Genomic DNA, 115,343 nt, shown 5'->3' with positions numbered 1-115,343 from the left:
TGTATCCATTATTTCTACCATCTTACTTTCTATTTGCTTCGTACGCTTCTATCTTCGACTTATTAGCCAGCAGGTAATCGATATCGTCCAGGCCATTTACCAGGCAATCTTTTTTATAGGCATTGATGTCAAAGGATTCGCTTTTGCCGGTTGCGTTGTTGGTGATTGTCTGCGCAGGCAGGTCGATTGTCAACGTTGCTTTCGGATCGGCTTCGACAGAAGCGAATATCTCCGCCAGGAACTCTGGAGAAACAACAACCGGAACAAGGCCGTTGTTCATCGAATTGTTCTTGAAGATATCGGCGAAGAAACTGCTGACTACCGCCCGGAAACCATATCCGGCAATCGCCCAGGCAGCATGTTCGCGGCTGGAACCGCTACCGAAGTTCTTCCCGGCAACAAGAATCTGACCTTTATAAGTATCCTGGTTCAATACAAAGTTGGGATTAGGGTTACCGGCTTTGTCATAACGCCAGTCGCGGAAAAGATTATCGCCGAAGCCCTCGCGTGTGGTTGCTTTCAGGAAGCGGGCCGGGATGATCTGGTCTGTGTCGACATTTTCCAGAGGAAGAGGGACACAGGTCGATGTTACTATCGTGAATTTTTCTTTCATTTCGTTCTCTTAATTTATCGGTTTATTTATTGTAATTATTCGCGCTACCCGCGAAAGCCCTTTCGCGGCACCGGCGACACCACTGTCTCCACATCAACGACACCTCTGTCGCCGCACCGGAGACCGTCCCTGGTTACCGCATCGGAGACTACATCAACTCCCGGGGATCGGTGATCTTACCCGTTACTGCCGCAGCCGCTGCCACCAACGGCCCGGCCAGGATAGTACGTGCACCCGGTCCCTGACGGCCTTCGAAGTTACGGTTTGAAGTAGATACGGCATATTTGCCTGCCGGAACCTTATCTTCATTCATGGCCAGACAAGCCGAGCAACCCGGCTGACGCAGTTCGAAACCGGCTTCCGTCAATACCTTATCGATACCTTCCGCACGGATCTGGCGTTCCACCTGCCAGCTACCCGGAACCAGCCATACGATCACATCGTCGGCTTTCTTCTTTCCTTTCACCAGGGAGGCAAAAGCACGGAAGTCCTCGATACGGCCGTTCGTACAACTTCCCAGGAAGACATAGTCGATCTTTTTGCCCAATACCGGTTCACCGGCAGTGAAGCCCATATAGTCCAGAGATTTCTTGTAAGAGATACGGCCGGCCTCGTCTACGCTCTCCATTGTCGGGATGTTTTCGCGGATACCCATTCCCATTCCCGGATTGGTTCCGTATGTAACCATCGGATCGATGTCTTCTGCATGGAAAACGACTTCCTTGTCGAATTTGGCATCGGGGTCACTGTAAAGTTCGCGCCATTCAGCCAGTTTCTTTTCCCAGGCTTCGGCACGGGGAGAGAATTCACGGTCTTTCAGATAGTCGAAAGTGACCTGGTCGGGAGCGATCATACCACCGCGGGCACCCATTTCGATAGACAGGTTGCAGATGGTCAGACGTTCTTCCATTGTTGTGTTGCGAATCGCTTCGCCGGCATATTCAACGAAATAACCGGTAGCACCGCCTGTCGTCATCTTACTTATAATGTATAGGGCGAAATCTTTTGCCGTTACACCCGGTTTGCGTTTGCCGTCGATGGTGATACGCATCGTCTTCGGCTTACGCTGCATAATACACTGAGTAGCCAATGTCATTTCTACCTCGCTGGTACCGATACCGAAAGCAATCGCGCCCATGGCACCGTGGGTAGAGGTATGAGAGTCACCGCAAACGATCGTCATACCCGGCTGAGTCAGACCTGTTTCCGGTCCTACTACATGGATGATACCGTTTTTAGGGTGTTGCAGACCGTAATAAGTCAGGTTGAAATCCTTCGCATTCTTTTCCAATGTATCCACCTGATTCTTGGAGACAGGGTCTTCGATCGGTTTTTCCTGATTCAATGTCGGGATATTGTGGTCCGGCATACAAGTGATCTGCTCCGGTCGGAACGGCTTCAGACCACGGGCACGTAACCCCGCAAAAGCCTGCGGACTGGTTACTTCGTGGCAATACAGACGGTCGATGTAAAACTGGATCGTTCCGTCGGGCAGGGTATCCACCACATGTTTCTCCCAAATCTTTTCGAATAATGTCTTGCTCATTGCTAATTATGTATTATGTTATTTTACGAACTTGTTGATTGCGTCGATGAAGGCTTCTACGGAAGCAGCGATGATATCGGTATTGGCGGCAAAACCGTAATAATTGTTTCCGTCGTATTCCACCTGCATATGGACTTTACCCATGTCGTCGCTACCTTTATTAATAGCCTGGATGAGAAATTCCTGGATGGTCATCGTGCGGTGGATAATCGACTTCACGGCTTTGATGGCTGCATCCACCGGACCGTTGCCGGAAGCGGCTGCTTCAAACTTTTCACCGGCGATATTCAGGCAGACGCTGGCAACAGACTGTAAGCCGACCCCCGATGTAACCTGCAAATATTCCAGTTTGATACGGTGCATGGCAGTGCGGTCTTTTCCGGCCAGCATCAACACGTCGTCGTCATTGATATCTTTCTTGCGGTCAGCCAGTTTCAGGAATTCCTGATATACCTTATCCAGTTTTTCCTGATCCAGTTCCACACCTAAAACACTCAGGCGGTGTTTCAATGCGGCACGTCCGCTACGGGCGGTCAATACGATTGCGTTATCGTCGATACCGACATCCTTCGGGTCGATAATCTCATAGCTTTCACGGTTTTTCAATACACCGTCCTGGTGGATACCGGAAGAATGGGCGAAAGCATTACGTCCGACAATCGCCTTGTTCGGCTGAACCGGCATGTTCATCAGGCTGGAAACCGTACGGCTGATGCCATAGATTTTGGTTGTGTTTATATTGGTTTCGATACCACGTTCTTTGTGGCTACGGAAGATCATGGCTACTTCTTCCAGCGAAGTATTACCGGCACGTTCGCCGATACCGTTGATGGTCACTTCCACCTGGCGGGCACCGTTCAGGACACCCTGCACGGTATTGGCTGTTGCCATACCCAGGTCATTATGGCAGTGGGTGGAGATGATTGCATGCTGGATACCGTCCACATGTTCCATCAGATATTTGATCTTTTCACCATATTCGTCGGGCAGACAGTAACCGGTCGTATCCGGGATATTCACAACGGTTGCACCCGCTTTGATCACCGCCTCCACGACACGTGCCAGATAGGCATTGTCCGTACGTCCGGCATCTTCGCAGTAGAATTCGATATCTTCCACATATCTTTTGGCATATTTGGTGGCAGCGATGGCACGCTCCAGTATCTCGTCCTGGTTGGAGTTGAACTTATAACGGATATGGTAATCGGAAGTACCGATACCGGTATGGATACGTCCGCGTTTGGCGAACTTCAATGCTTCGGCAGCCACATCTATATCTTTTTCAACCGCACGGGTCAAAGCACAGATAGTCGGCCAGGTAACGGCCTTGGATATTTCAACCACACTGTTGAAATCGCCCGGACTCGATACAGGAAATCCTGCCTCAATCACATCGACGCCCAGTTCTTCGAGTGCTCTGGCAACCTGAATCTTTTCAATACTGTTTAACTGGCAACCCGGCACTTGCTCACCATCCCGTAATGTGGTGTCGAAAATAAATAATCTGTCTGACATAGTTTTTATCATCTTAAATTTGTTAATATTCTTTTGTTCATTCATAAAAAAAGCCTCTCTCACAAGGAAGTGAGAAAGGCTCTTTTATATCTTCATGCATCAGAAAAGCACGTACAGTCTCACTTCCTATCCCGTTCCCAGAGTAGAATAATGTTTAGAGAAATAATGAGACTATTTGCTATGTTCTGTTTCATTGTCATTTTTATTTAACGCTGCAAAGATACAGCCTTTTTCTAAACCACCAAATATAAAACGATATTTTTTACACATATTCTCTTATAAACTGAAAGAGGAAAGGCTTTCGAATTAATAAATCATTACTCAGACTTCCTTCCTATAACAGTCTCCCACCTATCCTACCCTGATAATCGGTATATCCAGCAGGAATGCGATTTTCTCCAGTTTATCTATCTGATGTCCAAGCCCTATCGCACAATGATGGGAAGGTCCCGCCTTGCTCCAGGCATCGATAAAAGCACGGGCACCACAGGCAAAACGATAGCGGCTGTTCGTATTTCCGATCTTCAAAGTCGGTCCTTCCACCGACTCCCCTTCGGCTGCCAGCAGGAAAACACCGTCTTTCCCTTCGCAGACGGACAGTAAAGTAACAGGGCCATGTTTGACCGTCATCTGGATAGACAATCCTTTACCCGGTTTGCCATGATAAACCGGAAGCGGCACCAACCGGACTTTTCCTTCCGCTATGGCAAAATGAGCCGGACCGTCATGCCCCAACATAACGATATCATCCTTGAAGTCGAGGGCATAAAATTCAGAGAAAGAGCCGCCTGAGCCCAACAAAGACATGATCTTCATTGCCTGTACATTCTTCACTTCACATTCGCCGGCAACAGGGATCTCGCGTCCGGTCAACAACGTGTTCCCGGCAATGACGGAAGTCACAATATTCTCATAATCATTTCCGGCATAGCCTTCATAATAATAGGCCATCGAACCCAGGTCGTGCGCCTCGATCAGCCTGTCGAGGGCTATGGATGTCCGGGCGGCACGTTCCAGCTCACCGGCTTCGCATTGCTCGTCGATCTCAAAACAAGCATTGAATTCATCCAGTTTGTCTTTTACATCTTCATCGGTAACATTGTCACGGTAGGCTTTCAGTTCGCACATCTCCACAATTTCCACATGCGTACCGAAAACAGACGACTGCCGGGTCAGGTCGGTATACACATCGAGCATCCCGCAATAATAATGGCCCAGGATTCCCATGCGGTTATTCTTCATCCCATTTATCACACGGGTGGCATCGATCCAGCCGTTTATCTGCTTCCACACATATTCTTCCTGCAAATAGCCGCTTACGATTTCATAAGGAATACCGGCGCGGTTGAACACGCTGGCAAATTCAGGTACGGAACAGGCCTGGCAATGTGCCAGCCACTCACCGGTCATTTTCCCCCTGTCACCCAATCCATTTATATATTCATAGTCGATTGCCGCAACAGGCTGGATATTCAAGAGAATAACCGGAACCTTCACACGCTGGGCCAACGGCAGGACCATCGAAGACAAAGCATAAGTAGAGATAAAGACAAACAGAAGGCTGATCTCTTCTTTCTTCAGATCTTCAGCTGCCTCAACAGCTTTTACCGGGTTATCAGCAATCCCGGCGTTAACGACTTCGGTGTCCGGACGGGACATCTCCGATGCGATCCAGTCCTGGTACCCGCAAAGACGTGTGTATAATCCTTCAAATTGGGGCCAATACGTATCCAGGCCCAGTCCAATCAGGCCGACTTTAGTTTTTCCTGTTTTCATGGTATTACTAATAGATTTTGTGTAAGTATTATTCTACTTATTGTTTTTATGATTGTACAAATATAGAATCTCTGCTTCAACAGGTTATTTTCAAAACTGATTCTATTCTTCCTATTTTTGATAGTTCAGCCGGAAGGGGGATTGGTTTGTATAAGATTATAATTTATATTTGTCCTCTAAAGAGTCAACCTCTAATAATATACTCGATTTTACTCTAATACAATGACCGAAAAGTATAATACTTTCACGATTCTATATGAACAGCAATATGAACGTTTATTTCGTTTTGCCCTTCATTTTGTACCGGATCATGATGATTGTGAAGACATACTGGCCGATGTCTTCGTTGCTATTTGGGAGAACTGGGATACATTGAAAAAAATAGACAACCTCAACTCTTATCTTTTTACATCCGTCAAGAACAGATGCCTGAAGTTTCTAAACAAACAAAATCATTTTGAAGAATATATCGAAGATCTGCATATCCATTTAAGTATCGATTCAACCACTCCGGAGTCTCTCCTGCATTCGAGCGAAATGACAGGGATAATAGAAAACGCACTGAATCAACTCCCCCAACGATGTAAACTGATCTTCCTAATGTTGAAGGAAGAGAATCTAAAATACAAAGAAGTAGCCGATATCCTGGGTATTTCTGAAAAGACAGTGCAAGCTCAACAAATCATTGCTAAAAAGAAACTGACAGAGATTGTCAGACATTACATAAACGAATAGTAAACATACATATTAGTTAACAAATACTAAACGCCAACTTTCCTTTAGGCATAAATGATTGTTTCCGGATTCTATATATAAAAACATAGAATTATGAACAATCAAGAACAATCATGGAAGGGTCTACCCGAAGAACAACTTACCGATAAGCTGGCCGGACAAATACGCAGCCAGGCAGACCCGGAAGCGATTCGGAAAAGAAAAAGGAGTGTTCAGGATAAAATATTTATACAAATACAGCAACGAAAAAAACAAAAAGAACGAAGAATCCTTTTTGTGTCGATTGCAGCTTCCCTGCTCGTGTTATTTACCATCGGATATAATCTTTTGACAGGCAGTCATGGAAGTGAACAAATAGCCTGGATCGAAATATCCACCCCCAAAGGAGTACGTGATTCGGTATTATTGTCCGATGGCAGTAAAATATTTTTGAATGGAGGATCCGACTTGAAATATCCCCGACAGTTCACAGGAGATATACGTGAAGTATCTTTCACCGGAGAAGGTTATTTTGAGATTGCGAAGAATGCAAAGAAACCATTTTTAATTAACACTGAACTTATCGAAGTTAAAGTTTTAGGAACCAAATTCAACCTGAAAGCTTATGCAAACGATATGTCGGTAGAAACAATACTGGAAGAAGGTCGCGTACAAGTGAAACATTCCGCCTCGAATCAGATACTCGATATGAAGCCTAACGACTGTGTAACCTTCAATAAACAAATGAATACATTTTCGACCAAACAGGTAGATCCCTCAATGGCTACCATGTGGAGGAGCGGAAAGTATTCTTTTCACTCTACCCCATTCCCAGAGTTCGCCCAAACATTGGAAAGAGGGTTTGGTGTAACATTTATCATTGAGAATCCGGATGTGGCCTCCCGCCACTTTACCGGTGAGTTCATACGGGGAGAATCAATCGATGAAATTTTGAATATCCTAAAAATAAGTAGTAAGCTGAATTATCAGAAAAAAGATAATATTATCACGATCAGATGAGATAGCAGTAAAGTAATCAGAATATAAACCTAATCTAATATCGCCTATGGTATAACTTCTAAAAAAAAGAATAGGAAATACCTCCATATTCCCTATTCTCTGCGTTTGCCGAAGCAAACACGTAAACTTAATTAGCAATTAAATTTCTTCACAAAAGTATGAAAAAAAAACAAGACAAGCATCTCGTTTCAGGCATTTATTGTCTTAAATTGAAGCGAATTATGAGAATTACAGCCTTTTTTTTAATCTGTTGCGCTTTATATGTTTCAGCGGAAACATATTCGCAAACCAAGGTATTTTCATTTACCATGAAAAATGCAAGCATAGAAGAAGTTCTCTCTGCTATAAAAAAGAGCAGCGAATATTCTTTCTTCTATGAGGATTCCCAAATCGACCTAAGTCCCAAAGTTTCAGTTTCTGTCCGGAAGGAAACTGTTTCAAGTATTCTAGACAAAGTGTTAACTGACAAAAACATCAGCTATAAGATCGAGAACAAACATATTATTCTTTACAAAACAGAACCTAAGAATCAGCAGGCCAGCAATAAAATATCAATAAAAGGCCAGGTATTCGATAAGCAGGAGCCACCTTCTCCCCTGCCGGGTGTTACTATCCAGATAAAAGGTTCTAACCAAGGCGTAGCCACCGACCTGGACGGTCTTTTCCATATCGAAGCTCAACGGGACGACATTCTGATCTTCTCGTATGTCGGTTACAAACCGGTCGAATATGTGGTAAAGCGTCATCAGTCGAACCTGATCATTTCATTGGCCGAAAATATAAGTGCTTTGGAAGAAGTGATCGTAACCGGTTTCACAGAAGAACGTAAACTGAACAGTATTTCCTCTATCTCGCAGGTTAAACTGGATGCAACACTCAATAACAAACCGATCACTTCATTATCACAGGCGCTGCAAGGTGGTGTGACAGGAATTACCGTCACACAATCGACTGGCCTGCCGGGTGGAGATGCGGCAATAATAAAGATCAGAGGCGTTACGATGGGTAACCTGTCTCCACTGGTCCTGGTGGATGGTATCCCCATGAATATGGACAACCTCGATCCCACAACGATTGAAAGTGTCACTGTCTTAAAAGATGCGGCGGCGGCAGCTATTTATGGAGCCCGTGCAGCAAACGGAGTTATCGTGGTAAAAACGAAAAGGGGCCAGCCCGGCAAAATCAAAGTCAGTTACAATGGATACGGTGGCGTGCAAAAAGCGACCTATATGCCTGATTTTGTAAATGCCCCGACTTACATGAGAATGATGAACGAAGCCCACAAGAATAATGGAGGCGACCCGGTTTATTCGGAAGATGCGATACAAAAGACAATCGACCAAAGCGATCCATACAAATACCCCGATACCGACTGGACGGATTTATTATGGAAAAATGCAACGATACAAAGCCATTCGGTATCCGTTTACGGAGGTAGCAGCATCGCTCGTTTTGCCATTACGGGTAATTATATGTCGCAGACTGGTTTTGTCAAAGATTTCACATACGACCGTCTGAACCTCCGTGCAAATACCACCGTCAGTTTACGTGAAAACATCACAGTGGGTGTAGACCTGAACGTGATCCGCGGAACACAGCATAAATGTAGTGTAGACGGAGCTACCGGAGCATTCAACCCTATCGGTCTACTGTACTGGACACCACCTACCATCGTGGGGAAATATCCGCAACGGGAAGGAGATCCCAATGAGTATTACGGGAATTACGGTTCAAGTATGAGAAATCCGCTGGCACAAATTGAAAAAGGAGGTTTTACTGAGAATCTGACAGACAACATCAGTGTCAACCTACAACCCAAATGGGGAATAATACCCGGTTTAAACCTGGCAGGACAATTTAGTTACCAGGTAAACAGCGGTGCGACCAAAGGAGACCGTCGTGCTGTCAACTTTTTCGATTACGATAACGGACAGCTTATTGCCACATGGGGAAACTACCAACCCTCCTCCACATGGCGTTCCAGCTATTACTATATAGGAGGAACTGTAGACTATACTAAAACATTCAATGAGAAACACCGGTTGTTTGTCATTGCCGGAGTAAATGCCGAATTAAACAACAGCGGTGTGTGGGATGAATATGCCATGCAATCATTACTGGCTAAAGCCAATTATACGTACGATGAACGCTACTTGTTTGAAGCGACTATCCGCCGTGACGGATCATCACGTTTTGGTCCCGGTAATAAGTTCGGTTGGTTTCCGTCCGGAGCTATCGGATGGAATGTAAATAAAGAGGCTTTTTTAAAAGAGGTAGAATGGATAAACAATCTAAAGCTAAGAGGTTCATACGGATTATTAGGGAACGAAAATATCGGCGCCTATAAATACCAAAGTACGATCGATCCGAACAATGGCTCCGAACTTATTTTCGGAAATCCGGATATTTCATGGGAAAAGGTATCCATGTTCAACACTGGCGTCGACTTCAGTATTTTCAATAATATGATCGATATTACCTTCGATTATTACGACAAACTAACCTCAGACATTATTTTAAGACCGCCTTTATCATCTGTCGGCGGTATCGGACAATCGGATATCAATGCCGGAGAAATAAGAAACAGAGGTTGGGAATTCAGTATGAATTATATGCAAACCTTCGGAGGTTGGAAAGTATCGGCATTCGGAGGTATATCCCGTAATAAAAATAAGATTGAGAAACTACCCGGAGGCCCTTATGACGGCGGTAGCCATATCGACAAAGAAGGACATTCGTTGAGCAGCCATTACCGGTATGTGTCGAACGGATTATTACAGGAAAGTGATTTCATTCAACAAAGCGACGGTAGTTACATCCCCAAAGAAGGCATTGTAATCATAGACGGACAACAGCCCGGAGACATCCGTTATATGGACATCGACGGTGATAACATGATCACAGCAAACGACCGTAAAGTCATGGGGAACGGAGAACCTGATTTCAACTATTTCGCAAACCTCAGTCTAAACTGGAAAAATATTGATTTTGAGATCATGTTGCAAGGCGTATCGGGAGTTGACGCCTATTATGGAGGAGTCTACTCCGATCCGATAGGTAATGCAGCCAGTCCGCAAACATTTCATCTGGACTACTGGACAAAAGAGAATCCGAATGCTCGTTTTCCGCGTCTGACACCGACCTCCGGTGAAAACGGGAAATCATCTGATTACTGGTTCTTTGATGCCAGCTACTGCCGGGTAAAATATATCCAGGTGGGATATACAGTTCCTTCTTCTTTCAGTAATAAGTACTGGGTATCCAATCTACGTTTCTTTGTAAACCTACAGAATCCATTTACAATTGCCAAAGAAAATAAGATTGATCCGGAAGCCAGAGGAGGAGAAAGTACTTATCCTCTGTCAAAAACATATTCCGCAGGTATAAACATTTCATTTTAAAAGGAATACAGATATGAAAAATACATATTTATTATTGACTCTTACAGTCTTACTATCCAGTTGTAGCGACTTTCTGACACGGGATAATCCTTTCGGAGCTACCGACGATGCTTTCTGGAAAACCAGCGGTGAAGTGGGAGCGGCCTTGAATCTTTGCTACTCCCTGCCCTCCGGTTCCCTGCATTATACAGCACCTTATGCATCAATCATCCATTACGAAGGATTTACAGACAACACCTATCATGGGGCCGATTTCGGAGGTTTTATAACCACCATCGGAAACAGCACTATTACCTCCGATAGCCCCAACTCTTTTGGTGGTATTTCTGATGTGTGGACATCCTATTACAAGAATATCCGGAACTGCTGCCGTTTGCTCGAAAATATGGACAAAGCATACTTTATCGATCCGAGTGAAAAAGAACGAATGCGTGCGGAAGGAATCATTCTACGTGCATATTATCACTGGGAATTATTCAAATATTTCGGATATAAAGAAGGCATCCCCGTCGTTGATCATGCTTTATCTCCCAACGAGAATTATATGGAACGTTCTACACCTGAAGCGGTTGTCGATTTTATTCTGGCTGAATTAGACCGTGCATTGGCTATTGAAGACCTACCCTTCAAATATGAGGATGCAAAAAAAGACAGAATGGATAAAGCTGTAGCCTTATCTCTTAAATCGATTGTTGCCTTAAATGCCAAACGTTACGAAGTATCCAGACAGGCTGCGGCTGAAATTATAAATAGCGGAAGATATGAACTATTCTATACAACAGCGGAAGATGACGATCCTGGCAAAAATTTCAGAGATCTATTTCGGACAGTCAGCATGGACGGCTCCAATAAAGAACGGATACTTATCAAACCTGCCGGATGCAAAGAGGCTTATTTCCGTTTTTCCGGACCTGGATTGGGACAGCAATGTACCTCATGGCCCACACTCGACTTCGTTAACACATTCGAAACCAAGCAAGGAAAAACCTTGCAAGAATTAGGACCTGACTCACTGGATATTTATTCTAAAGATCCTCTGTATAATAATAACCGTGACCCGCGTCTTTATGCGACTATTGTTATGCCTTACGACAATACAACTTTTGAGCAATACACCTACGATCCATGGGGAGAAGGACCTGAAGCCGTCGGCAGGCCAAATGCATCGCGCAGTGGTTTCATGCTGAAAAAGTTCTATGATCCACAAGACAGGACCAGTCAAAGAAACGACTACATGATCATCCGGTATGCCGAAATTCTGCTTAATTACGTAGAGTGTTTAATCGAAACCGGACAATACAATAACCCTGATGTATTAAAGTATATAAATGATATAAGAAAACGTGCCGGTCAGATACAGGTTACTACCACCGAATACAATAGTGAAGACAAAGTACGTGAATTATATCGCCGGGAACGTCGTATTGAGCTGTCATTCGAAGGTGCCCGCTACATGGACATCCGCAGATGGGATATTGGCGAACAGACAATGAATGGCCCTATATATGGAGCAGTAAACCCAGCTACCGGCAAAAAAGTGCAGATAGAAATACGGCAGTTCCGTAAAAACAAAAACGAAGTCTGGCCGATACCGGAAAGCGAAATTCTTGCCAATCCGAATTTAAAGCAAAACCAAGGATATGTAGGCAAAGACTAATGTATATTATAGTATGAAGAAAACTCTCTTAACCAACTGAACAACAAAAATCCCCAACAAGCAGCACCTACACTGTTTGTTGGGGATAATTTATATCAGGAGTTATCTTTTACTTATTTATTGTCAGCTTATCCACCTCTTTCCCCTCCATGTCCAGTATCCTGATGTTTAATTCTTTTACGCCTGCTTCCGCTTTCAATACCGTATTATTGGAGTTTACAATAACCGGAAAACGAACACCGTCTTTCGGTTCATTCCGCATATACCGGTGAAGGTGGCCACAAAGCATGAGATCGACACCGGCATTATTGAGTAAGGGGATAAACTTTTCGGCAACTTCCTGCTCACCATGCCAACCACCGAACGGAGGCATATGGCAAACTACGACTTTAAACGGTGCTTCTTTATACTCCTTGCTTTCAAGTACCTTCTTCAACCATTCCGCCTGTTCCGTACGATACTGGTCATAGACTGTTATGCCGGCATATTCAAGATCCGAATCCGGTTTATCTTCGCCACTGTCCAGGATAACAAAGCAGACAGGTCCCTGGCGGAACATATAATAGATATGCTCCTGTTTCGGAGAGAAATAGTCCTGGAATGCGGTAGCAAAGGAACCGCGGGTTTCATGGTTTCCACGGGTATAGTACATCGGTATCTCGGAGGCGAAAAGCTCGGTTGCCTTATCCATAAAGCCTTCGAATATTTCCTTTTCATTGTTGAAAATAGAGACCATATCGCCATTGAACAGAAACATATCGGTCTTTTTCAGATCGCAATGGGAAACCAGTTTTTCCAGCACATCACTTTTTCCGTGGATATCGTTGACCATGGCAAAGTTCACGGATTGCCTGCCATGATCGCTGGTCAGGAACGTCAGCGGTTGCTTGCCGTAAACAGACGTTGCCGCCACATTCCCGTAAATCACCCGCCAGCCAACATGGCTTAACACTTCCTGCGAATACACCCGGTAGCGATAACGTGTGCCGGGCTTTAACCCTGTCAGATGCACAGAATGGACGGTAGAGGTCAGCTTGATGCCATTCTTCGCATTAAAGAACTTCGGACGTTCCGTCTGATAATAATGAGTTCCGTCATCAGGAGCCAGTTCCACCCAGCCGATCGAAGGCTTGTTTGCAGTCCATACAACAGTGACTTCATTTTCTCCCAGATTTTGCAGATAAGGGGCATGCGTTATCTTTATATCATCCTGGGCATAAGCAGAAAAAGTGATTAATACAGACAAAATAAACAGCAAACTGATTTTATTCATGGTATATCTTTTTAAGTTGTTAACGATCTCCTACAAAGATACATTCTTCATTTATTCCGGCAAACCCTACCGGGATTAAATCCCGTTATCTACAGGAAAGAAACACACCTTCACAGACACGCCTCTCCTTTTATGACTGATTAAACTATACCAAAAGAATTTGGTCCATTTCTTATCAGATATGAACTATCCTGTCCCCGTGCTTGACACGGGGCCGCAGAAGAACAGGCAGTATCAAAAGATACATATAGGATACGGTTTGTGCTTTTGCGATCCCGTGTCGAGCACGGGAACGGGATAGTTCAAATATTTCTATATTGAAACATCCTTTTGCTGCGGTTGCCTTGTTTACTATTGATGATTTACTTTTTGGGATATAAAAGCCAAGTCCTATCCGGAGAACATACTATTGGATACAAAGCGTCAGGAGAGTTCCTGGAAGTTAAAGGATTGTCAAAATGATATTTTATGTATGTGCTGAAGGAATTGTACGGGCAAAGGGAAATGTCGATCTGTTTTTATAGAAATCTCGCCGACTTACCTTTGTTCGCTTTGACCTGATTGTTGCAATATTCATATCACAAAAAATGTATATTATCTATGATTGTTACCCATATACCACATCTATTCATAATTTATTAACATATTGCTATTTTACACACACATCAAAAAGCGGTTGCTCTGGAAATAAAAACTGTCTAAAAACATATGATTTTCTTTTTTAAAAGCACTAATTGAGGTGTTTTTCTTCTCTAAACGAATAAAAACTCCACTACAATAGAAATTTATCTCAGTTTAAACGAAATTGAAACCCGTTTAAACTAAAATTTTCTTGGGTTTAAACGAGATAAAAAATCGATATCAGATATCTGTTATGTTAATAAATGTATGCTTCCCTTTTCTAGAATGAACAAATAAAAAATAAGTCTGTTTCCTCCAAAGGCCATTTACACTCATAATATTCATATATCATTCATTTTTATATCATTTTGATTTTGCCGTCTGTTTGGTTACAGGAAGTGAAGTTTCCATACGACTCTGATTTGCATCGACCGTTTCACTGATATCATGTTCACTATTATCGGTTGAAAGAGAAACTATTTTTCGCAATGACATACGTTTACTGGTAATTCTGGATCAGGTGAAAATACTGGATTCCACGCATCGCCAGCGCCTGACCTTTGATGTGTTTTTTCTGTGGTACAAATATTACCAGGCAACTCTTTCCGATATTTATTATGAGAGATAAACCGGATTTATTTTCTACCAACCCTTTCGACATACGAAAAAAGAAGTAATCTGGAGCCGGAAGTAATCGAAAAGATTGCCAAAGCATTAGATATACCCGAAGAAGCAATTACGGAACTAGGCGAAGCCACTTCCATTAATATCTTTTCCGGCACCTGGCAAGATAATGCTAATTGCCAGAATTATAATCCTACATTTACCCCCTTAGAAAAAGTCGTTGAATTATACGAACGTTTATTGAAAGCGGAGCAGGAGAAGGTGGCCATGTTACAGGAAGTGCTAAAGGACAAAAAGTAAAACAGTGAACATCAAATGTTACAAATAAAAGAGAGGGAGGCATGTAATAAACACCTCCCTCTCTTTTATTTATTTACAACAGATGAAACTTACTGCCCGCTCCACGGATTCTGATCTGATTCGGAGATCGCATCATTATTCAGGATTTCCATTTGCGGGATTTGGCAGAAGAAACGGTAATCGTTCGACTCCAGCGTCCCTATCGGTTGCGGATCGAGCGCATTATATCCGTTCAGATACTGCATGCCCCATACGTAATGTCCGGCAGGATTGGTAGTTGATTCACCGATACGAACCAATCTCTTTTGCAGGCGCACCAGGTCATAAAAACCGGCTTGTCCTTCACAGATCAACTCTTTACGGCGTTCCACATAGATGTCTTCCAGCAAAGCTTCGCCTCCGGCATTGGTTGTCGGGGTAGCATTACGCGCCACCTGCAAACGGTTCAGCAGATTCAAGGCCTCACCGGAGTTACCTTTTTGAGCGGCAGCCTCCGCCATGATCAGTAGCATCTCAGCTCCGCGCATCAGGCAGACTTCCGGACGGGTGGCGCTTTGAATAACGCTTCCGCCGTCTTCACCATAATGCTTGTATTTGTCGAAAGCCCATTTTGTATTGATTTCCGTATTCGCATTGTTCGTACGTTTCCAGAACTGGTAACGGTCTTCTTTTTCTTCAAATAGTTTCACAAACTGCTCATCCACGAAGTAGTCAAGGAACGAGTAGATAGGACCATCGGCATAACCCTCGCCGTAGCTGGCATCCTGGTTATACCAGAAATTGAACTGCGTACTACCGCCCAGGTTATTATCGGCGGTATATTTCATGGCCCATACCACTTCCGCATAATTGCCGGAGATCATATCGTCGAAACCGGAACGGTATTGTTCGCGGGTCATCAACTGGCTGTGCTGGTCGTAGACGATCTTGGCTTCGTTGTAAGCGCCGTCCCAGTTCTGCATCACCAGGTAAACACGGGCCAGGATTCCCGAACATATTTTGGAGTTAATCAGCCACATATCGTCCGGATTATAATCGGCAAGCAATGTTTTAGCCGTCGTCAGGTCGGACACAATCTGGGTATAGACTTCCTCTACGGTAGAAAAACCTTTATGGGATTCGTCATCGGAAGAGGTACGCAGGATCACCCCACGCTTGCTTTTGGCTATCACATAGGTCTGTTGGTAATTCTGGATCAGATGGAAATACTGGATTCCACGCATCGCCAACGCCTGGCCTTTGATATGTTTTTTCTGTGTTTCATCACCGGCGGCGGCATCCACATTGGTCAGGATGATATTGGCACGGTTGATCACATTATAGCACATCGACCAGATTTTTGAGGCATTTCCGTCAGCCTGTGTTTTTGAGTTGGAATACTGGTATGCTGTTACCTGATCGCCTCCCATATTAGTATGGCTGATCACGTCGGCACCACTCGCATCAACATACATCTGGAATCCGGGAAGACCGGCATACACACGGTCTCCTTTATCAGTATTAAAATACAGCTGCTTATAGGCTGAAGTCAATACTTTTTCCAACTGGGAGACATTCCCCAGTACATCTTCATCGTTTACTTTCACGTAGGAGCTGGTTGTCAGGTCGTCGTTACATCCGGTCAGGGCCATACCAGCAAAAACCAGGGACAGGAAGGATATATTTATAAATCGTTTCATAAATATCATTTTTTACGTTTACAATGTGATTTGAATACCGACCATATACAGTCTTCTCGAACCCTGAATACCGTTATCGGTTTCAGCATTACCGTTATAACTATTACCCATTATACCTGTTTCGGGGTCTGTGTAGCGTTTTTTGGCAGGACCGAAAGTCAACAGGTTATTACCGGTTACATAAACACGCAGGTTTTCTACCAGGGCCTTGCGGGTAAGGCTCTTAGGCAGCGTATAGCCTAATGTCAGGTTTCTCAGACGCCAGTAGTGGTTGTCGAATACGAAGTTATCTGCATATTTTACCGTCGCGCCATACTGGTTGTACGACCAACGTGGGATAAGCACATCCGCATCGCCCGGCTGACGCCATCTGTCCTCAACCAACTCCTGTATCACACCGACGCCCGGACGGTTCATGATACGTTCTTTATATGTATAGTCCGATATTTTGGAACCATAAGAATAATAGAACATGAACGACAGGTCGATCCCTTTGAACTGGAAGTTATTGGTGATAGCACCGAACACTTTGGGAATCGCGGAGCCACAGTACACAAAATCGTCTGTCGTTACTTCTTCCTGCTTTTCCGTACGTTTCCAACCGCCGTTACCATCGCGGATCAACCAGCCGGGTACTCCGGTTTCCGGATTAACACCGTCGTACTGGGGAGCGATAAATTCATACAGAGACTTGCCTTCCTCCATCTTGTAGGTACAGGCGGTACCAGAATAAGTGTAAGGACCTGTAGGCAAATAAGTCACCTCATTTTTCAGCGTACTCATGTTGGCATCGATATCCCATCTGAAATCTTTCGTTGTAAGGATATTCGCATTCAATGTGATTTCAATCCCGCTATTACGCAGGTCACCGATATTCATATTATACCCGGATGCACTACCAACCTGGGCAGAGAGAGGCAGTTCCTTATAATACAACAAGTCATGGGAAGTACGGGAATAATATTCCACTGTACCGCTAAGTCGGTTGAATACGGAAAAATCTAAACCGATATTCCATTGCTGATTACTTTCCCACTTCAAGTCCGGTGTCGGATAGGTAGATGGTTTTAAACCGGATTTCAGATACAGGTCATCACTTTCATAAGTACCCTGGTATCCGTAAAGGACTTCATCCCCTGCCTTACCATTCGATTCACGCACGATCAGCTTATCATTACCGGTCGTACCGTAACTACCACGCAACGAAAGGTTATCAATCCATTTCAGGTCTTCCATAAAACCTTCTTTCGATATTCGCCATGAACCGCCTGTCGACCAGAATGTGCCCCAGCGATGATCGGAGCTGAAACGGGAAGAACCATCCTCACGAAGCGAAGCGGACAAGTAATACTTATTCAAGAAGTTATAATCGACTTTACCGAAGAACGAAAGCAGAGAGTATTTATCACGTCCGCCGGAAACACCGAAGTTCTTGGTAGTATTCGATAATTCATATTTACCCAGTTCCATGATACCTTCACCCCAACCTTGTTCGTAGTGGGAGTCCCAGGTATACCACTCATGTCCGACCAGACCTGAAATCGTATGGTCACCAATCATCCATTCACCAGACAATACATTATTCCAGGTGGTGGAACGTTTATTGAAATTATAACGGCTGGCATAACCACCGTCTGCCAGTATAGAAATACCATAAGGTGCAGTCTGTCCGCTGCCATGTACGGCGGAAGTATATTGCATGGTACGATACCAGTAATCGTCAATATTCAAAGCCGAACGGAATTTCAGGTTGAAAGGAAGAGTAAACTCTGTATTTACCTGGGCAGACAGGATATGCCCCATATTGTTATCGAAACTGTCATCGTTCGGATTATCCCAATAATCACCCGAGTTATTCAGGATATGGGCACCAAAGAAGTTATTGGTATATTTACCGTAACTGTACATCCGTTCCCCTGTTTTTTCAGAAACGACCCAACCGGTATTATCTTCATTACGTAACCAGGGTGAAGACAAAGTCGTCGTAAAGTTAGCCGCACGGCTGGCACCACCGGAAAGGTTCTGGCGATGACGCGAATAAGAAAGGCTACCGGCCACTTTCCACCAATCGAACAACTCTGTACTCAGGTTGGTACGGAAAGAATAACGTTTATAATACTGCCGGTTACCATATCCCTGGTCGTCCAGATAACCGCCGGAGAAGAAATAGGCTGTTTTTCCACCATTGGCCTGACCACTTATATCCACACTATAATCCTGGCGCAGTTTACGGGAGAAGATAGCTTTGTAGACATCCCAATCATCTTCATCCCAGACATATTCCAGATTAGGATTCATGTAAGGATTCCCATTGCCGTCATGCAATACGTAATTTTCATTGATATGTCTGAACGGAGTGACATAAATCAGATTACCATTCGAATCTTTTGTAGCCTTTACCTGTTTGGTCAATGCCTGTGACGAAGCATAATCGCCCGCCTGTTGCATATTCATGCCGTCATAAAGAAGGGCATCATAATACAAGGCATACCAGGTATTTTCCAGCTGCTGGTACGGATCGGCTTTTTTCGGATTCTTGACAGCATTATCCGAAGTACCCCAACCTCCGCGGAAGTTAATACGCGGTTTTTCTGATTTACCCCGCTTGGTTGTAATCATTACGACGCCGTTTGCTGCACGCGAACCGTAAAGCGAAGTGGCCGCCGCATCCTTCAGCACCGTCATCGATTCTATGTCCGTAGGATTGATCTGATTCAGTTTTCCATCGTAAGGCATCCCGTCCACAATATATAACGGATCGGCCTTTCCGGACATGGAAGCAATACCACGGATCTCCACACGGGCATCAGCTCCGGGGTTACCCTGTACATTCACAACATTCACACCGGCACTCATCCCCTGCAATGCTTCCGCAAAGCCGGAGCCCATGATCTTTTCGAGTTTTTCAGCTTTTACAACGGAGGCCGATCCGGTGAAGGTTGATTTCTTAGCCGTTCCATAGGCTACGACAACGACTTCATCCAGGTCCTGTGTCGCATCACTTAATTTTACATTTAAAATAGATTGCCCGTTCCAAGTGATCTCCTGAGTGGCCAGGCCGACAAAGGAAATAACAATAACCGCTCCCCGCCGAACATTATCCAGCGTAAACTTTCCATCGATATCGGTTATCGTACCGATAGTGGTTCCTTTCACTACAACAGAAGCTCCGGCGACAGGTCCCATCTGGTCCTCTACCAGGCCGGTTACCTTATTACCCTGTTGTACTACCATCGTTTCCGGACCTGTAGGATTGGCTGCAATCGCACCTGCCGCACCTAATAATACAGAAATCATTAGTGATCTAATTAGTTTTGAGTTGGTCCACATAGCTAAATTCAAGTCTTTAATTAAATAAAATTAATCACAATAGCGTTCATTTCATTAGAGGTTACACTTTTCTAAGATAAAAGTGACTGGCATACATTTCAATAAAATAAAGTTAACTAAAACAAAGATATACTGATCATTACACACAACATCCTTCTATATTTCCACTCTACAAACTACAGTATCTCCATCAGCAAATATAACTTATCATTATTTAATACAAGCATAATTATGTATATTTATTGCTCTAATAAATATATTTTAACCACCATTTAATTGATTTTTTTATCTAAAATCCACATTCAAACAATGACATACATATTGGGATGAAAAATCAATAACAGTTGCAATCAAAAACATTTTTTAACCATTAACGCATTACATAAACCATAAAAAAACGGCAACCCGAAAAGCCGGATTGCCGTTTTTATATCACAAAATGTTTAACTATTAATGTATCACCATTTATTAGTTGTTTTCAGGACGAAGTTTACGAACAACAGCACCTGCACGCCACATTTCACTTTCGCGAAGAGCAGCCAGTTCTTTTTCCAGACCTTCACGATAGTCAGGCTTGCTGTTTGTGTCGATAGAACGCTGTGCTTCGTTACCGCAGGCAACTTCGCTATACAACTTCTGGAACACCGGTTTTGTAGCATCGTGGAACGGGCCCATCCAGTCCAAAGCACCACGCTGTGCAGTTGTTGAACAGTTTGCATACATCCAGTCCATACCGTTTTCTGCGAACAACGGCATCAATGACTGAGTCAGTTCTTCTACTGTTTCATTGAATGCTTCAGAAGGTTCGTGACCGTTTTCACGCAAAGTTTCGTACTGAGCCAACAGTAATCCCTGGATAGCTCCCATCAAAGTACCACGTTCGCCGGTCAGGTCAGAATAAACTTCTTTCTTGAATGTTGTTTCAAACAAGTAACCAGAACCAACACCGATACCCAGTGCAATCACGCGATCCCATGCTTTGCCTGTTGCATCCTGGAAGATTGCGTAGCTTGAGTTCAGACCACGACCCTGCAAGAACATACGGCGCAGTGAAGTACCTGAACCTTTCGGAGCAACCAGGATTACGTCTACATCAGCAGGAGGGATGATGTTTGTACGTTCTTTGTAAGTGATACCGAATCCGTGAGAGAAATACAAAGCCTTACCCGGAGTCAGGTATTTTTTGATGCGCGGCCAAACTTCAATCTGAGCAGCATCTGAAAGCAGATACTGGATGATAGTTGCTTTTTCGCATGCTTCTTCGATATCGAACAGTGTTTCGCCCGGTACCCAACCGTCAGCAACGGCCTTTTCCCAGGTCTTACCACCTTTACGTTGTCCTACAATTACGTTAAAACCGTTGTCGCGCAGGTTCAGGCTCTGGCCAGGACCTTGTACGCCGTAACCTATTACAGCGATTGTTTCGTCTTTCAATACTTCTCTTGCCTTTTCCAACGGAAATTCTTCGCGGGTTACTACGTTTTCGTCAACGCCGCCAAAATTCATTACTGCCATTTTCTTTTTACTATTAAAATGTATATAAAATAATTTGTTTTTCAGATCCAGGTAACGGCAGCGCGGCTGATGGCTTTGCCGTCGTTACAGATTGCCATATTATATTTACCGGGGGATACTTCCTGGTTATGGAGAGTCAGCTCCATCCCATACTTTCCTTCGGACTGATAAGCTATTTCGAAACGGCTTATCTCTTTTTCTCGGAACAGGCTGATATCGAACAAGTCGAGCAGGTGTTCCATGTATTTGATACTGTTCAGGTGGCCGTTTACGTCCAGGTCACTGTACTTCACACGGTAAGGTTCGCCGGAAGTGTTGTTTTCCACCGGAGCAATTTTACCCGGTTTTTCAATCGGACAGGGACGGTCGGTGATATAAGCACTCAGGCCCTCCACATCGAGCAAGGTCGGGCGGCGGGTTTCCATATCGATAGCCGCCCAGATAGAGCGGGCAAAGCCAAAGGTCTTGCCTTCGCCGTTCACCAGTTCAAAGCAACGGCTGGTAAACAACTTACCGACCTCATCCACCCAGGTATATAAAGTTACAGATTCAGACATAGCAGGATAAGAAGTCATCTCGATAGCCAGACGGGAAAGAACCCAGGCGGTATGCCTTTCGGTCATATCGTTATATCCGAATCCACGGTCGGCGGCATGGCAAGAAGCAGCATGCAACAAATAAGTTCCGATCATAGGGATTGTAATACGTCCCCGGAAGTCCATCAGATAAGACTCTGTTACGAAATGAAATTCTCCTACTTTGTTCTTCTCCATAATTTACTTTATTTACAAAATGTTTCCTTATTATTCTCAGACATGTTTTTCCTGCAACTTCTTTTCCATTGCAGATAACATGTCGCTCAGACGTTCTACCTTACTCTTCGTTATAGCAACGCGTCCGGAACGGATAAATTGCAGGACACCGATCGTCTCACTCAATTCTTTAAACAAAGCCTGTGTCTCATCATAATGACCACTCTTTTCCAACACCACACAATCCTCATTCATTTCAAGGATACGGGCATTGTACTTACGGATCAGATCCTCAACCGTCCCCATCTTGATAAAGAGTTCGGTACTCAGTTTATAAAGAGCGATTTCCTGGTAAACCAGATCTTCATCCGTATTATAATAGGCTTTCAGGATATCCACACGCTTGTCGATCTGTTTTACGACCTTGTCGATCGTATCCTCGTCGGCAAAGGTAGTAATTGTAAACTTATGTATTCCCTTTATAGCAGAGGGAGAAACAGAAAGCGTCTCAATGTTCAGTTGCCGGCGCGTAAAGATAACAGTTATCTGATTCAGAAGACCAACAGTGTTTTCCGAAAAGATAATAACGGTATATAATTGTTTTGTATTCATAGTTTCTCCTCCTTACTTATCACCCAAAATCATGTTTGTCACGCTTCCTCCGGCCGGAACCATCGGATATACCATACCACAAGTTTCCACATTGGCAACCAACATATAGGCACCATCGTGATTCAACATTTCAGCAATCGCCTCATCCAAGTCTTCCCGTTTATCTACCGCACGGGAAGCAATACCAAAAGCCTTGGCTATCGCTACAAAATCCGGATTCTTCATGATGGTATTCGAATACCGTTCGTTGAAGAACAGCTCCTGCCACTGGCGTACCATTCCCAGGAAATTGTTGTTAAGAACGATGATCTTTACATTCAGATTTTCCTGCATGATAGTTCCCAACTCCTGGATAGTCATCTGGATACCACCGTCGCCGGTAAAGAAACAGACCGTACGGTCAGGCGCTCCCAGCTTCGCTCCAATGGCGGCGGGAAGGCCAAAGCCCATCGTTCCCAAACCTCCTGAAGTAACTACGCTGCGTGTTTGTTTATATTTGAAATAGCGAACACCCATCATCTGGTTCTGACCTACATCCGTAACCAGAATCGCATCATTATCGGTTGCTTCGGAAACCTTACGGACTACTTCGCCCATTTTTAGTTGGCCTTCGGTAGGATAGAGTTCTTTTTCTATTACCTTATTATATTCCTCTTTTTCATCCGGTTCGAATTCAGCATTCCATTCCGGACGCTTCCGTTCTTCCAGTAAAGCCGTAATCATCGGAATCGTATGTTTGGCATTTCCCAGCACTTTCACGTCGACCGGCACATTCTTTCCGATCTCCGAATTGTCGATATCCAGGTGGATAATCTTTGCCTGCTTGGCATAAGTCTTCAGGTCGCCGGTTACACGGTCATCGAAACGCATACCGATAGCAATCAGCACGTCACATTCGTTAGTCTTGCGGTTCGGTCCGACATTTCCATGCATCCCCAACATACCTTTATTTAATGGGAAGTCCGAAGGTAATGCAGACAAGCCCAATACGGTAGAACCGGCTGGTATATCGTTTTTCAACAAGAATTCTTTCAGTTCTTCTTCAGCTCCTCCCAGGATAACCCCCTGCCCTACCAGACAGAATGGCTTTTTGGCATTATTTATCAATGAAGCAGCCGCCTCGATACGTTCCTCCCTGATATCCGGTTCAGGTTGGTAACTACGAACATAATCCACTTTCTGATACTCATAATCTACCAAACCCACCTGTGCATCTTTCGCCAAATCCAGTACCACAGGTCCCGGGCGACCGGTCGATGCGATATAGAAAGCACGGGAAACGGCCCACGCAATTTCTTCCGGGCGGCGTATCTGGTAAGCCCATTTGGTAATCGGTTGTGTGATACCGATCACATCAACTTCCTGGAAAGCATCTGTTCCAAGCAGCGGAGACGGAACCTGGCCGGCAATCACCACCATCGGTGTACTGTCCATCAGCGCATCGGCAATACCAGTGATGGTATTGGTTGCCCCGGGACCCGAAGTAACCACCGTTACTCCCACTTTTCCGGAAACACGGGCATATCCCTGTGCAGCATGTGTTGCACCTTGTTCGTGGCGCACCAGAATATGTTTTAACTGATCTCTGTAATCGTATAAACTATCGTAAATTGGTATCGCCTGCCCACCCGGATAACCGAAGATAGTATCTACTCCTTCAGCGATCAGCGCTTTCAGCAAAGCTTCCGAACCGGTTATCTTTTGTTTGTCCATCTCTAAAATATAGTATTTGGTGTTTATTAATCTTCTACTATTCGTACACCGCCCTTATCGGCCGAAGCAACCATCTTTGCATATGCTTTCAGTGCTTTCGATACCGTACGTTGGCGGAAAGGAGGTGTAAAGGCTTTTGTTCCGCGGGCTTCTTCCGCTTCACGGCGTTTGGCCAGTTCTTCGTCTGTCACCTTTACATGTATGGTTCTTTCGGGAATATTAATTTCGATAATATCGCCGTCTTTCACTAAGCCAATCGCTCCGCCGGCAGCCGCTTCGGGAGAAATATGTCCGATTGACAAACCTGATGTTCCACCGCTGAAGCGTCCGTCTGTGATTAGCGCACATTCTTTACCCAGGTGTTTACTCTTTATATAAGAGGTAGGATACAACATTTCCTGCATACCCGGACCACCCTTAGGACCTTCATAGGTGATAACGACGACATCGCCGGAGACGACTTGATCTTTCAGGATACCTTCGCAAGCGGCATCCTGCGAATCGAATACTTTGGCAGGACCGGCAAAACGGAAGATACTTTCGTCTACCCCGGCTGTTTTAACCACACAACCGTCCTGTGCAATATTTCCATACAGAACAGCCAGACCACCGTCTTTCACATAAGCATGTTCCACATCGCGGATACATCCGGTTGCACGGTCGGTATCCAGTTCTTTATAATAACTTTCCTGCGATCCGAGCACCAGATTGAAACGGTGGGCCGGAGCACTTTTATAAATATTGATTGCTTCTTCCGTTACATTTACAGAGGTAATGCAGTATTGGTCGATAGCCTCATTCAAAGTCAGACCATCCGCACGTTTCACGGAACCGTCCACCAGACCGGCTTTTACCAGCTCATTCATAATACCGATGATACCTCCGGCACGGTTCACATCTTCCACGTGATAAGAACAACTCGGAGCCACTTTACAGATAACCGGTGTTTTGCGTGAAAGCATATCGATGTCTTTCATTGTAAAATCGACTTCCGCTTCATGAGCCACGGCCAACAGGTGAAGGACTGTATTCGTCGATCCCCCCATGGCAATATCCAGCGACATAGCATTCAGAAAGGCCTGCCGGGTGGCAATACTGCGAGGCAATACGGAATCATCGCCGTCACGATAATATTTAAAGGCATTATCAACAATCATCTTCGCCGCTTTTTTGAACAAGCGAGTACGGTTGGCATGTGTTGCAACAACTGTTCCGTTGCCGGGAAGAGCCAATCCAATCGCTTCGTTCAGACAGTTCATAGAGTTAGCCGTGAACATACCAGAACAGCAACCGCAGGTCGGGCAAGCGGAACGTTCCACCTTTTCTACTTGTTCATCGCTGATAGAATCGTCAGCCGCTTCAATCATGGCGTCGATCAAATCGAGTGCACGTCCGTCCAGATTACCGGCTTCCATCGGACCGCCGGATACAAAGATTGTCGGAATATTCAGACGCATACTGGCCATCAGCATACCCGGAGTAATCTTGTCGCAGTTACTGATACAAACCATTGCATCAGCCTTATGCGCATTCACCATATATTCCACACTGTCAGCAATGATGTCGCGGGAAGGCAGAGAATAAAGCATTCCGTCGTGTCCCATAGCAATACCGTCATCAATAGCGATCGTATTAAATTCTGCGGCAAAGCAACCGAGCTTTTCGATTTCCGCTTTTACCTGCTGTCCGATCTCGTGTAGATGCACATGGCCCGGTACAAACTGGGTAAATGAATTCACAATGGCAATGATCGGTTTACCGAACTGTTCTTCTTTCATGCCGTTGGCACGCCATAATGCACGGGCACCGGCCATACGTCTGCCTTCTGTGCTATAGGAGCTTCTTAACGGATTCTTCATCATATCTGTTTTTATCTTTTAGTCAATAAAAAAGCCCTTCTCTATATGGAGAAAGGCTTAAGAAATATCTTTTACAACTTCACAACTTCTTACACACCTTTCTCCTTACCTACTAATGACTAGAAGGACCACCACGAGAATAATATGTAATACATTGTTCATCATCTTTTCTTATCGTCTTTATTTTGTTTGACGCTGCAAATGTAGAATAATAATTTGTACGAGCAAAGGATTTAAAAGAAAAATCTTACTTTTTCTTTCATTTATCAAGAAAAGAGGGCGGTTCATCTTGCATTTTAACAGATAACCAACCCTCAATCAATTGAATTCTTATTTCTGAGCCTCCATTCGCTTCATATTCGATAATTTCCGGTCATTCTCCTTTACTGATACGATTGTTCAGTTCTTTCAACAAAGCATACGATTTCGGAGAAATCGTTCCATCCTGATAAATCCGGACATTAATCATCGGAAGATTTTTTCGTTTGTTAGATTCTTTCACTACCTGCGTCAATTCGTCAATGGAAAGAACAGGATCACCGATAATGGAATCTTTATAAATGTGCGTCCAGTCACCCGGCTCCAATGTTCCGGAGAAAGTTGCCTGTAAGCCATCCTGAGGGCCACCGTGAAACAATCCGTCCCCATCCAACGGAAGAGAAGGATCGTTAACACCAGCACTGGCCAAAGACAAACCCAGTTCGCCTGCATAATAATCCTGAAAGTCCGTCAGTTTCGGCAATATCCAGGAATTAAAACAAATCGCCAACTCCTTATTTCCACTTTTGGCGGCTTTAGCAATCTTTTCAAACGAAGCGCCGTTAGGATAATAACCGATACCGTCATCCATCCACAAACCGGCCAGACGATTTCCATACCGCTGGCTAATCTCTCCCACTATCTTTTCCACATTTGTAAACAAATCTCCTGCATTATCCCGTGTATAATGCTGCTTGTCCCACCATTCTTTATCTCCATGACCGACATGGTAATACAGAATCAGACGAATGCCGTATTTACCCAACGCATCAGATAAATCAGCCACTAAATCTCTCTTTGTGGTACGCCCCGGCAAAATAGAATCGATTGCCTGTATCGGAGCCGGGAAATAATATTCCGCCCACGACGTTGTAAAAAATATCAACTTCCCGCCACATTCGTAAACAGTTCGTGCAAAGCGGTCCACATCAAAGTTATTGACCGCATCCTCATAGGCTAACGGCTCTCCTGACTGAGGCATACTCTTTGAATTCCAGTGGAAGAAAAAGCCATAAGGCAAATCCGCCATCCAGGATGTATTACTGCGAAGTGATGTAGCTTCCGCCCGCAACCGCTCATAAGTCTCCGGCCGGGTGACTTCCAACGAGTACAGATACACATTAAAATCATCCTGCTTACCGGGTTTGCCAATCTTTAAAGATAAAACGGAAGTCCCCTTATTAAAATGTAAAGGACGGGGGAACCGGCAACGCTGCCATCCGGTTGTATTTATCCGGCAAATAACACTGTCCGTTCCATTGGATAATACCAACTCCGTTTCTTCCCCATCTCCCATCCGGTTGACAGAAACGATCATTTCAGCCATGTAGTCTTCACCGTCCGTATTGACTTTCCAGGATATTGACTGCTCGGGAGTTTTCCAGTTCTCCGCCCAGAATGCTTTATAAGGTTCTTCCGGATAAAGTTGTTTCACACCATTATTCAGTTCTCCACGAAAAGGAATCAACCGGTTTATGTTCGCCGAATCCAGGTTTAATGCCGTCGGATCAACCGGATTACTGCAAGCAGCCAGGCACATAACAAACAAAGACAAAAAATAAATAAATTGCTTTTTCATTCGTATTTTACGGATATAGGAAGGGCCAATCCAATAATAACTCAGACCGGCCCTTCATGTATTCTACATTAATTATCTGTAATCCGGATTCTGAGGTATGTTATTATTCAGAATTTCGGTATCAGGAATCAACCAAGTATTGTTGTAAGCACCGATAGGGACATTCAATCTGCTGCCACGCGCTTTCTGTACCTTATCGAATGTCTGGGTACGTTTCAAATCGTACCAGGCAAAACCCTCTTCATACAATTCATGCTGACGTTCCAGCAGAACGGCTTCACGGAACTGATCCTGAGAAAGTCCGCTCAAGTCAGGCACGTTTGTCGGGTCGTTCTGGTCAACACGGGCACGTTTACGGATAGCATTGATATATTGATAAGCACCGGCCGGTCCGTTTATCTCATTTTCAGCTTCGGCGGCAATCAGATACATTTCAGCCAAACGAATCAATTGAGTCTGCCAGGTCAAAATATTGGTATTAGATGCTGGCAACTCCTGTTCCAGATACTCTTCATTGATATACTTATTATAATATGTACGCGCGATGACTTTATTTCCTTTCGCATTTACATACTCAGGTTTAATTCCCCATTCTTTACGCATGTCACCTTTATCGAAGCTGGCGATAAAAGCATCTGTCGGAAGATACAAGGCTGTCTGGCTGCCAATCGGTGAAGATTCATTATGCATACCGCTATAACTATCGGGAGCGGAGAACAACTGAGCCCAGATAGTTTCAGCCGTATAACGTTCCGTCTTAAAGACTTTATCGAAGGTAGGCATCAAAGAATACTGACCGCTGTTGATTACTTCAAGCGCTTTCTCTTTGGCTTTCGCATAATTTTCTTTCTGATTCATCGGGAAACCGGCAGAAGTCAGATAGATACGTGCCATAATCGCTTTTACGACCCATTTATTTACACGTCCCATATCCTGCGCTTCTTCCGGAAGTTTTTGTTCCGCATCCAGAATATCGTCAAAAATAAACTGATAGATATCAGCCTGCGGCGTACGGTCTATTGCCACGTCGGCATCACTGGTCACGACTTTATCCCGCAAAGGGACATCTCCAAAGAACTGGACCAATGTAAAATAAGACCAGGCACGCAAACATTTCGCCTCACCGATAATACGATTCTTGGTTTCGGCTGTAAAATCCTTATCTTCTATCGACTCCAATATCATATTTGCATTCTTTATCGTACTGTATGGTCCGGACCAGGCATTTCTAAAGGCATAAAAACCATATCCCGGATTATTTGCCCAGATATCCCCGACCTGTTCAGCCGATTCAGGCTTATCATTATAGTCGGCAAAAACTTCCGTCAGATTCAGATTTTGTCCCTGAGGATATAACCCTTTCAAAGCTCCGTCAAAATCTTCCACCGTTTGATAGAAGGAGGAAGGAGAAATAAACGTTTTCGGGTCTTCTTCCAGCCAATCGGAGCAAGAAGCAGACAGAATAACCGGTACAGCCAGCAATATATTTTTAATCAGTGTTTTCATTCTTTTCATACGTATTAAAATTTAACCTGTAAACCCAAAGTAAATGATTTCGCAGACGGGTAAACCCCTCTGTCCCATCCGTTCACGGCAGAAGACGTCCAGGATGCTTCCGGGTCATAATGAGAATAGCTTGTAATCGTAATCAGATTCTGTCCGCTCAGATAAACCGAGATATTAGGTTTACGGGAACCTGCGAACCATTGAGACGGCAACGTATAAGCCAGTTTGATATCTTTGAATCGCAGATACGAACCGTTTTCCACCCAAACCGAACTCGGGTCACCGAAGGCCAGATAATCCTTGGTCGCAACAGAAGCACGTGCATATTTGGCATTCGGATTTTCAGGAGTCCAATGGTTTTCCCAAACATCTTTGCGGATATTCCATGTGCCACCGATATTAGTGATACTTTTATTAAATTCATTAACGATATCACCACCAACACTACCTATTAACAGGAATGATAACTCGAAGTTATTCCAATTGATAATATTCGTCAGACCGAAAGTAAACTTAGGCTGCGTATTTGCAATAATCGTTTTATCACCTGTTGTAATACCAGCTTTCCCGTCCGTGTCTTTATACCGGTAATCACCTGCTTTCTTGGTTGCTTCGCCATTCAAACGAGCTTCTTCATCCGTCTGATAAATACCTTCTATTTCGTAGCCATACAATTGGAACGGAGCTTTACCGACAAACAGAGGGAACCAGTTTCCGCCACCGATAGGAGCATCTATCCGCTGAATCTTATTTCCATACACATCCGAACCCAAATCTTTCACGATTGATCTATTGGATGTAATATTCAAATTAGTCGTCCAGTTCACTTTTCCTTTCATATTGATTGTATTGATAGATATTTCAAAACCTTTATTATCAATACGTCCTAAGTTTCTCAGCATAGAAGAATATCCGGAAGACGGGGGAAGAGTCGCATTATACAGCAAATCACGCGTTTGTTTCCAATAATAGTCAAAACCGATATTCAGGCGGTTGGAAAAGAATCCAAAGTCGACACCTATATCCGTTTGTGTAGTTGTTTCCCATTTCAAGTCGTCGTTTGCCATGGAGGATAAACCGAAACCAATATCTTTTCCATCACCGAAAATAGGACCGGAAGTTCCCAGACGGGCGAAAGTCTGATACGGGCTAATAGATTGATTACCGGTCTGTCCGATACTGGCACGCAGTTTCAGATTGCTCAGCCAATCAATATCTTGCATAAAATTCTCTTCCGACAAACGCCAGGCCAATGCGGCGGAAGGGAAGAAAGCGAATTTATGGTTCTTACTGAATTTAGACGAACCGTCATATCGTGCGGTGACAGTCAACAGATATCTTTCCATCAGGTTATAATTGGCACGTCCCAGGAAAGAAGCCATCCGGTAATCGCTGTAACCGGAAGACGGAGTTCCGGGTGTAGAGGCTACTCCCAAATTATTCGTTTCATAGACATCGCGCAGAAATCCTGTACCTGAGCCGCCCAAATCATTATACTGATAGGTCTGGAAAGTAACACCACCCATCAGGTTCAATGCATGATTCTTATTGAACCGCTTGTCGTAGGTCAAAATATTCTCATTAATAATAGTATAATAATTAGATTTTGACTTAGACGCATCACCATCCAATTTACCTCCGGCAGACAAACCAATCGGAATGTACCGGTCGGAACTACCCGCATTGACTTCAGCACCGGCATTCACCCGGAAAGTCAATCCGTCGATAATCTCATAGATAAGCGACATATTCGCCAGTAAGCGGGAATTAACGGTTTTATTCTTATACAATTCAGCCATACCGACAGGGTTTGTTCCTCCCCAGGGAGTTCCCGAGAAATTGGTGTACTTGCCATCGGCATCTCTGATTTCCTGTATCGGAGCCATGACCATTGCCGTATAAGCAATCGCTCCCCAGCCATCCGCATTACTGTTCGCTGTATTCTGAGTTCCGTATGAATAAGCGATACTGGCATTCAACGACAAATTTCTCGCCAGCTTCTGGTCGCCATTGACACGCAATGCAAAACGGTTATAATCAGAACCTTTGATAATACCTTCCTGGTTCATATAGTTCAGAGAGGAGTACAACTTCGTTTTATCCGTACCGCCCGAGACAGACACCTGATGACTATGCGTCAAGGCAGTCTGATAAGCCAGGTCCTGCCAGTCATTGTTCGGCAGCAGAGCTGCTTGCTCCGGTGTGATGGCAATACCGTTCCCGTCATTCTGGGAAACTTCATTTACCATGGCGATATAATCATCTTTTCCCAGTAAATCCAGTTTCTTTCTTAAAGAAGAAACACCGACATATCCATTATATTCAAGGACCGTATCGCCGGTACGTCCTCTTTTCGTCGTAATCATAACGACACCGTTCGCACCACGTGAACCGTAGATAGCCGTAGAAGATGCATCTTTCAATACTTCCATCGACAGAATGTCTTCCGGGTTAATATCCGAATTCATCTTTTCTACCGGCATACCGTCAATGACATAAAGCGGTTCGTTACCACCTGCCAGGGAGTTACTTCCACGGACACGAATCATCATCGATTCACCCGGCTGACCAGTTCTGGCATTAACCTGCACACCGGCTATTTGTCCCTGCAACGCACGGTCGGCACTGGTTATACCCACCTGGCTCACGTCCTTCATCTGCACGGAACCAACAGCTCCCGTCAAGTCGCTCTTCTTTACCGTACCATAACCGATAACCACAACCTCATCCAAGGCTTCGGAATCCTCGCGAAGTGAAACATTAACGACATCTCCGCTTCCGACCTTTACTTCCTGGGTGTTGTAACCGATATAAGATATCTGCAACACACCACCTTCCGGGACTTCCAGACTATACCGTCCGTTCATATCCGTAACTGTTCCGTTCGTTGTTCCCTTTACGACTACATTCGCACCAATAACGGGTTCACCGGTTTCATCCTTCACAACTCCTGATATATTTTTCGTTGAAGAAACAGTCCGGGCTTGCTTGTTGATTATAATATGTCCGTTACTGAACGTTATCGAACAACCGGAACCTTCCAGCAACTGTTCCATAACCTCTTTCACATTACTGTTCTTTGGTAACTTTGTCAGGACGCGAGAATCGTTTACTTCCTGCGTGTTATAATCGACAAACAGTTTGGTCTGTTGCTCGATTTGTTTGAAGGCTGTCTTCAGTGTTACATTGCTTCCGGTCAGGCGCACTTGTTGATGTTGCGCATAAGAAAATAAACTGATGGAAGATAAAGCTGTAATAAACAACAGCCTGGATACACTTTTTCCGTTATTTATACGTATTAGATTAGTTAATTTCATATATTTGTACATTTGAAAATTGAATATTAATAAAACCATGACGATTTACTCGTCAATCCAAAGATGTTCAAGATTCGATTTCGAATTCCGGAAAGAGGGATTTTCGCACTTTCTGTCTTTCCGGTTTTCTTTTGTTCATATTTGTTTACTCCTATATTTTAGTTTATAAATACCACCTTTCCTTTTATTTTATAATGTATACCAATCAGTTGTTGCAGAATGTTCAGCACATCTTCCAGCTTTTCATCCGGCGAGAATTTGACATTATAATATTCTCCCGCAAACTTTTGGGAATTATAATGAATCGTCACATTGAACTTACGTTCCAAAGAGGCCATCAGACGGCTGAAAGATGTATTTTCAAATATCAGATAGCCGTTTCTTTCCATATTATATAAGGAAGCGTCGATAGAATGGACCATCACGGTATGTTCTGAATGCGAATAAACCAACTGTTGGTCAGGCTTTAGCACAGTCGGCTGAATGTCTTCATTCCTAACAGATACCAGTACACTTCCTTCCTCCAATGTTGCCATGGAACAGGAGTCGCCCGGATAAGCCTCCACGGTAAAGACAGTACCCAACGCCTGGACATCAAGGTAAGTCGTCTTCACAATAAAGGGTTGCTCCGGATTCTTACGGACAGAGAAGGATGCTTGCCCGGTCAGGTAAACCGTTCGTGTATCAGTATCGGTAAAATCTTTCGGATAAACCAACAGCGTACCGGCATCTACCCACACCTTCGAACCGTCAGGCAATACCACCTGCTCACTTTCTCCGTAAGGGACGAATACCTGTGCCATTTCCACATGACGGACCGGTTTAAAACGGTCGGTTGCCCAATAGGTCGTTCCGGCAGTCATCATCATCAAGACAATAACGGCCGCATATTTCAACCACTGGCGATAGAATGGCACCGAACGTTCACGAACGGGGAGCACGGAAAGATGCCTTTGCAAAGCCTTCCAATCACTATGGGTAGAATCCGTCACCTCCGGCTGAGATTTCTTCCACAAATCCTGCAACATTTCTTCTTTCTCAGCTTTTGCATCGTCCGCCCTCAACCAACGTCCAAACAAGATACGTCCATATCGGGAAAAGTGCTTTCCGAAGTAGAGCTGCATGAGTTGTTTTATCTTGTTGTTCTCTTCCATAAAATATCCGTCTTTATATGGATGTAGGTTTATCACAACAATACACACAATCTAAAATCAACTTTTTTTGAAAATAGTTTGATTCCGGTACTAACGGGTGCTATCGTTGAATGTGTTTCATACTAATGAAACAGTTGTTTCTATATAATGGAACACTTGTTTCATTAAGATGAAACACTTTTGGGGAACGGCAGTGCTCAGCCCAAACTGGTAAACAAAAAAAGATAAAGAACCTTACGAAGAATGGACAGGGCAGCAGTCAAATGGTTTTCGACTGTACGTTTACTGATTCCCAAACGGGTGGCGATCTCATCATTCGATAAACCCTGCTCACGACTCATCTTATAAATTAGCTTTCGTTGAGGAGACATTTGTTCGACAGTCCGGTTGATAAGGTTTTGCAATTCACGTGCAAACATCACTTCCTCTTCCGATTGGGAGATGGAGGCTTCCAGTAAAAACTCATTGGTATACTTTTCTGAAACGGCAAGACGGTCGAAATAATCATAAACGGTAAAGCGCGCCATCTGAAAGAGATAGGAGGAAAAAGAACGGACGTCTCTCAGTTTTTCCCGGTCTTTCCATATGGAAAGAAACAAATCCTGGGATATATCACGACTGATTTCCTTGTCGTGCGTCAGGCCGACAAGGAAATATACCAACCTAGGTTGGTAGTCGAAAAAAAGCTGTTCAAAAGCTTTTATGTTTCCTCTTGCGATCTCCCTCAAGATATGTTGCTCCTCTGGTAATTCCATAACTAGTGCGAAGTAACAAAAAATATCAGAAATAAAATTATTTACTTTGATAAATTCATAGAAAACACGGGAACATAAACTACCTTTGTCTTATCTCGTAAGCATAAATAAAAAAACAGGAGTAATTATTATGGAAGTTGCAAAAAGAATCCCTTACGGCATTTCCAATTTTGTGGAAGTGGTGGAGCAGAACCAGTATTATGTGGATAAGACGATGTATTTGCCTATGCTGGAAGAGCAACCCAGTAATTTGTTTTTCATCCGGCCCCGGCGTTTTGGCAAGAGCATCTTTCTGAGTATGCTCCGGGCCTATTATGATATTGCTCAAAAAGAGAAGTTTCAAAAACGTTTCGGCAATTTGTGGATAGGAGAGCATCCCACCCCTTTACAAGGAACATTTCAAGTACTTTATTTGGATTTCTCACGTGCCAGTGGCGGCAGTGGTTCACTATCAGAGAACTTTGACCGGTATTGCAGTATGGTGATGGATATGTTCGGCATGTCTTACGAGTCTTATTATTATCCGGGGTTTGCCAATGAAATGAAAGCATTGCCCGATTTTGTCAGCAAACTGAACTATTTGAATCTTCATGCACCCGAAACCGGGGCGCATCTCTATCTTATTATCGACGAATATGATAACTTCACCAATATAATACTCAATGAGCAAGGTAATGACGTTTACCATGCTCTCACACATGCCAGCGGGTTCTATCGCGAGATTTTCAAGAAATTTAAAGGAATGTTCGAACGTATCTTCATGACCGGCGTCAGCCCTGTTACGTTAGACGATCTTACCAGCGGATTTAATATCGGCTGGAACATCAGCACCGAACATCAATTCAATATGATGCTAGGATTCAGTGAAGTAGACGTACGCTCTATGTTCCAGTATTATAAGGATGCAGGACAACTGTCGGATGATGCAGATATAGAGGCAATGATTACGGAGATGAAACCGTGGTATGACAATTATTGTTTTGCAAAAGAAAGCCTGAAAAGTGACCCGAAGATGTTCAATTGCGACATGGTACTCTACTATCTCCGCAATTACATAACCTTGAAAAAATCTCCCGAACAGATGATAGACCCCAATACCCGTACGGATTATAACAAAATGAAGAAACTCATCCAGCTGGACCGTCTGGACGGTGACCGCAAAGGGGTACTGCGTAAAATCACTGATGAGGGACAAATCGTTACTAATCTGGCAATCACTTTTCCTGCAACAGAGATTGCCAATCCGGAAATCTTCCCCAGTCTGCTTTTTTATTATGGTATGCTGACTATTACCGATACCCGCGGGGGGCGTGTGGTATTAAGTATCCCCAACAACAATGTGCGCAAGCAATATTACGAATTCCTGTTAGAGGAATACCAAAATAAACGATATATCAATTTGAACCAGTTGACAGATTTGTTCGATGATATGGCCTACGACGGCCATTGGCGCGAATCTCTGGAATTTATAGCCCATGCCTACAAAGAAAACTCGTCGGTTCGCAGTGCTATTGAAGGCGAACGCAATATCCAGGGATTTTTCACGGCTTATCTCAGTGTAAATGCCTACTATCTGACAGCCCCGGAGATGGAGTTGAACCATGGTTATTGCGACCTGTTCCTGATGCCCGATTTGTTGCGCTATGAAGTGAAACACAGTTATATACTTGAATTGAAATATCTTTCAGCAAAAGATTCCGGGGAAAAAGCTAAAGTTCAGTGGGAAGAAGCTGTTGAACAGATAAAACAATATGCCGCTGCACCAAAGGTACGTCAGTTGATACAGGACACAAAATTACATTGTATCATAATGCAGTTCCGTGGTTGTGAGTTGGAACGCATGGAGGAAGTCTTATAATCCGATCGTGTTCTTTTGTCATTCTGCTTCACCTATCAATTTTTCTGTTTATCTTTGCCCCCGATCAATAGACTAAAACAAAGATAACTGACTGAACTAAGATAAAAATGAAGCAATACAACTTTGACGAAGTAATTGAACGCCGCGGTACCAATTGCGTGAAATATGATGCAATAAAAGAGCGGTACGGCAACGAGAACCTTATTCCTCTCTGGGTTGCCGATATGGATTTCCGGACTCCGGACTTTATTGTCAATGCAATAAAGAAACGCTGCGAACACGAAATATTCGGTTATACTTTCGGATCAGACTCGTATTATAATAGTATTATAGAATGGGTACATTATAAACAGAACTGGAAGATCAAACGGGAATGGCTCAGCTATATTCCGGGAATTGTCAAAGGCATCGGCTTTGTCATCCAATGCTTCACCAAACCGGGCGACAAAGTAATCATCCAGCCACCTGTATACCATCCGTTCCGGATTGTTCCGGAAAGCATGAAACGGGAAGTGGTCAACAACCCGCTCAAACTGGTGAACGGCGCCTATGAGATGGATTTCGAACAGCTGGAATCCGTAATAGACGAGCAGTGCAAAGTGTTGATCCTTTGCAATCCCCACAACCCGGGCGGCATCGTATGGAAAAAAGATACACTGGTCAAGTTGGCGGATATCTGTGCAAAACACAATATACTGGTTATTTCAGACGAGATACATGCGGAAATGGCTTATCCGCAGTTTACTCATCATCCGTTTGCCACCGTTTCGGAAGCTGCCGCCAATTGCAGTATTACTTTCATGGCTCCGAGCAAGACATTCAATATCGCAGGCATCGTAACCTCCTACTCCATTGTTCCCAATGAAAAGATACGGAAAGAATTTTATGAATTCCTGGAAGCCGGCGAGTTGGGCGACGGGACGATCTTTGCTTATACGGCAACCGAAGCGGCCTATACATATGGTGCCGAATGGTTACAGCAAATGCGGATGTATGTAATGGAAAATGTCCGTTTCGTAGATGAATTCTTCAAGACGAAGCTTCCGAAGATCAAAGTCTATCCGCCACAGGCATCTTTCCTTGTCTGGCTGGATTGCCGCGACCTCAAACTAAGCCAGGAAGAACTGGTTCATTTATTCCAGGATAAAGCCGGTCTGCTGTTGAACGACGGAAGCATGTTCGGACCCGGCGGAGAAGGATATATGCGCCTCAACGTGGGTTGTCCGCGCTCCGTATTGGATACTGCCCTGAATGCTTTGAAGAAAGCGATCGACAAGAAATAAGTATTCAAAAATATGTCGAAAGCCGGTTCTTTCCTGCAACCGCTTTCGACATATTTTTTATCATTTTACCCCTGCCACTTTCACAGGTTCTTCTTTTATATTCAGTTTATGTCCCAGATAATCATAGCGGATAATCATGTCTGATATTTCCCAGGCTTCTTTGGCCTGACGGATATTCTCATCGGGAACACTGGCCGTATCTCCGATAAGATTAAACTGGGGGTCGACATCAAAATCTGGTTTCTGCGGATTAAAGATACTTTCTCCCAATCCTTTCCACCAGTAATCATTCAACCCAAGCAGGTCCAGCAAAGTCGGATAAACATCCACCTGTCCCATGACTTTGCCATAATACATATTAAATGGCGCATTCAGAATGATTAGCGGAACAAACGATTTATCAGCTACAATATCCTTTCCTACCGGATCGTTGCACAGTTCTTTCCTGACTGTTCCCAATGCTTCATGGTCTCCCATGATCACGACTAAAGTATTATCGAAACGCTTGTCCGCTTTGATCTTTGCTACAAATTCACCTATTGCCCGGTCTGTATAATTGGCCATGGTCATATAGTTATTCAAGACCTCCGGGACTTCGGGCGAAAAAGAAACTCTTTTCAATGAATCCGGCAAAATAAAAGGATTATGCCCGGAATAGGTAATACATTGCACCAACGTATTTCCGGATTCATCCCAAACTTCATTCTTCTGTATTTTATCCAGACACTGGCGCAAAAAGGCACGGTCACCCACCTGGTTACGCGAACCGACCGGTTCTTCCTGTATAAAGCAGTTTTTCGAAACCAGACTGTCATATCCCAGAACCGGAGCTATTATACATTGATTCCAGACCATCGGTTTGTCGATAGTCAAGCTATATGCTTTGGCATCCTTATGTTTTTCTTTAAACGCCTTTACAATAGAAGGATAATATGATTCCGGGAATTTGATGCTGTAAGGTCCGGAGTTGATAGGCAAAAGCCCGGAACTCATCAGCAACTGGGCATCGATCGAACGTCCTCCTTTCACCTGCGATAAAACATGAGGGGCATAGATCACCGACGTATCCTTTAATATTCTATTCAGGTTCGGAGTAATCTCCTGGCCTTCCACCGTCTTATCCAACACCCAGCTTTCCAATGATTCGGCCAGGATTATAATACAATTATCCTTTGGATTAAATGGTGATAAAACGGATTTGCAATCCGTTTTCCTGGCTAGCCAGGAATCGATACGGGCCTTTATCTCCGGTGTATAGACTATCTGTTCGCAGGTATAATCATAATAAAGAGAACCGAAAATCGTATACATCGGGATATTACAAGTATGCAAATAGGCATCCTGCAATCTCTCATAAGCAACTTTAAAACCATTCTGGCTCCAAAGACGAACAGCAGGAATCAAAGCCACTAAAACAATCAGAACCAGATAACGTGCAAAAGCAAAACCGCCTTTACACCGTACCGCCTGTTCCGTTTCATGTTTCCGATGAAAATTATACCACCACAAAACACCCGCAGCCATTGTAGACAAAGGGAAAAACAGATCGACCATCCGCCAGGAATCAAATACACTGCTGGTAAAATCAGACAAATTGTCTATCAGCAAATAGCTATCCAACGGTATGGCAGTAAAGTAAGTCCTGAAATACATCAGGTTCGAAATAAGCAAACCGTCCAGCAGAAAGAAAATCACCAGGGTAGTCTTGACAGCACGAAAGCAAACCAGGGGTAATAACAAAAATAAGGAGACTAATATAGTATCCAGATAAGTTTCAATCTTTGAAAATGGAGTAAATGTAGATAACATGCACCAAAGCAGATTGAACCACATAAACTTCAGAAACAAGACAGCAAAAAATAAACCGATCAACTTCCTGCTTTCCGTTCCGCCCGGAAAGAAAAAGTCTTTTAACTTAGAAAACCGCATCCGCAAACACTACTTTATTAACCTACCGACAAACACTGTAACCATAGAATAAGTACAGGATCTCTCATTTTTATTTCAGCCGACAAAGATAACTATATTCTAGCTTAAAACATTACATATCTTTATTTTTAAAAGAATAACCTGATTAAGTCGGAAATTATACGTAAATTTGTCCTCGTTTTATTTATTACAAATACAATTAAAAATGAAAATTACAGCAAATAAGTTCGTTGCGGTTACATATGACCTGAACGTAGGAGAAGGTGAAGAGCGTGAGTTGATGGAAAAAGCAGTAGCTGAGGCTCCGTTGAAATTCATCTTTGGAACAGGCGCAATGCTCCCGGCTTTCGAAGATGCTTTGAAAGGTCTGGAAGTAGGCGACAAGTTCGACTTCTCTATCGCTCCGGCTGACGCATACGGAGAATATGTGGAAGATCACGTGCTTGATCTGCCAAAAAACATTTTCGAAGTTGAAGGTAAGTTCGACTCTGAAATCATCAAAGAAGGTAACACTGTTCCTATGATGGATTCAAACGGTAACCGTCTGAACGGTTCTGTTCTGGAAGTGAAAGATGACGTTGTCGTTATGGACTTCAACCATCCGTTGGCAGGTGAAACACTTCACTTCAGCGGTGAAGTTATCGACGTTCACGAACCGACAGCAGAAGAAATTGCAGCTTTATCAGCACCGACAGGCGGATGTGGTTGCGGATGCGACGACTGTGGAAGCGATTGCGGTGACCACGATCACAAAGACGGTGGTTGCGGATGCGGTAGCTGTCACTAATAAATAAATGAAGAATGCAGAATGGGGAATGAAGAATGAAACAGATTCTGCATTCCTCATTTTTCATTTTAAGCGATATAATTCTTAATTCTCCACTTGCATTTACTACATATGAATACATTCGGAAATATATATAGATTAACTTCATTCGGAGAGTCACACGGTCCGGGTATCGGAGGTGTTATCGACGGATGCCCGGCTGGTATCGAACTGGATACAGATTTCATCCAAAAAGAATTAAACCGCCGTAAACCGGGACAATCCAAAATTACGACTCCCCGCAAGGAAGACGACGAAGTACAATTCCTTTCCGGGATTTACGAGGGAAAAACGACCGGCACGCCGATCGGTTTCATTATCTGGAACAAGAATCAGCATTCGTCCGATTACGACAATATGAAGACAGTCTACCGTCCTTCGCATGCCGATTATACTTATCAAACAAAATATGGTATCCGTGATCCCCGTGGCGGTGGCCGTTCATCTGCCCGTGAAACAATCGCACGATGTGTAGCCGGAGCAATAGCCAAACTGGCCTTACGCCAGAAAGGTATCCATATCCAGGCTTATACTTCACAGGTAGGTCCCATCAAGCTGGAAGGTTCATATAAAGACTACGACTTGAATCTGACCGAAGAAAGCGCAGTAAGATGTCCCGACCCGGAAAAAGCGGCAGAGATGGAACAGTTAATTGCCGAAGTGAAATCCAAAGGAGACACGATCGGCGGAGTTATTACTTGCGTAGTCAAAGGGACTCCCATCGGTTTGGGTGAACCTGTTTTCGGCAAACTACATGCAGCTTTAGGCCATGCCATGTTGACAATCAATGCCGTCAAAGGATTTGAATATGGTGACGGATTCGAAGCGGCCCTCTATCGTGGTTCCCAGCGTAACGACCGTTTCTTCAATGACAACGGACATATCAATACTCATACAAACAACTCGGGAGGTATCCAGGGAGGTATCTCCAACGGACAAGATATTTATTTCCGTGTCGCTTTTAAATCAGTGGCTACGATCCTGATGGAACAGGAAACCGTCAGCATGGATGGAGAAGACACAATCCTGAAAGCCCGCGGACGCCATGACCCCTGTGTGCTTCCACGTGCCGTTCCCATTGTCGAATCGATGGCAGCAATGACTTTGCTGGATTATTTGTTGATACAGAAGACTAGAGAATAATAATGTGCCAATATTGGCACATTATTCTATTCATGATGATAAGGTTCATTATTCAGGATAGTCATCGCGCGGTAAATCTGTTCAATAAAAATCAGACGGATCATCTGATGCGAAAAAGTCATCTTGCTCAATGAAATCTTTTCCGAAGCGGCTTTATACACCGCTTCACTGAATCCATACGGACCGCCGACCACAAAGACCAGCCGTTTCGGTATCGTATGCATCTTCTTTTCTATATAAGCAGAAAATTGCATGGAAGTAAATTCTTTCCCTTTATCATCCAATAAAACCAGATAATCACCGGATTGCAATGTCTTTAAAATCAATTCCCCTTCCTTCTCTTTCTGCTGGACTTCCGATAAGTTTTTTACGTTCTTGATATCGGGGATAACCTCCATTTCAAAAGGGATATAATGAACCAGGCGGTTCTTATATTCATTAATAGCCTCCACAAAATAACCGGCATCCGTCTTGCCTATTACAATCAGTGCAATCTTCATTCGTTGACATTTTAATATTGAAGGCGCTAATTTACAGGAAAAATACATACCTTTGCATCAGAATACTCATAAAAAGAGGAGATAGCTTATGAAACGATTATTACTTACATTGGCATTGGTATTCTCAATTTTGAGCGTAATGGCAGCCGATATTACTCCGATATCAAACGCCTTCAAAGGAGGAGATGCCTCTACACTGACAGGAGCAATGGACCAGGAAGTAGATATGGCTCTACCCGGCTCATCTAAAAAGTGCAGCGGAAGCGAAGCCGTTAAGATGCTGTCTACTTTTTTTGGCAGTAACAAACCTTCGGGATTCTCCGTGGTACATCATGCAGACAAAAAAGACGCTGGATTTTTTGTCGGTAAACTCCCGACCGCTTCAGGCGAATATCGTGTAAACATTACTTACCGTGCCGACGGCAACAAAGCGATTATACAATCAATCAGAATAGAATAACAAATGGATCAGTTAATTGACGATTTAATTAAATTATCGTTTGCCGAAGACATCGGTGACGGCGATCATACAACGTTATGCTGCATTCCCGAAACAGCTATGGGAAAGAGTCAGCTTATTATCAAAGAGGATGGCGTACTGGCCGGTGTGGAAATGGCTAAACGCATCTTCCATGACTTCGACCCGGAACTAAAAATGACAATCTTCATCAATGATGGCGCAGAAGTAAAGAAAGGCGATATCGCTTTTACTGTTGAAGGAAAAGTGCAGTCGCTGTTACAGACAGAACGCCTGATGTTGAACGTTATGCAACGTATGAGTGGTATTGCGACAACAACCCGCAAATATGTAAAAGCACTGGAAGGAACTAAAACCCGCGTACTGGATACCCGTAAGACAACTCCAGGTATGCGTATGATGGAAAAGGATGCTGTAAAGATCGGCGGCGGTGTCAACCATCGTATCGGACTATTCGATATGATCCTGCTGAAAGATAATCATGTAGACTTTGCCGGTGGCATCGAACAGGCTATTACCCGTGCACAGAACTACCTGAAAGAAAAAGGCAAAAACCTGAAGATCGAAATCGAAGTACGCAACTTCGACGAATTACAACAGGCGATGAATGTTGGCGGTATCGACCGCATCATGCTGGATAATTTCAATATCGAAGATACAAAGAAAGCAGTCGAAATGATTGGAGGACGCTTCGAAACCGAATCATCCGGCGGTATCACATTCGACACACTGCGCGATTATGCAGAATGCGGCGTAGACTTTATCTCTGTCGGAGCACTGACCCACTCGGTCAAAAGTCTCGATATGAGTTTGAAGGCTTGCTAAGAAATATTCAGAAGGCGGATGGTTGATTATCCGCCTTTCTCTTTTTTATCCGATACGGACCACCTCATTATCCCTCAGCTGATACCCTTCTCCACTCTCCGGGCAAATAGCAAAACCTTTTTCATCAAACTCCAGCCTGTGTCCATACTCACTGACCCAGCCGATCTGCCGGGAAGGATTACCAACGACTAAAGCATAAGCAGGAATCTCTTTAGTTACAACCGCTCCCGCACCTATCAAGGCATAGGCTCCGATATTATGCCCGCAAATAATCGTTGCATTGGCACCAATAGTAGCCCCTTTTCCTATATGAGTTTTCTTATACTGGTCTTTGCGGCAAACGGCACTGCGCGGATTTATCACATTCGTGAACACACAACTCGGTCCCAGAAAAACATCATCTTCACAAGTCACTCCGGTATAAACGGAAACATTATTCTGGACTTTGACGTTATTCCCCAAAACCACGCCCGGCGAAATAACGACATTCTGCCCGATATTACATTCTTCACCAATGATACAGCCGGCCATTATATGAGAAAAATGCCAAATAAAAGTATCATCGCCGATCGTACAGCCAGGATCGATCACTGCTGTTTCATGTGCCTGATAAGCTGCCATAAAAAGTTATTTATAGATTAAAAAGATAGTCGGTTTCTTACTCAGATCAGGAACTTTTCCTGCCCAGTCTTTCACAGGACGGGTATGGATATATTCATCTTCACAAGTAATATCCGAAGCGATACATAATTTGGTTGACGGGCGACAAGTACGGATCAACTCCTCAGCCAATTTATTGTTACGGTAAGGTGTTTCGATAAAAAGCTGTGTCTGGTTTTCCGAATAGATACGGCCTTCCAGCTTTTTGATTGTATTTGTCCGTTCCGAAGCATCAATGGGCAGATAGCCATGAAAGGCAAAACTCTGCCCGTTGAAACCGGAAGCCATTACCGACATTAATATAGAAGACGGTCCAACCAGGGGAACCACCGGATAATTCTTCCGCTGCGCAATAGCAACGACATCCGCTCCCGGATCGGCAACAGCCGGACAACCGGCCTCAGATATCACACCGACATGCTCCCCTTTCGTCAACGGAACCAGATAACCGGCCACATCTTCCGGCGAAGTGTGCTTGTTCAGTTCATAAAAAGTCAGATCATCTATCACGATAGACGGTTCCGTCTTTTTCAGGAAACGGCGTGCAGTACGTATATTTTCAACGATGAAATGTTTGATCTGTAGAATGATTTCACGATTATATTCCGGGAGAACACGCCGATGATCGGTGTCTCCCAATGTAACCGGTATAAGGAAAAGCGATGCTTGCATACTGTTAGTTTTCCGCAAAGTTAGTACTTTTGTGCCAAACAAACAGAATAAGATGGCACTTCCTATCGAATTTATCACACGTACCCGTGCCTTGCTGGGCGAAGAATATGACAAACTGGAAGCCGCATTGCAAGCGGACGTTCCCGTCAGTATCCGTATCAACCGGAATAAAGGGACGAAGGCTCCCTCAACACCTCAGGTCGGCTGGAGCGAAACAGGTTATTATCTGCCCGAACGCCTGTCGTTCACCTTCGACCCGCTGTTTCATGCCGGAGCCTATTATGTGCAGGAAGCCTCCTCCATGTTTCTGGAGCAAGCCATCCGGAACTTTGTCAGCGAACCGGTGAAATGCCTGGACCTTTGTGCCGCACCGGGTGGTAAGTCCACCCATCTGTTGAACCTTTTACCCGAAGGCAGTCTGTTGGTCAGCAACGAAGTGATCCGTACCCGCAGTAATATCCTGGCTGAAAATATCACCAAATGGGGAAATCCGAACAATATCGTCACGAACAACGATCCCGAAGATATCGGGCGCCTTACTCATCTGTTTGATGTTATTGTTACCGATGTCCCCTGTTCCGGCGAAGGAATGTTCCGCAAGGACACCGACAGTACCGGCGAATGGAGCGTGGCAAACGTCAACCTTTGTGCCGCCCGTCAACGCCGTATCATCCACGACATATGGAACGCACTGAAACCGGGCGGACTGCTCATTTACAGCACCTGTACTTACAATACGGAAGAGGATGAAGATAATATACATTATATAATAGAAGAACTGGGAGCCGAAGCCCTGTCCATTCCCATTAGGGATGAATGGCAGATCACCGGACCGCTACGCCATGCACACCCGGTCTACCGTTTCTTCCCCCATAAAACAAAAGGGGAAGGATTCTTCCTGGCCGCCCTGCGTAAAGCGTCCGGCGAAGTCGATGAAATAATCCGTCCTAAAAGTAAAAACAAGAAGGATAAAGGAAAAGCCGCTCCCGTCATCCCTCCTGTTGTAAACAAATGGATACAGGAGCCGGACAGCTTCCGGATGGAAATATTCAATGATACGATACAAGCCATACCGTCCATCCATTATGACACTTGGCAATTGCTATCCACCCAGTTACGAATCGTATCTGCCGGAATCCGCATCGGAGAGATAAAAGGCAAAGATATTTTACCGGCCCATTCACTGACTTTAAGCACGGCACTGAACAAAGAGGCTTTTACCTGTGCCGAAGTAAGCTGGGACGATGCCATCAAATACCTGAAAAAAGAAGTATTGCTTCTCCCCGCCGAAATAGAAAAAGGGTACGTACTGGTCTGCTACCAGGGATTTCCTGTAGGTTTTGTCAAACATCTCGGAAAACGAGCCAACAACCTTTATCCGCAAGAATGGCGTATCCGTACGGGATATATGCCGGAACAGGTATTACTGCTAACAGACTACCTGCAGAAAAGGTAATGCCTTTGCCTCACTGGTGCTAGTGAGGGTACAGCTATCTCGATATCGTATCCAGGCGTGCCGTATAAAGTGCAGCTTCGATCTTACGTATATAATTCCGCTTGGTTGTTTCCGGGGCATAAACGAGACCTTCGGCAACAATCACACGCTGTGTCTTCGTATCCAGAAAAGCATGGCTGACAAACGGTCCGCCCATCTTATCGCCAACCATCTTCCACAGGCCACGTAAGACTCCGCAGTATTTATCATGCAACATTATAGGTTCGTAAGTCAGGTCGACACGCTTTTCCGTAGTCATATAAGAATCCGGAAAAGCACCCGGCAGGTTATCCTTTAAAACAGAATCCCGTTTTGCCACCAGATAGTCCTGTGTAAATGTATTCGCATCGGTATATGGAAAGGAATAAACGATCAGATCGACACGCCCGGTTTTAGCATTGTTCGACACCCACAGGAAATCGGTCGTATCTTTATAATAAGTCATATCGTCCGGAGCATGCAATTTCATACCGAACTTCTCCTGCACTTTATCCATTGCCAATTGGCTGTAATGTTCTTTCAGTATCTTTATACGACGGTCCTTTTCGATTGCACAGAAATGATTGACAATATCCGAATCATGTAATGTCAGGTAAGTGACCAGTTCGCGAGTCGACGGAGCACAGAGTTTTATCACTTCCTGCCCTTTTGCCCACTCATCTTTAAAACCATTCAATGAAACCATCGTATACTTCGTCGGATCAATATCGACAACCAGAATATTGCGGACGTATCTCAACAAGCCATTAAAAGTCTCGGTAGGAACAAATGTAACACGCATGGCGGGTTCAGGTTGGGGCAATCCGGCAATGGGAGATTTTAATTGATTTTTCACTAATTCCCCAACTTCGCTGTCTCCAACTTCCCGGGTCATGACAACCAGGATTTCATACGGCAAACCGGTAGCCCGTTTTTCTACGATCGAAGAGTTACAACTAACCAAAGTCAGTAATCCTACTAAATAAAAAGTAAATAGATGCTGTGTTCTCATAGCTTTATTGATTTATCTTTTCCTGAGTTTATTGTTTACTCCGACAAAAATAAAGGATAAGTCAACAAAAGAAAAGAAATGGTGCCGGACAAACAAATACAGGCTTAACACACTGTATATAAGAAACATATATCCTAAAACTATTTGATTTTATGTATTTATCTGGACATGATGCTTTAGAAACGACTCAAATATTTTCCGCCAATAAAAGAAACAGTCGAGCTTCTGCTTTTTTCCGACCATCGGAATAACGTTCTTCCGATAGTCGGAAGAGTACTATTCTGATGGGTGGAAGAGCAGTGTTCCGATGACCGGAAGAGTACTATTCCAATCATCGGAAAAGGAATCAGGTACTTTTTCTCTAATACATCCGGATAAACTGATCCAGATCGGTCTTCTCATCCAGTTGCAGACGTTTTTTCAGGCGGCTCTTCGACTTGGTGAGGGCATCGGTCGTGTTATTGAAAACAGCCATCTGATCTTTGCGGGGAAAGTTCCATTTTATCAGGCAACAGATTTCCTCTTCATGACGGGTTATACCAGATTTCTGCTTCAACTCCGTCAGGAAGTTATTGAAAAGAAGGTCGGTCGTACGAAGCAATTCCATCCATTCCTGCCGGCTGAGATTAGTGCGTACCGGATCTTGTTTGAGTTGCAGCAACAGGGAAAAGGCATCGACCGGCAATTCTATCGTTTCTGACGAAGCAGAGGAAAGCCGTTCAATGACCTGTTCATTCTCACGCACCTTCCGTTTGTAATATTCCAGGTCACTGACACGTTCCTTGTAAAGCTCCGATTCTTCCGTCAGGTTCTGTAAATCCTGTTCCAGCCGGTTGATCTGCTCGATATAATCGTATTTCTCCTTTTGGTAATGATAAATGGCAACTTTGTTCTTCCTGATCTTTTCCTTTACAAGCCTGTGACGTTCCCGGTTGCGTGCCATGCGGATACCTATAATATACCCCAGCACCGCTCCCGCTATCAGAGCCACCCAACAGAAACAGAACAGAAAAAAAGTCAGGGAAGAAGGATTGTCCATACGATCTTATTTACGATTTGTTTTTCAAATATTCATAAATAGCCAGTTGGGAACGGACTTTCACCGGTTCCTCATTATGCTTGAAGTTGTTATGCAACTGCTCGTCGATCAGGCAGGCTTTTACATTGTCGCGCATCTGTATCTTCAGAATGTCGATCACTTCCTGCTTTATTTCGGGAACCAGTATCGGGAAAGCCGTTTCTATCCGGCGGTTCAGATTACGACGCATCCAGTCGGCCGATGTCAGATAAACATCTTCCTTGCCGTCATTATAGAAATACCAGATACGGGAATGTTCCAGGAACATATCGACAATCCGGGTGATCCGGATATTGGCACTATAAGGCTGTCCGGGAACCAGACAACAGATGCCCCTTACGATCAGGTCGATCTCCACCCCATTCTCGCTGGCATGATACAGTTCGTTTATCATATTCTGGTCATGCAGTCCGTTCATCTTTAACACGATCCGCCCTTTACGTCCCAGCTTCACATGTTCGATCTCACGATGGATCATACGGATCAGTTCGGGCACCATGTTGAAACGGGCAACCAGCAGATGCCGGAAAGTAGGCTCCGCCATTTTCCCTTCCAGCACGGCAAACACTTTATTTATATCCGTTATAATCTCGTCATTACAGGTAAGCAAGGCCATATCCGAGTAGACCCGGGCAGTCTTTTCATTAAAATTGCCGGTACTGAGATAAGCGAAATCACGCCGTTTATTTCCATCTTCCGGATCTTTCCGGATGATAACCGCCACTTTCGCATGCACTTTCAATCCCGGAATACTGTAAATAATACGTATGCCCGCCTGCTCCATCCGTTCAGCCGTACTCATATTATTCTCTTCATCGAAGCGGGCTTTCAGTTCGACAAATACCGTTACCTTCTTCCCGTTCTGCGCCGCACTGACCAACGTATTGATGACCGCCGAATTTTCCGCCACCCGGTACTGGGTGATCTTTATCTCATCCACTTTCGGATCGAACGCAGCTTCCATCAGGAAACGTATCAGATAATCGAACGACTGATAGGGAAAATGCAGCAAAATATCTTTCTTCTTCACTGCCCGGAATACGGAACCTTTCTCATCCAGATAAAGGACACGCATAGGCGTCGGAATCTTCTGCTCCAACTCTTTCCCTTTTGGATTGGGCAATTTAGCCAAGTCCTGCAAATTCAGGTAACGCCCTCCTACGACCAGGTCATCGCGGGTAATGCCGAAAGCCTCACAAATAAATGAAAGGAAATCGTCCGGCATTGCCCGGTCGTACATAAAACGGCTCAGGGCACCGATCTTCCGTTTCTTCACTTTCTTCCGGATGCTTTCAACGATATTACCTTTCTCATTTTCCAGATAAATATCGGCATCACGGGATATCTTGATACTGTAACAACTGTCAATTATATATCCGGGGAAGATATTCGCCAGGTTCGCACGAATAATATCATCGATAAACATGATGTAGAACTTCCCTTCATGTTGCGGCAACTCTATAAAGCGAGGTACCTTGGCATAGGGTATCTTCATCAGTGCATAATGATATTCAGGCGCCTGATCTCCTTCCGGCTTCCGCTTGCTTTTCTTTACCATGCGGATCACCAGATACAGACGGCGGTCACGGATAAAGGTACGGATATCCCCAGCCTGTATCATGACAGGCGACAGGAACGGAAACACCTCCTCATTAAAGAAGTTATGAACGAACTCTTCATGGAATGGCTCAGGTTCGCTTCCCTGATAGAGATAGATATTCTGCCGGTTCAACTCCGGTAATATCTTTTCAGAGAAGATCCGGTAATATTCACGTTGCTGGCGGTTTACTTCATTGGTTATCTCGGTCAACACTTCTTCGGCCTCATCACCGCTTTCTTCGGTAAAATTCTTTTTCATGATCACCCCGCGATGCTCGGCCACACGTATTTCGTAAAATTCTTCCAGGTTGGAAGAATAGATAGACAAGAATTTAATCCGCTCATAGACAGGCAACGTATCGTCTTCCGCCTCGAGTAAAACCCGGTAGTTGAAAGACAGCCAACTAACGTCGCGCTTAAAGTATTTATATGAATTCTCCATCGTATTCTATTCTTAGATGCGTAAATATAGATACTTTATTAGAATAAAAGAAATAGATACTTACACAAAAATCGGACAACCCATGGAAGTGTTGCCCGATTTTACCTTTTATCTCACAAATCTACCGTTTCCGGTGAATATAGTCCCTACTTTTCCAAATCAAAATCCACTAAAATAGGACGGTGATCCGATGGATGCCAAAAGTTTGAAAGATTAGCCGGGTCGCGCACCGGTTTCGTATAAGTATCTGTCACGACATCGGCAGCCACAATTCTTTCATATAACGGAGATGTACAATATACGAAATCTATACGCGCCTCCTTTCCGGTCGTTGTCTTAAACTCGCCGGGGTATTTTTTAGCGATCACATCTATATAAGGCGTATTCTCCCTGATATAATCATGCACCAAAAAACGCGTATCTTCTTCCGGGTAGTTGTAAACTGCATTATCAATTCTTGACCGCGCATTAAAATCTCCCATCATCATCCAATACTGGCCCGCTGCTTCGGGCACCGAGTCGATCGTATGTTTACAGATATATTCTATTTCCATGCGCCGGTACTTATCCCCTCCGGATTCCGCTTTGCTGGCCTCCTTATCTTCGGCCCGGAAAGCAAAAGCCTGGGGCCAGGTATGAAGCGTTACTACATTTATCGTCTGTTGGTTGACTTCGATCTGAGCCCAACCGGCACCGTGAGTAACGACACTATCCGGTTCCGAGCCAACAATACGCAAGACATTCTTTATCGGATACTTAGAAGTTATCACCTGAGGATAATTGTCCCGATGACCTCCTATATAACAATATGTATGTCCGTACCGCATTGCCAGTTTCTCCCAGTTATCAGTCAGATAACGGTCCGCAGCCTCCATAGGATCGGCCGTCCCGGTCTTATAGATGGATTGGGCCTCACACCAGACACAGATATCCGGATTTTGTTCTTTAACCCATTCAACAAAACTGTCATAATTATCTCCCTGTCCGGACCACATTCCATTTTGTATATTCCAGTAGAGAAGACGTAAATACCCCTTCTCCGAACGTCCGCCGCATGATGTAACAAGACAGGCTATTGTCCACACAAACGCAAGCATAAAAAATATACGTACCCTGTTAACAAGCTGTTTTTTCATTCCTATTTCCTTTTTTTAGTTTAACATATTAATCATTCCGCAGAAGTATAACCCGGATTCTGATCGGTAGACTGGTTCATCGCTTTATTATAGTTGAATTCGGAATCCGGAATCTTCCATAAATAATGTCTTTCCTGTATGTCTGTCCACGCCCCGTCTTCTACATTATAATATTTCCCGACCAGTTCCTGAGCTTTGCCCAAACGAACAATGAAGTCCCAGTGCTTCCCTTCATTGAAGTGCTCGTAAGTTTCTTCCTTAATCAACAAATCAATAAACTCATCCATCGTCTTATAATCCGACAACTTATAATCCAACTCCATATCCGGCACTTTTGGATCACGCCCATAAGCACGACGGCGAAGCTGATTCAGCATTTCCATAGATTCCTCCGTCGGCCCTCCTGCAACACGTGCTGTCGCTTCCGCAAAAATAAGCATTGCATCCGGATAACGGATCAACGGAATAGATACATTTGCACCTCCCCCTTGTGAATTCGGATCCCAATACTTTGTCAAAAGACAGGTGTACTCTCCGTAAGCATCGGCTCCAAAGATATAAAAACCGACATTCAGCCCATAACGGAGATCATTCTTATCCCAGGTAGATATCACATGATTCCTCAAATCCGTATAATGCGTAAAATAGCCGTTCCCATTCAACATCAACTTGCCCGGTTCTATCTCATATTTCGGATGCGATGTATAAGACAGGTAATCCCAGGTTTTGCCGTCCGTCCGCGATGTCCTGATGTAGAATACTTCTTCAGACGAAGTTGTCAGGTCATAACCAAACACTTTGTCAAAATCCCTCGAAGCACCCACCTGCACCAATGAATACACTCCGCTATTGACAACTTCTCCCGCCAATGTTTTAGCCTCTTCATAGTTTTCCGTATGCATATAAACATCAGCCAGGCACGTCCGAACCACATTCTTATTCGGTGTTGCCAAATATCTGGATTTAGCCGGACAATTTGCCAAAGCATATTTCAGATCTTCAATAATAAATGCATAAACGTCCTCTTTTGAGCTTTTGGGTACATCCCACATCGTTATATTATCCTCGGTCTTCAGCGGAACTCCGCCCCAATATTTGACCAGATTAAAATAGTTGAATCCTCTCAAGAATCTCAGTTCACCTAAATAAGCCGCAATTTCCGCCTCAGTCATTTCCGTCGCTGCCGGCAGCTTCTCGATAGCGGTATTACAATACATGATCGCTTTATACAAATTAGTCCAGTTAGATTCACTTCGTGTGATATGGGTAGAATTTACAAAACCGTTATAAGCCTTGTAAGTCTGGTAAACCCCTTTCGGATAGCAGTATTCCGTATTGATTTCCAACGTAGCGAAAAAATTAGAATTATAAGCCGAACGCATCACATCCAGCGGAGCCAATACCGCAGCATTCGCTTCTTCCAATGTATTATAAAATGTTTCACTCGAAATCGAATATGTATATTTCGTCTCGTCCAGGCAATTGTCACAGGCTTGAAAGATAGAGAGACAGGCCACTATTGATACTAAAAACTTACTTTTCATTGCTTCTGATTTTTAAAATTTGACACTCAAACCCATTGAGATAGTTTTACTGTTCGGATAAGTCAAATGGTCGATACCCGCATTGACATCGCTTGCTTTCGAGCTTACTTCCGGGTCCACTCCGTTATACTTGGTAAAGGTCAGCCAGTTCTGTGCACTTACAAACACCCGGATACCGCTGAGCCAATTCCGGGTACTCCATTTTTCACAAGGGAAATTATAGGCCAGACTCACATTTTTCAAACGTAAATAAGAGCCATTCTCGATGAAACGGTCCGAGTACTTTAAAGAGCCGACCGCCTCAATCTTCGGATAATGGACGTGAGAATTATCTTGTCCTTCTCTCCAACTTTCATAGTACACTTTGCGTTCGATATTCATGCCTTGCCCATAAGAATAGTTTCTCATTTCGCTCAGGTTAAAGACATCATTCCCCTGGCTGCCTTGCAGGAAGAAATTGAAATCCCAGTTTTTATAACGGAAACCGCAATTCAGACCATAGGTAAAATCCGGAAAAGGAGATCCGGCAATATACCGGTCTTCCGTATCCGTATATTGACCGTCACCGTTCATATCTACATAAGAAAGAGACCCTTTTTCATCTAATCCGGCATCTTTATATACATAAAACGCTCCCAAAGGTTCCCCTTCCCGGATAATGGTTATAGAACCGGAACCATAGTTGCTGTAAGTCGTTCCCAGAATATCGTCTCCGTCAGCCAGTTCTTCGACTCTATTCTTATTGTGTGCAATATTAAACTGAAGCGTAAAACCGAAATCCTTCTTTTGTACGACATCCGCTTCCACCAGAAGTTCGACTCCCCGGTTACTCATACTGCCGATATTCCGGACTGTCGATGAATATCCGGACGAAGACGGCAAGGAAACTGTATTCAACAGGTCGGTCGTCTTTTTATAATAATAATCGGCTGTAAAACGCAGACGCTGATTGAACAAACCCAAATCGGCACCAATATCCCACTGAGACGTTGTCTCCCATTTCAGATCTTCCGGGAAAGTGCTGCTTGGTGCATAGTAAGGAACATTATCACTACCAGTCGCTGTTTTCCCGGTGTTCAATAAATTTTGTGTCATATACGGGTCGATAGCACTCGAACCGGTCCTACCATATCCCAGACGCAGCTTCAAATTGGTAACTTTATCAAATTGCTTCATGAATGGTTCCTCAGAAATCCTCCATGCCAAAGCTCCCGAAGGGAAATATCCCCAGCGCGATCCTTCCGAATAGCGGCTCGAACCGTCTGCACGAAAGCTGGCTGTCACCAAATATTTTCCATTAAAAGAATAGTTGATACGCCCGAGATAAGACATCAGCGCCCATTTGGAATAAGAAGTAGAAGGAGTATTGACTGTTCCTGCCGAAGACAAATTATTTGTTTGCTGGACATCACTCAAAAAGGTATTACCGGATGCCGCTATTGATTTATACACATTCTGCTGATAAGTAAAACCGCCCATCAGATTGAATGAATGAATTTTATTAACAGTAAAGTCATAATTCACAATATCTTCATTTATTACATTGGTGGAACGCTTATGATTCACAGAGGCGGAATTATTCTGATAAATATACTTTTTAGTCGTATAAGCATCATACCGGGAATCAGAGCCTTCCAGACCGAAAGTCGCCTTGACGGAAAGTCCCTTGACTGGTTGAAAGTTGATGGCCGCATTGATATTCGTCAGATTCGTGACCGTCTTATAAGTAGACTCATAAGCCATACAGATCGGATTTTTAATTTCATGCGACGACCAGGAATACCAGGAACGCAAATCCTTATAATCACCGTTTTCATCGTACGGATAAAAGACCGGTGCGGCAGAATAGGTGGCACCGATCATGGACGATCCTCCATTACCTCCTCCGTCAGACTGGTTCATTTGATTTATCAACGAATATCCCATGTTCAACGAAGCACTGACCATCTTGCTCATTTTCAAATCCAGGCTTGAACGCAGGTTGTATTTATCATATGAACTATTATGAATCAAACCATCTTTCATCATAGCCGAACCGCTTATGAAATAACGCACGTTGTCCGTACCTCCCGAAACATTAATATTATGATTCGAGATTGGGGCGTTCTGGAATACTTCACTCTGCCAGTCCACGCCTTTTCCCATTGCTGCAATATCCGCTTCCGAGAAAGGAGCTTCGCTCAAAATATCCGCATTAACCAGATATTCATTATAAAACCGTCCCCACTCCCGGGCATTCATTAAATCCAGCTTCTTTATCTGTTTCTGAAAGCCGTATTCAAAATCATAGGAAACGGTTGTTTTTCCGGTTTTTCCCTTCTTGGTTGTAATCATAACAACGCCATTCGCACCACGTGAACCATAGATCGCTGTCGCCGACGCATCCTTTAGAATTTCCATGGATTCGATGTCATAAGTATTAACAGAGGAAGTGCTCGCCGGTATTCCGTCAATGATATAAAGCGGAGCATTGTCCCCCTTGATAGAATTGACTCCCCGAATACGGATCGAGTAATCGCCCGATGGATCTCCGGTATTCTGCGAAAGAACAACCCCCGGAACCCTCCCCTGCAAAGCCTGGATAGGATTAGAAACAGCAAAGGCTGTAATTTCGTCGGCTTTTATCGCTGACACGGAACCTGTCAAATCCTTCTTCTTCATCGTACCATAGCCGATAACCACGATTTCATCCAACGATTCTACATTTTCCTTCATTACGATATTCAAACTCTTCTGTCCTTTTACCGGAATTTCCAACGAATTGTATCCTATATAGGAAACCATCAGGACATCATTTCCCGATACACTCATTGAAAAATTCCCATCCACATCAGTCACGACACCTGTCGCAGAACCTTTTAACACAACATTGGCACCGATAATCGGCTCTCCTTTCCCATCCACGATATTACCCGTTACAGTATACGTACTTTGTTGGTTAACAATAGGAAAAACATTGGTCTCCGCCCATGTAGATGCAGGAAAGAACTGCAATGCTACGGCAAGACATAAAACACCCACTAAATGGAATACATTTTTCTCTCGTTTCATTTTATTAAATAATAATAAATTTGATTTATTGCGGGACAAAATAAACAAGAAGACGTTTCAGCATGAAGACAAGCGAATGACATTCACCGCACATTCTTGCTACAAAACAATGTCCGCATTTCATAATAATTCATTTGGCAACATTCACGTTGCTACATCAGAATCCTATAAGAAAGGAATAGTACTAAACAAGGTTTCATATCCGGCTGTTCGCCGGGAGTCCAAAATTGAGAGAAAGTAGACCAATAAAAAAACGTGGACCCATTGTCTTTTCGTATTACGGTCCTGAAAGGTCTACCACAACCCGCTCTCCTCATAATACAACAATGAAGTCCACGCCTAAACGTGAACGTCCAGTGTACTTGGAAGAGAGCATTTAAAAGTGGTAGTTTTTCAGCACCTTCGAAATAAACTTTACGTTTTTATATCTTAATATGTCTTTTAGACAGTTTTATACCATAGGCATAGTTTTAAATTTATATGAATACATTTATGCAAACACCCCAAATGTAAGAACAATATTTTACATTCCATCACAATCTTCAAAATAAATAGCCATAAGTAAACAAAATCATCACAAGCCACTAATATACTCTTTCAAATTCTCATATATTATGATACTGTATTCTTATATATTATACGACTTCGATATCATAATATATGAGAATACAGTATCATAATATATAGAACTATAATCCCGGAAGCCGTAAAAGACTGGGACTATCGCATCAGAAAGAAACCTTTGTAAAGAAAATACGAACTAAACTAACTCCGTCAACCGGTTCATTGTAATATTTTCTTACTTTTACATGTTGAAAAGAAATAGTTATGCTTAAAATAGGACTTCTCTCAGATACCCATGCTTGGTGGGATGATAAATATGCGGAATATTTCGCAGAATGCGATGAAATATGGCACGCAGGTGATATTGGTTCGGACGGGTTGGCAGCAAAGCTAGCTGCTTTGAAACCTTTCCGGGCGGTATATGGAAACATAGACGGGCAATCGCTCCGGTTGGAATATCCCGAAGTGGCTCATTTTAAAGCGGAAGAAGTAAATGTGATGATGACGCATATAGGCGGCTATCCGGGCCGTTACAACCCGGCTATCCGCAAAGAATTGTACGATACCCGCCCGAACTTGTTCATAGCGGGTCATTCGCACATTCTGAAAGTCGCCTTCGACCAATCCCTGAATTGTTTATATATCAATCCGGGCGCAGCCGGCAAAAGCGGCTTCCATCAGGTCCGTACCCTTATCCGTTTTGTGATTGACGGCAAAAATATTAAAGACCTTGAAGTAATCGAACTGGGTATCCGATAAATACCCAGCCTACTTACCACAGCAGAAACTCTCTGCCAGTAAAATTGTGTTCTGAAGATAAGAGAATTCCTGTTCGAAATATTCACTGAATACACCGGTATGCAGGTTCTCTTCAATTTGTTTGGCTGTCCATAACTTACCGCCAGCTCGCTTACACTGGTTAAACTGCTCCTCTGTACGGAGACAGATCACGTAAAGCGATACCAGATGTTTCACCTTCTCGTTCTCGAACGTATAACGTATCAGAAAACGGGGATTTACATCCTGCTGTTCGGCGAGTTCGCCAACCGATTCACGCACCGTACTTTCAATACTGTGCCTGAACAATACATAACTATGGAAAGGGTAATCAATCGTATCCGGAGATACGAACGCATCTTTACTCCTTTTCATCAGATAAAGCATTCCGTCATGAATGACGGCAATCCGGACGATCGGATGGTAGTACTTCTTAGGCAACGTGCGGCTGACCGAACGCGCAATACAACCAATAACCTTTCCTCCCTCATTCAACACCGGTAACCACATTTCTTTCTGTAAACTACCTTGCATCAACGATAAACGTACCTGCTCATAAAGAATGACCAGAACTCCAATCAATACCCCCAGTTCCCTATAAAGGAAACGTTCCGCATGTACATTCTGCATCGTATCCGGAAGGATACTGTAAACCAGGATGACAAACAGATGTAATGTATACAAATTCTGAACCAGCTGGGCAATGAAATAGAATTCATTCAGCGTCGTACGCATTAAAGTCCGTTTATAAGTCGGGTGCTTTGAAGTCCTTATCTTCTTTAATACTGAGCGCCGGCTAAAACCGATAAACGCCAGTACTACGACCAACAGCACCTCCGTAATCAACGGAGAATAAATAAACAATACGGGCTCCAGTTTCAAGCAGAGAAAGACGGAATACAATACTAAAGTAATTGCAGAAGGCAACAATAAAAATTGATATACCTTATCCTTACTCAACACCTGATACAGAAAAATACATACAAAACAGAAGGTAACGCCGATAATGAAAGACAACAGATAAGAAAAATAATTATCCAAAAACATAAAAAGCAACAATGGCAACAGACCAACGGCTTGATTGTCTAATCCCTTCTTAACTTTGTTCATACCCTTTCCCCCTTTCTTCGCACTTTAAATATATAACAACCCACTTTGTTAAAAGTTTTGGTAATTAAACATGCTTTTCAGCGTGATAAGAGGAACGGACCAGCGGAGCGCTCTCTACCATACGAAAACCTTTTTCCAAAGCGATTGATTTATAGACATTAAACTGATCAGGGGTCACATACTCAGTTACTTGAATATTTTTTCTGGATGGTTGTAAATATTGACCAATTGTTAATACGGAAACACCTGCATCGAGCACATCGTCCATCAGACAGCATACTTCTTCGGGGGTTTCGCCCAAACCGACCATAATACCAGTCTTTGCCGTCGCACCTTGTCCGGCTATGCGGGACAGGACAGCCAGGCTGACATCGTATTTGGCTGCACTGCGAACCTGCGGGCTGATACGCCGCACGGTTTCCATATTATGCGATATAATCTCGGGAGCAGCTTCCACTACCTGATCCACCAGTTCAAGGCGTCCCTGAAAGTCAGGGATCAGGACTTCTACGGTGGTGGCCGGATTTACCTCTTTGATGGTCCGGATTGTATCCACCCAATGTTGGGCTCCCAAGTCAGGAAGATCATCGCGATCAACCGACGTTATCACTGCGTGTTTTAAGTTCATCAGGCGAATACTTTCCGCCACATTCGCCGGTTCTTTCGGGTCCAGCGGCAGCGGTTTGCCTGTTAGCGTGTTACAAAATCGACAGGAACGGGTACAGATATCGCCTGCAATCATAAACGTAGCAGTTCCCCGGCTCCAGCATTCTCCCATGTTCGGGCATTTTCCACTTGTACAAATGGTGTGCAGACAATGAGACTCAACAATGCTTTTCGTCTTTGTAAACTGTTCGTTCCCACCAAGCCGGATCTTCAACCAATCCGGCTTTCTCACATGTTCTGACATTATAAGTTATCCAATAAAAAGTTAGACATCCTGGTATACAGATGATAACGGGTATTTCCTCCGTAAATACTGTGATTACGGTCTTTATAAACCTGCATATCGAACTGTTTACCGGCTTGTACCAATGCTTCTGCATAATCCATCGTCTGCTGGAAGTGTACATTATCGTCAGCAGTTCCGTGTACCAGCAACAGCTTACCCTGTAAGTCTTTTGCCAGCCGGATGGGCGATGTTGCAGCATAGCCCGAGAAGTTTTCTTTTGGCGTACGCATAAAACGTTCGGTATATACCGAGTCATAATATTTCCAGTCTGTCGGAGGAGCGACAGCGATACCGGCCTTAAATGTACCGTTACCCACGCTCATCGACATCAATGTGTTGTATCCGCCAAAGCTCCAGCCCCAGATGGCGATGCGTTTTGCATCCACATACGGCAGTTTGCCTAAAGCCTGTGCAGCTTCCACCTGGTCTCTGGATTCCAAATCACCCATCCGCAAGTATGTACATTTGCGGAAGGCTTCACCACGTGCACCGGTTCCCCGGCCATCCACGCTGACTACGATGATTCCGTTCGCAGCCAGGTAATGTTCCCAGTCAAAACCATATTTGTCCAGTACTTGTTGCGAATTAGGACCACTATATTGTACCATCAACACCGGATATTTCTTCGATTCATCGAAATCGACCGGCTTAACGATCCAGGCATTCAACTCAATATCAGATGCTGTATGCACCTTGAAGAATTCTTTTTTAGAGAAAGATGTATTTGCCAATTTTTCTCTTAAAGCAGCATTATCCTGCAACACACGCAATACTTTTTTCGACTTTGTTTCGTTGACAGTAATCACTGCGGGAGTGTTTGCATTCGAATAATTATTGACAAAATAAGCATAGTTCGCGCTGAAGTCGGCACTGTTCGTCCCCTCTCCTTCCGACAGTTTTGTCTTTACGCCTTTCTGGTCAATCTTATAAACAGAACGACGCAACGGGCTCTCTTCGGCTGATTCATAATATACAACCTTAGTTGCATCGTCGTAACCAATCAGACGGGTTACGTCCCAGTTGCCTTTCGTTACCTGGCGTTGCATAACACCCGTCGGAGAATACAAATAAATATGGGAATAGCCATCCTGTTCGCTGACGTAAGTAAATCCGCTCGGATTGAAATGAATGGAAGTCAGCCATTCGGAATCCACATAGCATTTGTTCTCATCGCGAAGAATCAAACGGGATACGCCGCTCTTCGGATTCACATAATACATATTGAAAACATTCTGCTGACGGTTCAACGTCATGACAGCCAACTGGTCGGAATTGGTAGTAAAGGTAATTCTCGGAATATAATAATCACCTTCCACCGGCACTTTCAGTTCCTTGATATCTTTTGTCGCTACGCTGTAAGAGTGAACCGTTACTTTCGAATTCTTCTCGCCTGCTTTCGGATATTTGAAATTATAATATCCCGGATACAGTCCGTTACCCCACATCTGCATGGAATATTCCGGCACTTCGCTTTCGTCGAAACGCACATAAGTCAGATATTCACTGTCGGGCGACCAGGCCATCAGGTTAGTCACAGCGAATTCTTCTTCATATACCCAATCGGTAATGCCGTTCAGTATTTTGTTCAGTTCACCGTCTTTGGTAACCTGTACTTCCGTATCATAGTCAAACTTACGAATCCATATATTATTATCCACGACATAAGCACACATGCGTCCGTCCGGCGAATAAGTCGGAATCATCTGCTTGTTCTTCGAATCGGAAACAGGCTTTACATAGTTACGGCGCACGTCATAATCGTACACCATCGCCTTGAAAGAACGACGGTAAATCGGTTCGGTTTCCCGCCAAACAAGGATATGATGGCCGGTACTGCTGATATCGTATCCGTCAAAATCATCGAATGTGGATTCACGGGCAGTCCGGGCATTGAACAACGTGTCCACCGGATTACCTGTACGATAGGAGTATTTGATAATCATACTCCGATCTTTATTCATTGCTGTATAATGTTCTCCATCCGGCAGCGACCGCATTTCACCAATAGCAGTTACCTGACGGAACTTTCCATCTGTAATTTCTTTTAAATCGACACGTTTGCTCCCGTTCTGAGCAGATACGCTTCCAATTATCGCCAATGAAAGCAAGAAACCAACACCCAATCGTCTCATGAATACTTTTATTTTATTTTGAATAGGCTGCAAAGTTAGTATTTTATCACGGTAAACCGTTCACCATTAAAGGTAAATTATATACCGGAGCCTGGTTATCCGGGCATTTTATCATTAAATTAACCACCGGACATTGGTCATTAACCATTATAAATTACCTTTGCCCCATGGAAAACGTAAAACCTTATAATGATTTCGGAGATTTCCTGCGGAAAATATTCCCCTGTAAGGTACAGAAAATCTCTATAAATGCAGGCTTCACCTGTCCGAACCGCGATGGTTCGAAAGGATGGGGCGGCTGTACTTATTGTAATAATCAAACATTCAGTCCGGAGTATTGCCACACGGAAAAGAGTGTGACCGAACAGTTGGAAGAGGGAATCCGCTTCTTCTCCCGCAAATATCCGGAGATGAAATACCTCGCCTACTTCCAGGCTTACACCAATACATACGATGAACTCAGTTCGCTGAAAGCCAAATATGAAGAAGCGTTATCTTATCCCGGTGTAGTCGGGTTAATCGTCGGAACACGCCCGGACTGCATGCCGGATGCTTTGCTGGATTATTTCACGGCCCTTTCCCGGGAAAAGTTCGTCATGATAGAATACGGACTGGAAAGCACACTCGATAAAACGTTGCTCCGCATCAACCGCGGACATACCTATGAAGAGTCGGAAAACGCTATCCGCCGGACAGCCGGACGGGGCATTTACACCGGTGCCCACCTGATTCTGGGTTTACCGGGAGAAAGCAGGGATGAAATATTACATCATGCCGACCGGTTATCCGAATTGCCCGTAACCACTTTGAAACTGCATCAACTGCAACTGATTCGCAACACCCGCATGGCCAAAGAATATGCCGAACATCCTGAAGAGTTCCATCTTTATACGGCCGACGAATATATCGACCTGGTAATCGACTTCATAGAAAAATTAAACCCCTCTATTGTGGTAGAGAGGTTTGTATCGCAATCCCCGAAAGAGCTGTTGATCGCTCCCGACTGGGGACTTAAGAACTTCGAATTTACTGCGAAAGTAAATAAGCGTATTGCCGAAAGAAATGCACGGCAAGGACGATTATTTATTCCTTTTTCTTAGGAGCCAGTTCCCCATAGAATGTGATGTTCTGTTTGTTGACAGGCGTCACATTGATTGTCGCGGAGCCATTTGAGAACACCTGCACACTGAATGCAAAGGTATCGTCATCGCTTCGGGTACGAAACTGTATTTGAGCGGTTCCTTTCTTATTAAAAGAACATTGATAATCGGTAATTGATTCTTCGAAACGTAACCCGTCACCGCCACCATAAGGAGCCGAATAAGCCCTTCCGAAATAAGGAAGATAGGAAATAACCGAGTCACCGCGCATTTCCAAAGAGTAGGGAGACGTCAGATTGAGTGAACGTCCTCCCATGGGTATCGCACGATTTACATCTACTGTAAACCGTTTACTATCTATTAATTCTTTCACTTCATTTGCCTTCTGCTCCCGCTTTTCCTTTTTACTTTGAGCATAAAGGGATTGCCCTGCTAATAAAAGGACAATCCCTAATAACCAGAATAACCTAACATTCTTCATAACCTTAAATAAATAACACACATTTTGCTTCTATATATAAGACAATCAGAACAGACCAAAGGTTTACCTTCCGTTCGTTAAATTAACACAACAAACGGTTAACAAAACATTACTGTTATATTCTATCATCAATTAAAAACCAAAGCACTTGCGTATGTCCGTCAACTTTACGTAATTTGTCTACTCATTTTTCTGAATCAGATTAAACAAATTTATGGAGAAAAAACATCAGTATCAAGGCTTAACCAAACAAGAAGTAGAAGAAAGCAGGCGCCTTCACGGCGAAAATATCCTCACTCCACCAGAGAAAGCCTCTCTCTGGAGTCAATTCCTCGAAAAGTTTAATGATCCGATCATCAAGATCCTGCTGGTAGCATGGCTGTTATCAATGATCATTGCCGGCGTACATTGCTGGGGACCGGAAGCGAAAGGGTTTACCGCTTTCCTGGAGCCGATCGGTATATTCTTTGCCATCATGCTGGCATCCTGTGTCGGCTTTTTCTTCGAACTGAAGGCCAACAAAGCATTCGATGTGCTGAATACCGTCAATGACGATACGCTGGTCAAAGTGATTCGCGAAGGAAATATCTGCCAGGTAACCAAAAAAGAAGTCGTTGTCGGCGACATCGTCGTACTGGAAACCGGAGAGGAGATTCCTGCCGACGGTCATTTGCTGGAAGCTATATCTTTGCAAATCAACGAATCGACACTGACCGGGGAACCAATTATCAGTAAAACAACCAACGAAGCCGAATTCGATCCTGAAGCGACCTATCCGTCCAATATGGTCATGCGGGGAACAACTGTTGTCGACGGGCATGGAGCCATGAAAGTCGAACTGGTGGGAGACGCTACCGGATATGGTAAAGTATATGAAGGTTCGCAGATTGAAAGCGACATAGAGACTCCGCTCCAGATACAGCTGAAAGGGCTTGCCGCCGTAATCAGTAAAGGAGGGTATACGGTTGCCGGGCTTACTTTTATTGCCTTGCTGATCAAATTATTACTCGGTTCATCGGGTATGCCGGTCATGGATCTGATCTCCCATATACTGAATATCTTCATGATAGCAGTAACCCTGATCGTAGTTTCCGTTCCTGAAGGCTTGCCGATGAGCGTAACCCTCAGCCTTGCCCTGAGTATGAACCGCATGCTCAAGACAAACAACCTGGTCCGCAAAATGCATGCCTGCGAAACGATGGGGGCGACTACGGTTATCTGTACCGACAAAACCGGTACGCTGACACAAAACCAAATGCAGGTTTACCAGACCAATTTCTACAATCTCAAAGACCAGAAACTGGGAAACGATGAACTAAGCAACCTTATTAAGGAAGGTATTTCCGTTAACTCGACCGCCTTCCTCGACTTCTCGGAAGAGAAAGTAAAGACATTAGGTAATCCTACCGAAGCAGCTTTATTGCTTTGGCTGAACAGCCAGCAACAAAACTACCTGACATTAAGGGAAGAAGCGCCGGTCATGGACCAGCTGACCTTCTCGACCGAACGGAAATATATGGCGACAGTCGTTAAGTCGCCGTTATTGGGTAAAAAAGTGCTGTACGTAAAAGGGGCACCGGAAATTGTACTGGCAAACAGCCAACGTGTAGCCATTGACAATACTTATAAACCGGTAGATGCCTGCAAGGCCGATATTGAAAAACAACTGCTGGATTACCAGAATCAGGCAATGCGTACACTCGGTTTTGCTTATCAGATTATTGAAGACGGACAGGACGAATCGTTCTTTGTCAATGGCCGCCTACATAATACCGACCTGACCTATCTGGGAATCGTTGCGATCTCCGACCCTGTCCGTGCAGATGTTCCGGCCGCCGTACAAAGCTGTCTGAATGCTGGTATTGATGTAAAGATCGTAACCGGTGATACTCCTGGTACCGCCCGTGAGATTGGCCGTCAGATCGGAACCTGGAAACCGGAAGATACCGACCGCAACATCATCACAGGTCCGGGCTTTGAAGCACTGACCGACGAAGAAGTGCTCGACCGGGTACTGGATCTGAAAATCATGTGCCGCGCCCGTCCTACCGACAAACAACGCCTGGTGCAGTTATTACAGAAGAAAGGTGCCGTAGTTGCCGTAACCGGCGACGGAACCAACGATGCTCCGGCCCTGAAAGCCGCCCAGGTGGGTCTTTCCATGGGTGACGGAACCTCTGTTGCCAAAGAAGCCAGCGACATCACGATCCTGGATAACTCCTTCGGAAGTATCACACGTGCCGTAATGTGGGGACGTTCCTTGTATCGTAATATCCAGAAGTTTCTCTTATTCCAGTTAACCATCAACGTGGCAGCCTGTCTGATCGTGCTGCTGGGTTCGCTGTTCGGGACCGAATCACCGCTTACCATCACACAGATGTTATGGGTAAACCTGATCATGGATACATTTGCCGCCGGAGCATTGGCCTCCCTCCCCCCTAACGAACGGGTTATGAAGGATAAACCCCGCCGGAGCGGAAAAGATGGCGATTTTATCATCACCCGGCCGATGGCATACAATATCTTCGGAGTAGGTATTGCTTTCGTGCTGATCCTAATGGGAGTATTGTATTATTTCCATGCACAGACTGGACTGACGCCGCATGACTTGTCGTGGTTCTTCAGCTTCTTTGTAATGCTTCAGTTCTGGAATATGTTCAATGCCAAGGCATTTATGGAAGGCCGTTCAGCATTCGCTAACCTGAAAGAGAGTAAGAGCTTCCTGTTTGTAGCCCTGCTTATCCTTATCGGTCAGTATCTGATCGTTACGTTTGGCGGAGAGATGTTCAATGTGGTTCCTTTGTCTTTAAAAGACTGGGGTATCATTATCGGTTCCAGCTCGCTGGTTCTCTGGATAGGTGAAATTGCACGAGGCATCAGCCGGCTTACTAAGAAGTAAGCCGGAATAAACAAATTCTGAGAATAACTTGCTGAGCTTGATTATAATATTTACATTTGCTCAAATAGAAAACAAAAAGATATATGGAAATAGAAATAAAGCACGGAACAGAGACAGTAATCTGTCTTTCCGGACAGCTGGATACACTCAGTTCGCCCGATCTGGAAAAAGAGATTACCAATATACTTGAAGGTAATGCGCAAAACGTGGTGCTTGACGGTGGAAAACTCACATATATCAGCAGTGCCGGACTTCGCTTGCTTCTCATTCTGCAAAAAAAGATGGGCCAGAAAGGCGGAACATTTGTATTGAGGAATATCCAGGACAGCATTATGGAGATATTCAAAATAACAGGTTTCTCTTCTTTTCTTACCATTGAATAACAAGATTCAAACTCCGGTAGAATGACCAGCACACTACACATTAAGAATAATCCGGAACAACTTGCGCTCCTGTATGATTTTCTGGAAATACAGGCCAAGAGTTGCGGAATTGACACAGCACTGCTGATGCAGATAAAGCTGGCGATGGATGAGGCTGTAACAAATGTTATTCAATATGCATATCCCGGTATGGAAGGAGATATAGGCATTGATATGGGGTGCGACGACGGACTATTGAAAATAGTCATAACCGACAACGGCATCCCATTTAACCCTTTGGAAACGCGGGAGCCGGATATTACACTTCCATTGGAAGAACGCCCGATCGGCGGACTAGGCATCTTTTTGGTAAAACAACTGATGACAGATGTCAGATACGACCGTTCCGAAGGAAAGAATAGATTAACAATGACCAAAGAAATTCAGTAATATGGCCGACTTCGATATAAAAGAGATAGCTTCCCTCAAAAGACAGCTGCGCATCATAGAAAAACTGACGCTGGCAGGTTGGATACTCATCATTGCGGGTTTCTACTATGGCTGGGACACAGTTCCCGGCATCATGCTGGTCGTGCAGATCGTTCTTTATATATTAAAAGGACGCCTACGGAAGAAGCTGAAACAAAAAGAATATCTGGCCAAAATAGTGGAAGAACGTACCATCGAACTCCGTATCCAGCGGGATCAGGTACTGAAAGAATCCGAAAAGTTGTCGCAAGCGCTGGATGCCCTTGCCAAGGCACAGGACGAACTGGTTCGAAAAGAGAAACTGGCTACTGTAGGGCAACTTACACAAGGGTTGGTGGACCGTATCCTGAATCCGGTGAACTACATCAATAACTTTGCCGGCCTGTCGGCGAACCTGATCAAAGACCTGAAAGACAACATCACGAACGAGCAATCTGTCATGACGAAAGAAATCTATGAAGACAGCATCGAAATACTCGACATGATAGAAGGCAACCTGCAAAAGATCAATGAACATGGTTGCAACACCGTCCGCATTGTCAAAGCGATGGAAGATTTGTTGAAAGACCGGCACGGCGATGTGACTTCGACCGACCTGTGCGACCTGTGCAAAGTAAACGTCGATGTCCTTAACAAGCTATTCAAAAAAGAAATTGAAGAAAATCAGATACAGATACATATAGAATGCCCCGAAAAGCCTGTTATGGCTGAAATTAATATCGAACAAATGAACAAGGCGCTGGGCAGCATTCTTAAAAACAGTATTTATGCATTGCTCCGTAAACTGCAAAAACAAAGTTTCTCTCCTTTTATCACTATAAAACTGGAAGAAAGAAGCAACAATACTGTATTTATCAGTATCTATGACAACGGGATCGGTATCGAAGACAGTATCAAGGACAAGATATTCGAACCATTCTTTACAACCAAACCTTCTGCCGAAGCAGCCGGTGTCGGGTTGTATCTCTGCCGTGAAGTTATCCTCAACCACCAGGGTTCGATCCTGGCGAAAAGCGAAAAGGATAGCTATACAGAATTCTTAATTACAATTCCTATCAGTCAAAAAAGGATTAACAATGAATGAGAACACCCAAAAAGAAATTGAGAAGCTGAGGAAACAGATCAGCCAACAGGAGAAGATGGCTTCACTCGGATTATTGAGTGCCGGCATTGCACATGAGATACAGAATCCTCTTAATTTCGTGATCAATTTCAGCAAAGTTTCGCAGAAGTTACTAAAGGATATGCAGGAAGTCCTGGATGAACTCGGAGACGCATTACCGGAAGACTCAGTCGAAGAGATCAAAGAGATCATGTCTGACCTGGAAAGTAATATGAACAAGATAGAGGAGAACGGCAACCGGGCTTCGGGAATTGTGCGTGGCATCCTGCTTTATTCACGCGGCAAAGACGACGAATATATCCCGACCGACCTGCATCAGCTGACCAAAGAATATGTATGGCTTTCTTACCATGCAGTCAAGGCAAACAACAAAAGTTTCAATGTCGCGATACAGGAAGAGTATGCCGTCGACCTGCCATTAGTAAAAGTTATTCCGCAGGATTTCAGCCGCGCCATACTCAACCTGATGAACAATGCCTGCTACGCCGTATTCAGCAAGTCGAAAGAGATAGCCGATGCGACCTATCAGCCAACCATCAGGATATGCCTGAAAAAAGAGGGTGACCGTATAAACCTGAGCATAGAAGACAACGGACAAGGAATTTCGGAAGAGACAAAAAAGAAACTCTATACGCCTTTCTTCACGACAAAACCGATCGGTGAAGGCACCGGTCTCGGATTGTCGATCACTAAATCGATTATCGAACAAAAACATAACGGTACGATCGGAATGGATTCACGCCCCGGCGAATATACCCGTTTTACTATTTCTATTCCTATCCAACAATAACAGAGACAAAAGTCATGGCTATAAAAATATTAAGTGTAGACGATGAATTAGACCTGGAAAGGTTGCTTACCCAATATTTCCGTCGCAAGATAAAGAAAGGAGAATATGAATTCTATTTTGCGCACAACGGACTGGAAGCACTTCAACTGATGCTTGTCCAACCGGATTTCGATGTGATACTAAGTGACATCAATATGCCGGAAATGGACGGACTGACCTTGCTTGCCAAAATCAACGAAATGCAAAATCCGGCTCTAAAATGCATCATGGTTTCAGCCTACGGAGATATGGACAATATCCGTAGTGCCATGAACCAGGGAGCATTCGACTTCACGACCAAACCGATCAATCTGGAAGACCTGGAACGTACGATCGAAAAAGCAGCCGAACAAATATCATTCATCAAAAAAGCACAGCAGGAGCATTCGCAACTGGAATCCATCCGTAACGACCTTCACATCGCCCAGGAGATTCAGCAAACGATCCTGCCGAAAACATTTCCTCCGTTTCCCGAACTGAAAACGTTCGATATCTATGCCTATATGAATGCGGCAAAATATGTGGGAGGCGACTTCTACGATTTCTTCCGCATAGATCAGGACCGTTTGGGATTTGTTATTGCAGACGTTGCCGGCAAAGGTGTCCCGGCTGCCATCTTTATGGCGATCAGCCGGACTGTCATCCGGACAATTGCACTGACGGAAAACTCGGCAGCCATGTGCATGCAACGCTCAAATACGTTCCTTTGCCAGGAGAACGTTAATGAAATGTTCGTAACAGCGTTTTACGGAATACTGAACCTGAATACCGGTCTTGTAACCTATTGTAATGCCGGTCATAATCCACCGGTTCTAATGAAGGCAGATAACACGGTTGTATCAGTCCCGCTCACAAACGACTTTATATTGGGCGGCGTAGAAAACATGACTTATCACGAAAAGACTTTGCAGTTATCGCCCGGCGACAACCTGCTGCTCTATACGGACGGAATAACAGAAGCGATGAATACCTGCCACGAACAGTACAGCGAAAAACGTTTGCTGGAAAACTGCCGGGAGTTGATCGGAAAGAGCCCCAAAGAAATTGTAGACAGAATAACGGAAACAGTAGGAAAATTCGTTGTAGGAGCCGTACAATCGGATGATATCACCTTGTTGTCTATTACCTATCAGGGATAAAAGACTTCCACAGAATAGTAAAAAGGAGATGCCCCGGTCGGAACATCTCCTTTTTTATATACATTATATATATGTACTTATTTCAGTAAAGCATCACGGATACCCATGATCTCTGCATTAGCAGCTCTGGCATCCTGGATAGTTCCGACTTTTTCCTTCAACGGGCTGATAGTTGTACCCAGCTGTTGCAGGTCTGGATAATAAGAAGCCAGGTCGGCTACTACTTCTTCCAGCATAGTCACACGTTTCAGCATATTATCAGAAAGTCCGGCAGATGTAGCATCCCCTTTAATAACCAATGTCGGGTTAGCAAGCAGACAAGCATATTCAGCAGAAGAGGCACCTAAGATTTCAATCTGTACATCAATCTTGTTTTCGGCAGCCATCTTGTCGATGATCTTATCTTCCTGTGCATTCATGAAAGCCTGCAACTGTTCTTTGGTTGCATCTTTCGGAGCTTCCTCTTTCAGTATATCGAGTACAAAAGAAACATTCAGGTCTGTAGCCAGTTTTACAATGGCTCCTTCTACTTCTGCTGTAGGCTGACCGATCGCTTTCAACACATTGTAATCAGCCATATACATACCGAGTGCACGCGCTTTTTGTGTAGCAGTACTTAGTTCAGCAGCTTTAGCAACAGGCAGCATATAAGTTAAATCACCCACTTTTACCTGAACTTCACCGCTGGACAAACGATAAGGAATTTCTGACTCCGGCATATCAGCCAGGAATTTAACAGTTTCCTGTTTTACTTCTTCAGTTAACAAATCTTTCGGCGCTTTACCTGCTATAACGGCAGCTTCTTCCGTCTTTTCGGCTTCATTTGATTTTTTAGCTCCGTTGCAGGAAATCATGCCCACCATTAATGCGGCTATTGCAAGCACGCTTAATACACTCTTTTTCATGTTACTTTATTTAATAATTTATATTCCAGCTTTTTTATTCTTCTCTCAGGAAACGTCCCGGAAACTCTGCGAATATAGCGATAATAGCTAATAATGCAAAGAAACCTATAATCAATAAATTAAAATTATAGGTAGAAATTAACATACTGCCCAGTTTTTTCTCATAAGAATAGAAAGGAGCCCTGCCAAACGGATTATCCGGAACAATATAAATCTGACCGACGGCCGGATAAATGCGATGCCCGTGCTCTTTATAAAAGTTACGGCCACCGGCTCCCATAACCAGGTCTTCGATAGCCGAATTATGATACTTTTTCTTCTGTTCAGTTACCCATTCAGCCCCTTTTTCGCGTATATCCTTTTCCTGTACCTGATCCAGATAGGCCGTAAAGTTATGAGCGCGTTCGTGCAACGCTGAATCTACCTTATCCAGATACGACAAGTAAGTTTCACCTTCATTGCGGGAAGCGATACGGGCGGCACGTCCCAATACGGCAAGTTCATTTTCTACCGTCAGACGTTTGTCCGGATCATCTTTTCCCTCCAGTTGTTCAGCCAGGCGACGCACTTCTTTCGAATGTATATTTTCATAATACTGCGCCAGATATTTTTCCCTCTCTATCGGGAAGTAAGCCTGATTGTAAGCATTATTGGCAAATTGCTCTACCATCAAGGCCTCGAAAGCCCAACGCGAAGGGATAATATCACCGATCAACGGGACCTTATTTTCCTTTGAAGCACTGGTATTCAAATCATCAAACTTGATAACCAATCCGCAAAGCAATATCTGCGGGATCAACAAAAGAGGAATAGTTATATAGATCGCAACGACAGAGTTCATCAACTGTGACAAAATCAGTCCCGTCAGATTGGCTAGGAAAGAGGTTGCCCAAAGGATACTCCACCAAACACCAAACATCTCCCATCCTACTCCTATGATCGTATTTCCCACTAAAATAAAAAGTAAGGACTGAAGTCCGGATACCCCCAGCAGGTAAACCATTTTAGATGTAAGATAGCTGCTACGGCTTAACCGGAGGAAATGTTCCCGCTTCAGGACAGGCCGGTCTTTTATAATCTCTTCGGCACTTATACTCAACCCCATAAAGGTAACCACAATAACCGACATAAAGATATAGGACACAAAATTCTTGTTAGCCAGCAAAGTATATTCGTCACCATCGACATACCGGGTAAGCAAGGCAACGATCAGCGCCAACAGCGGAGCTTCAAGCAACGTAATTGCCAGATATTGCTTATTAACCAGTTTTGTCCGGATATTCCGTTCCAGGAAAATACAAAACTGTTTGAACCAGGTCGGTTTTTTCTGCTTGCTGTCAGGCAGTTCCTTCTCCTCAACCGGTGTATAGGACGGACGCGACGAAATATATTTCTCGTGCCATTCTTCAGGTGTAAACTTCCGGATGTTCGTCTGGTTTCCGGAGTCGTTGATCTTCTTCGAGTCGATAATATTCAGAATCAGTTCCGGATTCACATTCCCGCAGGTACTGCAAACGCTGATATCCGGATCGGTATATTTCGCAGCTTGTTTGAAATAAATAATCGCTTCGATCGGATTTCCGTCATAAATGGGATAACCTCCCCGGTCCAGTAACCAGAGACGGTCGAATAATTTATAGATTTCAGACGATGGCTGGTGTATATTGACAACGACCAGCTTCCCCCGGTGCGTCTGTTCTTTCAGCAACATGATAACCTTCTCGGAGTCGGATGAAGATAAACCGGAAGTCGGCTCGTCCAAATACAGGATAGCCGGTTCACGGATCAGTTCAAGGGCTATATTCAACCGTTTCCGCTGTCCCCCGCTGATCGTTTTACGGATGGGGGAACCGACTTCCAGGTCTTTTATCCCTTCCAGATCCAATTCTTTCAATACATTTTCGACCCGCGCTTTGATTTCCTGATCCGAAAGACGGGCAAAACAGAGACGTGCCGTGAACCAGAGGTTCTGATACACAGTAAGTTCTTCTATCAACAAGTCGTCCTGCGGAACAAAACCGATCAACTGACGGGCTTCGGGGGCATCCAACGGGTAGCCGTTCACCGTAATACTACCCTCATTGGGACGGATATTCCCGTTCATGATACCCAACAAAGTAGATTTACCGACTCCGCTTCCTCCCATTATCGCGACCAACTGGCCCGATTCCAGGTTAAAAGAAAAGTTATGCAAACCGTTGGTACTATTCTTAAAAGTAAAATTCAAATCTCTACCGTTCAGAAATATAGCTTCCTTCCGTTCATTCTTATTATATACGGTCAGCAGATCACTGTAATAAACCGGAAGAAACAACGGTCCTTTCAACACACTACTATGCTGCCAGGCATAAAAGATACCCGGCGACAAAGGAATATCGTTCATGAAAACGACACCTGAGCCATAGTAAGTAAAGATTTGCTTGTCAAACCGCCGGATAAAGAGTACACGAATAAAACCGTCCATCCCTTTACGGGTGATACGATTCCCTATGGCGGCATCCTCTCCACTGATAGTCAATAAAGAAGAAGAGGGTTTTCCGGTAATAAAAGCAAGTATATCGTCAAACTCTTCTTGCGGAATAGCAAAAATATCAGCCACCAGATGAAAGAGTGGCAAATGATTTTCAAACTCTTCCGAGTTCGAATAGGCGAACTCCACAAAGCGGACCAGAAGAAGCAGCTGTTCTTCCGCCACCAGCTTCACCTTCATCTGTTCACAGATATTGCGGATCACATTCTCCTTATCTACAGGAAAAAGCGGATCATCGTACATGCTGCGCAACTCACTGTATAACTCAATATACTCTTTATGGGAACGGACACCGAAATGACTGGACAAATAGAAATGAACTGCACGGCTCGCCTGTTGTTCTTCGATACGTACAGCCGAAGCAAAAACAGCAAACAGATTCAACAAACCGTTCAGAATGGTCTCATTCATATATTCACAGATAATAAAGAATTATCTTACAAAGATAAAATTAAAAATATGAAACAAAGAAAAAACTTACACTAATCCCCCAAAATATCCGAATATATAAACAATTATATTTCTTATAAAAGAAAGAATGTTATTTGTTTTTATTCCTTTTTATAGAACAATAAAACAATTCTCAAAAATATTCTTCAGTTTTCTTAAGACTATCAACCCAAAAATATTCTCATACTGTTTTCTAAAAGAAACAAGAACTAAATACATAAAAGTTTAACTTATATAGAAATGGTATGAAAACAAAAAGTAACACAGTAAAGAAATCCACTCCCATATTGGAGAACAGGAAGAGATTTGGAAATAATAAATTCATTCAAGGTCTGATTGTATTTGTTGGAATCGGATTATATTTCTTTTCACGCAAATCAAAAGTTAAGATCAAGCATACACTTTTATTAGCTACAATTTGCTTGTTTAGTTTTCTTTCGTTGTCATGCAGCAATAAAAAACAAAATAAGATCGATATAAACAAAGCCTTGGATAATGCCATAGAAAAAGTGGAACACGAGGCAGACAAATTAAAAAACACTTTGTATGAAACTAAGAAAGAAAACCGAAAGGGAACAGATAAGATAAAACATAAAGTAGAAAAAATATAAAAATAAAAAACTTATTACAATGGACTTACATTCAGGATTACCCTATTGGATAATTAAAAATCCTCTATTTGATTATTTTAATCCTTTGAAAAAGGATCTGGAAACGGATATAGTAATTATTGGTGCCGGTATTACCGGTGCTCTCATGGCACACGAACTATGCCGAACGGGACTGAAATGTTGCGTTGTGGACAAACGGAGTATTGCCACAGGAAGTTCTGCTGCCAGTACGGCATTACTACAATACGAAATTGATGTTCCGCTTTGCCGAATGGTAAAACAAATCGGTGAAAAAAAAGCGGTAACTGCTTACCGTTCTTGCCTTCAATCGATATCAGATATTGAGGCTGTTTTAAAAGAAACAGGAATTGATGCCGATTTTGAATGGCTACCCAGCATTTTCTATGCCAGTAATGAAAAAGGCGTGAAACTTATCGAACGTGAATATAAAATACGCAAACAACACAGACTTCCAACAAAACTATTAAACAAGGAAGAACTTTATAGGAAATATAAACTGAAAACCTATGCGGGAGCGTTACTCAATGATCAATCAGCACAGATTGATGCCTATAAAGCAGCGACACAACTCCTCTGGTATCACATGCAAAAAAATCATTTACAGATATTCACCCACACAGAAGTAACGTCATGTAAAGAAATATCTGAAGGCTGTCGACTGAAAACAAAGGAAGGCTCAATCATTCAATGCAAATATGTAATCATCGCGGCCGGTTTTGAAGCAGAAGAGTTTCTACCCAAGAAAGTAATGAAGTTAACTTCTACTTACGCGCTTATCTCTCACCCTATCAACCGTAAAGACTTATGGACGAAACATTGCCTCATCTGGGAAACTGAAGAACCTTATATATATGTAAGGACTAGCGGTAACCGCATTATCATAGGAGGAGAGGATGAAGAATTCAACGATCCAGAAGCAAGGGATGAACTGCTTCGAAAAAAAACGGAAATACTTGAAAAGAAATTTCACAAGCTATTACCTTCTGTACCTTTCAAAACAGAAATGGCTTGGTGCGGTACATTCAGTACAACAAAAGACGGACTTCCTTTTATTGGAACATGGCCGGGAACGAAACATATATTTTTCGATCTAGGATACGGTGGTAATGGTATCACATTCAGTATGATTGGTGCACAGATCATACGTAATACCCTACAAGGAATAAAGGACGAACGCAAAGATATATTTGGTTTCGAACGTATCCTCTAAACGCCACAAACCAATATCTAACAAATAAGAGAAGGAGGAACAGAGATCACTCTCATTCCTCCTAAAATAATGTCAAATCATCTGGAAAAATTTACATTTTTCACTTAGTGGTTTAACCACACCGGAAATCTGCTCCTACCATAAAAATCATAAAATAACAATCCTACCCAACTGGTAAAGACTATCAATATAACAGCTATCAGCCTTTTTCTTCTAGGAGCATTAAGATTCCAGATTCTAAGTGCAGCTTTTAAAGCCAAAACCAAGCCTATAAACCATATTGCTAAATAAACCATACCTGTTCCACACTTTTTATATTAGAACAATTCAAGTTCAACATGTTATTAAACGTATTCACCAAAAATTCCTACATTTCCCTACTTAACCATAATAGACTCTATTGGTTGCTGTTTACTTCTGTCCAAAGGTTTTGCATGATATTGAACAGAAGAAAAATCTATCGTGTTCAGATCTATACTCCGGATTGCGCTATTATACATCGTACGGAAATAAACTATACGATTTTGCATATCAGTAACTGAAGTCCATTGCGTTGTACTTGGTATATCGGCTACAACTTCTCCCGTAGCAACTTCTATTCCTATCGGAATATCAAAACTATTTAATATCTGAAAAGCCTGAAAAACCACATCTAGAGCCGTTTTCTGTCTGGGTGCCGAAGTCTGATAAAAAGCTGCACGTACAAAACGGGATGGCGGAGTCACATCACCCGGTATTCCCAGAAAACCGCTTCCAGAACCAAAAGGAGACAAACGGAGTACTCCTAAAGATTGCCCTGGTGCCGCCCCAGGAAACAAATTCACATAGTTATTAAGATTGGTCAATTGCCAGTCAAACCCAGGAGAATTAGTCAAGACTCCCAATGTATTTTCATAAAAACGAGGTTCTCCTCCTATTATTTCAAGCACAAGCTGACGCCCCGAAATATCGGCAAATCTCCAATGAACTGTTGAAATTTGGGGATCTAAACTGATAATCCTAACCTTACTTATAGCCTCTTTTATATCATCTACACTTGCACACTCCCCCAACAACCAAGAGACTAACTGAAGATCGGAGATACTTATATCTCTTTTAGAAGCTTCATATTTTTCATATTCTCCATATTTCGGAAAATAAAACAATCCGGCAGACAGCCCAACTTCATTCAAACCTTCTGCTATAAACTCCTTCTGTTCTACTGCAAATCCGACATAACCGTATCTGGCTTTAAAAGTCATACCATTAATGCCATCTGGTGTGTACGATATAGCTTGATAGCCACGTGGAACCACCACGTATTGGCTATTCAAATTACCTCCTCCCCATTCTATCGTGCGTGCCACTATTGTTGTTCCACTTTCACTTTTCAAAGTAATTCCCGTACACGCATTTGTTTTCAATGGGAACTTAAATATTAAAGCCATACCAAGAAACAATAAAAATAATCTTGTTCTCATACTATTTATTTTTGATTTTTATAAAGAAAACCAATACCAGCAATCAACGGGAGCGCATCTTCACAGATACGTCCCGTCTACTTAAAGAGAGATTTTATTTAATGATAATTTAGCAGATATATCATATATCGATTCTTTCCTGTGTTTTTCTGCTTCCGTATGCACCGGCCAAACAACACAAAACAGCTCCAATCAACAGGGCAAAGAAAGATATAAGAGCTGATCGCGCGGCAGCATCCGCAGCTTTATCCGCAGCTTCTAATGTATTCTGTTTCACTTCCTGCCATTCTTGGGTCGCTTTCTCCAAACTTTGTTCCAGATTCCGGATTTGTTTGTCTGCTTCGGTTGATGCCTTACGCATAATTTCCGTATACTGCTTGATCGCTTTATCGGCTTCAGCTTTTGACATATTGGTATTATTTGCCAAGGCTTTGGCCAAGTCATTACGATCTATACTTTTAGCCCAATTATTCGTTTGTTCTTTCAAACGGGTAAGAAAGTTTTTAAAAATTTCATCTGCATCTTCAGGAGAAGCAATCGCTTTCTTCACAGATTTTCCTAAGTCGGTCTTTACATTTTCAAGTTGCTTCTGCAAATAATCGGGTTGCAACTCTTTCACTTTGCTTTTTGCAAGCACCGCACGGATATCCTTCGGAATCTCTCCATCTTTCAAATCTACTTTAAAATCAATTCCACCGAATAATTCTTTCGCTTGATCCGAAAGTGCAGAAACTCCACTACCGACAATCGAGCCAGTTCCGGAAATAACCCCTCCTGCAACCGACGATGCAGCTCCTAATGCATTCATAGTTAACCTCGCAGCTCCAACAGTAAGTAAAACGCCGAAAAATGCCCCGACAATAAGTGTCGTGCCCCAAACCAGGAAGCCATGTATCAAACCATCTACTCCTGCTAATTTACCGGCTACGAAACCACCTGCAATCATGCTGACAATCAAAGCGACAGCAGTACCTATACCAACCGTAGTCCCAATACCCGAAACCGGATTATCTGCAAATGGGTCAAACATAAACAATCCGATACTGGAGCCTAATACCGACAATAAAATAGAAACAGCCAGCACTGTCACCACACCACCAAATACACTACCCCAGGAAACTCTTTTTTTCAATTCATCCCAATTATTTAAACGTGTCATAATGCTTAAATTTTAATCAATTACTCTGTTCTTAAAAATATAGAGACCATCTCCTAAACACATTACGGGATGGTCTCATCCTTATTCGTTATTGTTCTACGTAAAGAATCACGGCGCGATTCCATTCCGGTTTATCGAAAGGAGGTTCCTTATCGCCAACCCATTCCACAATAACCCTATCGCGATTGATATTATAATCACTAATCAATATCCGGGCAACATTTTGTGCTCTTTCCGCAGAAAGCTTTTCGTTGATCTGGCTTGTTCCGGTTTTACGGTCCGTATAACCGATCACACGTACCTTAAACTGAGGATTATCTTTCAGATATTGTGCAATATTATAAATATTAACTCCCTGATAAGGATCTACCTTTGTTTGGTTGATTTTAAAGAGAACTACATTATTAATTAACGGATTTTCTTCAAATTCAACCACTTTCTCAGTAATAACCTCAGGTTCCGGACAATCCGGGCAATCTATAGGACGTTTTGCCAATTCCTGATTCTGAGCATACAATTCATTAATACGACTGTTCAACTCATCAATCTCCTGCGGATTCCTCAACTCGGCTTCCGAAAAAGTTGCCGACTTACCCACATTAAAGATCAGACCAGCCGAAGCAGTTCCCAAAATATCGTAGTTACCACTACTCTTGACCTGATTAAATTCGCTTTTCACAGCCGTTGCAGCAAACTCAATAGAAAGAGTCACCCGGTCTGACAATTTAAAATTATTAACAATACCAGCATTGAGAGTCATACCGTTTACACGAGTATGTCCGCCGGCATAAGCCGGTTGATTTGCATAGTCCCATCCAAAAGCCCATCCGAATCCTACGTATGGCACAAAGCTATACACGCGTTTGGAATTATACTTCATAAAATAATCAGTCATACTCCACATTAAATCCGCCTGTACACTCGCATATCTGTTACGCGACATAATAGTCGCATTGTCATTAAACGTATGCAGATTCGTCAGCCCCGCACCCTTGATACGAGTGCCCAAATAAGGATTAATCCATTTACCAAACTGAATTTCCGGCGCGACAGTGAAACGATGAAAAAAGTCGGCATCACTATTCCTGTCACCGAAATATATATTAGCACCTGCACCAGCCCCAATGAACCAATGGTCCCAGAAACCATTATTGATAAAAGTTGCTTTACGAGCCGGTTCCAAACTTTGACCTTCTTTTGTTTGGGCAAAAGAGGTTTGTATGATGCTAAAAAGCACCATAATAAACAAATACTTTTTCATGATTGGATTATTTTTGTGATGAAAAAAAATCGGGATCAGAAGCGATATCCCCAACCAAATGCAATTACAGAAGAATTGTCTTTACCAAAGACATATTTATATTCGACGTTAAGAAAGTTGCGCGGGTTAAGATTATAAGTCAATCCACCTCCCACATTAAAACCGAAATTAGTAGAACTATGAGAATCTAAAGTAACTTCTCCATCTTCTCCTTTTACAGTTCGTTTACCCTGAAAATTATTCTGTAAGTTAAACCCCGCCAAAGGATAAAGCGACAAGTGATCTTCTTTCAGATTAAATACATAGTGAGCATTAACATCTACATCCAATCCTGTTGTTTTATCCTTTGGAAAAAAGAACATCAGATCCGGTGCCAAACGCACATGATCCGTCAAATTATAACGTCCTTGAGCGCCCAACATTACTCGTTTAAAATCTGTCTGATAACCAAAATTTCCCAACAGTGAAAATTCTCCTTTTTGGGCAAATACACCAAGGGATGTTATCATCAAAAATGCTATAAAAAGAATCTTTTTCATTTGAATAGTTTTTTTAATTATACACTTAAATACATCTAAAACAATACTAAAACACCTATTTTATTATTCAATTCGCCATAATTTTATTCCTTAATACATTATTCAGAAAATAATATATTATTTCAATAAATAATGCATGTTTATTAAAATAACAATGGCATTTTTTATTTTGTTTTCTCTGGTAATATTATAATTTCGTGTTCTAAGATTTTTTCAGATTCATTAGTAGTTGGTTTTTTACTAATAAAAGACATGAACAAAAAAATAACCCTCTTTCACAAGAGGGCTATCCCTAGATTACATTATACCAATGGAAAAGTAGATAAATAAGAGTCATTCAATCTCCGGCCTGTCGCCGCCTGTTCCGGGATTTTGCTGTTCGCCTACATACACGGCTACCATGCGTGGCGTAACATAGAAACCAAAACAATAACCTGCGGCTTCTTCCGGTACAGTAGTCTCGATGCGGTTATTCGTACGCGTAACCACAGTCAAGTCTGTCACTTTGTGTTCGTCCGATTCTTTATCGGTTGTCCCATAAACAACTTGTACCGATCCATTACCTCCAAGTTGTGAGCCTTCCAATACGACCTTGTCATCTTTCTGGATGGCAAATGTATGATCACCTGTACTTCGCACAACTCCTGCCACCGTAACCAGCGAAGCTATAGCCAGCAGCCGACTCGCTCTGGGTCAGAAACACCGGTGCACTTTGCAGATTAGCACTCATAAAACGATTGAAATCAGACACATCCTTACTTCTTCTTCCTTTACGCTTCTTTTCGAAGCTTTCCTTAAGCAATCCGTGAAACGCCCTATACATCGCGACGATATTAGGGAATTTAATACGTTGGTTCACTTGGAGAGCAGTTTTGGGATTCGTCATTTTTTGAATACGTCCCATCATTACCTGCTTTCCTTCCAGGATGCGGTAAGTCAAATTGCCAGCCGATCCGCTAATCTTTGTCATGATCCATTACCGAGTGCCATAACAGTAAAATTAAGAGATCTGGAGTCTCGCCTACTTGTCAGGTTGCACTCTATTTTAAGAACCAGAGAAGGCGGAAAAAAGTTTGAGCTACTGAATAACCCAAAATTGTGTTCACGCAAAACCGGTTAAACAAACATAATTATTCTTACCTGTTTTAACATAGAAAAACCCCATCTTACCTCCGTTGAACCTCCGTTAAAGGTCCGTTAAAGGTCCGTTTACCCCCACTCCCTATAATCGGAGGTAAAAGAGAGGTAATTCTTTAACAACTGGGCCGTTTTCCGACAGTTTATGTTAATACGATTTCAACACGATTTTTTTCGCAGTTGTTATAAGAAGTGAAGAGGTGGTATGCAATGATAAAAACATTCAAAATAGTTATAACTGTACATCATTATTAAATCATTAAAAAGTTGTTAATTTCATATTTTTACCTCGAACTATTTTTTTATACGAAGTGTTTTTAATATGTGAGTCAGACACGGTACCAATACTGATAATTCACTTTATAGTTCTTTTCATATTAACGTACAAAAAAAATTCATTCACATGTATTTTATATGGTATATTCTTATCGGAATCTTATCCGGTTTTATTGCCGGCAAGATCATGAGAGGAGGAGGATTCGGCATCCTCATTAATTTGTTGGTTGGTATTATCGGCGGTCTGTTGGGAGGCTGGTTTTTCGGTCTGCTGGGCATTGCAACTGCCGGTATTATGGGTAGTCTGATCACTTCGGTTGTCGGAGCAGTCTTGTTATTGTGGATCGTTTCATTGTTCAAAGACCCACATAAAACAGATATTTAATCTATTATTTATTCATCTTTTAAAACTATTAAATTTATGGAAGAAAATCGTTCAAAATTTTGGATGGGCCTGGGTTTAGGTTCAATCATCGGTGTAATAGCATACCGTTTTAGTTGTTCTTCAAAAGGAAAAGAATTAAAAGAAAAAGCATCTCGCTACCTTCATCAAATAGGAAGCAAATCCGAAGATGTTATTAATTCCGCAAAAGAGAAAGTAATGAATGCAGGAACAAAAGCAGCAGACAAAGTATCCAACGACACTTTCAAGGTCGCTGAAAAAGCAGATGAAATCAAAAATAAAGTGCACAATTTTGCCGATAACGCAAAAAAATAATTCCTGTTTTTGAAACAAAAAAGTATCTAAAACACATTAAACAACACCTATCGATATTGATTCACAATCCTATTTATTCATAGTTGAATATCCCTATTCATAAAAGATTATATCAACTAAAATAAACTACTTCTTATTTTTTTATTAGATGTATATCTTCTAATATTCATATGTATAATTAAAACTTTTGAATTATGTTTTATCATGTAAAAGATTTGCAATACAATGCTCGTGTTTCCGCTCCGGATCCACGTTTCGCCCGTGTCCTCCTTGAAGCATTCGGAGGGGCCAACGGAGAGTTAAAATCGGCAATGCAATATTTCGTACAGGCTTTTAGTTGCCATAATCCTCACCCCGACAAATATGATATGTTGATGGACATTGCAACAGAAGAACTGGGACATCTCGAAATTGTCGGTGCAACCATCCAAATGCTCCTCGGACCGGTAAACGGCAAAATGAAAGATGTGGTAGAAAACATGGAAATCAATAAGATGATGGACGGCAAAGCTGCCAAAGAAAATTTCATCCATCAAGCTTTCACCAATCCGCAATTTCTAGTCTCCTCTCCTGGCAGCCCAACACTGACAGACAGTAATGGCAACCCGTGGTGCGCTACCTACGTATCCGCTAATGCGGATCTTACAGTAGATCTTCGCTCCAACATGGCAGGAGAATGCCGTGCAAAAATAGGATACGAAAACCTCATTCCGCTAACGGATGACCCCTATGTGAAAGAAACACTCATGTTTCTTATGACACGCGAGGTAACCCATTTTCAACAATTCGAAGCAGCATTGGAGACAATTCAACCCAACTTTCCTCCCGGAGTGTTTCAAACCTCCCCCAAATACAGTAATTTGTATTTCAACCTGTCCAAAGGTAAAGATGCTCGTGGACCATGGAATGAAGGCGAAAGTACACGTTTAAAGGAAGAATGGCAATACATAGACGATTCCTTGCAAGAAGTAAGAAGTACAAATGGACTCGTCGACCGTAAACCTAAAGGTACACACCGCACGGAGAAAGAGGTACAACAAATGGACAAGAAACTAGCGAAGGAGCGCAGCAAAGAGGTTCTTTCATCCTTGCCCGAAGGAGCCATGAGTTGGTGTAGTTATCAAGATAAATAAAGGTAACAGGAAAGATGCTGTTGCCCAATATATATTTATTCATTTAAAAAATTACCGTATTATGAACAAGAAGAATGAAAAAAAACAGGTAGAAACAAAAGGGACAAAAAAAGAAACCCAAACAAAAGAAGGCAAGTGTTCAACTTCTGAAAAAAAATCAGCAAAGAAGTAACCGTAATACCACTTGCAGGTGATTAAAATTATTCCCGGCGAAGTTTTTCTTATTTCGCCGGGAAAACTATCCATAAATGATGTATTTCCACAATCAAGAAGAGAGCCGAAAACGAGACTCGAACTCGTGACCTATTCATTACGAATGAATTGCTCTACCAACTGAGCTATTTCGGCAACTTTATATATTACTTTGCTACTTGTTTTTCAATCCGGGCACAAAGATAAAAAGTCTAATCGACATCTGAAAGAAGTTTTGCTAAAAAATCATCTAAATCTGCATCCAAATCTTTCAACAGCGGATCATCTACTCGTAATACTTCATCATCGAGGAAGAGAAGTTCCTCTATTACAACAAAATCCTCATCCGTCAGACTGACAGAGAAAGGTTTCATGATATGGGGACTTTCAAAAACAGTTTTCGCAACTAAAAGAGTCAGCACAGATTTTACGGTGTTGGCTACCTGTTTATTGAATTGCTCTTCTTCACAAGGACAACCTACCCAATCAAAAACGATAACCTTATCCAGTAACCGTTCATCTTCATCATAGATTTGCAGTTCTCCGCTTTCAGCATCCGCCTGAACATATAAATCGCTGTAATAGCCGTTAGAATCTTCAGCTGCCAGCTTACCGATAGCAGAAGTAAATGTTGTCTCCAGGACAGACTGAATCTTTGCATTATTTGCACTCATAACTCTCTTTTTATTCTTTTTTCGAATCGTCTGTCAAAAGTAATAATAATTCGGAGAATATATGATATTATTCACCAAATTGCATGTTAAGTTTTTTATCGGAACGGATACGGTTGCGCAACACTTCTACATAAAGTGCTAACAGTTTAGTATTCTTGCCGTCCTCACCTTCGCTTTTCTTAAATAATTCGTACGATTTATTTGCCCATTCATAGGCCTCGTCCAGGTTGGTCTTCATTTCATTACCCAACGCCAGATTGGAAGCAGCTTTGGCTTTGGCCTTCGGACTGCTTGATTTTTCATAGAGATGCATCCAGTGTTCAGCAGCCTTATCCCATTTTTCTGATTGCGCATAGGCAGAAGCCTCTTTCCAACGGGATCCCATAGCATTATAATACCAGCGCGTTTCGCTATTCCAGTGAGGTACAAAATTAGGACTGGCCTTCGCTCCAATGTATTCGGCAGAAGCACGTAAAGCATTCTCGGATGAAGGTAAATATCTGTCGAGAAGGATCAGATTCGGTGCGTCTTCCATAAAGAAAAGGCTGTCAGCCACATAGACAGTAGCTAAGGGATTCGGCCTGTTGGGAAGATAACCACGCACAACACCGGACATTTTCACCTGGATCTCTCCTTCCACATAACCCTCAGCAAAAGCCACCACATTTTTCTTGGACTCAAACAACATCCGGTCCAGGGAAATCACAGCATCCGATCCGGTTTCGTCACATAATGCCTGTACCTGATCCTGAGTCAATTTTTTATCCTCGTAATAAACATCATCTTTGCGGACTGCATCGTGATAGAGAAGAACGTCATTAAAATAGGACATATCTGCCATCGACCTGCCCAAGCCGCGACATACGTCAAACAGAGCACTGTCGGCTTTCACCTTACAAGTATCCACCTTGTCACCAAACAGACTGAACTCACACCCGACATCATCCGGCTGAGGTACAGCGTTATTCACAACAAGAATCTTTCCTACACTTTTCGGAAATGTTATTTCGGCAGGGTTGTAAGTATCAATACCCACATAGCTAACAGAACTACAGGATGCCAATAAGCAAACACTCAATAAACAATACGCAACTCTCATCACTTTTCACTATTAGAAGGAGGCGCAAAAGATTGCGCCTCTAATTATACAATATCACTCACCGCCTTGAAATAGCCGATCGATTCAGCTATACCCAGGAAAGGATCTTTCATATCCTTTTCATATTCAAGGCTGCACATTCCGGTATAGTTCACCTCGCGCATCATTTTCATCAGCGCAGGGAAATCAATCTTTCCACGACCGATTTCTATACCGACACCTACTTTCGACGAATCCGTCACGTCCTTGATATGCATATCAAACACACGGGTATGATATTTTTTCAGGTCGGTAACCGGGTTACATCCGTTACGCAGGTCATGACCGATATCCAGACACATTCCGATACGCGGATCCAGGTCTTTCGTATGTTCCCATACATCTGTTGCATCCGGATATGTTTTAATATCGGGTCCATGCAAATGGATCGCATAGTGGAAGTCATACTCTTTCACTTTCTTATCCACATAAGGAAGCAATTCGTAATTGGGTACGCCCACAATCAACTTCACCCCTACGCGTTTCGCATACTCGAAACCACGGTCTATCTCCGCTTCACTCTTCATATATATAGGACCAACGGCATAGCCGGTAACATTATGAGCAGCACATTTCTCATGAAATGCCTTGATCTGTTCTTCGTTACTATCCAGCGGCAGATGGAAATCCTTAATGCAAAGATAATGAATATCGAGTCTCTGCAATGTCTTCAGAGTAGTATCCAAATCAAAATAAACAAATGTATAACCAGCCATCCCCAAACGCCAGGGGTTTATTGACTTCGCCGCCTTTGGAATGATCCGGTCCGGCAAACCGGCTTTTACTACGCCTGCCGATCCTAACAATAATGCACCGGCAAGTCCTTGTCTAAAAAATTTTCTTCTAGAATTCTCCATGGTATAATTATGTAAATAATATGTTACGGCTTTTTCAATGGCAACACAACCGTAAAAACAGAGCCTTCACCAAACACGGAAGAGACACTGATCGTCCCGCCCATTTGCGTAATAAGACCTTTACAAATTGCTAACCCCAGTCCTACCCCTTTACTCCAGTCATTCAGTTGAACGAAGCGGCTGAATATCTGCTCCAGTTTATCTTCAGGAATACCTTCACCCGAATCTTCCACCGAGAAGATAACATCAGTCTCCGTCACCTCATAACCAAACCGGATAAAACCTTTTTCCGTATGCTTAATCGCATTGGTCAGCAAGTTAGTAAGAATTTGCGTAAGACGGTTACGATCGGTATAAAAAAGTTGTGGCGGGCACTCATTTAATTCCAATTTAACGTTCTCCGGTATCCTGAGTTGTATTACATTATATATCTCTTTCATCAGGACAGGCAGATTATGATCGGCATAACTGAGCGTCATAGTATTGGATTCAATCTTGGAAATATCAAGGACATCCGTGATCAGGCGCTGAAGCAGTTCATTATTACTTTGGATAATATCGGCATATTCCTGGCGGGTTTCCAAATCATCCTCATCTACCAATACCTGCGAAAAACCGACAATAGCATTCAACGGAGTACGTATTTCGTGATTCATATTCGCCAGGAAAGCAGACTTCATCCGGTCGGCCTCTTCCGCCTTCTCTTTTGCCAACTTCAATTGTTGACCATACCGATGGCGGCTATACGATATATATCCCAACAGACAACACAGAATTAACAGGAAAGCGGCCCCGCCTCCCATTTGGAGCAGATGAGAATGAGCCTGCGCTACTTCCAGATCCATCTGCCTGTTTTTCAACTCCAACTTATCCACCTCATGTTGTGTTTTCATTTCCGCCAGCTCCTGATAGAAACGAACCTGGGACAAGGAGTCATTCAAAAAGGCATATTCTTTATAAGCCAACGAGGCAGCCCTATCCCTTCCGCTTTCAAATAAAACGTCTGCCTTATCCTGCAACATTTCAAGATACCCCTGCATCGTCCTCCGCTCACGCCAGACAGGTAATAAAGAATCATAAACAGCCAAGGCTCTGTTATACTGCTTACTTTGTTTATAATATGCCCCGTAAATAGTCTGCAATTCACTTGAATAACTATACATCTCATGCTCCCGGATATATTCTTCCGCTTTCTTTAAATGTTTCAGAGCTTCCGGGAGTTTATCTTCTGCGATATACAGTATTGCATAATGACGATGCACCACATATTCCAAATAATAGAGGGGGTTTTCATTATCCAGCCATTCGATTCCTTTCTCTTTACAAATCTTGATATACTCTTCCAACCGATGGGTATACTTCATTTTCTTCTCCAGATTCGTAGATTTATTCATCAACTGCCGGATAATATTGACACGCTTGATTAGCGGAGCATTTCTCATCTCCATACTGTTTATAACCTCCTCATACAAAGCTACACCTTCCTCTTCCAGGTTATTAGATAAATAAAAATCAGCTAAGGCCTGATTCGCCATCTCCATTCCTTCCGGGAATTTCAACGTTACGGCTTCCTCTTTCAAACAGGTGACATATTTCAGCGCCTCTTCATTCTTCTTACTACGAGTCAACACATAAATATACCAGGCTTTCATCCTGAAATATTTAACCAGCCTGTTCTGTTCCAAAAATAAAGGCAACGCTTTTTGCATCCAGAAATACAGACTGTCGGGATTCTTTGAATAATAATACCGCACATAACAGAACATCGCATTCGCCTCCTGATAGCTATTTTTCTGGCGTCGTGCCTCTTCCAGCAAACGAGTTGTATACATAAAGCCAACCTGTTGCTGGACATGTTCCCGAGCTAAAGTATAAAGAGTGTCGAGCGACAACGTTTCTTTATTCTTTTCAGCGGCGTTTAATGTTTCCGGGGTACAATATCCCCAAAGAAAACAAAAACTGATAAACAGTATTCCCCTTAATACCCTCATTTCTTACAAACCTTGCATATAGATCAAGGCCTGCAAGTTAGCAAAAATTAAATAGATTATACCTTTTTAATAAAAGATAAAAATAAAAAGTCCCATATTTGTCTGATTCAGAACAAATATGGGACCTATAACAGGATAAAAATAGCTTTTTACTTCTTCAGAGCGGCAATACTTTCTTCGATCGACTTGATCTTACTTTCGGCATCCGCCTGTTTCTTACGTTCCATTTCGATCACTTTAGCCGGAGCTTTGCTTACAAAACTTTCGTTACTTAGCTTCTTCTGTACGGAAGCAAGGAAACCCTGCTGGTATTTCAGTTCTTCAGCCAGTTTTGCCAATTCTTCTTCCACATTGATCATATTACCCAGAGGAACAGCATATTCTGTTGTACGAACCAGGAAAGAAACAGCACCGGCCGCTTTATCGTCAGTTTTTGTAATTTCAGACAGGTTACACATCTTGGCAATAACCGGATTGAAAACATCATTATGATCGCCTAAAACCTGTAAAGCCAATGTATCCTTGTTCGGAATATTTTTCTGCAAACGAATAGTACGAACACCACTAACAATTTCTTTCACTACATCAAAAGCATCCAGATAGGCATTATCGACCGGAGCCACTTCCGGCATCAAAGCCACCATCAAACTTTCACCTTCTTTGCGCGGTTCCAATGCCTGCCACAATTCTTCCGTAATGAACGGCATGAACGGGTGAAGCAAACGAAGCAAGGCGTCGAAGAAACCAAGAGTCTCATCATAAGTCGCCTTGTCGATCGGCAGCTGATAACCCGGCTTGATCATTTCCAGATACCAGGAAGAAAATTCGTCCCAGAACAATTTATAGATCATCATCATTGCCTCACTCAGACGGTATTTGCTGAACAGGTCGTCCACTTCGGCAATCGTCTTGTCCAACTGCATCTTAAACCACTTAACAGCAGTTGCCGATGCTTCCGGCTGTGCGATCGTATCGTCTACCGTCCAACCTTTGATCAGACGAAAGGCATTCCATATCTTATTATTAAAATTACGTCCCTGTTCGCACAATGCCTCATCGAAAGGAATATCGTTTCCGGCAGGTGCAGCCATCATCAGCCCCATACGGACACCATCGGCTCCATACTGTTCAATCAGCAGCAACGGATCGGGAGAGTTTCCCAATGACTTGGACATCTTACGTCCCAGCTTGTCGCGAACGATACCGGTAAAGTACACATTCTTGAACGGCATATCTTTACGGTACTCATAACCGGCCATGATCATACGGGCAACCCAGAAGAAGATGATATCCGGTCCTGTCACCAGGTCGCTGGTCGGATAGTAGTAATTGATTTCTTCGTTATCCGGATTATTGATACCGTCGAACAAAGAGATCGGCCACAACCAGGAAGAGAACCAGGTATCCAGACAGTCGTCGTCCTGACGCAGGTCGGCCATAGTCAATGCCGGATTCTTCTCTTTTGCCAGTTCCAATGCTTTTTCTGCTGTCTCAGCTACTACATAGCCACCTTCCGGCAGATAATAAGCCGGGATGCGGTGTCCCCACCATAACTGACGGCTGATACACCAGTCCTTGATGTTTTCCATCCAGTGACGGTACGTATTCTTGAACTTAGGCGGATAGAATTTAAGTTCGTCATTCATAACCGGTTCCAAAGCAATCTGGGCCAGATGTTCCATTTTCAGGAACCACTGCATAGACAACTTCGGTTCGATAGGAACGTTTGTACGTTCGGAATAACCGACCTTGTTTTCGTAGGCTTCTACTTTTTCCAGCAAGCCGGCTGCTTCCAGGTCTTTCTCGATCTGTTCACGAACATCGAAACGATCCATACCGATATATAAGCCGGCTGCTTCGCTCAATGTACCGTTATCGTTGAAAATATCGATGGATGGCAAGTTATATTTCTCGCCCAGCATATAGTCATTTACATCATGCGCCGGAGTTACCTTCAGACAACCTGTACCGAATTCGATATCTACATAATCGTCTTCGATAACCGGAATCACGCGGTTTACCAGAGGAACGATCACCTTCTTACCCCTCAGATGTTGGTTCTTCGGGTCGTTCGGATTGATACACATGGCAGTATCGCCCATGATCGTTTCCGGACGGGTGGTTGCAACAACAGCGTAACCGTCTTCGCCTTCGATCTTATAACGAAGATAATATAATTTACTATGTTCTTCCTTATAAATTACTTCTTCATCGGAAAGAGCAGTCAGAGCTTTCGGATCCCAGTTTACCATACGTACACCGCGATAGATCAGTCCCTTTTCAAACAGGTCCACGAATACTTTCAATACGCTTTCCGAACGTTTTTCGTCCATCGTGAAAGCCGTACGGTCCCAATCGCAGGATGCACCCAGTTTGCGCAACTGTTTCAGGATAATACCTCCGTGTTCTTCTTTCCATTCCCAGGCATGTTTCAAAAACTCGTCGCGGGTCAGGTCCGTTTTCTTGATTCCCTGCTGAGCCAGTCTGTTTACAACCTTTGCTTCAGTAGCGATAGAAGCATGGTCGGTGCCCGGCACCCAGCAAGCATTCTTTCCAAGCATGCGGGCACGACGGATCAGGATATCCTGAATGGTATTGTTAAGCATGTGTCCCATATGAAGTACGCCGGTGACGTTAGGGGGCGGAATGACGATTGTGTACGGCTCACGGCCGTCTGGTTTCGACTTGAAGAAGCCGTTATCCAACCAATACTGATACCACTTTCCCTCTACTTCGGCGGGGTTGTACTTACTTGCAATTTCCATATTGTTTTGTTCTAATTATATCCTTATTAAACACAGGCCAGTCAGCCTGTTATTTTTGAGTTGCAAAGGTACAAAAAATATTATCATATAGCATGTTCCGCCTATAAAATCAGGATACATCAGTCATTGATCCCTACACCGAACTGCGTCTGTTGCCTTTCAACATCTTTCACTTTCAATTGATTTAATTCTTTACGTAAACGTTCGTTCTCCCTTTCCAGATCACTTTTGTTAGTGGAAAGATTAACTACAGAGCGGGATTGTCCGGATAAGGATAACTCTTTCTGTGAGAAAACTTCTTTTTGATCATTTGCTACACTTTCAAACTCCAGTATCCCCTCCAACGGACGTGACTGGCCCGGATTTTGCATGGAAGCACTGATTTTGATTTTACCTGACTTTGTTGTCGATTGTACCAGGACCGGAGCAGTCCCCCAAACGACCGGACACGGATTCGTACCCACGGAAGCCTCTCCCAGCAAACGTCCCTCACCTTCTATCTCAAACCGGACAACTGAATTATTCAAACGTTTTACCGTTCCACGCTTATCTACGATTTCGGCAATGATAGTTACCACATCGGAGCCATCCGCTTTCAAAGGAACCTGCTCATTGTCCAGACGAAGAGAAATATGGTCTGCCTGACCAGACGGATAGCGTTTATCGCTCACTACGACTTTCCCGTCTATCAATCCCTCGGCCAGCAGATACGCATCATCCTGCCTTCCTGAGCGGGCCATCGCTTTCCATTCCATAAAATGAAATGCATCCGCAAAAGTTATTATAGGAGAAGGCATACCTTTATGATCAGGGTCTTTCTTATAAATATACTCTTTCCCATTCTTGAAGACTGTTAAACGTACTTCATCACAATTGGAATACACAGTCACATCTTTCGGTGAAAAAGGTGTAAGTTCATGTGCTATATAGATCATCGGTCCATTATCCGCAATCAAATCGCTTTTTTCCGGAGAACGCTGCGACATAAACATATAATAAGACGCTTTCGGCTGGCGAAAAGCATCCATAATTCCGCCATAAAAAGGATCGGCATGATAACCGCGCTGATGATCGAACGAATGCCAGAAACAGGCACCGACAATCTGGTGGGGTTTATTGCTGATCGTTTCATAACATAAAACCGGATAATCCTTTATATAAGACGGATTCGCATAATGCTCCGCCTGAAGCAGCATCGGTACTTCTCCCCATCCCCGTGCCACACGGCTATCCGAGTTCTGGGCGTTCCAATCGTCGACATTATCTCCCCATTCACGAATGAAATAGGTTTTATCTGTCCGTAATTTCGATTCGATCGGACGCAGTAACAAGGAGTAGTAATGATCACCTTCCGCCCCGTCGTCACAGGCCGCAATACTATAGGGATACGGGTATTCTTCCCGGCAAATATCCAATGCCTTTTTGGCAAAGTCCTCCGGATAATGCGTCTCATTCAGGATTGGTTCCCAGAAGAACAAAGAGGCATGATTACGATGTATACGGATCATATTCCGTATATCCGAATAAACACGCTCTCCAAAAACCGGTTCTTTATTCCAGAACTGCCAACCCGGAACTTCTACCAGTGCAAACAAACCTAATTCATCACAAGCATCCATAAAAGCCGGGTCTATCACATAATGGGTACGAATAACCTTCAACCCCGCATCACGCAGTTTTTTGGCATCCCGCCATTGCATTGAATTCGGCAAAGCATTACCCAAAACAGCAAAATCCTGGTGCCGGTTTGTTCCCATGATCTTTCCTTCGTAAGGTTTTCCGTTTATCCATAAACCTTCCGTTTGTTTAAATTCGATACTTCTGATACCGATTCTCTGACGATAGCCATCCACAATCCGGTCATTAGCACCTTTGACCATCACTTCCAAATCATATAAATAAGGATGATCGGGACTCCATAAAGAAGGTGCGTTAATTTTCATCGAACCAACAGCATACGAAGCATTTCCCCTCTTCACTGTCAACTTCTTCGATACACGCTTGACAAGTTCACCAGATTTCCTTTTCAACTCAAAAGTAACCGTAACATTCTTATCGCTTACCGAACTATTCCGGATATGGGCTTTTAGATTGACAAGGGCACTTTTTTCAGACACATCCGCATAAGAAACAAACAGGCCGCCCCCCGCAACTTCATTTTCATAATTTGCATTGGTTATAAACACATCATTATGTGCAATCAGCCAGCAATCACGGTAAATGCCTCCGAAATAAGTAAAGTCCAGCATATTTTGCGGTTTACCGACCGGATAAGAAGGGTCATCACTATTATCTGCCTTTACTGCTATTACATTTTCTTCTCCCCACTTCAGGAGATTAGTTACATCTAAAATAACAGGTAAATATCCACCATAATGCTTTTTCAATAATTGCCCATTCACATAGACTTCACTTTTCCCCATTATCGCTTCAAAATGTATAAACATTTGTTTTCCTTTCAACCGTTCATCCGGAGTAAAATGTTTACGATACCAGGCAATGCCCTGATAATTAGCACAACCACTGGCTTCCTCCGGCAGATACTCCAATCCATGCGGAACAGAGACCACCTCCCAACCGGAGTCATCAAAATTCACAGTATAGGGCATCCCCGGCACGTCACCTTTAATAAATCTCCATGCCAGATTCATGGAATAAACCTCACGTCCGGTATTAGACAACTCATAAAAACCGGCAGTCGAGAACTCCGGCAAGTTTGAGGCTGACAGATTGAATGTCAATAAGAGAAAGAGTAACGCTAAAATATTCTTTTTCATAAAATAGTCTGTTATTAGAATCAATCACTTTTACTTTCAAAAGGAAACCCCGCATCTTCATCCGCAAATTAAGATCCGGGGTTCTCCAACCTAATTAGTAATCAGTATTACCAATCTTTATTCTGCACCAGATTTGAATTATTATCTATGGCTTCCTGAGGAACCGGGAACAAATACATCTTATCATTCCAGAAACGTTCTTCCACAAACTTATTATCCATAGCTTCACTAATCGCTTTCAAACGTGCACCGTATACTTTGCCGGATTTCACCTTATCTGCAATACGCCAACGAATAATATCATAATAACGCAAACCTTCAAAGGCCGTTTCTATCCGTCTTTCATGGCGTAACTTTTCACGCAGTACAGATTGGGAAGCAATTACAATATCAGGCATCCCCGCCCGTTGACGGATTTGGTTAATCAACGTAACCGCTTCACCCAAATCCTGACCGGATTCGATCAAAGCCTCCGCCCGCATCAAAAGGACATCTCCATAACGCAAAATAGTCAAATTCTTCTGACCACGTGTACGGTCTGCATATTCTCCCTGCAAATCCACCCACTTCGTGACCAGAAAGCCGGTCATATGAGTTTCTTTCTTTACATAATCCTTACTGTCCGGATCGTCAACACCATAGCGTGAAAGAACATTTCCACCCACTTTCCACTCCCAATACGGCCACATGATCGTAGCTGCCAGACGAGGATCGCGGAAATCATATTCTCCGCGATGCGTTTCAGCTTCCGCATCTTTCCTTTTCTGGAAATATTCACACCCCAGAGATTCGCATTCGGAAACCGGATGACCGTTCACACATTCATAATCGTCCACCAACTCCTGCAACCCCAACACATGGGACCAACCGGCATAAATGGAAGAGGCCGGAGACAGGTTACGGTTCAGTTCATGTACAACCAACGGAGAGCTATATTGATGTTCAAAAATCACTTCCTTATTACTGCCATCAGCCTGTGGACGGAATAATTCTTCATAACTGGGATGAAGCTCGTATTTTCCGGCTTTAATCACCTCATTCGTATAATAAAGAACCTTTTCATAATTCTTTTCATGTAGATAAATACGGGAAAGAAATGCATTTACTACCTGCTTGTTAACACGACCGGTTTCCGTTATAGCAACCTTCTCAATATTCGGTAAAACTCCATCTTCCAACTCCTTCAATATAAAATCCAAAACTTCCTGGCGAGGCTGACGTGATGTCTCACGAGCTTCAGCCACACTCAAAGTCTTAGTAATCAAAGGTACATCTCCAAAAAAGAAAACCATATCATAATAAACAAATGCACGAATAAAACGTACTTCCGCATTAAAACGGAGATATTCTTCTTCCGATATCTGGTCTTTCGCTTTCTCGATCCCTTCCAGTATATAATTCAACTTGGCTATGGAAGCATACTTCCATTCATCCTTAACTGCTGCACTCTGAGTAGTATAAGTACCGTTACCCACTTCTTTATATTTGGCTTCACGATGTGTTGCATTATCACTGATACAATCACGAAGTACTACTTCGTTGGGTCCATACACATATTGATAAGCTCCCTTTACCATCATTTCCGTCTGGCTCTTATCGCTCCACCATTGATCTTCTGAAATCTGATCCAAAGGAGGAGTTGTCAGGAAACTGTCGCATGAAGAAACACCTAGCGCCATCATGGCCGCACATATATATATTTTTATTGATTTCATTTTTCCAGCTTATTAAAATTGAACATTCAAACCAAAAGAATACGTCCGGGCAAACGGATAAGACACTGATTTTTCAGACTCCGGATCCATACCCGGCACAAAATCAGAAACAGTAAACAAATTATTAGCAGAAAAATAGACACGGACTCTATCAAAACCCGCCGGTCTCAATATCTCACGCGGAATAGTATATCCGATCTGTAAATTCTTCATACGGAAATATCCGGCATTGATCATCCAGTAATCAGACTGCTGATAATTATGCGTTCCATCGTCCTTATTCAAAATACGCGGATATTTGGCTCCTGTATTTTCCGGTGTCCAGTAATCCAAATGATGTTCAAAGATAGAAGAATCATAAAACGGTCTGACAAAATTATCCATTATAACCCGATCTTTCTGCCCGATCCCTTGGAAGAACATATTCAAATCAAAGTTCTTGTAATCAAATCCCAGATTCACACCATACAAGAAATGCGGGTTCGGATCACCTATTACAACACGGTCGTTAGCATCGATCTTATTATCTCCATTCTGGTTTTTATAACGTATGTCACCGGCTGCCGTATTGGAATTCTGGAAAGGAGCATTGGCTACCTCTTCGTCAGACTGAAATAACCCCATAGATTCGTATCCGTAAATAGAATTAAACGGTAATCCGACTTCCGTATAGGTGTTGGATCCTTTCCACGGACCTGTATCTCCCAGATCGACAACTTCATTCCGGTTATCCGACAAGTTACCAGAAATGCTGTAACCAAAATCATTAATCCGGTCATTCCAGCTCAGAGACAGTTCCCATCCTTTATTACGGACTTCACCGACATTCATATTCGGTTTACCGAATCCATATTCTAACGGAACAGGCATTTCCAACAAAATATCTTTAGTATTCTTGATATAATATTCACCGGTAAAATTCAAACGGCTGTTTAACACCTTTACATCTAAACCCAAGTTTAACATGTCGGAATGTTCCCAAGTCAGTTCCTGATTTCCGATCGTCTTCAAAGAAGCAATCTGCTGATAAGTATTGTTCAGTATCAGACCTCCTGTAGAAATCAATGTATAACTCGGATAAAGTCCTAATCCGGTCGCACTACCTGTTTGTCCCCAGGATGCCCTGATCTTTAGATCATCCAGCCAGCTACGTATACCTTTCATAAACGATTCCTGAGAAATTCTCCATGCAGCAGCCACAGAAGGGAAAGTGGACCAACGGCTTCCTTTGGCGAAACGGGAAGAAGCATCCGAACGCATACTCAATGACAAAATATATTTATTATCATAATCATAATTAATACGACCGATAAACGAAGCCAACGCCCAGTGTTCACCATTTCCATCATTACTCCAGTTATCTTTCGGCCCTGGGTTCAATTCCCAGATAATATCAGTCGGATAACCGGAACGGGCACCTTTCAGCCAGTCGCTGTTCTCACTTTCCTGCTGATAACCTGCCAGGATATCCAGATTATGAATACCAAAACTCTTCTTATAATTCAACAATGCCTGCAAGTTATAATAAGCATTATAATCGCGACGATCTGAAAAACTATTCTCTCCGTTTTCAAAAACCTCCTGTGTAAAATAGTTTTTATAAAATACTTTACGGGCTCTGGATTCTTCATTTTTGAAAGTATATTTCACATTAGCTATTCCGGTAAACTTCAATCCGTCAATAATTTCATAATCCAGCTTGAAAATACCTGAAGCTTCATGCCTGTTCGTATATTTCTGCCCACCTTCATAAAGGGGAACCAATGGGTTTGTAAAGAATCCGGGATTATATCCGTATGAACCATCCGTATAATAGGCAACCATTGTCGGATCGGCCTGAATCAACTGTTTATAAATATCTTCCTGATTATTCAAGGCATCCATATCCCTCAGTTGATAACGTATATCAAAAGAGATACCAAACTTTTTGGTGATCGAAATATCCGTACTCGAACGCACATTGAATACATTCTGTTGAGTATTCGGGAAAATGCCAGTCTGATGATCTATACCCGCACTTACCAGATATCTCACTTTTTCCGTACCACCGGAAGCCTCCAGACCATGACGCGTCGTAACGCTGTTCTGTATCGCCAAATCCAACCAGTTTGTGTTCGGATAACGATTCAGATCCGTACCGTTGGCAAACTTTGAAATATCTTCATCGGTATAAATCGGAGCACGTCCCATATTTCTCTCCGCCTCATTCTTTATTCTTGCATATTCCGCTGAACTGATCGACTGCGGCATATACATCGGCGTATTAACTCCCACCGAGCCGTTATAACGGAAAGTTGGTTTACCCATCTTACCGCGTTTTGTGGTTATCAGCAATACACCATTTGCGGCCCGTGAACCATAAATAGCCGAAGATGCTGCATCTTTCAGTACATTAATACTCTCAATATCTTCCGGATTCAAGAAGTTAAAATCGGCAGGAACTCCATCGACCAACACCAAAGGTTCAGAAGAATTATCCGACTTCAAAACGGAAGATCCGCGCAGTTGAAGTTTAGGGGATTCACCCGGGGCACCTTTTGCCGTTACACTCAAGCCCGGAATCTGCCCTTGCAGAGCTTCACCGACCGTCTGGACAGGACGGTTCTGAAGAACATCCGACTTAATCGTTGTCACAGCCGTAGCAATATTTCCCTTCCGTTGTGTACCGTATCCCACGACCACTACTTCATCCAGGTTCTGTGCATCCTCTTTCAGTACAATGGACCAGTTTTTTCTATTTTTTACCGGAATTTGCTGTTCTACATAACCAATGTATGAAATCACTAAGATATCATTATCCGAAGGCACTTCCAAACTAAAGTTACCTTCCATATCCGTGATCGTACCAACTGTTGTACCTTTAATAAAGACATTGGCTCCGATTACCGACAAGCCACTTTCATCGGTTACCGCCCCTTTGACCAGTTTACCGGATTGCTGGGATACTGCGGCTTGTGTTTGTGAGTGTTTCGTCAAAACAACATATCCGTCATCAAAAACAAATGACACGCCGGTTCCATCGAATATTCTGTTCAGACAGTCGCCGACTGTGTTATTCCCTTTCTTTAAAGAAACCGTTCTGTTTGCGTCAATCTCCCCTTTATTATAAACAAACATATAACCAGTTTCCTTTTCAACCTGTTTGATAAAGTCTCCGATCGTCATACGAGTGTTTGCAATATTTACTTTTGCCGTCTGCGAACTTAAATCCGACGCATAAGATGCAAAAATGCAGACAAACAGTAATAATGTAGAAATTCTCATAATATTTAAAAACTTCTTTAAATGTTTTCTTTGATACAAAAAGATTGACAAAGCATATTTTTCCATACCTTTGTAAAATTAAATGTTTAATACTTTTTTCGACTAAGAGTGTTAGATGTATAGCAGACAGGTGCTGGAACACCTGTCTGCTTTTTTATATAAAAAAGCAGACAGGTGCTGGAACACCTGTCTGCTTTTTTATATAAAAAAGGCTTCTTATTTCTTTTAAATCATAGGCATCTTATTTTAAGGTTACACATATTTTCAGATTCTATTAAGTTAAACCCATCAGATCAAAAACGCCACTATAACCGGCAACAAATTAAACATAATTTAACAAACAAGCCATATTTCCAGCGTTTAACTTTGATTACTCGCCGATCTTCTTCATGACTTTGTTTTGCATTACACAAGTATTGTTAAGGTCATACGAATGGCCGTCATAGACAATGCCACGACTCTGTAACAGATATTTTCGATATCAGAGTATTTATTGTAAAACAATCAGATTACGCTCATCATCCTTTGTATAAGTGAACGGATATACTATCTGTAATTTCCGCAAAACGCTTTCCACTCCATCCCTTTGTCTGAATTTTCCGGTATAACGGTAGTTACCCAGTTTCGTGTTTTTCACAACAATCGACACATCATAAAACAACTCCAGTTTCTTAATAATATCTGTTAACGACATATCATCAAAAACAAATACGCCCTCTCTCCACGACAGAAAATCGGTATTCTCAAATAAGGCAACTTCCGATGAAGAATCCGACACTATAATTTGCTGTTGCGGACGTAGTGAAAAAGTACGATTCCGGTCGTTTGCACAAGAAATGGAAACCGCTCCCTCAACCAAAGAGGTAACAAAATACTTTTCCGCCTCATAAGCGCTCACATTGAATTTTGTTCCGGTTACCTGTATATCCATTTTGCTTGTCCTGACAACAAAAGGTTTCTCCTTATTCTTTTCTACTTCAAAAAAGGCTTCTCCATGCAACTCTACCTCCCGTTGCTTCAAATCAAAACGTTCGGGATAGCGCAATGTTGAATTGGCATTCAACCAAACTTCCGTACCGTCGGCCAGCAATACCCTGGCACGCTGACCGGGCGGGGTTGAAAACTCCTGGTAACGGGCAAGTTCTTCGCCTCTTCCTCCCATATTTGTCATTAATAAATAAGTTGACAAAACAGAGAACACCATGATAGCCGCATAACCGGCTATTTTCCGCATATTAAATAAGAATGTGCGTTTTTTCCTCAAATGAACAAACGACCGGTATTGCATATCAGAAGCAGGATGCTCCTCCCGGACTATAGAAACAAGTGCCGACAGATTTTGTATATCGGCTGCTTCTTTCTTTAGTTCTGTATTTTCTTTTAATAACAGAAAAAGAGTTTGCTTTTCTTCTGATGAAATATCTCCTGTCAAATATTTAGATAACAGATCATGCATATTTTCTTCCATTTATAAAGTTAAACCCTTACCGGGAGACAGACCACTATAAAGCAGTTCAAAATAAACATTAATTAACCAAGAACAAAAGCAAGGGCAAGTAATCTTTCAGTTCTACACGTAGCTTTTTCAATGCTGTAACAATATGGTTTTCAACTGTATTTACAGATATTCCTAACTCTTCTGATATTTCTTTATACTTTAATCCCTCGATACGGCTTTTTATAAACACCTCCCGGCAACGTTCCGGCAATGTATCCAAAGCCCGCTGAATGATCTCCTGCAACTCCTTTTCCGAATGATATGAATACTCCATCGATTCCAAAGCATATAGTTTGAAACCCAATTCTTCTTTCATCTGAGCATTATATTCCTCTTCTATAAGTTTATGTCTCAAGAAATTAAGGCATCTGTTTTTAACCAGGGTAAACAAATAGGTAGTAAGTGTACAGGACAATTCAAGTTCATCTTTTTTCTCCCAAAGTACCAAAAAGACATCCTGCACTATATTTTCCACATCCTCATTTGCCGATATGTAATTCTTAGCAAATGCAAACATCTTCGGATAGTACAGCTTATATATTTTTTCAAATGTATCTTGGGGATAAACCATATCTAATTCTGCAAATTCTATACTTTAGCAAAAGTAACATATTATTCTAACTTTTAAACAATCGGGCAAGATTTATCACTTTTCTTTCCATTCCCATATGAATTTCAGGAACACTTTGTCAACACAACCTAGTCACTTTACTGATTGTTTCCCACTGCAATGGGGATTATTCCCCACGTAATAAAAAAATATGGGGAATTTAAACTGGGAAAAGAAACACAGATGATAGAAGTTACGGAACAAAAACAACCGGGACAAACACCTTAGCCGTATCCACCTGCCAGTCCGGTCCTTTTTCAATCAGACGGAGGGCTTCCTTATCGGCCGATTCACACAGGCTTTGTTTTACTTTCAAATCGACAGGGCGTCCTTTTTTATTGATATAGAATTCAACAACGACTGTTCCGCTCACTCCTTTGCAAAGGGAATCCTGCGGATGGATAAGTTCCTTTTTCAGATATTCGCGATAGGCTTCTTCGCCGATTACCGGCTGAGGTATATGCCGGGGCATCGAACGGGTTAAGGCCTTAGCTGCTACAGGAGCTTCCTCTTCCGCAACTATATCGGCTACAGCGACATCTTCACAAGGTGCGGAATAAACTTCTACCTGGGCTACGGAGGCTGCTGCAACAGCAGGAGCCGGTGGCTGAGGGATACCTTCAGAGACCTTCGCTTTGGCCTCCCCTGCTCCCGAAGCGCTTTCATGTTCTTGCATAGAATCGGCTGCAATACCCGCCAACGGTGCTTGTTGTAACGGAGCCGCCTGTTCCTCCATAACAACCGCCAGCGGTGACTGTGACGGCATACCTAATTGTCTGTCCAGCCAAAAATAACTACCGAAACCTAAACAAATCAACAGGCTGGCAGCAATACTCCATTTCGTTATGCTGTCGCGGTGCGAACGGGTACGGCGGGAAATCCGGCGGCGCATCTCTTCAATACTTTCCACGTGATTACCCTCTACGGTCTGGAAACCGTCGAGCGCATCCGACAGGAAAGGATCTTTCATCGCCTCTTTTTCCAGGCGATGGGCTTCCTTGCCTTTTCGTGAGCCTTGTATGTATTGCATCAGACTTTTCATTGTGCCATTCTCTTTTCTATGCAACTTTTCAGATTGCGTTTGCCATTCTGAATATAACTTTTTACACTTTTCAGCTGATATCCGGTCTGTTCCATGATATCGGCGTACGACATTTCTTCCATAAAGAAAGAGAGGATACAACGTTGCTGCGGTTCGGGCAGTTTCTCCATGCAATGCTTGAGGGCTGCCGTACGGGCATCGTCGCTTGTTTCTTCCTTATCTAATAGATGCAAAATATCGTACGTTTCCACAAATTGTTGGTCAAAATCAGTTGCTATCTCCAGATTTTCTTTCCGGAGCAACTGGAAACAATAGTTCTTCGCCACACTGTAAATCCAGGTTCTGAATTCCCGTATCTCGTAACGTGACAGTTTAGGCAACAAGTCTTCAAATAATTGCATCACAGCATCCTGTGCCTTGACCTCTTCCTGCAAGTATTTCAGACACAAACCGTAAATCAACGGGATATAACGGTTATACAATTCACCGAAATAATCACTTTCCCCGGTTTCCTTATATAATCGTACCAACTCACTGTCGGAATAACTCGATATGTTACGTCTGAAAAATAGCAATTTGTCCCTGTTTTTTCTACAAATATAAACTTTAAATCTAAATGATTACAATAAAAGCAAAAATCCCGATTATCTACACCCGACTTAATTATTACGACGATATTCAGTCGGTGTCATCCCGTAACTCTGTTTAAAAGCCGTACTAAAATAACGAGCGCTGGAAAAACCGGCACGATCTGCAACCTCCTGAATACTCATTTCTTTATGAGAGGAAAGCAGGCGGGTTGCCTCGACCATCCGGAACCTGATCACATAATCGCCAATTGAAATATCCGACAAATGGCAAAACTTGCTGTAAAGCGTCGTACGGCTCATAGCCATCCCTGAAGCAATAAAAGCTACATTCAAATCCGGATTAGTCAGATTCTCACGAATCAACGTATTCAATTTTTGCATAAACTGTTCATCCGCATTACTTACAGCATCCTCTTTAGGAGAGAACAGACAACCGGACTCCCGATAACGTGCACGAAGCTGATCGCGTTGTTTCAATATATTCTGCAAAATTACTAACAAAGAATCTACATCAAACGGCTTTGCCAGGTATATATCCGCACCAGACTTATACCCTTCGAGCGAACTCGCCTGATCTGCTCGGGCTGTAAGTAAAACGACAGGTATATGACTAACTGTCACATCGTTTTTGATCCGGCGACACAGTTCATAGCCATCTGTCCGAGGCATCATCACATCACTCACTATAATATCCGGCTGATATTGCCCCAAAAGTTCCCATGCTTCTTCTCCGTCTGCTGCCACATAAACTTCTTTAAACTCAGCCTGCAAAACACCGGACAGATAGTTGCGTAAATCTGTTTCATCTTCGGCCACTAGTAAGGTGTATTTCGCAAGCGATATATCGGCTTGCCCTACCCCAGCATTCTCTGCCGTCACACCGGCATTCTCCAGATCAAAACCGACTACCTCACTCGACTCTCCCGAGACAAAGGCCTGTTCCAGCGGTAGATCGAAATAGAAAGTCGCACCACCGTCTTCATTATTATAAGCCCCAATATTACCTCCATGCAACTCCACTAATTTACGAGCATAAGCCAATCCGATTCCACTACCTTTACGATCATGGTCACCTTGATAAAAACGGGAAAAAAGACGGTCCATATCTACATGTTCCAATCCAATACCTTGGTCAGCAAGAGAAATACGCACATTTGTTCCTATGCGTTCTGTACAAATAACTAATAGAGTATTCGGTCCGCTGAACTTCATCGCGTTTATCAATAAGTTAGATAAAACGACACGACATTTAGAAGCATCGAAGGGGACTTTCTCCACTGAAGTATCCAACTTGAATTCCAAGCTAATTCCACGAGCTTCAAATTCCGGAATGAAATCATCCGTTACCGACCGTATCCAATCATTGAGATTGTAAAAACAGATATCCATGACATCACCGTTCGTGTCCGATTTTTGGGCATCGAGCACCATATCTACTATTTCCCGCATCCGGCTGGTCTGCAACAACAAGCCGTTCAATTGGCGAGACACATCTTCATCCGTCACTTTTCCGGATTTCAACAAACGTTTAAGTGGGGCATAAATCAAGGTCAGTGGCGTACGCAGTTCATGACTGATATTAACCATAAAGCGAACTTTCTCCTCATAGAACTTACGTTCATGTTCTTTCATCGCCCAAGCAAGTTCGCGCTCCTTCTTCTCCATTATCAAACGGATACCCCATCCGGTTATTATCAGAACTACGGCAATCATTAATGCTATAAACCATACCCGCTGCCACAAAGGAGGAACCACATTAACGGTTAATAATTTCAATGGTACACTCCAATCTCCGTTCCTCTTCCCATACGAAACCCATAATTCATAATTACCAGGAGTAAGAGCCGGAAACGAAAATGCATGGCTGGAAGTCTCCAATAGTTCCTCACGATCCCCCTTAATGGCAAAACGGAACAATTTTTTCCGCATCAAATCCTTCTCTTTTACGATGACACTCAGTCCCAGAGAAGCATAATCCCATGGGACGGAAATGACTTGTTCTCCAAATATGCCGTCCGGATGAATTGGCGAACCATCCAAAGCCAGATTGATCAAACTGACGGAAAAATCTTCTTCCTTTTGGAATTCCTGATCAGGTCGTATTCTTACAACTCCATCCACACCTGCAATATAAATATCTCCGGAAGAGGTTTTTAAAGCCGGCTGCGGTAAAAACTCACGTGTAAAAACACCATCGGATTCTCCGAAAACGATCACACGTTCCTCCTGAGAAACATACGCATATAACCCTTCATGAGTACTCACCCAAAGACGATCATAAGTATCGAAAGCTAAAGACGTAATCCCGATAAAACGCTTCGTATCAACAGTATCTATCTTTTGTGTAATGCGGTCATATACATATAATCCGGAAGAAGTCCCCAACCAAAAACGTTTATTTTTATCTTGTTTTACCGAAATAATTGTTCCGAATTCTTCCTTTGTCACGAATAGCGGACGTAACTGTTTATGCGGAAAGTCCAACACATATATAGCCTTAGAAGAACTTATGTAACACGAATCGCCAGAAACAAAACAAGGAGCTAAAAAATTATGAGGTATCATATCTTCCGGCAAAGATTCGAATTGTTGTTTTTTTATGTCATACACACAAAAATAATTATCTGTTAAAAGGTAAAAACGGTTTTCATCCACACGATACAAACGAACCGCATTCCCTAGCAGAAATAAATCATTTCGAACATTCCCCCAGTTTAACCGAAACTCCCGGCATTCTCCGGTCGTTTTATTAAAAAGACAAAGGCCGACACCAAATAAAGACAACAACAATTCCGAGTCACTATAGGGCATAATGGAAACAATTTTCATATCCGATGTTTTAGGATATTTCTGAAACATTTCCTTTACCGGATCAAACAAATTAAGACCACCACCATCTGTTCCCATCCAGATTTTCCCGTCCGTATCTTCATACATGGAAGTAACCGACTGGAAACTTAATCCATAAGACACCCCGGGAGGAGCATCCCGATAGGTAGTCATAAAAACGGGTTTGATTCCTATCAGTCCCCCCCGGATACTACCAGCCCATATGTTATCTTCATCATCAATGTAAAGACTGGCAAAAGAATTTACCGGAAGAGAGTGATGATCGCCAGGCAGATGCATGATAGCTTTCACAGACTTATTCTTGTAATTATAAATATTGATACCTCCTCCATCTGTCGCCAGCCAAAGTTCACCATCTTTTTCCCGCATATCCTGTACGATATTATGAGTCAACCTGTCTGGTGCTTCCAGATGTTCCAATAGCTCTCCGTCATAACTATAGCAATATACACCTTTATTATAAACTGCCACCCAAATCCTCTGCTGTGAATCCAGATACATGGAAGAAATATTCTTTTCTTGAATAAACGAGACCTGCTCTATCTCTCCGGTATCCAGATAATACCACCAAAGCCCACTTCCCAAAGAAGAAAACAAAACCTTCCTATTCTCTTTATTATACAAAAAAGCATAATTGGGTAATAAATCAGGTAACTGCCCCTTTTCCGGACATTTAAAAATCCTTTTTTCTGCATAGGAATAACAAAATCCCCCTTTCTTTCCTAAAAAATAGATTCCATCCGGCATAAGAAAACAACAAGTTACAACCACCGGTTCACCATCTATTTTCTGACGTATAAATTTTTGGGTATCACGATCGAAATAAGCGAGTCCGCGACTGGTTCCAACCCAAATATGTCTTTCCGCATCTTCTTCCAGAAAAACGATGTCATTATAAGGGAGAGAATGCGGATTGTCTTTTTCCTCCTGATAAACCGTTACCTTTTCCCTGTCAAAACGATTTAACCCGAAGCGGGTACCGATCCATATAACGCCCCTGTCATCTACCAATACACACTTTACAGAAGACTGCGATAATCCGTCCTGTAAAGAAATCTGTTTAAAATAATATTTGGGGGTTGCACAAAGCCCCCCCGTTAAGAATATAAAAAACAATAATAGATTTAATTGTGAATACTTCCCTAATATTTGCATAACTATATATCACCCATTGTTCGACAAAAATACAAAATCGTCCGAAATACAATACCTATATAGCATAAAAAAACGATTCCTGAATTTTCCAGAACGATATCGAACATAGGGAAATACCCCAAAAGCATAGATTTGTAACAGGTAAAATTAAACAAAAAGTGTACTATTAAAAGTTTTTTATGTTACTCAGAGTTGGTATATATTCTATTTTTTTGATTATGATGCTCGTTAAATGCATCTTACCGGACGAAAAGCCGGAAATCATTCCTTTACCTCAACAGAGTGTATTAGATAAGGGGGATTTTGTATTCGATCCAACAACCCTTATTAGTGTCGAAAATGAAAAACAGGCTATGATTGCCCAAGAATTGACCGGTATATTTAATCAAGCAGCCGGATTCAGTCCTCAAATAGCGATACAAGAAAAACAGGCTGATATCATATTCCGTACAGACATGAGTTTGTCGGCAGAACATTATAAACTAAACATCAGTCCATCCTGTATTCTGGTAGAAGCTTCAGGAAACAAAGGATTTTTTTACGCGATACAAACTTTGCGCTTTCTGCTTCCTCCGGCAATAAACAGCCAAACACCGGTAAAAAACATTCAATGGAATGTTCCGGGAATGACTATACATGACGGTCCCCGATATAACAATCGGACAATAGTACTACACACACCTTTCAATCTCATCCCAAAGAATAATCTCGAACAATTGATCGATTGTATGGCCATGTTAAAAATAAACCGACTTCATTTTATACAAGAACCTTACGATAGAACACCGGAAATACAGCAGGGATTAGAAAACATGACTTCATATGCCCATTCTAAAAAGATTACGATTTCAAGCGGAATGACGCGATCAGATGGCATTATATCCAATCTTCCTTTCTATCTGGAACAAATCATCCGAAAATCCAATATCAGCGATTCCAAGGACGACAGAAAACTATTATTTAAACATTTAGCCTCTATTGCCGAAAAAAGCTGGTCAAATCCTCTAGAAGCAGAAGGCAATAAAAATTCCAAAAGAGTGGAAATGCTCGCTTTATATAGGAAGCAAGACTTTATAACGGTAGAAAAAAAATAATAGTAACACGTAACTTATTTATCCTTATCATATCTATTTGCCTATGTAGCAGTGCTGATGAGAAAAATTGTCAAGCGTCTCACCAGCTTTCAGGTCGTGCCCTTTTTTAAAACGTCCAAACAGTGTTCACGCGAAACCTGTTAAACATTCACAAATATCCCTATCGATTTTAACACAAAATATCCTCGTCTTACCTCCGTATTAGCTCCGTTGAACCTCCGTTAAAGGTCCGTTTAACCTCCACTCCTTACGATTGGGGGTAAAAGGGAGGTAATTCTTTAACAAATGGGCCGTTTTTCGGCAGTCTATGTTAATGCGATTTTAACACGATTTTTTTCGCGGTTGTTATAAGGAGTGAAGAGGTGGTGTGTATAAGAAGATGGTTTCACTCACAATATTAAAAAAACACAAGAAATATTTGCACATAAAAAAACAATCATGATATTTGCAATATCAAAATGAAACAAATAAATTTTTTCATAGTTAAGGTTTTGGTTAATTTGTAAAGGTCTCATTTATGAAAATGGGCCTTTATTTTTTATCTGCGAATTAAAATCTTATGCCGTTCGATGACAGCATTATCTTTCAATATAACCAGATAATAAATACCTTTATCCAAAGAAGAGATGTCGATATTTGTATCATTCGTTGCAGAAAGTATTGTCGAGAATTTCAAAGAAGTATCGCTATAGATATGCACCTTTACAGTCGATGAATAGAGGGTTGAAAATAGGGATGGTAGAATTTCACTTTCCATATCTTGTATTTGCGGTGTAAAAGTCAACTGCGTACAAGCCGGATTCATATAAACCGAATAATAATTACCTGTAACGGTTATCGTTTTGGAATTCATGCCGCTTGTCACAGAACCATCGCGTACATACATTTCGATGCGGTAAGTACCCGGTTCTGTGAACCTGAAAGCCGGTTGCATATCAACAAAAGAAGCGTTATTATAAGTATTTACCCGAATCCATTCTCCGGCTTGCCCGGTAGAGCTAAGTTTCGAATATCCCCAATCGTACGTAAGTCTGTTGTTTGCCAAAATCCCATCTCCCCATTGCGGATCGGCAAAGAAGTTATAGGTAGTTCCTACCCGGTAATTCTCCATTAACGATTGTTGCAAACAGGAGATATCGAAAGGGGGAAGACCGATAAGAATGTCGCGTGTCAATGTAATAGGGATACCAAAATTATTTATTACGGAAGTCAGTTTGACCTGTCCAGAAGCTGTACCTTGACGAATTACCCGTCCGGAAGAATTAATCGTTGCAATACCTCTATTGGAAATATTCCAGCTAGCATTTATTGACGGACAAAATAATCCGGAAAAACCATAATTCCCTTCTGTATGAATAATATCATTTCCAGTAATGGTAGGCATACCGATACCTGTTTGTTGACGAATCCATTCACGATAATAACCGACATTGGCATAACCACTGGGGTGACTTTGCTGATCCGTTTTAGCACTGAAACTCACTACTCCAGCAAGAATTCTTCCGTACTTTTCAGAAGATACAGTTAAAGGGCCACCACTATCTCCACTTAAATGCATCGTCTGAGAAGCGGCTGCAAACAATTGCCATGGTCCGGAATTTGAAAATCTAACTGAACTATGTGTATAAGGTATTAAAGATACAGTTGTAGCTTTTAAAATCTCACTAAGACTATTTTTCACATCTACAGAAGTATTTCCCCATCCAGAAACAATAGCTTCCCCCGAAGTCAATCCCACCATATCAGACAAGACAATGGGTTGACAAGTGGAAGAAAATGGCAATGGAGAAGATAAATGAACCAGTGCGATATCATTTTTCAATGATGAGCTATTGTATTCCGGATGTACGATAATTTGATTAACAAATGCAGAATAACCATTTATCCACTTACTTGAGCCATATCGAATTTCCAATTCATTCATTCCTACTGTTTGTTCTGTATCTTTTAAACAAACAACATGCGCTGCCGTAAGAATCCATTGAGGCGCAATTATACACCCTCCCCCACTAAAAATATAATTTTTACACACAGCTACCTGAAAAGGTCGTTCTGTTATACTAATTTCATTTCCTCCAATAATACGTTGTTGAGCATATCCTTCAAATGCTAGCAACAAAACTAATGCCAAAATCAAATTTTTCATACTATTACTTGTCTTAATGTATTTCTTTCAAATAAGCTTTTCGAAGATTAGAAGTAGTATACACTCCCATATGAGAAGACCCAATAATATTAGCTAACAGTACTTCTCTACCATCACAAGTGACAGTCCTTATTCTCCCTCTAACGTCCGTTAAATCAATAGTCATAACTAGTTTTTCTCCTTGGCGTATTTCCTTTCCACCGAGTTTTATATAATCAGCTTTGTTTATACCGAATACATATTGAGCATAATGACGTAAACGGTTATCTATTTGATGAGATTCATCCCAATCAACCTCACCATCTTTATTTAGATCAGCTAAAATATGATATACATAATTTTCCCAATCTTTGTATTCTTCCCTAGAAATTTCTCCATCACCGTCTTTGTCTGCTATTAGTCCAGGTATACTATACCATTCCTCGGCATCATCTGCGTAACAAAAAAACATGTATTCTGTATCATCGACTTCACAATAATAACTCATTTCATAAAAACAAGTTATTTCTTTCAGTTCTTCAATAGTTTGTTCCTTTCCATAAAAAAAAGGAATTTTCTGCCAACCATTACATTCTTCTTCACCGCACCCTGCCACCATTACCAACAACAGCAGGGAAAAAATAAGTTTCAATTGTTTCATGATCTATAATTTTATAATGTTTCTAACTACTTTGACAATGTTTCCAATATTTGTTTTCTTTTTATCTGTGAATCAAAACCTTATACTATCTGATCAACAAACATTATATTACCCTCTGTCCATCTACTTGAGCCATATCGAATTTTCAAATCTTCCACTCCAACCTTTTGTTCTGTATCATCAAAACAGACAACATGTGCAGCTGTAAGAATCCATTGAGGAGCTATTATACAACCGCCACCATAATAAGTATTTTCAATATCTTTTTTTTCAATATGAACCTGAAAAGGACGTTCTGTTATACTAATTTCATTTCCTCCAATAATACGTTGCTGAGCATACCCTTGTAATGTCAGTAACAAGGCTAATATTAAAATTAAATTCTTCATATCTTTTGCTATTTATGGATTGTTTTCAAATAAGCCTTTTTCACATGAGAACCCACATAAATTCCGAAATGAGACGACCATAACATATAACCTATCGTCGGTGCCACATCTCCACAATAATCAACCTTATAATAGCCTTTAACATTCGTCAAATCGACAGTCATTGTAACTTTTTGTCCCTGCTTCAGATCTTTTCCTCCCATTCGAATATAATCAGCCTTATTGATTGCAAATGTATATTCGGCATAATGGCGCTGAATATCACTTAACCTTTGTGATTCGGCTGCATCAATTATTCCATCTTGATTTTTATCCACCAATGTTCTAAGATAATCATTACAAGCAATACTTTCTTCGGAACTTATCTTGCCATCTCCATTTTTATCCTCAATTAATTCAGGAATACTAAACCACTCTTCTGCATCATACGAATAACAAAAAAACAAATACTCCACATCTTCCCCTTTACAATAATAAGTCCGTTCGTAAAAGCAAATTCGATCCACCAACGTTTCTGTCACATACTCTTCACCATCAAAAAAAGGTAATACCTTATTTTGGCACTCTTCTTCTTCACCGTACCCTGCCACCATTACCAACAATAGCAGAGAGAAAATAAGTTTCAACAGTTTCATGATCTATAATTTTTGTAATGTTTCTAACTACTTTGACAATGCCTCCAATATTTGTTTTCTGGTTTTACGAAAATGATCTCCATCGGTGTCATAAAGAGTCCAATGGAATACAGTCAAACGGCAAAGCTCTTTAGCCAGTTCGGGATCTTTCTTTTCCAACATCTTTAATAAAGTATAATCTGCAATTCCATCACGCATGGCTTCCAGACGAATTGAACCATACAGTTTGCCGTTATCCGGATAAACAATCCAACTGTCTCCTCCTGGTAAGGTATTTCCGCTTTCCATATTCATTGTAGTTGTTTCTTTATAAGGATCGTTATCGGAAAACCACTGATTGAATCCCCAATGCAAATAACCGGTTGCTCCGTATTTGTAATTAAGCCAATGAATCAAACGAGTTTTAATGAGAGGCTGCTCCAAGAAGCGATTGACAAAATCTCCCTGAGGAGCCAGGCAAGTATAAAACCATACTTCGTCACCTTTCCTCTGACGGTCGCAATAAAAGTCATAACCGTCTTTGTAGAAATTCAACTGTGGGACCCATATATCTAACGTATTTTCCAAATCATGTGAATGGCAAGCTTCGATAATTTTAATTTCCGGAGCCAGCTGCTTAATAAAACGAGCTATTTCTACGTAACTTTTTATGTTTGAACTAATAGGTTCGTCTGCAATATGTTGTGCATATATTTCTCCTACTTTCAGTTCTTTTAAATGGGACATCAAGCTAGGAATGAATTGCTTATAAAAATTTTGCGCATTTTTAGATGAAATCGGATATTGGATCATCTTTTTTTTCCCATCTTCATATTCAGGCACATAGGGTTCAAACTGGCTATCCCAATTACTGGAACGTCCTGCAATATGTCCTCCTTCGATCATTTTTAATACGCCTGCTTTTTTGAATATCGAAATTATTTTATCAAATTGCGTATAGTCAAATGAATAAATGCCATATTTTTCTATACATTCAATATATTGTAAAGGAGAAATCAGTATTACATTTGAATAGCATTCTTTTAGTTTCAAAGCTAATTTTTCAACCATATTCCAGTATTCTTGAGAATAAAGTTCTACTTCTTTTCCTCCATTAAATACCTTCATTTTATCAGAAGAGGTACTAAACCAATTGGTTACCCACAAGGAGGGTTCTTCCAAAACGACCGGATGCACTTTTATCCGGATCTCTTTTTCCAATTTGATTCGTTTGTTCCCTGCCCTTCCGGTTAAACGAAAAGTTGCCTTATAATTGCCGGGAGTAGTATTGGCCGGAACACTTGCTGTCAGCCAGATAGGTTGCGCTATATCCCGTGCGACATTCCATTGGTCTTTTTCAATGATAGGATCCGGATAATAATGGGAAAAAGAGGTTAGCGCATCTTTTGCCCGGTCAGGAGTCTGACGGCTTACCCTTACATAATCAACGAATCCTGAACGTACAGCCGGCAACGTCTTTCCTTGCTCATTTGTAAAAAGAGACACTTCGATTGACAACTCCTTCAACGTTTCAGAACTACGGACAACAAACTGAAATGTGGCATGTTCGCCTGCCGCCACTTCTTCTGTTTCGTTGTATTCCGGAAAAAAGTTTGATTCTCTAAATACTTTTAGAAAAGGATCTACTTGTGAAAAACTAACACAATCTCTAGTGTCTGAATCTTCCACACATGAAAAAAAAAGTATACAAAGCAGATAATAAGTAAAATGTTTCATATGTAAATAAATTGCGCTCCCTATCTCAAGAGAGCCGTTTAAACCATTAATAAATTGATTTTTTTAGAGTTCAGACAAAACAAAAGAGAGCACTTGTATAGATACAAATGCGGTTGGCTATTATCTTTGGGCATTTTATAATTTTACAACAGCTAAGAAAAAAAATTTCATACACGCGTTAAAGGACTCGCAGTCTTGACCGCTTAGCAGTTGAGATCAGTTTCATGAGCGACCTCTTGCTGTTTCTTACGACAACAAGCCAGTAAAAATCGACCTTCTCTATGTTTTTAACCTACTTCTGGGATTGGACCATCATCACGGCTGATTTTAACTTTATAGCCAAGTGCTTCCAGCTCTTTCTTCAAGTAATTTTTCCGTTTCTGCTCCATCCTTTGGTTGAGATATTCCGCACCGAGTTCCTTATACTCACAAGCCTCTTTCAGTACATGCCATACCGATTTCAGGATCGAGTGTCCTACTGCTACTAAAGCCCTCTTTTTCCCTCGACGGGCGGCTAAACGGTGATAACGTGCACTGTAAAAGGTGTTCTTGGTACGGGTGGCTGCCCACGCAGCCTCCGTGATTACGGCTTTCAACTGTTTGTTGCCATGGGTGGTTCTACCACTTTTTTTTTACCTGCGCTCTCGTTATTGCCAGGACAGACACCGGCCCACGAAGCCAGGTGCTTTTCGGTTGGAAAAGCTTCCATATCCACACCTATCTCTGCTATCAGGTCTTCAACCGTTTTCCGGCTAAGTCCGGGGATCTTCTGCAAGAGTTCCATCACATTCTCATAAGGAGATAAAACCTCTTTTATACGGCAGGTAAGGTCAGCTATGATGGCTTTCGTCTGTTCCATATCTTTACGGATGGTCTGCAACATATAGATGTGATGCGGTTCTATAAAGCCTTCACAAGCCTGATAAAGAAGTTCCGGACTGGCTTCAAGTTTTTTATGATAGATGCAAGTTATGTCATCCATTGTTACATGACCCTTATCGATCAACATATCTATCAGCTTGTTCGCCACGACTCCGTCCAGGCTGCACACCACGCTGGAAAGTTTGATGTTACAATCTTCCAGGATACGAACAATACGGTTTTTCTCAGAAGATACATGCTGGATCAACTTGTTACGGTAACGGGTTAAATCACGAAGCTCACGTTGTTCACGCTCCGGGATATAACTCGGTTTCAACAAACCTGCTAAAAGCAGTTTGCAAATCCAGGCACTATCCTTTTTATCCGTTTTGTGCCCGGGAACATACTTGATGTGCCGTGCGTTCACGATCCAGACTTTCATATCAGGACATTCAAGAATCTTATAAACCGGCTTCCAGTAAACACCGGTACTTTCCATGGCTACATGCGTAATGCCACTGGATAATAACCATTCTTTTAATTCTGTCAAAGAACTACTGAAGGTCTTGTAACTGCGGGTTTCAGTTTTGAGACCTTCGCCACTTATCGTAGCAACTACCATGTCCTTGTGGACATCTATTCCACAACCCCGGAGGATGACTTGTTCAAAAGGTACTGTTTTCATTGCATTCGTTTTTTCGAGTGAATGACACTAAAGTAAACAATACCCCCCTATTTACATTCTCTTGGACGAAATTTATTTCATGGATGTTTCATG

Annotated in this window: 86 protein-coding genes, 1 tRNA gene and 1 pseudogene (1 of these 88 running past the window's edge); 26 read left to right on the top strand and 62 right to left on the bottom strand. The window is 42.7% G+C overall.

All coding sequences use genetic code 11. The features are described 5' to 3' along the window. The 5 genes from DWW91_RS04965 to DWW91_RS04945 all read right to left on the bottom strand — a co-directional run. Positions 1–21, bottom strand: partial view of an alpha-isopropylmalate synthase regulatory domain-containing protein gene (locus DWW91_RS04965; RefSeq protein ID WP_122327130.1) — the beginning only. 1,491 nt of this gene lie to the left of the window's left edge; 21 of the gene's 1,512 nt are visible here — the first part of the coding sequence; its start codon is at positions 19–21; the stop codon falls past the left edge of the window. 1 nt (position 22) lies between these two features. Beyond that, positions 23–613, bottom strand: a complete 591-nt coding sequence (gene leuD, locus DWW91_RS04960) for a 3-isopropylmalate dehydratase small subunit (protein WP_007654471.1) — start codon at positions 611–613, stop codon at positions 23–25. Between the two features lie 148 nt (positions 614–761). Next, complete coding sequence (gene leuC / locus DWW91_RS04955) at positions 762–2,159, bottom strand: 3-isopropylmalate dehydratase large subunit (RefSeq protein ID WP_007654472.1); 1,398 nt, start codon at positions 2,157–2,159, stop codon at positions 762–764. A gap of 18 nt (positions 2,160–2,177) precedes the next feature. Further along, on the bottom strand, positions 2,178–3,674 hold the full coding sequence (locus DWW91_RS04950; RefSeq protein ID WP_007654474.1) for a 2-isopropylmalate synthase: 1,497 nt from the start codon (positions 3,672–3,674) through the stop codon (positions 2,178–2,180). 351 nt (positions 3,675–4,025) lie between these two features. After that, the gene (locus tag DWW91_RS04945) at positions 4,026–5,450 is read right to left on the bottom strand and encodes an L-fucose/L-arabinose isomerase family protein (RefSeq protein WP_122327129.1); all 1,425 of its coding nucleotides are present in this window, start codon (positions 5,448–5,450) and stop codon (positions 4,026–4,028) included. Positions 5,451–5,672: 222 nt separating this feature from the next. On the opposite strand from DWW91_RS04945, the gene DWW91_RS04940 reads away from it, so the two are divergent. The 4 genes from DWW91_RS04940 to DWW91_RS04925 all read left to right on the top strand — a co-directional run bounded on the left by DWW91_RS04940 (position 5,673) and on the right by DWW91_RS04925 (position 12,242). Further along, a complete protein-coding gene (locus tag DWW91_RS04940; protein ID WP_122327128.1) occupies positions 5,673–6,185 on the top strand; it encodes an RNA polymerase sigma factor in 513 nt (170 codons plus the stop codon). A gap of 93 nt (positions 6,186–6,278) precedes the next feature. Further along, on the top strand, positions 6,279–7,184 hold the full coding sequence (locus tag DWW91_RS04935; protein WP_122327127.1) for a FecR family protein: 906 nt from the start codon (positions 6,279–6,281) through the stop codon (positions 7,182–7,184). 308 nt (positions 7,185–7,492) lie between these two features. Then, entirely contained in the window at positions 7,493–10,585 is a 3,093-nt protein-coding gene (locus tag DWW91_RS04930) for a TonB-dependent receptor (RefSeq protein WP_158599430.1), read from the top strand. Between the two features lie 13 nt (positions 10,586–10,598). Then, positions 10,599–12,242 (top strand): RagB/SusD family nutrient uptake outer membrane protein, encoded by a 1,644-nt coding sequence (locus DWW91_RS04925; RefSeq protein ID WP_122327126.1) that lies wholly within the window; start codon positions 10,599–10,601, stop codon positions 12,240–12,242. Between the two features lie 109 nt (positions 12,243–12,351). Here the strand turns inward: DWW91_RS04925 and DWW91_RS04920 are convergent, their stop codons facing one another. Next, positions 12,352–13,515 (bottom strand): metallophosphoesterase family protein, encoded by a 1,164-nt coding sequence (locus tag DWW91_RS04920; RefSeq protein ID WP_122327125.1) that lies wholly within the window; start codon positions 13,513–13,515, stop codon positions 12,352–12,354. A 1,269-nt stretch (positions 13,516–14,784) separates the two neighbouring features. Here DWW91_RS04920 and DWW91_RS28355 point away from each other — a divergent pair. Then, a pseudogene (locus tag DWW91_RS28355) lies at positions 14,785–15,060 on the top strand (XRE family transcriptional regulator); the annotation flags it as partial. Positions 15,061–15,149: 89 nt separating this feature from the next. On the opposite strand, the gene DWW91_RS04910 reads toward DWW91_RS28355, so the two are convergent. The 12 genes from DWW91_RS04910 to DWW91_RS04855 form a co-directional block, all read right to left on the bottom strand. Further along, positions 15,150–16,739: a RagB/SusD family nutrient uptake outer membrane protein gene (locus tag DWW91_RS04910; protein WP_122327124.1), complete on the bottom strand. Its 1,590-nt coding sequence runs from the start codon at positions 16,737–16,739 to the stop codon at positions 15,150–15,152. Between the two features lie 18 nt (positions 16,740–16,757). Beyond that, positions 16,758–20,036 carry a TonB-dependent receptor gene (locus DWW91_RS04905; protein WP_010802214.1) on the bottom strand — a complete coding sequence of 1,093 codons (3,279 nt, stop codon included), beginning with the start codon at positions 20,034–20,036 and terminating at the stop codon, positions 16,758–16,760. 501 nt (positions 20,037–20,537) lie between these two features. Continuing rightward, positions 20,538–21,584 (bottom strand): ketol-acid reductoisomerase, encoded by a 1,047-nt coding sequence (ilvC, locus tag DWW91_RS04900; protein ID WP_007654491.1) that lies wholly within the window; start codon positions 21,582–21,584, stop codon positions 20,538–20,540. 41 nt (positions 21,585–21,625) lie between these two features. Next, positions 21,626–22,357, bottom strand: a complete 732-nt coding sequence (locus DWW91_RS04895) for an acyl-[acyl-carrier-protein] thioesterase (RefSeq protein WP_046145218.1) — start codon at positions 22,355–22,357, stop codon at positions 21,626–21,628. A 36-nt stretch (positions 22,358–22,393) separates the two neighbouring features. Continuing rightward, positions 22,394–22,948, bottom strand: a complete 555-nt coding sequence (gene ilvN / locus DWW91_RS04890) for an acetolactate synthase small subunit (RefSeq protein WP_010802211.1) — start codon at positions 22,946–22,948, stop codon at positions 22,394–22,396. 12 nt (positions 22,949–22,960) lie between these two features. After that, entirely contained in the window at positions 22,961–24,661 is a 1,701-nt protein-coding gene (ilvB, locus tag DWW91_RS04885) for a biosynthetic-type acetolactate synthase large subunit (RefSeq protein ID WP_010802210.1), read from the bottom strand. A 26-nt stretch (positions 24,662–24,687) separates the two neighbouring features. Then, on the bottom strand, positions 24,688–26,520 hold the full coding sequence (gene ilvD / locus DWW91_RS04880; RefSeq protein WP_007654497.1) for a dihydroxy-acid dehydratase: 1,833 nt from the start codon (positions 26,518–26,520) through the stop codon (positions 24,688–24,690). A 373-nt stretch (positions 26,521–26,893) separates the two neighbouring features. After that, positions 26,894–28,357, bottom strand: a complete 1,464-nt coding sequence (locus DWW91_RS04875; RefSeq protein WP_122327123.1) for an alpha-L-fucosidase — start codon at positions 28,355–28,357, stop codon at positions 26,894–26,896. 72 nt (positions 28,358–28,429) lie between these two features. Beyond that, the gene (locus DWW91_RS04870; RefSeq protein WP_010802205.1) at positions 28,430–29,872 is read right to left on the bottom strand and encodes a RagB/SusD family nutrient uptake outer membrane protein; all 1,443 of its coding nucleotides are present in this window, start codon (positions 29,870–29,872) and stop codon (positions 28,430–28,432) included. 5 nt (positions 29,873–29,877) lie between these two features. Then, positions 29,878–33,180, bottom strand: coding sequence for a TonB-dependent receptor (locus DWW91_RS04865; protein WP_233584413.1), 3,303 nt, complete (start codon positions 33,178–33,180; stop codon positions 29,878–29,880). A gap of 158 nt (positions 33,181–33,338) precedes the next feature. Beyond that, positions 33,339–34,334, bottom strand: coding sequence for a FecR family protein (locus tag DWW91_RS04860; RefSeq protein WP_122327232.1), 996 nt, complete (start codon positions 34,332–34,334; stop codon positions 33,339–33,341). Between the two features lie 197 nt (positions 34,335–34,531). Further along, the gene (locus tag DWW91_RS04855) at positions 34,532–35,089 is read right to left on the bottom strand and encodes an RNA polymerase sigma-70 factor (protein WP_122327121.1); all 558 of its coding nucleotides are present in this window, start codon (positions 35,087–35,089) and stop codon (positions 34,532–34,534) included. Between the two features lie 130 nt (positions 35,090–35,219). On the opposite strand from DWW91_RS04855, the gene DWW91_RS04850 reads away from it, so the two are divergent. Beyond that, on the top strand, positions 35,220–36,947 hold the full coding sequence (locus DWW91_RS04850; protein ID WP_010802151.1) for an ATP-binding protein: 1,728 nt from the start codon (positions 35,220–35,222) through the stop codon (positions 36,945–36,947). Between the two features lie 107 nt (positions 36,948–37,054). Beyond that, positions 37,055–38,230, top strand: coding sequence for a MalY/PatB family protein (locus tag DWW91_RS04845; protein WP_010802150.1), 1,176 nt, complete (start codon positions 37,055–37,057; stop codon positions 38,228–38,230). A 60-nt stretch (positions 38,231–38,290) separates the two neighbouring features. On the opposite strand, the gene DWW91_RS04840 is transcribed toward DWW91_RS04845, so the two are convergent. Continuing rightward, positions 38,291–40,159 carry an LTA synthase family protein gene (locus DWW91_RS04840; protein WP_122327120.1) on the bottom strand — a complete coding sequence of 623 codons (1,869 nt, stop codon included), beginning with the start codon at positions 40,157–40,159 and terminating at the stop codon, positions 38,291–38,293. A gap of 205 nt (positions 40,160–40,364) precedes the next feature. On the opposite strand from DWW91_RS04840, the gene DWW91_RS04835 reads away from it, so the two are divergent. Continuing rightward, complete coding sequence (locus DWW91_RS04835) at positions 40,365–40,946, top strand: peptidylprolyl isomerase (RefSeq protein ID WP_010802148.1); 582 nt, start codon at positions 40,365–40,367, stop codon at positions 40,944–40,946. A 111-nt stretch (positions 40,947–41,057) separates the two neighbouring features. Then, entirely contained in the window at positions 41,058–42,128 is a 1,071-nt protein-coding gene (aroC, locus tag DWW91_RS04830) for a chorismate synthase (protein ID WP_007654507.1), read from the top strand. Positions 42,129–42,154: 26 nt separating this feature from the next. Here aroC and rlmH read toward each other — a convergent pair whose 3' ends face one another. After that, positions 42,155–42,628, bottom strand: a complete 474-nt coding sequence (rlmH, locus tag DWW91_RS04825) for a 23S rRNA (pseudouridine(1915)-N(3))-methyltransferase RlmH (protein WP_007654508.1) — start codon at positions 42,626–42,628, stop codon at positions 42,155–42,157. A gap of 88 nt (positions 42,629–42,716) precedes the next feature. On the opposite strand from rlmH, the gene DWW91_RS04820 reads away from it, so the two are divergent. Together DWW91_RS04820 and nadC are read left to right on the top strand one after the other, a co-directional pair. After that, positions 42,717–43,088, top strand: a complete 372-nt coding sequence (locus tag DWW91_RS04820) for a DUF4783 domain-containing protein (protein WP_007654516.1) — start codon at positions 42,717–42,719, stop codon at positions 43,086–43,088. Positions 43,089–43,091: 3 nt separating this feature from the next. Continuing rightward, positions 43,092–43,931: a carboxylating nicotinate-nucleotide diphosphorylase gene (gene nadC / locus DWW91_RS04815; protein WP_010802146.1), complete on the top strand. Its 840-nt coding sequence runs from the start codon at positions 43,092–43,094 to the stop codon at positions 43,929–43,931. A gap of 45 nt (positions 43,932–43,976) precedes the next feature. Here nadC and DWW91_RS04810 read toward each other — a convergent pair whose 3' ends face one another. Next, positions 43,977–44,552 carry an acyltransferase gene (locus DWW91_RS04810; RefSeq protein WP_010802145.1) on the bottom strand — a complete coding sequence of 192 codons (576 nt, stop codon included), beginning with the start codon at positions 44,550–44,552 and terminating at the stop codon, positions 43,977–43,979. A 6-nt stretch (positions 44,553–44,558) separates the two neighbouring features. Beyond that, on the bottom strand, positions 44,559–45,263 hold the full coding sequence (locus DWW91_RS04805) for an SAM-dependent methyltransferase (protein WP_007654520.1): 705 nt from the start codon (positions 45,261–45,263) through the stop codon (positions 44,559–44,561). Between the two features lie 52 nt (positions 45,264–45,315). Between DWW91_RS04805 and DWW91_RS04800 the strand changes: the two genes are divergently transcribed. Then, entirely contained in the window at positions 45,316–46,719 is a 1,404-nt protein-coding gene (locus DWW91_RS04800; RefSeq protein WP_122327119.1) for an rRNA cytosine-C5-methyltransferase, read from the top strand. A 34-nt stretch (positions 46,720–46,753) separates the two neighbouring features. Here DWW91_RS04800 and DWW91_RS04795 read toward each other — a convergent pair whose 3' ends face one another. From DWW91_RS04795 to DWW91_RS04770, 6 genes are all read right to left on the bottom strand, one after another. Then, positions 46,754–47,749, bottom strand: coding sequence for a DUF4837 family protein (locus DWW91_RS04795; RefSeq protein ID WP_010802143.1), 996 nt, complete (start codon positions 47,747–47,749; stop codon positions 46,754–46,756). Between the two features lie 361 nt (positions 47,750–48,110). Continuing rightward, positions 48,111–48,788, bottom strand: a complete 678-nt coding sequence (locus DWW91_RS04790) for a hypothetical protein (protein ID WP_122327118.1) — start codon at positions 48,786–48,788, stop codon at positions 48,111–48,113. A gap of 10 nt (positions 48,789–48,798) precedes the next feature. Further along, positions 48,799–50,868, bottom strand: a complete 2,070-nt coding sequence (locus DWW91_RS04785) for an RNA degradosome polyphosphate kinase (RefSeq protein ID WP_122327117.1) — start codon at positions 50,866–50,868, stop codon at positions 48,799–48,801. Positions 50,869–51,014: 146 nt separating this feature from the next. Beyond that, complete coding sequence (locus tag DWW91_RS04780) at positions 51,015–52,004, bottom strand: endonuclease/exonuclease/phosphatase family protein (RefSeq protein WP_010802140.1); 990 nt, start codon at positions 52,002–52,004, stop codon at positions 51,015–51,017. A 32-nt stretch (positions 52,005–52,036) separates the two neighbouring features. Beyond that, on the bottom strand, positions 52,037–53,548 hold the full coding sequence (locus DWW91_RS04775) for a RagB/SusD family nutrient uptake outer membrane protein (RefSeq protein WP_199722554.1): 1,512 nt from the start codon (positions 53,546–53,548) through the stop codon (positions 52,037–52,039). Positions 53,549–53,560: 12 nt separating this feature from the next. Further along, the gene (locus tag DWW91_RS04770) at positions 53,561–56,599 is read right to left on the bottom strand and encodes a TonB-dependent receptor (RefSeq protein ID WP_048315464.1); all 3,039 of its coding nucleotides are present in this window, start codon (positions 56,597–56,599) and stop codon (positions 53,561–53,563) included. An 828-nt stretch (positions 56,600–57,427) separates the two neighbouring features. Here DWW91_RS04770 and DWW91_RS04765 point away from each other — a divergent pair. After that, positions 57,428–57,922 carry a metallophosphoesterase gene (locus DWW91_RS04765; RefSeq protein ID WP_007654533.1) on the top strand — a complete coding sequence of 165 codons (495 nt, stop codon included), beginning with the start codon at positions 57,428–57,430 and terminating at the stop codon, positions 57,920–57,922. A gap of 9 nt (positions 57,923–57,931) precedes the next feature. Here the strand turns inward: DWW91_RS04765 and DWW91_RS04760 are convergent, their stop codons facing one another. The 3 genes from DWW91_RS04760 to DWW91_RS04750 all read right to left on the bottom strand — a co-directional run bounded on the left by DWW91_RS04760 (position 57,932) and on the right by DWW91_RS04750 (position 62,134). Beyond that, on the bottom strand, positions 57,932–59,050 hold the full coding sequence (locus tag DWW91_RS04760) for a hypothetical protein (RefSeq protein ID WP_007654535.1): 1,119 nt from the start codon (positions 59,048–59,050) through the stop codon (positions 57,932–57,934). 64 nt (positions 59,051–59,114) lie between these two features. Beyond that, entirely contained in the window at positions 59,115–59,960 is an 846-nt protein-coding gene (gene lipA / locus DWW91_RS04755) for a lipoyl synthase (RefSeq protein ID WP_007654536.1), read from the bottom strand. Further along, the gene (locus DWW91_RS04750; protein ID WP_010802136.1) at positions 59,960–62,134 is read right to left on the bottom strand and encodes a S9 family peptidase; all 2,175 of its coding nucleotides are present in this window, start codon (positions 62,132–62,134) and stop codon (positions 59,960–59,962) included. The genes lipA and DWW91_RS04750 overlap by 1 nt, the downstream gene beginning before the upstream one ends. Positions 62,135–62,301: 167 nt before the next feature. Between DWW91_RS04750 and DWW91_RS04745 the strand changes: the two genes are divergently transcribed. Further along, positions 62,302–63,234 carry a TIGR01212 family radical SAM protein gene (locus DWW91_RS04745; RefSeq protein WP_010802135.1) on the top strand — a complete coding sequence of 311 codons (933 nt, stop codon included), beginning with the start codon at positions 62,302–62,304 and terminating at the stop codon, positions 63,232–63,234. Here DWW91_RS04745 and DWW91_RS04740 read toward each other — a convergent pair. Further along, entirely contained in the window at positions 63,218–63,715 is a 498-nt protein-coding gene (locus DWW91_RS04740) for a DUF4251 domain-containing protein (protein WP_122327116.1), read from the bottom strand. The two genes, DWW91_RS04745 and DWW91_RS04740, sit on opposite strands and share 17 nt — an antisense overlap. 214 nt (positions 63,716–63,929) lie before the next feature. On the opposite strand from DWW91_RS04740, the gene DWW91_RS04735 reads away from it, so the two are divergent. The 6 genes from DWW91_RS04735 (at position 63,930) to DWW91_RS04710 (ending at position 70,556) form a co-directional block, all read left to right on the top strand. Beyond that, positions 63,930–66,614, top strand: coding sequence for a calcium-translocating P-type ATPase, PMCA-type (locus DWW91_RS04735; RefSeq protein ID WP_122327115.1), 2,685 nt, complete (start codon positions 63,930–63,932; stop codon positions 66,612–66,614). Between the two features lie 83 nt (positions 66,615–66,697). Continuing rightward, positions 66,698–66,997, top strand: coding sequence for an STAS domain-containing protein (locus DWW91_RS04730; protein ID WP_007654542.1), 300 nt, complete (start codon positions 66,698–66,700; stop codon positions 66,995–66,997). Positions 66,998–67,018: 21 nt separating this feature from the next. Then, entirely contained in the window at positions 67,019–67,426 is a 408-nt protein-coding gene (locus DWW91_RS04725; RefSeq protein WP_007654549.1) for an ATP-binding protein, read from the top strand. A gap of 1 nt (position 67,427) precedes the next feature. Next, positions 67,428–68,549, top strand: coding sequence for a sensor histidine kinase (locus DWW91_RS04720; protein ID WP_122327114.1), 1,122 nt, complete (start codon positions 67,428–67,430; stop codon positions 68,547–68,549). Further along, positions 68,542–69,378 (top strand): sensor histidine kinase, encoded by an 837-nt coding sequence (locus DWW91_RS04715; RefSeq protein WP_122327113.1) that lies wholly within the window; start codon positions 68,542–68,544, stop codon positions 69,376–69,378. Before DWW91_RS04720 ends, DWW91_RS04715 begins: the two co-directional genes overlap by 8 nt. Before the next feature lie 14 nt (positions 69,379–69,392). Then, complete coding sequence (locus tag DWW91_RS04710; protein ID WP_046145236.1) at positions 69,393–70,556, top strand: PP2C family protein-serine/threonine phosphatase; 1,164 nt, start codon at positions 69,393–69,395, stop codon at positions 70,554–70,556. 77 nt (positions 70,557–70,633) lie between these two features. Here the strand turns inward: DWW91_RS04710 and DWW91_RS04705 are convergent, their stop codons facing one another. Continuing rightward, on the bottom strand, positions 70,634–71,461 hold the full coding sequence (locus DWW91_RS04705; protein WP_007654557.1) for a hypothetical protein: 828 nt from the start codon (positions 71,459–71,461) through the stop codon (positions 70,634–70,636). A gap of 34 nt (positions 71,462–71,495) precedes the next feature. Further along, positions 71,496–74,402, bottom strand: coding sequence for an ATP-binding cassette domain-containing protein (locus DWW91_RS04700; RefSeq protein WP_122327112.1), 2,907 nt, complete (start codon positions 74,400–74,402; stop codon positions 71,496–71,498). A gap of 284 nt (positions 74,403–74,686) precedes the next feature. Here DWW91_RS04700 and DWW91_RS04695 point away from each other — a divergent pair, with 284 nt between their 5' ends. Next, entirely contained in the window at positions 74,687–75,052 is a 366-nt protein-coding gene (locus tag DWW91_RS04695) for a hypothetical protein (RefSeq protein WP_046145239.1), read from the top strand. A 19-nt stretch (positions 75,053–75,071) separates the two neighbouring features. Beyond that, complete coding sequence (locus DWW91_RS04690; protein ID WP_122327111.1) at positions 75,072–76,283, top strand: FAD-binding oxidoreductase; 1,212 nt, start codon at positions 75,072–75,074, stop codon at positions 76,281–76,283. A 104-nt stretch (positions 76,284–76,387) separates the two neighbouring features. Here DWW91_RS04690 and DWW91_RS27985 read toward each other — a convergent pair whose 3' ends face one another. The 7 genes from DWW91_RS27985 to DWW91_RS04655 all read right to left on the bottom strand — a co-directional run bounded on the left by DWW91_RS27985 (position 76,388) and on the right by DWW91_RS04655 (position 81,672). Then, positions 76,388–76,579, bottom strand: a complete 192-nt coding sequence (locus tag DWW91_RS27985) for a hypothetical protein (RefSeq protein WP_007654568.1) — start codon at positions 76,577–76,579, stop codon at positions 76,388–76,390. 81 nt (positions 76,580–76,660) lie between these two features. Then, positions 76,661–77,743: a linear amide C-N hydrolase gene (locus tag DWW91_RS04680; protein WP_122327110.1), complete on the bottom strand. Its 1,083-nt coding sequence runs from the start codon at positions 77,741–77,743 to the stop codon at positions 76,661–76,663. A gap of 121 nt (positions 77,744–77,864) precedes the next feature. Next, a complete protein-coding gene (locus DWW91_RS04675; protein ID WP_007654570.1) occupies positions 77,865–78,902 on the bottom strand; it encodes a hypothetical protein in 1,038 nt (345 codons plus the stop codon). 88 nt (positions 78,903–78,990) lie between these two features. Next, positions 78,991–80,163 (bottom strand): OmpA family protein, encoded by a 1,173-nt coding sequence (locus DWW91_RS04670; protein WP_010802125.1) that lies wholly within the window; start codon positions 80,161–80,163, stop codon positions 78,991–78,993. Positions 80,164–80,198: 35 nt separating this feature from the next. Beyond that, positions 80,199–80,702 (bottom strand): outer membrane protein, encoded by a 504-nt coding sequence (locus DWW91_RS04665; protein ID WP_122327109.1) that lies wholly within the window; start codon positions 80,700–80,702, stop codon positions 80,199–80,201. A 333-nt stretch (positions 80,703–81,035) separates the two neighbouring features. Then, positions 81,036–81,341 carry a hypothetical protein gene (locus DWW91_RS04660; protein ID WP_122327108.1) on the bottom strand — a complete coding sequence of 102 codons (306 nt, stop codon included), beginning with the start codon at positions 81,339–81,341 and terminating at the stop codon, positions 81,036–81,038. Continuing rightward, a complete protein-coding gene (locus DWW91_RS04655) occupies positions 81,325–81,672 on the bottom strand; it encodes a DUF6266 family protein (RefSeq protein ID WP_122327107.1) in 348 nt (115 codons plus the stop codon). Before DWW91_RS04655 ends, DWW91_RS04660 begins: the two co-directional genes overlap by 17 nt. 570 nt (positions 81,673–82,242) lie before the next feature. Here DWW91_RS04655 and DWW91_RS04650 point away from each other — a divergent pair. From DWW91_RS04650 to DWW91_RS04640, 3 genes are all read left to right on the top strand, one after another. Then, the gene (locus tag DWW91_RS04650) at positions 82,243–82,500 is read left to right on the top strand and encodes a GlsB/YeaQ/YmgE family stress response membrane protein (RefSeq protein WP_010802122.1); all 258 of its coding nucleotides are present in this window, start codon (positions 82,243–82,245) and stop codon (positions 82,498–82,500) included. 36 nt (positions 82,501–82,536) lie between these two features. After that, positions 82,537–82,833: a YtxH domain-containing protein gene (locus tag DWW91_RS04645; protein WP_122327106.1), complete on the top strand. Its 297-nt coding sequence runs from the start codon at positions 82,537–82,539 to the stop codon at positions 82,831–82,833. Between the two features lie 194 nt (positions 82,834–83,027). After that, positions 83,028–83,966 (top strand): manganese catalase family protein, encoded by a 939-nt coding sequence (locus tag DWW91_RS04640; RefSeq protein WP_122327105.1) that lies wholly within the window; start codon positions 83,028–83,030, stop codon positions 83,964–83,966. 275 nt (positions 83,967–84,241) lie between these two features. On the opposite strand, the gene DWW91_RS04635 is transcribed toward DWW91_RS04640, so the two are convergent. From DWW91_RS04635 to DWW91_RS04570, 14 genes are all read right to left on the bottom strand, one after another. Then, positions 84,242–84,314: transfer RNA gene (locus tag DWW91_RS04635), tRNA-Thr, on the bottom strand. 56 nt (positions 84,315–84,370) lie between these two features. Continuing rightward, a complete protein-coding gene (locus tag DWW91_RS04630; protein WP_122327104.1) occupies positions 84,371–84,832 on the bottom strand; it encodes a hypothetical protein in 462 nt (153 codons plus the stop codon). A gap of 67 nt (positions 84,833–84,899) precedes the next feature. Then, complete coding sequence (locus tag DWW91_RS04625; RefSeq protein WP_007654585.1) at positions 84,900–85,931, bottom strand: DUF6340 family protein; 1,032 nt, start codon at positions 85,929–85,931, stop codon at positions 84,900–84,902. Positions 85,932–85,975: 44 nt separating this feature from the next. Then, the gene (locus tag DWW91_RS04620; RefSeq protein ID WP_122327103.1) at positions 85,976–86,827 is read right to left on the bottom strand and encodes a sugar phosphate isomerase/epimerase; all 852 of its coding nucleotides are present in this window, start codon (positions 86,825–86,827) and stop codon (positions 85,976–85,978) included. Between the two features lie 23 nt (positions 86,828–86,850). Beyond that, positions 86,851–88,818 (bottom strand): HAMP domain-containing sensor histidine kinase, encoded by a 1,968-nt coding sequence (locus DWW91_RS04615; RefSeq protein ID WP_122327102.1) that lies wholly within the window; start codon positions 88,816–88,818, stop codon positions 86,851–86,853. Positions 88,819–88,967: 149 nt separating this feature from the next. Further along, on the bottom strand, positions 88,968–91,583 hold the full coding sequence (locus DWW91_RS04610; RefSeq protein WP_122327101.1) for a valine--tRNA ligase: 2,616 nt from the start codon (positions 91,581–91,583) through the stop codon (positions 88,968–88,970). Between the two features lie 119 nt (positions 91,584–91,702). Continuing rightward, positions 91,703–94,360, bottom strand: a complete 2,658-nt coding sequence (locus DWW91_RS04605; protein WP_122327100.1) for a sugar-binding domain-containing protein — start codon at positions 94,358–94,360, stop codon at positions 91,703–91,705. Positions 94,361–94,467: 107 nt separating this feature from the next. Beyond that, on the bottom strand, positions 94,468–96,075 hold the full coding sequence (locus DWW91_RS04600) for a RagB/SusD family nutrient uptake outer membrane protein (RefSeq protein WP_046145248.1): 1,608 nt from the start codon (positions 96,073–96,075) through the stop codon (positions 94,468–94,470). A 12-nt stretch (positions 96,076–96,087) separates the two neighbouring features. Beyond that, positions 96,088–99,339, bottom strand: coding sequence for a TonB-dependent receptor (locus DWW91_RS04595; RefSeq protein ID WP_233584411.1), 3,252 nt, complete (start codon positions 99,337–99,339; stop codon positions 96,088–96,090). 490 nt (positions 99,340–99,829) lie between these two features. Beyond that, positions 99,830–100,795 carry a FecR family protein gene (locus tag DWW91_RS04590; protein ID WP_010802111.1) on the bottom strand — a complete coding sequence of 322 codons (966 nt, stop codon included), beginning with the start codon at positions 100,793–100,795 and terminating at the stop codon, positions 99,830–99,832. Between the two features lie 70 nt (positions 100,796–100,865). After that, the gene (locus DWW91_RS04585; protein WP_007654600.1) at positions 100,866–101,408 is read right to left on the bottom strand and encodes an RNA polymerase sigma-70 factor; all 543 of its coding nucleotides are present in this window, start codon (positions 101,406–101,408) and stop codon (positions 100,866–100,868) included. 232 nt (positions 101,409–101,640) lie between these two features. Beyond that, complete coding sequence (locus DWW91_RS04580) at positions 101,641–102,489, bottom strand: energy transducer TonB (RefSeq protein WP_122327098.1); 849 nt, start codon at positions 102,487–102,489, stop codon at positions 101,641–101,643. Further along, a complete protein-coding gene (locus DWW91_RS04575) occupies positions 102,486–103,064 on the bottom strand; it encodes an RNA polymerase sigma factor (protein WP_122327097.1) in 579 nt (192 codons plus the stop codon). The genes DWW91_RS04580 and DWW91_RS04575 overlap by 4 nt, the downstream gene beginning before the upstream one ends. 84 nt (positions 103,065–103,148) lie before the next feature. After that, on the bottom strand, positions 103,149–107,084 hold the full coding sequence (locus DWW91_RS04570) for a hybrid sensor histidine kinase/response regulator transcription factor (RefSeq protein ID WP_122327096.1): 3,936 nt from the start codon (positions 107,082–107,084) through the stop codon (positions 103,149–103,151). 179 nt (positions 107,085–107,263) lie between these two features. Here DWW91_RS04570 and DWW91_RS04565 point away from each other — a divergent pair, with 179 nt between their 5' ends. After that, positions 107,264–108,178 carry a glycoside hydrolase family 20 zincin-like fold domain-containing protein gene (locus tag DWW91_RS04565; RefSeq protein WP_122327095.1) on the top strand — a complete coding sequence of 305 codons (915 nt, stop codon included), beginning with the start codon at positions 107,264–107,266 and terminating at the stop codon, positions 108,176–108,178. A gap of 538 nt (positions 108,179–108,716) precedes the next feature. Here DWW91_RS04565 and DWW91_RS04560 read toward each other — a convergent pair. The 7 genes from DWW91_RS04560 to DWW91_RS04535 all read right to left on the bottom strand — a co-directional run bounded on the left by DWW91_RS04560 (position 108,717) and on the right by DWW91_RS04535 (position 115,250). Next, a complete protein-coding gene (locus DWW91_RS04560) occupies positions 108,717–110,324 on the bottom strand; it encodes a trypsin-like serine protease (RefSeq protein ID WP_122327094.1) in 1,608 nt (535 codons plus the stop codon). 13 nt (positions 110,325–110,337) lie between these two features. Next, positions 110,338–110,964, bottom strand: coding sequence for a hypothetical protein (locus DWW91_RS04555; RefSeq protein ID WP_122327093.1), 627 nt, complete (start codon positions 110,962–110,964; stop codon positions 110,338–110,340). Between the two features lie 80 nt (positions 110,965–111,044). Further along, a complete protein-coding gene (locus tag DWW91_RS04550; protein ID WP_007654613.1) occupies positions 111,045–111,353 on the bottom strand; it encodes a trypsin-like serine protease in 309 nt (102 codons plus the stop codon). Between the two features lie 8 nt (positions 111,354–111,361). After that, on the bottom strand, positions 111,362–111,988 hold the full coding sequence (locus DWW91_RS04545; RefSeq protein ID WP_122327092.1) for a hypothetical protein: 627 nt from the start codon (positions 111,986–111,988) through the stop codon (positions 111,362–111,364). Positions 111,989–112,015: 27 nt separating this feature from the next. Beyond that, positions 112,016–113,656, bottom strand: coding sequence for a glycoside hydrolase domain-containing protein (locus tag DWW91_RS04540; RefSeq protein WP_233584409.1), 1,641 nt, complete (start codon positions 113,654–113,656; stop codon positions 112,016–112,018). Between the two features lie 335 nt (positions 113,657–113,991). Then, on the bottom strand, positions 113,992–114,300 hold the full coding sequence (locus DWW91_RS27795) for a hypothetical protein (RefSeq protein ID WP_007657317.1): 309 nt from the start codon (positions 114,298–114,300) through the stop codon (positions 113,992–113,994). Further along, entirely contained in the window at positions 114,297–115,250 is a 954-nt protein-coding gene (locus tag DWW91_RS04535) for an IS110 family transposase (protein WP_010800681.1), read from the bottom strand. Before DWW91_RS04535 ends, DWW91_RS27795 begins: the two co-directional genes overlap by 4 nt. Positions 115,251–115,343 lie beyond the last annotated feature (93 nt).

This window comes from Parabacteroides sp. AF17-3, assembly GCF_003635445.1.
GTDB lineage: Bacteria > Bacteroidota > Bacteroidia > Bacteroidales > Tannerellaceae > Parabacteroides > Parabacteroides goldsteinii.
Note: the sequence above shows the minus strand (reverse complement) of the source record. Positions and strands in the feature narration are given on the sequence as shown.

Bases quoted from the DNA above. Each gene is read 5' to 3' on its own strand.
- DWW91_RS04810 (WP_010802145.1), bottom strand. From the start codon at position 44,552: ATGGCAGCTTATCAGGCACATGAAACAGCAGTGATCGATCCTGGCTGT.
- DWW91_RS04770 (WP_048315464.1), bottom strand. From the start codon at position 56,599: ATGAAACGAGAGAAAAATGTATTCCATTTAGTGGGTGTTTTATGTCTT.
- DWW91_RS04625 (WP_007654585.1), bottom strand. From the start codon at position 85,931: ATGAGAGTTGCGTATTGTTTATTGAGTGTTTGCTTATTGGCATCCTGT.
- DWW91_RS04935 (WP_122327127.1), top strand. From the start codon at position 6,279: ATGAACAATCAAGAACAATCATGGAAGGGTCTACCCGAAGAACAACTT.
- DWW91_RS04545 (WP_122327092.1), bottom strand. From the start codon at position 111,988: ATGAAACTGTTGAAACTTATTTTCTCTCTGCTATTGTTGGTAATGGTG.
- DWW91_RS04640 (WP_122327105.1), top strand. From the start codon at position 83,028: ATGTTTTATCATGTAAAAGATTTGCAATACAATGCTCGTGTTTCCGCT.
- DWW91_RS04630 (WP_122327104.1), bottom strand. From the start codon at position 84,832: ATGAGTGCAAATAATGCAAAGATTCAGTCTGTCCTGGAGACAACATTT.
- DWW91_RS04615 (WP_122327102.1), bottom strand. From the start codon at position 88,818: ATGAGGGTATTAAGGGGAATACTGTTTATCAGTTTTTGTTTTCTTTGG.
- DWW91_RS04820 (WP_007654516.1), top strand. From the start codon at position 42,717: ATGAAACGATTATTACTTACATTGGCATTGGTATTCTCAATTTTGAGC.
- DWW91_RS04775 (WP_199722554.1), bottom strand. From the start codon at position 53,548: ATGAAAAGTAAGTTTTTAGTATCAATAGTGGCCTGTCTCTCTATCTTT.
- DWW91_RS04690 (WP_122327111.1), top strand. From the start codon at position 75,072: ATGGACTTACATTCAGGATTACCCTATTGGATAATTAAAAATCCTCTA.
- DWW91_RS04535 (WP_010800681.1), bottom strand. From the start codon at position 115,250: ATGAAAACAGTACCTTTTGAACAAGTCATCCTCCGGGGTTGTGGAATA.
- DWW91_RS04580 (WP_122327098.1), bottom strand. From the start codon at position 102,489: ATGAAAAGTCTGATGCAATACATACAAGGCTCACGAAAAGGCAAGGAA.
- DWW91_RS04730 (WP_007654542.1), top strand. From the start codon at position 66,698: ATGGAAATAGAAATAAAGCACGGAACAGAGACAGTAATCTGTCTTTCC.
- DWW91_RS04860 (WP_122327232.1), bottom strand. From the start codon at position 34,334: ATGGAAGAGAACAACAAGATAAAACAACTCATGCAGCTCTACTTCGGA.
- DWW91_RS04765 (WP_007654533.1), top strand. From the start codon at position 57,428: ATGCTTAAAATAGGACTTCTCTCAGATACCCATGCTTGGTGGGATGAT.
- DWW91_RS04680 (WP_122327110.1), bottom strand. From the start codon at position 77,743: ATGAGAACAAGATTATTTTTATTGTTTCTTGGTATGGCTTTAATATTT.
- DWW91_RS04930 (WP_158599430.1), top strand. From the start codon at position 7,493: ATGAAAAATGCAAGCATAGAAGAAGTTCTCTCTGCTATAAAAAAGAGC.
- DWW91_RS04565 (WP_122327095.1), top strand. From the start codon at position 107,264: ATGTTACTCAGAGTTGGTATATATTCTATTTTTTTGATTATGATGCTC.
- DWW91_RS04650 (WP_010802122.1), top strand. From the start codon at position 82,243: ATGTATTTTATATGGTATATTCTTATCGGAATCTTATCCGGTTTTATT.
- DWW91_RS04555 (WP_122327093.1), bottom strand. From the start codon at position 110,964: ATGAAACAATTGAAACTTATTTTTTCCCTGCTGTTGTTGGTAATGGTG.
- DWW91_RS04800 (WP_122327119.1), top strand. From the start codon at position 45,316: ATGGCACTTCCTATCGAATTTATCACACGTACCCGTGCCTTGCTGGGC.
- DWW91_RS04735 (WP_122327115.1), top strand. From the start codon at position 63,930: ATGGAGAAAAAACATCAGTATCAAGGCTTAACCAAACAAGAAGTAGAA.
- DWW91_RS04550 (WP_007654613.1), bottom strand. From the start codon at position 111,353: ATGAAGAATTTAATTTTAATATTAGCCTTGTTACTGACATTACAAGGG.
- nadC (WP_010802146.1), top strand. From the start codon at position 43,092: ATGGATCAGTTAATTGACGATTTAATTAAATTATCGTTTGCCGAAGAC.
- DWW91_RS04715 (WP_122327113.1), top strand. From the start codon at position 68,542: ATGAATGAGAACACCCAAAAAGAAATTGAGAAGCTGAGGAAACAGATC.
- DWW91_RS04790 (WP_122327118.1), bottom strand. From the start codon at position 48,788: ATGGACAATCCTTCTTCCCTGACTTTTTTTCTGTTCTGTTTCTGTTGG.
- DWW91_RS27985 (WP_007654568.1), bottom strand. From the start codon at position 76,579: ATGGTTTATTTAGCAATATGGTTTATAGGCTTGGTTTTGGCTTTAAAA.
- DWW91_RS04695 (WP_046145239.1), top strand. From the start codon at position 74,687: ATGAAAACAAAAAGTAACACAGTAAAGAAATCCACTCCCATATTGGAG.
- DWW91_RS04845 (WP_010802150.1), top strand. From the start codon at position 37,055: ATGAAGCAATACAACTTTGACGAAGTAATTGAACGCCGCGGTACCAAT.
- DWW91_RS04570 (WP_122327096.1), bottom strand. From the start codon at position 107,084: ATGCAAATATTAGGGAAGTATTCACAATTAAATCTATTATTGTTTTTT.
- DWW91_RS04870 (WP_010802205.1), bottom strand. From the start codon at position 29,872: ATGAAAAGAATGAAAACACTGATTAAAAATATATTGCTGGCTGTACCG.
- DWW91_RS04835 (WP_010802148.1), top strand. From the start codon at position 40,365: ATGAAAATTACAGCAAATAAGTTCGTTGCGGTTACATATGACCTGAAC.
- DWW91_RS04950 (WP_007654474.1), bottom strand. From the start codon at position 3,674: ATGTCAGACAGATTATTTATTTTCGACACCACATTACGGGATGGTGAG.
- leuD (WP_007654471.1), bottom strand. From the start codon at position 613: ATGAAAGAAAAATTCACGATAGTAACATCGACCTGTGTCCCTCTTCCT.
- DWW91_RS04665 (WP_122327109.1), bottom strand. From the start codon at position 80,702: ATGAAAAAGATTCTTTTTATAGCATTTTTGATGATAACATCCCTTGGT.
- rlmH (WP_007654508.1), bottom strand. From the start codon at position 42,628: ATGAAGATTGCACTGATTGTAATAGGCAAGACGGATGCCGGTTATTTT.
- DWW91_RS04805 (WP_007654520.1), bottom strand. From the start codon at position 45,263: ATGCAAGCATCGCTTTTCCTTATACCGGTTACATTGGGAGACACCGAT.
- DWW91_RS04875 (WP_122327123.1), bottom strand. From the start codon at position 28,357: ATGAAAAAGCAATTTATTTATTTTTTGTCTTTGTTTGTTATGTGCCTG.
- ilvC (WP_007654491.1), bottom strand. From the start codon at position 21,584: ATGGCAGTAATGAATTTTGGCGGCGTTGACGAAAACGTAGTAACCCGC.
- DWW91_RS04720 (WP_122327114.1), top strand. From the start codon at position 67,428: ATGGCCGACTTCGATATAAAAGAGATAGCTTCCCTCAAAAGACAGCTG.
- DWW91_RS04785 (WP_122327117.1), bottom strand. From the start codon at position 50,868: ATGGAGAATTCATATAAATACTTTAAGCGCGACGTTAGTTGGCTGTCT.
- DWW91_RS04605 (WP_122327100.1), bottom strand. From the start codon at position 94,360: ATGAAAAAGAATATTTTAGCGTTACTCTTTCTCTTATTGACATTCAAT.
- DWW91_RS04670 (WP_010802125.1), bottom strand. From the start codon at position 80,163: ATGAAAAAGTATTTGTTTATTATGGTGCTTTTTAGCATCATACAAACC.
- DWW91_RS04905 (WP_010802214.1), bottom strand. From the start codon at position 20,036: ATGATTTCTGTATTATTAGGTGCGGCAGGTGCGATTGCAGCCAATCCT.
- DWW91_RS04760 (WP_007654535.1), bottom strand. From the start codon at position 59,050: ATGAACAAAGTTAAGAAGGGATTAGACAATCAAGCCGTTGGTCTGTTG.
- DWW91_RS04865 (WP_233584413.1), bottom strand. From the start codon at position 33,180: ATGAAATTAACTAATCTAATACGTATAAATAACGGAAAAAGTGTATCC.
- DWW91_RS04675 (WP_007654570.1), bottom strand. From the start codon at position 78,902: ATGACACGTTTAAATAATTGGGATGAATTGAAAAAAAGAGTTTCCTGG.
- DWW91_RS04945 (WP_122327129.1), bottom strand. From the start codon at position 5,450: ATGAAAACAGGAAAAACTAAAGTCGGCCTGATTGGACTGGGCCTGGAT.
- DWW91_RS04705 (WP_007654557.1), bottom strand. From the start codon at position 71,461: ATGAAAAAGAGTGTATTAAGCGTGCTTGCAATAGCCGCATTAATGGTG.
- DWW91_RS04600 (WP_046145248.1), bottom strand. From the start codon at position 96,075: ATGAAATCAATAAAAATATATATATGTGCGGCCATGATGGCGCTAGGT.
- DWW91_RS04610 (WP_122327101.1), bottom strand. From the start codon at position 91,583: ATGGAAATTGCAAGTAAGTACAACCCCGCCGAAGTAGAGGGAAAGTGG.
- DWW91_RS04925 (WP_122327126.1), top strand. From the start codon at position 10,599: ATGAAAAATACATATTTATTATTGACTCTTACAGTCTTACTATCCAGT.
- leuC (WP_007654472.1), bottom strand. From the start codon at position 2,159: ATGAGCAAGACATTATTCGAAAAGATTTGGGAGAAACATGTGGTGGAT.
- DWW91_RS04560 (WP_122327094.1), bottom strand. From the start codon at position 110,324: ATGAAAAATTTGATTTTGGCATTAGTTTTGTTGCTAGCATTTGAAGGA.
- DWW91_RS04795 (WP_010802143.1), bottom strand. From the start codon at position 47,749: ATGAGAACACAGCATCTATTTACTTTTTATTTAGTAGGATTACTGACT.
- DWW91_RS04750 (WP_010802136.1), bottom strand. From the start codon at position 62,134: ATGAGACGATTGGGTGTTGGTTTCTTGCTTTCATTGGCGATAATTGGA.
- DWW91_RS04745 (WP_010802135.1), top strand. From the start codon at position 62,302: ATGGAAAACGTAAAACCTTATAATGATTTCGGAGATTTCCTGCGGAAA.
- DWW91_RS04850 (WP_010802151.1), top strand. From the start codon at position 35,220: ATGGAAGTTGCAAAAAGAATCCCTTACGGCATTTCCAATTTTGTGGAA.
- DWW91_RS04895 (WP_046145218.1), bottom strand. From the start codon at position 22,357: ATGGAGAAGAACAAAGTAGGAGAATTTCATTTCGTAACAGAGTCTTAT.
- lipA (WP_007654536.1), bottom strand. From the start codon at position 59,960: ATGTCAGAACATGTGAGAAAGCCGGATTGGTTGAAGATCCGGCTTGGT.
- DWW91_RS04700 (WP_122327112.1), bottom strand. From the start codon at position 74,402: ATGAATGAGACCATTCTGAACGGTTTGTTGAATCTGTTTGCTGTTTTT.
- DWW91_RS04910 (WP_122327124.1), bottom strand. From the start codon at position 16,739: ATGAAACGATTTATAAATATATCCTTCCTGTCCCTGGTTTTTGCTGGT.
- DWW91_RS04655 (WP_122327107.1), bottom strand. From the start codon at position 81,672: ATGACAAAGATTAGCGGATCGGCTGGCAATTTGACTTACCGCATCCTG.
- DWW91_RS04855 (WP_122327121.1), bottom strand. From the start codon at position 35,089: ATGGAATTACCAGAGGAGCAACATATCTTGAGGGAGATCGCAAGAGGA.
- DWW91_RS04590 (WP_010802111.1), bottom strand. From the start codon at position 100,795: ATGCATGATCTGTTATCTAAATATTTGACAGGAGATATTTCATCAGAA.
- DWW91_RS04620 (WP_122327103.1), bottom strand. From the start codon at position 86,827: ATGGAGAATTCTAGAAGAAAATTTTTTAGACAAGGACTTGCCGGTGCA.
- DWW91_RS04920 (WP_122327125.1), bottom strand. From the start codon at position 13,515: ATGAATAAAATCAGTTTGCTGTTTATTTTGTCTGTATTAATCACTTTT.
- DWW91_RS04595 (WP_233584411.1), bottom strand. From the start codon at position 99,339: ATGAGAATTTCTACATTATTACTGTTTGTCTGCATTTTTGCATCTTAT.
- DWW91_RS04710 (WP_046145236.1), top strand. From the start codon at position 69,393: ATGGCTATAAAAATATTAAGTGTAGACGATGAATTAGACCTGGAAAGG.
- DWW91_RS04840 (WP_122327120.1), bottom strand. From the start codon at position 40,159: ATGCGGTTTTCTAAGTTAAAAGACTTTTTCTTTCCGGGCGGAACGGAA.
- ilvN (WP_010802211.1), bottom strand. From the start codon at position 22,948: ATGAATACAAAACAATTATATACCGTTATTATCTTTTCGGAAAACACT.
- DWW91_RS04780 (WP_010802140.1), bottom strand. From the start codon at position 52,004: ATGAAAAAACAGCTTGTTAACAGGGTACGTATATTTTTTATGCTTGCG.
- ilvB (WP_010802210.1), bottom strand. From the start codon at position 24,661: ATGGACAAACAAAAGATAACCGGTTCGGAAGCTTTGCTGAAAGCGCTG.
- DWW91_RS04585 (WP_007654600.1), bottom strand. From the start codon at position 101,408: ATGGTTTATCCCCAAGATACATTTGAAAAAATATATAAGCTGTACTAT.
- DWW91_RS04940 (WP_122327128.1), top strand. From the start codon at position 5,673: ATGACCGAAAAGTATAATACTTTCACGATTCTATATGAACAGCAATAT.
- DWW91_RS04725 (WP_007654549.1), top strand. From the start codon at position 67,019: ATGACCAGCACACTACACATTAAGAATAATCCGGAACAACTTGCGCTC.
- ilvD (WP_007654497.1), bottom strand. From the start codon at position 26,520: ATGAAGAATCCGTTAAGAAGCTCCTATAGCACAGAAGGCAGACGTATG.
- aroC (WP_007654507.1), top strand. From the start codon at position 41,058: ATGAATACATTCGGAAATATATATAGATTAACTTCATTCGGAGAGTCA.
- DWW91_RS04645 (WP_122327106.1), top strand. From the start codon at position 82,537: ATGGAAGAAAATCGTTCAAAATTTTGGATGGGCCTGGGTTTAGGTTCA.
- DWW91_RS04740 (WP_122327116.1), bottom strand. From the start codon at position 63,715: ATGAAGAATGTTAGGTTATTCTGGTTATTAGGGATTGTCCTTTTATTA.